Origin of the sequence: Streptomyces sp. NPDC091377, from assembly GCF_044757045.1 — a bacterium.
Lineage (GTDB): Bacteria > Actinomycetota > Actinomycetes > Streptomycetales > Streptomycetaceae > Streptomyces.
Genome location: NZ_JBIVUE010000002.1, coordinates 1 through 109,777, shown reverse-complemented (window position 1 = coordinate 109,777; position 109,777 = coordinate 1). Strand labels below are relative to the sequence as shown.

Here is a 109,777-nt window from a genome sequence, read left to right as displayed (position 1 = left end):
GCTGAAGCCGGGCGAGCACGGCTCGACGTTCGGCGGGAACCCGCTGGCCGCGGCGGTCGGCACCGCTGTCGTGGAACTGCTGGAGACCGGCGGGTTCCAGCGCCGGGCGGCCGAGGCGGGCGTGGTCCTGCGGGACGGTCTGACCGAGCTGGTCGGCCGGGGCGTGCTCGGCTTCCGCGCCCGCGGGCTGTGGGCGGGGGTCGACATCGACCCGGCCCTCGGCACCGGCCGGGAGATCAGCGAACGGCTGCTGGCGGAGGGCGTCCTGGTGAAGGACACCCACGGCTCCACCATCCGGCTGGCCCCGCCGCTCACGATCACGGACGACGAGCTGCGCTCGGCGCTCGGGGCGCTGGAGAAGGTACTGGGCCGCTGATCGGCCGGAGGAGGGGAGGGCGGCCGGTGCGCGGCCGGCCGCCCGGCGTGCCGTCGCACCGAGGCCGTGACCCGCGTCTCATAGTGGGTCGGCATGAGCACGGAACTGACCGACCCGCCCGCGTCCGGGCCCCCGCCGGACCCGGCGGCCTCCCCTGCGCCCGACCGGATCCTCGTCGGCGTGGGGATGGCCGCCGTCATCGCCGTGGTGCTGTGGGCCTGGCTCGGTGACCAGTCCTTCGACACGGCCTCCGCCGCCGGTCTCTCCTGGGTGCTGAGCAACTTCGGCTGGCTGTTCGTGGTGGCCGCGGATGTCTTCCTCGTCCTGTGCGTGGTGATCGCGTTCAGCCGGTTCGGCCGGATCAGGCTGGGCGAGGACGGCTCCCAGCCCGAGTTCGGGAACCTCGCCTGGATCGCGATGATGTTCAGCGCGGGCATGGGCATCGGCCTGATGTTCTACGGTGTCGGCGAACCGCTGACCCACTTCCTCGACCCGCCTCCGGCCTCCGGCGTCCAGGCGCGGACCCCGGAGGCGGCGCGCACCGCCCTGGAGTACTCGTTCTTCCACTGGACGCTGACCCCCTGGGCGATCTACGGCATCGCGGGACTCGCCCTGGCCTACGCCGGTTTCCGCAAGGGCCGGGGCAACCGGCTGAGCGCGGCCTTCGTCCCGCTGCTCGGCGCCCGCCGGGCGGAGGGCTGGCAGGGCAAGGTGATCGATCTGCTGGCGGTCTTCGCGACCGTCTTCGGCACCGCGACCAGCCTGGGCCTCGGGGCGCTCCAGGTCGCCGAGGGGCTCGACATCACATCGGGCATCGACGCCACCCGCACCACCCAGCTCCTCATCATCGCGGTGCTGTCGGCGGCCTTCGTGGCGTCCGCGTTCTCCGGGCTGCACCGCGGCATCAAGTGGCTGTCGACCCTGAACATCGTGCTCGCCGCGGCCCTGATGCTGTTCGTCTTCCTGCTCGGCCCCACGGTCTACATCCTCGACACCATCCCCGCGTCCGTGGGCGGCTATCTCCAGAACCTGCTGCCGATGGCCTCCCGGACCGGCGCCTTCACCGACCAGGCGTGGCTGGGGGCCTGGACGATCTTCTACTGGGCCTGGTGGCTGTCGTGGGCCCCCTTCGTCGGCACCTTCATCGCCCGTATCTCGCACGGCCGGACCGTCCGCGAGTTCCTCCTCGGCGTCCTGCTGGTGCCGAGCGGCGCCACGGTCATCTGGTTCTGTGTCATGGGCGGTACGGCGCTGCGGCTGGAGATGACCGGGAAGGCGGATCTCGCGGGCACGGTGAAGACCGGGGCGGAGGCGTCGCTCTTCGGCATGCTGGACGCGCTGCCGATCGGCACCGTGACCTCGTTCCTCGCGATGATCCTGGTCATGACCTACTTCATCACCAGCGCCGACTCGGCGTCGCTGGTGATGGGCTCGCTGACCAGCCGCGGCGCGCTGCATCCGGCGTCCTGGCTCGTCGTGCTGTGGGGGGTGCTGATGGCGGCGGTGGCGGCGGTGCTGCTCGTGGTGGGCGGCCTCAGCTCGTTGCAGACCGCGACGATCCTGGTGGCGCTGCCCTTCGTGGTGGTCATGCTGCTGCTGTGCTGGGCGCTGCTGAAGGAGATGCGGGAGGACCCGGGTGCCGGTCCGGCACCGCACCAGGCCCTGCACCGGATGCGGGACGTCGTACGGACCATGGTCGGGGACGCGGTCACGGAGCAGGGGCCGACCCGCCACCACCGGCTGCGCAGGGCGGCGCGGGCACGGTCGGAGTCGGAGGCGGAGTCGGGGCCGGGGGCCGGGCCGGGATCCGGGCCGGGGTCGGGGTCGGGATCCGGGTCGGGGTCGGGGTCGGGATCCGACTCCGGGCCCGGTTCGGGTTCGGGTCCCGGCTCCGGCTCCGGCGGCGAGACATGACGGCCGGTCAGCATGGAACCGGGGGAACATGGCTACAGATGGGCACAGGTGCACGCGAGCCCATTCCCGTGAACCTCGCCTTGCCCTGGGAGAGACCAGTGCCTGGGGGAGCCGGCCAAGTCAGGAGCGAGCCGTGTTCTACTACCTGCTCAAGTACGTGTTGCTGGGCCCGGTGCTGAGACTGGTCTTCCGGCCGCGCATCGAGGGCCTCGACCATGTACCGTCGACCGGCGCGGCCATCGTCGCCGGGAACCATCTCTCCTTCTCCGACCACTTCCTGATGCCCGCGGTGCTCAAGCGGCGCATCACGTTCCTCGCGAAGGCCGAGTACTTCACCGGGCCCGGTCTGCGGGGGCGCCTCATCGCCGCGTTCTTCCGCAGCGCCGGCCAGATCCCGGTGGACCGCTCCGGCAAGGACGCGGGCCAGGCCGCGATCCGCGAGGGCCTCGGGGTGCTGGCCAAGGACGAACTGCTCGGCATCTACCCGGAGGGCACCCGCTCACACGACGGCCGGCTGTACAAGGGCAAGGTCGGAGTGGCGGTGATGGCGCTCAGGGCGGGGGTCCCGGTGGTGCCGTGCGCGATGATCGGCACCTTCGAGGCACAGCCGCCCGGCACGGTGATCCCCCGCGTCCATCCGGTGATCATCCGGTTCGGGGAGCCGCTGGACTTCTCCCGCTACGCCGGGCTGGAGGACGAGAAGGCGATCCTGCGCGCGGTCACGGACGAGATCCTCTACGCCATCATGTCGCTGTCGGGGCAGGAGTACGTGGACCGGTACGCGTCCGTCGTCAAGGCCGAGGAGCAGTCGGCGCAGGAGCGGGCCGCGCAGGTCACCCAGCGGCGGGGACGGTTCCGCCGTACGCCGCCGGGCTGAGGCTCTGCCGTCGTGGTGGACGTCGTCGCCCTACGCCGAGTCCCTCCCGGAGCCGGTCGAGTGGATCACCGCTCGGCCGGCCGGGAGGGACGGGAAGCCCCTGTCCCGCTACGGCTTGGGGACGGCGTGCGGGGCGCAGGTCACATCCTTGGAGTCCACCTTCCCGGTGAGGAGATAGGTGTCGACCCGGTCGTTCACACAGGGGTTGACCAGCCCGGTGACACCGTGCGAACCCGCGTTCTTCTCGGTGATCAGACGGGACCCCTTGAACCGCTTGTGCAACTCGACCGCGCCGCCGTAGGGCGTGGCCGCGTCCCGCTCGGCCTGGACGATCAGCACGGGCGGGAGCCCCTTGCCGGTCTTCACGTCCACCGGGGTGTTCTGCTGGACCGGCCAGGTGGCACAGGGCAGGTTCATCCAGGCGTTGCCCCAGGTCAGGAACGGATAGTCGCGGTGCAGCCGGGTGTTGTCACGGTCCCAGGTCTTCCAGTCCGTGGGCCACTTGGCATCGGCGCACTCGACGGCCGTGTACACCGCGTTGCCGTTCTCGGAGGTGGCGTTGCCCGCGGTGTCGGACAGGTCGGGGGCGGCGGCGTCCACGAGGGCCTGGGTGTCACCGGCCTGGTACTTGCTGAACACCGTGGCGACGGGGATCCACGAGGAGTCGTAGTACGGGGCGCCCTGGAAGAAGGAGAGCAGTTCGGCCGGGCCTACGACCCCGCCGATGGGGTCCTTCTTGGCGGTGGCGCGCAGGGCCAGCCACTTGGCCTGGACCTCGGCGCGGGTGTCGCCGAGGTGGAAGGTGGCGTCGTTCTTGGCGACCCAGTCCTGCCAGTCCTTCCAGCGGGTCTCGAAGGCGATGTCCTGGTCCAGGTTGGCCTGGTACCAGATCTTCTCGCGGGACGGGTTCACCACGCTGTCGGCGACCATGCGGCGCACATGGCCCGGGAAGAGGGTGCCGTAGACCGCGGCGAGGTAGGTGCCGTAGGAGACGCCGAGGAAGTTCAGCTTCTTCTCACCGAGCGCGGCCCGGATGACGTCCAGGTCGCGGGCGGTGTTGGGGGTGGTCATGTGGGGCAGCATCCCGGCGCTGCGCTCGTAGCAGCCCTCGGCGTACTCGCGGGCGAGCTTGCGCTGGGCGCGCTTGTCGGCCTCGGAGTCGGGCACCGGGTCCAGCTTGGGCGCCTTCACGAACTCCTGCGGGTCGACACAGGAGATGGGCGCGGACTTGCCGACGCCGCGCGGGTCGAAGCCGACGAAGTCGTACGCCTTCGCGGTCTTCGCCCAGACCGGGCTGCCGGTGGTGACCCGGCGCGGGAAGCGCAGCCCGGAGCCGCCGGGGCCGCCGGGGTTGTAGACGAGGGCGCCCTGGCGCTCGTCCTTGCCGCCGGTGTTGCCGATCCGGTCGACGGCTATCTCGATCTGCTTGCCGTAGGGCTTGGTGTAGTCGAGCGGCACCTTCACCCAGCCGCACTGGATGGGCTTCTCCAGGCCCCAGCCCGCGGGACAGTCCTTCCAGGCGATCCCGGCCTTGGCGGCGCGGGCGGCGGCTATCGCGGCGCCGACCGCGGCCCGGTCCTTGCCGTGGCTGCGGCCGAAGGCCCCGTCGGCGCCGGTGGTGCCGCTGGTGCCGCTGGTGCCCTTCAGTGCCTCGGCGCTGGCCGTCGGCGCGGTCACGGCCCCGGCCAGCAGGGTCGCCACCAGCGCGCCCGCGGAACCGAGGGCGACCGCCCGTCTGTTCGCTCTGTTCTCCCTCAAGAGGGACCTCCCCGCACATCGATACGAAACGTACGGGGATCCTTCCGGCTGTGTGTCCGCTGAGGACAGACCGGTGAGCGCTTCTTTGCCAATCCGATAACCGGAGAGGCATGTTCGTTGACCGGGGAGTGTCCCCGCTCATGGCCCTCACCCCAGGTCGGACAGCGCCTCGTCCAGCAGGGCCCGCAGCCGCAGCGCGTCGGCCGCGACCGCGCCGATCAGCACGGCGGGCCCGGCCAGCGGGAACACCGCCGCCTCGGTCCCCAGCGCCCGCGCTGCCACCGGCCGCAGCGCGAACTCCGGCCGTACGACGACCAGTTGCCCCACGGCACGGTGTCCGTCGAGCCCGGCGGGACCGTCCCAGCCGCCCGGTGCCCCCGGTCCGCAGAGCAGTTCCTGGTCGAGCACACACCGTCCGCCGACCCGTACAGTGAGACGGCTTCCGAGCAGCCCGGGTTCCTCCCCGGCCCGTCCGAGTACCTGTTCCTCCCGCAGCACGAGCCGCCCCGCCGTGCCCACCTCCACACACGTCCTGACATACAGCTCACTGCCCCGGACACTGATCAACTGCTCAGGCAGCCAGTGGAGTTCGCCTCCGTCGGCGACGTCGAGCCGTACGTCGTAGCGGGCGGGCCGCGCGGTCTGCCCGGGCAGGGCGAGGGTGGCGGCGGCCGTTCCGACCCGCAGGCGGGCGTGCTCGGCGACCTCGGCCCGTACGGAGAAGCGGTCGCCGCCGAGGGGCCCGCTCATGGCGCCGACGAGAGTGACGTGCGCGGCGCCGCCGCTCCCCCGGGTCCGCCGTACGGCGAGCGGCCCTTCCCCCGCCAGCACGGGCAGGGCGGTCCCGCCCCGCCCGTCGGCGCGGGCGAGGATCCGCGCGCGGCCCCGTACCCCGTCGGCCACGGCGGTCATACGACCCAGGCCGCGACCCGCGCCCGCACCCAGTCCGCCACCTCGCCGACGCCGCCGCGCTCGCCGCCGTCACCCCTGAGGGACTGGAACACGACCGGCAGTCCGGCCCGCTGGGTGTCGGCGTCGGCGGCCATCCGGGCGAGATCGGAGCCGACATGGGGGGCGAGGTCGGTCTTGTTCACGACCAGGAGGTCGGCCGTGGTGACACCGGGGCCGCCTTTCCGGGGAATATCGTCGCCGCCGGCCACGTCGATGACGAAAATCTGCGCGTCCACGAGCCCTTTGGAGAAAGTCGCCGTCAGATTGTCGCCGCCGGACTCGACGAGAATCAGATCGACCGGTCCGACCTTTTCCTCCAATTCCTCCACCGCTTCGAGATTGGCGGAAATGTCGTCCCGGATCGCCGTATGCGGACACGCGCCGGTCTCCACGGCGGTGATCCGTTCCGGTGGCAGCACGGCTTCCCGCAGGAGGAATTCAGCGTCCTCCCGTGTGTAGATGTCATTGGTGACGACAGCCAGGGACAGCTCTTGCCGCAGGGCCCGGCAGAGCGCCGCCACGGTGGCGGTCTTCCCCGATCCGACGGGCCCGCCGAGCCCGATGCGCAGGGCGCGGCGGCTGCCGTCGGGCCGGTGGGAGTCGGCGCTCACGGCCGGGGTCAGGGGGTGCGCGTGGTCGAGGTGCACGGCGGTTCCTTCCGAGAGGGGCGGAGGGGACAGGGGACGAGGGCGGTTGGGGCGATGGATGTGGCGAAGGTGGCGGGGTGGCGCTCAGGACGCGAACAGGCGCGCGCTCCACGCCGCGTGCGCCTCGGCCCCGATCTCCAGCAGCGGGGCGGATCCGGCGGGCAGTGCCTCGGCCCCCTCCGCGGTGACCCGTTCCGCCGCCTCCAGGGCCCGTTCGGCCACCCGGTCCACGTCCCGCGCCAGCCGGGCCAGCACCCCGCTCGCCTGGAACGGGTCGAGGCTCAGCAGCCGCACCGTCGCCGACGCCGCCCCGCTGACGCTCTCGTAGGCCGCGCAGTGCGCAGCGTCACCGGGTTCCAGGCCCGCCGTCCGGGCCACCACACCCAGCACCACCGGCTGATGCGCCCCCTTGGGGAACGCCCGGGCGAGGGTGTCCAGTTCGTCCGACGGCCAGGTGGCGCGGGCCGCGCGCAGCAACTGGCGGCCCAGTCGGCGGGCGGCGGCGCGCAGTGCCGGGGAGGGGGTCCGGGCGTCGGCGGCCTCGTCCAGGGCGGCTGGGTCGGCGCCCAGCGCGGCGGAGGCGGCGAGTGCGGCGCCGACCAGCCCCGTCGTGTGCAATCGGCCCCGGCAGAACGCCTCCAGGCTCACCGCGTCCGTGATCCGGCCGGCCCGGACGGCGGCCTCGGCCCCACCGGAGTGCGCGTGGCCGCCCGCGGGGAACCGCCCGTCGGACAGCAGGAGCAACGCCGCCCTGGACATCTGGCCTCCGTCGGGTGAGCAGGTCTTCGGAACAGGGGGTACGGGCGGCCCGGAACACCCGGGACGGTGGGGACAGCAGGGACGGTCGGTACAGCAGGGACGGTGGGGGCAGCAGGGACGGTCGGCTCGGTCGGAATCGGCGCGGTCAGAACAGGAAGTACCGCTGGGCCATGGGCAACTCCTCGGCGGGTACCGCCTCGACCAGTTCGCCGTCGATCCGGACGGCGAAGCTGTCGGGGTCCACCCGGACGTCGGGCCGGGCGTCGTTCTCGCGCATGTCCGCCTTGGTGACCGCGCGCGTGGAGTCGATGGTGACCCACCGTTTCCCGAGCCCGAGCCGCTCCGGCAGGCCGTCCTCGACCGCGAGGGGTGCCACGAAGTTCACCGAGTTCGCGGCGGGCGCGCGGCCGATCGCCCCGTACATCGGCCGGGGCAGCACCGGCTGCGGGGTCGGGATGGAGGCGTTGGCGTCGCCCATCTGCGCGTACGCGATCTGTCCGCCCTTGAGGACGAGCAGCGGCTTGACGCCGAAGAACGCCGGGTCCCACAGGACGAGGTCGGCGAGCTTACCGGTCTCGACCGAGCCGATCTCCCGGGCGAGACCCTGGGCGAGGGCCGGGTTGATCGTGTACTTGGCGACATAGCGACGTACGCGGTGGTTGTCGGCGTGTCCGTCGCCGGGCAGGGGCCCGCGTCGGCGTTTCATGACGTGCGCGGTCTGCCAGGTGCGCAGGACGACCTCGCCGACCCGGCCCATGGCCTGGGCGTCGGAGGAGATGATCGAGATGGCGCCCAGGTCGTGGAGGAGGTCCTCGGCGCCGATGGTGGAGGGCCGGATCCGGGACTCGGCGAAGGCGAGGTCCTCGGGGACGGCCGGGTTGAGGTGGTGGCAGACCATCAGCATGTCGAGGTGTTCCTCGGCGGTGTTGACGGTGAAGGGCCGGGTCGGATTGGTCGAACTGGGCAGCACATGGGGCTCGGAGACCACGGTCATGATGTCGGGCGCGTGCCCGCCGCCCGCACCCTCGGTGTGGTAGGCGTGGATGCCGCGACCGGCGATCGCGGCGAGGGTGTCCTGCACGAACCCGGCCTCGTTGAGGGTGTCCGTGTGGATGGCGACCTGGATGCCGGTGCGGTCGGCGACGGTGAGCGCGGCGTCGATGGCGGCCGGGGTGGAGCCCCAGTCCTCGTGCAGCTTCAGGCCCAGTGCGCCGCCCCGGATCTGGGACAGCATCGCCTCGTGGGAGACGGTGTTGCCCTTGCCGAGGAGTCCGATGTTGAGGGGGTATGCCTCCATCGCCTCCAGCATCCGGGCCAGATGCCAGGGTCCGGGGGTGACGGTGGTCGCCTTGGAGCCCTCGGCGGGGCCGGTGCCGCCGCCGACGAGGGTGGTGACACCGGAGGCGAGCGCCTCGTCGGCGATCTGCGGACAGATGAAGTGGACATGGGCGTCGACGGCGCCCGCGGTGAGGAGCCGTCCGTTGCCCGCGACGATCTCGGTCTCGGGGCCGATGACCAGGTCCGGGTGGACGCCGTCCATGGTGTCGGGGTTGCCCGCCTTGCCGATGCCGGTGATCCGGCCGTCCCGGATGCCGACGTCGGCCTTGACCACCCCCCAGTGGTCGATGATCACGGCTCCGGTGATCACGGTGTCGGGGGCGCCCTCCGCCCGGGTGGTGCGGGACTGGCCCATGGACTCGCGGACGACCTTGCCGCCGCCGAACACCGCCTCGTCCCCGGCGCGTCCGGGGCCGCCGCAGCGGTCCTCCTCGATCTCCACCAGCAACGTGGTGTCGGCCAGCCGGATCCGGTCCCCGGTGGTCGGCCCGAACAGATCGGCGTACGCGGCCCGGGACAGCTCAGCCATCGAGGGCTCCCCCGGTCTCGCCGCGCAGTCCGGGCACGATCCGGGCGCCGGCCAGCGGGACGAGCCGCACGGCGACCGGGATGCCGGGCTCGAACCGTACGGCGGTGCCGGCGGGGACGTCGAGCCGTCTGCCGTGGGCGGCGGCGCGGTCGAACTCCAGGCCGGGGTTGGCCTCGGCGAAGTGGTAGTGCGAGCCGACCTGGACGGGCCGGTCGGCGGCGTTGCGGACGGTCAGCCGGGTCACGTCCCGGCCCTCGTTGCAGACGATCGGGCCGTCGGCGAAGAGCAGTTCTCCGGGGATCATCGCCGCCTCCTCAGACGATCGGATCGTGGACGGTCACGAGCTTGGTGCCGTCGGGGAAGGTGGCCTCCACCTGGACGTCGTGGATCATCTCCGGGATGCCGTCCATGACCTCGTCGCGGGTGAGCACCGTGCGCCCGGACGCCATGAGTTCGGCGACCGTACGGCCGTCCCGGGCGCCTTCGAGGAGGTGCGAGGTGATGAGGGCGACGGCCTCGGGGTGATTGAGCCGCAGGCCGCGCGCCCGGCGCCGGTCGGCGACATCGGCCGCGACATGGATCAGCAGCCTCTCCTGCTCGTGCGGGGTCAGTCGCACATCCCACCTCACTCCCTCACTGCGGACCGTACGGGCACGGGTCCGCGGGCCACGGCCACCGGAACGGCGCAGGTGGCGTGGTGGGAGGCTAATTGCGGTGCGTTTCCTGCGCGTTAACCCCGTGGCGGGCGGGTTACGCGCATGTGTCGTCCGGCCGGGGAGCGAGAAGCGCCCGCGGTCCGTCGGCGAAGGTCACCTCCGCCACCCCGCCGAGCAGGGCGTGCCGGGCGGCTACGACGGATTCGGCCCCCGGTGCTCGGCCACGACGCCGAACCGCTGGGGCTCGCGTGCCGCCGAGGCGACCTGGCGCACCGCGGCGACGGAGCCGATGACCTGCTCCTCGGCGGGCTCGGGCGCCCCCTCCGGCTCCTCCAGCCGTTCGAGGTCGGCGGCGGACACCAGGGCGACGAGGGGCTTGCCGTGCCGCGTCACGACCACGCGCTCACCGCCGTACACCACCCGGTTGATCAGCTCGGCTAGCTCAGCCCTGGCTTGCGTCACCGGAATCTCGTAGGCCATGCCCCCAGCTTACGGAGCCGGTGACCGGGACGACGGGGCGCGGCGGGGCAGCCGACGGACATCGCCAAAGAAACGTACGTCCTGTACATTTTTTACAGAGGGAGGCCCGCTCGGGACCCGCGCCACCCCTCCCCTCAGCCCTGTCCTGCCCTGCTCTGTCCCACCTGCCCTGCCTGTCCCACCTTGTCCTGTCCTACCTGTCCCGCCTGTCCCGCCTTGTCCTGCCCTGCCTGTCCCGCCACCAGGAGGCGCCCGCCATGAACCGACCGATCATGCCGCCCGTGCCGCTCCCACCGTCCTTCCGTCATGTCCTGCCCGAGTTCACCGAGCGCACGAGCGACGGCCGGCGGACCCTGGACCCGTACGGGAAGCTGCTGGAGGAGCGGATCGTCTTCCTCGGCACCCCCGTGGACGACATCGCGGCGAACGACGTGATGGCCCAGTTCATGCATCTGGAGCACCAGGACCCGGACCGCGACATCTCGCTGTACATCAACTCCCCCGGCGGCTCCTTCACCGCCATGTCGGCGATCTACGACACGATCCGCTTCGTCACCTGCGACGTGGAGACGGTCTGCCTGGGCCAGGCCGGCTCCATGGCGGCGGTGCTGCTGGCGGCGGGCACGCCCGGCAAGCGCATGGCCCTGCCCGGCGCCCGTATGGTGATCCGTCAGCCGTCGCTGCCGGAGCCGATCGAGGGGCGGACGAGCGATCTCGTCATCCAGGCGGCGGAGTTGGAGCGGGTGCGCGTACGGCTGGAGCAGATCCTCGTACGGCATACGGGGCGTACGCCCGAGCAGATCGGCGCGGACATCGAGCGGGACAAGACGCTCACCGCGCGGGAGGCGCTGGAGTACGGTCTGGTCGACCGGATCATCAGCAGCCGCAAGGGCGCGCCGACGACGCCGGACGCGAGGTGAGGGGCGGATGCTGCCACCGGAGCACCCGCCGCTGCCCGCGCTGACCCGCGCCGAGGGCGAGCTGATCGACCGTTACCTGGACGCGGTCGATCTGCTGGGCCGGATCAATCCCGCGCGGCACACCGACACCTACGGCGCGCTGCGGGCCGCGCAGGCGCTCGTGGCGCGGACGATCGAGTTGCGCGACGCGCTCGCGCTGATGCACCACCGGGGCGAGAGCGAGATGCAGCCCGCCACGCTCGCGCGGGCGCTGCGCGTCCTGGACGGCGAGCGCCGCGCGGCGCGGGTGACCCTGCCTCCGCGCTCCGACAGTTGACGTGACGGCGGCCGACGTACACCCGGAACCGGTCGGTACGGGCTCACCCCGGTACGCCGGGGCGCGCGTTCAAACGGACCGAACGGTGTACCTCCTATTGGCGTATGAGCAGGTCGTTCCTGAGCACCGGCGCGGTTGCGCAATGCACCCTTGACGGCGCGGAACGCGGGGCTCCGTTGCAGGTCCGGGGCGTGCGCGCACTCTGACACGCGCTCGGATCTCAGGATGTCCACCCGAACGGACGAGTGGTGACTAACAACACAAATACTCGGTTCCGTTGGGATTTTCGGACACACGTAGGTGAAGATCCCTGACTGACGACAAGACCCCGCCACCGCGGCGGGGCGGTCCGGGCGGACGCCGAATCCTGCCGCCGCCCGGATGCCCGGTCGACAGGAGTGGATCGGCAGGAGTGGAGGACCCAGGCAAGACGGGTCGTCGGAGCGCTTTTCCCGGCTCCGAGCGGTCCTTGGGGTGAAGCCGCCTTCGGGCGGCCGGGCCACTTCGCCAGCCCGAATCCGACAGGTCATCCTTCACAGGCGGCTGACGAAGGGTTGCGCATGACCGCGCTCAATCGTGTCCCGTCTCTCATGGTCCGGGCCGGCACGGCCTCGGCCCTGACCCTCGCCGCCGTGGGCGGCACCGTGGTGGCACCCGGACTCGCCACCGAGGCGGCGGCAGCCGCGCCGGCGTCGAAGGCGCTCAAGGTGGCCGCCTCGAAGAAGGGTGCTCCCTACAGGTACGGGGCCACCGGACCCAACCGGTTCGACTGCTCGGGGCTGACGCAGTACTCGTTCAAGAAGGCGGGCAAGAAGCTGCCGCGCACGGCCGCCCAGCAGTACAACAAGACCAAGCACATCTCGGCCAAGAGCCGTAAGGCCGGTGACCTGGTCTTCTTCCACTCGGGCTCCAGCATCTACCACGTGGGCATCTACGCCGGTAAGGGGAAGATCTGGCACTCACCGAAGACCGGAGACGTGGTGCGACTGCAGAAGATCTGGACCAGGAGTGTCTGGTACGGGCGCGTGAAGTGACTCCCGGAGGGGCCGTGAGAGCGTCCTGACGCGCTGTCACGGCCTCGGACGGGCTGGGGGCGGGTCGTCGGCGGACGACCCGCCCTGCGCGCTTGCAGGGCCGTCCTGGCCCGTTCGCGCCCCGTTCGCGCCCCGTCCGCATGTCGGCCGGTACGTCGGCTCCCGTATGCCAGGCCCGTACGTCGGGCCGCGCGGCGGCCGTACGTGCGCGCCGCTCGGCGTGGCCATCGGGGAGCGCGGGGCCATCGGGGAGCGCGGGGCCGCGCTACGGTTTCTTGCGGCCCGCCGTCGTCACCGGGCGGGCCGGGATCGACCAGGGCAGTTCGATGGCGACCGTCTTGCCGCCCTCGCGGGTGGGATGCACCCTGAGCCTGCCGCCGTGCTCCGCCGCGAGCCAGCGGATGATCACCAGGCCGCGGCCGTTGTCCTGCTGGACCGCCGCGGGAAGCCGCTTCGGGAATCGTGGATGACTGTCCGTCACCCCGACCCGCACCCGGTCGTCATGGTCCACCATCAGATCCACCGTGAAGGTGGGTGACTGACCGAATGTGTGCTGTACGGCGTTGGTGGCCAGTTCCGAGACGATCAGACGGATGGTGTCCGCCAGGTCCGAGTCTGCCGGCAGACCCCATTCGACCAGGGTGTCGACCACATGACCGCGGGCCGCCGACACCGAGGCGGGATCGCTCGGCAGAGTGATGGACGCTTCCAGAGGATCTGCCATGACGACGCCGTCCCTTTCCCCCGGAACCGCAGTCCGACACGGAGGCGGATGGTTCGAGTACGGTCCCGGACTGGTGCTACGTCGTCAGCCTGCCATCAGCACGCCGGTCTCGGTGGCGATCCACCAAGATATGCATATATCTGTCGCTCGAAGCGGTGAACTCTGCGACGGCAGACCGTATTCGGACGACCCGGAAGGAGTAGGGAGCAACCCATGCAGCACGGTCCCGCGGTGCGCCGCCGGAAACTGGGCGCGGAACTGCGCGCCCTGCGCACCCGCGCGGGGCTCACCAGCGGTGAGGCCGCCGCTCTGGTCGGCTGGCACCAGTCCAAGGTCAGCCGGATCGAGACCGGCGCCAGCGGGGTGAAACCGGCCGATGTGCGGTTACTGCTGGACGCGTACCGGGTGAACGATCCCGACCTGCGCGAACTGCTGCTGGTGCTGGCCGGTTCGGAGGAAAGCGGGCGGCACCACTGGTGGCACGCCTACCGCGGTGTCCTGCCGCCGACGTACCGGGATTTCATCAGTCTGGAGTCACAGGCGACCGCGATGCGGACGCTGGAGACCACCGTGGTGCCGGGGCTGCTCCAGACGCCGGAGTACGCCCGCGCGGTGACCCGGGCGGCGGTGGAGGGGCTGGACGAGGAGCGGCTGGACGCGCTGGTGGAGGTACGGCTGGCCAGGCAGGATGTGCTACGGGCCGAGCCGCCGCTGGAGTTGCACGCGGTGCTGGACGAGGCCGTGCTGCACCGGGAGGTGGGTGGGCCCGAGGTGATGGCCCGTCAACGGGAGCGGCTCGCGGAGGCCGCGCGGCTGCCCCAAGTGCGCCTCCAAGTACTGCCCTTCTCCGCCGGGGCGCACATCGGCGTCACCGGTCCTTTCGTTATTTTCTCATTTTCGAGCACCTCCGATCTGGACGTGGTTGTTCTAGACCACTTGACGAGTAGCCTCTATCTCGAAGGGAGAGAAGACCTCGGTGCCTACAGCGAGGGCTTCAGCACCCTTCAGTTCCACGCCCTTTCCCCAGAGGATTCGTTGGACTACATCGCCGGAATGAATGACGGCGTATAGGGAGGCACCATGACAGCACTGCCTCGACATGTATCTGCGAGTGACCGACTGCACGGTGTGCGATGGCTGCGCAGCAGTTACAGCACAGGCGCGAACAACTGCGTCGAGACGGCCCGGCCGGGCCGGGGCCCCTGGGCCGGTCTGCTCGCCGTGCGCGACTCCAAGAACCCGGCGGGACCCGCGCTGCTCTTCTCCCCCGAGAGCTGGGCGGGCTTCACGACCGCGTTCCGCTGAGTCGGGTCGCTCCCGGAGGACACCACCGAGGCACCCATCCCGGAGCCCGTTCCCGATCCGTCCCGGTCATCGCGGGTCCCGGCCGACCGGCCGGGCGCGTGCTCGGCGTCTCTCGACCGTGTCACCGACTCATGGTCGCGTCCCGCCGATGACCTGGACCGCATGGTCGACCTGTTCCCCGGAGAGGTCCGCGCGGGCCGTCAGCCGCAGCCGCGAGACACCGTCGGGCACGGACGGCGGGCGGAAACAGCCCACCGCCAGCCCGGCGGCACGGCACTCGGCCGCCCACCGCACGGCCCCCTCCGGGGACGGCGCCCGCACCGACACCACCGCCGCGTCCGGCCGGACCGACGCCATCCCCCCGGCCGTCAGCCGGGAGTGCAGTTCGGCGGCCACCGCCCGTGCCCGCGCGGCCCGCTCCGGTTCGCGGCGCAGCAGGCGCAGGGCCGCCAGCGCGGCACCCACCGCCGCGGGGGCCAGCCCGGTGTCGAAGATGAACGTCCGTGCCGCGTTGACCAGATGGTCGATGACCGGCGCGGGCCCCAGCACCACGCCCCCCTGGCTGCCCAGCGACTTGGAGAGCGTGGCCGTCACGACCACGTCCCGCGCGCCCGCGAGGCCCGCCGCGTGGGCCGCGCCCCGGCCGCCGTCGCCCAGTACGCCCAGGCCGTGCGCGTCGTCCACCAGCAGCCCGGCCCCGTGCTCCCGGCACACCCCGGCGAGCGCGCCGAGCGGGGCGGCGTCGCCGTCCACCGAGAACACCGTGTCGGAGACCACCACGGCGGGCCCGTCCTGGGTCCGCAGCGCCTTGTCCACGGCGTCCGGATCGGTGTGCCCCACGACCTGGGTGGTGCCGCGCGCCAGCCGACAGCCGTCGATCAGGGAGGCGTGGTTGCCCGCGTCGGAGACGATCAGCGAACCGTGCGGGGCCAGCGCGGTGACGGCGGCGAGGTTGGCCGCGTAGCCCGAGGAGAAGACGAGGGCCGCCTCGACCCCGCAGAAGTCGGCCAGCTCCGCCTCCAGCTCGGTGTGGAGGGCGGTGCTGCCGGTCACCAGGCGGGAGCCGGTCGCGCCGCCGCCCCAGGTCCGCGCGGCCCGCGCGGCGCCCTCGGTGACCTCCGGATGCCGGGCGAGACCGAGGTAGTCGTTGCTCGCGAGGTCCAGCAGCGGTGAGTCGGCGGGGCGCGGGCGCAGGGTCCGTACGAGTCCGGCGGCGCGGCGCAGCAGCGCCTGCTCCTCGATCCAGCCGAACGCCATGGCTCCTCCGGGGATTTTGTAGGCAGTGAACAGACCCTAGTCGTCGCACCGGCCCCCCAGGATGTGGCAATACCCACACGTCCAGCGGCGGCTATTGTGCGAACCCTCCTTGGCCCGGGGTGCCTCCGTAGGCCAGGATCGGCTCCCATGGACCTGCTGAACACGCTGGTGGACAAGGGGCTTCGGCGCGAGTCGCCGACCCGCGAGGAGGCGCTGGCCGTCCTCGCGCTCTCCGACGACGATGTGCTGGACGTGGTGGCCGCGGCCGGGAAGGTGCGCCGGCACTGGTTCGGGCGGCGGGTGAAACTCAACTACCTCGTCAACCTCAAGTCGGGCCTGTGCCCGGAGGACTGCTCCTACTGCTCCCAGCGGCTCGGCTCCACGGCCGGGATCCTCAAGTACACCTGGCTCAAGCCCGACGAGGCGACCGAGGCCGCCGCCGCGGGGCTCGCGGGCGGGGCAAAGCGGGTCTGTCTGGTGGCGAGCGGGCGCGGTCCGACCGACCGGGACGTGGAGCGGGTCTCCAGCACCATCAAGGCGATCAAGGACGAGCACGAGGGCGTCGAGGTGTGCGCCTGTCTCGGACTGCTCTCCGACGGCCAGGCCGAGCGGCTGCGCGCGGCGGGCGCGGACGCGTACAACCACAACCTGAACACCTCCGAGGCGACCTACGCCGACATCACGACCACGCACACGTACGCCGACCGGGTGGACACCGTGCGCAAGGCCCACGCGGCCGGGCTCTCGGCGTGCTCCGGGCTGATCGCGGGCATGGGCGAGTCGGACGCGGAGCTGGTCGATGTCGTCTTCTCGCTGCGCGCGCTGGACCCGGACTCGGTGCCGGTCAACTTTCTGATCCCGGTGGAGGGCACCCCGCTCGCCACGGAGTGGAATCTGACCCCGCAGCGTTGTCTGCGGATCCTCGCGATGGTGCGGTTCGTCTGCCCGGACGTCGAGGTGCGGATCGCGGGCGGGCGCGAGGTCCATCTGCGGACGCTCCAGCCGCTCGCCCTGCACCTGGCCAACTCGATCTTCCTCGGCGACTATCTGACCACCGAGGGACAGACGGGCAAGGCCGACCTGGAGATGATCGCCGACGCCGGGTTCGAGGTGGAGGGCACCGACCAGGTGACCCTGCCGGAACACCGGGCGGGCGGCGGCTGCGGGTCGCACGCGGGCGCGGACGGGACGGGCGGTTGCGGATCGCACGCGGGAGGCGCGGGCGGGACCGGTGGCTGCGGGGCGCACACCGGGGGCGCGGACGGGACCGGTGGCTGCGGGGCGCACGCGGATGGCGCCGACGGGGGCGCGGGGCGCCGCGGTACCGGGGCGGATGCCGAGCCGGGTGCCGGGGCCGGTGCCGGGGCCGGGGCCGGTGCGCCGTCGCCGGCGGAGGCCGCGGCCGGGGGGCAGGTGGGGGGACAGGCCGGACCCGGGGCGGTCCGGTCCGACCTGGTCGCGGTGCGTCGCCGGGGCGCCGGAACGGATCTCGCGCCCAATGCCTGAGCTGACCGTGCCCGAACTGCTGGAGCTGGACCGGCGGCATGTGTGGCATCCGTACGGGCCGATGCCCGGCCAGGTCGAGCCGCTGGTGGTGGAGTCGGCGCGCGGGGTGCGGCTGCGCCTCGCGGACGGTTCGGGCGAGCTGATCGACGCCATGTCGTCCTGGTGGTCGGTGATCCACGGCCACAACCACCCGGTGCTCAACGAGGCCGCGCGCGAACAGCTCGGGAGCATGAGCCATGTGATGTTCGGCGGACTGACCCACGAGCCCGCCGTCCGGCTGGCGAAGCTGCTGGTCGACATCGCGCCCCCGGGACTTGAGCATGTGTTCCTGTCCGATTCCGGTTCGGTGTCGGTCGAGGTCGCCGTCAAGATGTGCCTCCAGTACTGGCGTTCCCTCGGCCGCCCCGAGAAGCGGCGGATGCTGACCTGGCGCGGCGGCTACCACGGCGACACCTGGCAGCCGATGGCGGTGTGCGACCCCGAGGGCGGGATGCACCAGCTGTGGAGCGGGGTGCTGCCCGAGCATGTCTTCGCGGACGCGCCGCCCACCGCGTACGACGAGGCGTACGCCGGGCATCTGCGCGAGATGATCGGGCGGCACGCGCACGAACTGGCCGCGGTGATCGTGGAGCCGGTGGTGCAGGGCGCGGGCGGGATGCGGTTCCACTCCCCCGCGTATCTGCGGGTGCTGCGCGAGGCGTGCGACGCGGCGGACGTGCTGCTCGTGTGCGACGAGATCGCCACCGGTTTCGGCCGTACGGGCGCCCTGTTCGCGGCGGAGCACGCGGCGGTGACACCGGATGTGATGTGTGTCGGCAAGGCGATGACCGGCGGCTATCTGTCGATGGCGGCCACGCTGTGCACCGCGCGCGTGGCCGACGGGATCTCCCGCGGCGAGGTGCCGGTGCTCGCGCACGGGCCGACGTTCATGGGCAACCCGCTGGCGGCGGCCGTCGCCTGCGCGTCGATCGAGCTGCTGCTCGGCCAGGACTGGCGGGCCGAGGTCAAACGGATCGAGTCGGGCCTGCGCGAGGCGCTCGCCCCGGCGGCCGGGCTGCCCGGCGTCCGGGACGTACGGGTCCTCGGCGCGATCGGGGTGGTCCAGCTCGACCACCCGGTGGACATGAGGGCGGCCACGGCGGCGGCCGTCCGCGAAGGGGTGTGGCTGCGGCCGTTCCGCGACCTCGTGTACACGATGCCGCCGTACGTCACCGACGACCAGGACGTGGCACGGATCGGCCGCGCGGTGTGCGCGGCGGCACGGGAGGGCTGAGATGGCCGTACTGGTGATCACGGGCACCGGCACCGAGATCGGCAAGACCGTCACGACCGCCGCGATCGCGGTCTCCGCGCGCGCGGCCGGCCGGTCGGTGGCCGTCCTCAAGGCCGCGCAGACCGGGGTCCGGCCGCACGAGCGCGGGGACGCGCAGGAGGTCGTACGGCTGGCCGGTACCGTCACGGCGGCCGAGCTGGCCCGCTACCCGGATCCGCTGGCCCCCGCGACCGCCGCGCGGCGGGCCGGACGGGCTCCGGTCCACCCGGCCGACATCGCCGAGACGGCCGCCAAGCTGGCCACCGAGCACGATCTGGTGCTGGTCGAGGGCGCGGGCGGGCTGCTGGTCCGCTTCGACCCGGCCGGGGGCACACTCGCCGACGCCGCCGAACTGCTCGGGGCGCCGGTGGTGATCGTGGCCTCGGCGGGCCTGGGCACCCTCAACACCACCGAGCTGACGGCCCGTGAGCTGCGGGCGCGGGGGGTGGATCCGCTGGGCGTGGTCATCGGCGGCTGGCCCGCCGCTCCCGACCTCGCCTCGCGCTGCAATCTCGCCGACCTGCCCGAGGTGGCGGGCGCCCCACTGCTGGGTGCCCTCCCGGAGGGCGTCGGCGCCCTCGCCCCGCCCGCCTTCCGGTCGGCGGCCCCGCACTGGCTGGCGCCCCGTCTGGACGGAACCTGGGACGCGGAGGCGTTCCGGACGCGGGAGGCCCCGCGTCCCGGGTAGCGGGGGACGCCCCCGTCGTGTGCTCGACTAGCCGACGGGGAAATCGAAATACGTGTCCGGATAGGGCTCGTCGGTGAGTGTGTAGTGCCACCACTCGTAGTCGTACGCGCTGAAACCGCTGGCCTCCATGAGGCTGGCGCAACAACGCGTCGAGAGGAACGTATGCGGCGGAAGTCTTGGGGCGTTTGTCATGAGCGAGCACTCGGCAGCCGAAACCCCTCAGCCGGTCCATGACCGCGGCACCGATATGGCCGGTACCGATCACACCCACGGTCAGATCGCGCAATTCCCTCCCGCGCGCCTCGTTCAGCCGGTAGTCGTGCACCTCCGCGCGCCGGACGGTGGATTTCATGTCGCGCACGGCCATCAGCATCAACATCACGGTGTAGTCGGCCACGCTGTCCGGTGAGTAGCTGACGTTCTCCACGGTGATGCCGATGCTGTCCGCGTACTCCACGTCGATGTGGTTGCGTCCGATACTCCGGGTGGAGACATACGTGACGCCGGCTCGGCGCAGCGCGAGAAGGGTCGCGTCGGTGACGGAAGTCTTGTGGTCGACGCTGATGGACCGGCTTCCGGATGCCAGCCCGGTATTCGCCGCGGACACCGGTGCGTTCGTGATGGTCGGCGTCACACCGAAGCGAGGGGCCAGCTCTCGGAACAGGGCGGCCTCATCCGGGCCGCACCCGTAGACGGTGATGCGGGGCGGTTCGCTGTAGGTCATGCGGACAGTCAAGGAGAGGTGGCGTTGCCGGAACGTATCGGGTTTTCGATATGCGGGCGATATCCCGCGGAACCATCGACGAGGTGAATTCACCAGAAGGACCCGTGGGCGCACTGACGCCGAAACGACCGGCCGATCCGTGCCCTTGGGCCTACCGTCCGCGGCGCCTCATATAGAGGCCGAAAGCCCGGTAGATCATCGGCCGCAGGGGCAGGTCCCACTCCCCCACGTACCGCACCGCCTGACCACCGGTGCCGACCTTGAACCGGATCAGGCCGACATGTGGGTCGTCGGCGTCGAGGGTGGGGGTGATGCCGCGCAGGTCGTACACGTCGCAGCCGGCCGCGAGCGCGTCGCGGATCATCGCCCACTGGCAGGCGTGGGAGCCGCGCACCTCGCGCTTCCCGGTGGAGGAGGCGCCGTAGGCGTACACCGCGTGGGCGCCGACGCGGACCAGGACGGTGGCGGCGACCAAGTCGCCCTGATGGCGGGCCAGATAGAGCGTGATCCGCTCCGGGTCCTCCGCGTTCAGGGCGGCGAACATGGTCGCGAAGTAGCGCAGCGGCCTGGGGGTGAAGCGGTCCCGTTCGGCGGTGTGGACGTAGAGGTCGTGAAACGCCTTCAGGTCCTCGCCGAGCGTGTCGACCGTACCGACCGTGACCTCGACTCCCTCCTTGGCCGCCTTCCTGATGTTGCGGCGCCATTGCTGGTTCATGCCGCTGAGCAACTGGTCCTCGGTCCTGCCGGCCAGCGGAAGCTCGTACTTGAACTGCGGATGCCCGACCCCGAAGCCGTCCTCGGGGCTCTGCGGCAGCCAGCCCGCGTCCCTGAGCCGGTCGGCCACGCGGGCGCCGACCGGGTCGGTCCACCGGCCGGGCACCTCGGTGAGCGCCGTACGGCCCGGGTCGGCGATCCCCTCCTTGACCTGGGCGGCGCTCCAGGTGTCCGTGCGCACCGGTGGGCCGAGCCGGATCGCGAACGCGCCGTGCGCGGTGAGGCGGGCCGCCAGCGGGTCGAGCCACCGGCCGAGATCGCCGGTCCAGTCGATGACCGGGCCCTCGGGGAGATAGGCCAGGGTGAACCGTTCGAGCCGCGGCACCGGGCGGTGCAGGACGAGCCCGGCGCCGACCAGTCGTCCGCCGTCGAACCAGCCGAGGGACTCACCGCGCCACTCGGTCTTCACCCGGCTCCAGGCCGGTGTCTGCAGGAAGCTGGCCGACCGCTGGGCCCGTACGAACGCCAGGTGATCGACGCTCCTGATGGGCCGGACGGTGAGCGGGCCGCCCGGGGCGCCCGCCCCCGGGTACCGCCGGGTCCCGGCTGCTGTGGGTACTGGTTCGCTGGAGGACATGCCGCCAGTCAAGGCGACCTGGTGTTGCCGGCGCGTATGCGGTTCTCGATACGCCGACGATATGTTCCGGGTCCTCCGGGGCGGCGCCTCAGCGGGATCGGGACGCGGTCACCAGCTGACGCGGGCCGCCACCGGCAGGTGGTCGCTCCCGGTGGCCGGCAGCACCCACGCGCTGCGCGGCTCCACGCCCCGGGTGAGGATCTGGTCGATCCGTACCGTCGGGAACCGCGCGGGCCAGCTGAAGCCGAAGCCGTTCCCTGCCTCGTCCTGGGCCGAGTGCAGTTGCGAGGTGAGGCCGTCGAGCCCGCGGTCGTCCGTGGTGCCGTTCAGATCGCCCAACAGCACCACGCGCTGGTTCCGCTCGGCGGCGACGGCCCGGGCGAGTGCCTCGGAGTTCCTGTTCCGGGTCTCCGTCCCGAAGCCGCCCCTGGGGTTCACGCGGACGGATCCCAGATGGGCCACGTACACGGCCAGCGGCCCGTGGTCGGTGGCCACCGTGGCACGCAGCGCCCGGTTGCCGGTGAGTTGGACGGCGGCGGGCTTGGAGTCCCCCAGCGGCCCGAGGTCCCGCTCGGTGTCCACCGGCCGGATGCCGGTCAGCGGCAGCTTGCTCCACAGGCCGACGGTGCCCTGCACCGAGTGGTACGGGTACGCCTTCGCCAGTTCCGCCTCGTACACCGGCTTCGCCTGTGCGCTGATCTCCTCCAGGGCCAGCAGGACCGCACCGGAGACGGCCAGGTGGCGGGCGGTGCCGGCGGGGTCGGGGTTGTCGGCGTCGACGTTGTGGCTGACGACGGTGAGGTCGCCGCCCGCCCCCGACTTGTCGGTGAGCAGCCCGCCGAAGAGACCCACCCACGCCACGACCGGCAGCAGCAGCGCGACCAGCGCGGAGGCGGACCGGCGCCACAGCGCCCCGGCCACGAGCACCGGCACGAACACGCCGGACCAGGGCAGGAAGGTCTCCACCAGGCTGCCGAGGTTCCCGATCCGGTTCGGTATCCGCGCGTGGAGCAGGATGACCAGGCCGAGCAGCAGCGCCGCCGCGGTGAGCACCCGGCCGCGCTTCCAGGGCTCCGGCCGGGACAGGCCACGGATCACCCGGGGGACGGTCGAGAGCCCTCTGGTGGCCGAATGCGTTCCGGTGGTCGCGTGCGTTCCGGTGGCCGAGGGCCCTCCGGTGGTCCCGGCGCGCTCCTCCGCTTCGCTCCGGTGCCGCGCGCCCGCGACGTCCTCTCCTGCTTCTTTTCTCGCTTCTTCTCTCGCTTCTTCTCTTACTTCACTCACTGATCGGCTTCCTGTACTGCTCGGCTGGATGCGCTGCCGGGGCGGGCAGCAGGACGGCGATGCGCAGGCCGCCGTCGGCGCGCGGGGTGAGCGTGAGGGAACCGTCGTGCACGTGGACGATCCGCTGGACGATGGCCAGGCCGAGGCCGACCCCGGCGTGGTCGTGCTGGATGCGTTCGGTGCCGCGCTGAAACGGTTCGGTGAGGGTCGAGACCAACCGCGGGGAGAGCAGGTCACCGCTGTTCTCGACGGTGAGCATCGCGTTCCCGGAGCGGACGCCGGTGCGGACCCGTACGAATCCGTGCGCGGGCAGGTTGTGCACGATGGCGTTGTGCACGAGGTTCGTCGTCATCTGGAGCAGCAGCGTCGGCGACCCGGAGGCCGCGGCGAGGTCACCGGAGGTGTCGAGGGCGACCCCGCGTCTCCCGGCGAGTGGGAACAGGGTCTCGGTGGCCTCTTCCATGAGCAGGGACAGGTCGACGGGCTCCCGGGTGAACGTCTGCTTGTCGGCGCGGCTGAGCACGAGCAGTGCCTCGGTGAGGTCGATCGCGCGGGCGTTGACGGCGCGGAGGCGTTCGACGTACGCGTCGGTGTCGCGGTGCGGATCGCTGCGGGCCACGTCGAGCAGGGCCTGCATGGTGGCCAGGGGGGTGCGCAGTTCGTGCGAGGCGTTGGCGGCGAATCTCTGCTGTTCGGCGACGTGTGCTTCGAGCCGTTCCAGCATGGTGTCGAAGGCGTCGGCGAGTTCGCGGAACTCGTCCCCGCGTCCCGGCAGCCGGACCCGGTGGGAGAGCGATCCGCCGGTGGCCTTGCGGGTGGCGTCCGTGATGCTGGTCAGCGGGGCGAGCATGCGGCCGGCGAGGATCCAGCCGCCGACGAGACCGAACACCAGCAGCAGCGCCATCACCGCGGCGGCTCTGGGGGCGAAGGTCTCCAGGAGGACGGACCGGATGGGGAAGACGCCGCCGTCGGGCTTGTCGTCGGGGTTGATGAGCATGGCGCGATCGGGGACGTAGCTCAGCAGGAACACCCACACCGCGCCCATCAGCAGGGCGCCGGCCAGCATGAGGAATCCGGCGTAGCTGAGGGTGAGCTTGACGCGTACGCTCACGCCGGGCTGCCTATCCATGGTCGCGCCCCTCGGGTCCGGTGCCGGGTGCCGGGTCCATGCGGTAGCCGACGCCGGGCACGGTGGCGATGATCCAGGGCTCGCCGAGGCGTTTGCGCAGGGCCGAGACGGTGATGCGTACGGCGTTGGTGAACGGGTCGGCGTTCTCGTCCCAGGCCCGTTCCAGAAGTTCTTCCGCGCTGACGACCCCGCCTTCGGCGGCGACGAGGACTTCGAGTACGGCGAACTGCTTGCGGGTGAGCGCCACGTAGCGGCCGTCGCGGTGGACCTCGCGGCGGAACGGGTCCAGCCGCAGGCCCGCGATCTCCCGCACGGGCGGCCTGCTGTGCGCGCGTCTGCGGTCGAGGGCCCTGAGCCTGAGGACGAGTTCTTGGAGTGCGAACGGTTTCGTGAGGTAGTCGTCGGCACCCAGCTCGAATCCGGTGGCCTTGTCGTCGAGCCGGACGGCGGCGGTCAGCATGAGGATCGGCATACCGCTGCCGGAGGCGACGATGCGTCGGGCGATCTCGTCACCGGACGGTCCGGGGATGTCCCGGTCGAGGACGGCGATGTCGTAGCTGTTGACACTCAGCAGTTCCAGCGCGGTGCCGCCGTCACCCGCGATGTCCGCCGCGATGGCTTCCAGGCGCAGCCCATCGCGAATGGCCTCGGCCATGTAGGGCTCGTCCTCGACGATCAGTACGCGCATGCTCCGAGGCTACGAGCCGGGACCTATCGTCCTCGTATCGAAATCCGCCTACGGGACGGCGGGCGAGGCGCGCTGCCTCGCGCACGGGATCGGCGGCGGGGGTCGGGTCACAGGCTCCATCGGAGCAGTTCGCGCGCGATGTCCTGCACGGACACCTCGCCGTCTTTGACCAGCCGGGCCAGATCGCGCACCTGGACGGGCGAGATGACGACCTTGACGCCGCTGGCGACGAGGTAGGCGTAGGCGACGGAGCAGGCGAACAGGGCGTTGGAGCGCTCCAGGGCGGGGACGTGGAGCAGCAGTTGGAGCAGGGCCGCCGCGCGCGCCTGCGGGGTGTCGTAGACGGGGACGTCGAATATCTCCGCCCGGTGGCGTGCCACGGCGGCGACGAGGGCGCCCCAGTCGGTGACCTGGGGGTCGCCCGGTGTCTTCTGCTCGGCGAGCATGAGGAGCCAGGCGAGGTCGACGGTGAGATCTCTCAAGGGCTCAGCGGCGGTCGTCGTCGGTGCGGTGGCCCTCCCGGTCGGTGCCGAACTCTTCCGCGAACACCGACTCGTACTGCTTCATGAAGTCGGCGGCGGCCTCCACGAAGGTGTGGCCGATCTCCCCGGTGTCCTGCCGGACCAGTTCCTCGATGTAGCGGTTCACACTGATCCCGCGGGCCAGGGCACGCTCCCGGGCGGCCCGCGCGGTGCCCTCGTCCACCCGGACGTTCAGCTGAGTCTTCGCCATGGAACGACGCTAGCGTCGATGCGCTAGCACCCGCAAGGGCCGGACCGGCGTCGGCGGGGCGGGCGGGCGTGCCCGTACATCAAGATGTGACCGTCCGTATACCGGAAACCCGCTTATGCGGGACCTCGCTCGCATGCTGTGATCATCGGCATGAGTGAACTGGGGACACGGCCCGCGACACCCACCGATCTGGACAGCGTGCTGGCCTTCTGGAAGACGGCCGCCGAGGGCACCAGCATCAGTGACGACCGGGAGGGCGTGGAGCGGCTGGTCGCCCGCGACCCGGAGGCGCTGATCCTGGCGGAACTGGACGGTGAGCTGGTCGGGACGGTGATCGCCGGGTTCGACGGCTGGCGGTGCCATCTGTACCGGCTGGCCGTGCATCCCGCGCGGCGGCGGCGCGGCATCGGCTCGGCGCTGCTGGCCGCGGCGGAGGAGCGCTTCGGCGCGCTCGGCGGGCGGCGCGCGGACGCCATGGTGCTGGCCGAGAACGAGACCGCGCACCATGCCTGGCGGTCGGCGGGGTACGCGCCGCAGGATGAATGGCGACGGTGGGTGAAATCACTCATGGCTTGATAGCTTTGCCCGTCCTTTACGCTTGGGGACACACTTCGGTTCCCCCATGACTTCACGAAAGGTGTGAGCGTCCTCCGATGGACGAACCTCCTAGTCGGGCTCCTGGTCGACATAGCGACTCCCGACACCGCGATCCACGACACCGCGTCGCACGACACCGCGTCGCACGACACGTCGATGCACGACACCGCGTTTCACGACAGCACATTTCAGGACAGCACGTTTCAGGACACCGCGCGAACCTCCTCGCCCTGCTCGACCATGGGACGGGGGTGAACCGATGACCGAAGTGCTCCTGCTGTTCGTGGCGATCCTGCTCTCCCTCGCCTGCGGCGCCTTCGTCGCCGCGGAGTTCTCGCTGACCACCGTCGAGCGCGGCGAGCTGGAACGGGCCGTGGAGCGCGGCGAGCGGGGCGCGGGCGGCGCTCTGAAGGCCGTACGGAATCTGACGTTCCAGCTCTCCGGCGCCCAGCTCGGCATCACGGTCACCAACCTGGTCGTGGGCATGCTCTCCGAGCCCTCCATCGCCCGGCTCATCGCCGGTCCGCTCCGCGCGGTCGGCATATCCGGCTCGGCGGCCTCCTCGATCGCCCTGGTGCTCGGTACGGCGCTGTCGACCGTGTTCCTGATGGTCGTCGGCGAGCTGGTGCCGAAGAACTGGGCGATCTCCTCGCCGCTGGCCGTGGCCAAGTACGTGGCCAACCCGCAGCGCTGGTTCACCGCACTGTTCCGGCCTTTCATCACCCATCTCAACAACACCGCGAACCGGATCGTGCGCCGCTTCGGCATCGAGCCCGCCGAGGAGCTGGCCTCCGCGCGCGGACCGCAGGAACTGGCCGCGCTCGCCCGGCACTCCGCCAAGGAGGGCGCGCTGGAGGCCGACACGGCCGAGCTGTTCGTGCGCACCCTGAACCTGGCCGACCTGACCGCCGAGAACGTGATGACCCCGCGCGTCCAGGTCATCGCCCTCGAAGCCCAGGCGACCTGCGAGGACGTGGCGAACGCGACCCGGGCGACCGGTCTGTCCAGGTTCCCGGTCTACCGCGGCAGCCTCGACTCGGTCGTCGGTACGGCGCACATCAAGGACATCCTCGCGGTTCCCTCCGACCAACGGCCCCGCACCCCGGTGGCCGAGCTGATGCGCGAGCCGCTGCTGGTGCCCGAGTCCCTCACCGTCGACCGGCTCCTCGACCGGCTGTCCGGCAAGCGCACGATGGCCGTCGTCATCGACGAGTACGGCGGCACCGCCGGTGTGGCGACGCTGGAGGACATCGTGGAGGAGGTCGTCGGCGAGGTCCGCGACGAGCACGACCCCCAGGAGACCCCCGACCTGGCCCCGGCCGGGATCGACGAGGACGGGCACAACCTGTTCTCGGCCGACGGAGCGGCCCGCATGGACCAGCTCGTACGCGTGGGGCTGCGGCCCCCGGAGGGCCCCTACGAGACGCTGGCGGGGCTGGTCGCCACCCGGCTGGGCCGGATCCCCGAGGACGGCGACACGGTGGAGGTGACCGGCTGGCGGCTCGACGTGGTCGACGCGTCCGGCCGCCGGGCCGCGCGCCTGCTGCTGCGCGCACCGCTCGCCGACGCCCTGGACAGTGACGAGGAGGGGGCGAAGTGATCGCCGTACAACTGCTGATCGGTCTCGCGACCCTGGTCGTCAACGCGTTCTTCGTCGGCGCCGAGTTCGCGCTGATCTCGGTGCGCCGCTCGCAGATCGAGCCGTACGCCGAACAGGGCGACCGGCGGGCCAAGCGGGTGCTGTGGGGGCTTCAGCATGTGTCCGCCCTGATGGCGGCGGCCCAGCTCGGCATCACGCTCTGCACCCTGGTGCTGGGTGTCGTCGCCGAGCCGGCGATCGCGCATCTGCTGGAGCCCGCGTTCCACGCCATGGGGGTGCCCTCCGGCGCCGGACACGCGGTGTCGTTCGTCATCGCGCTGTCGCTGGCCACGTATCTGCACATGCTCCTCGGCGAGATGGTGCCGAAGAACATCGCGCTGGCCGAGCCGGTGCGCAGCGCGCTGGTGCTGGGCCCGCCGCTGGTGGCGCTGGCCCGGGCGCTGCGGCCGGTGATCTTCACGATCAACGCGTTCGCGAACACCCTGCTGCGGCTGCTGCGGGTCGAGACGAAGGACGAGGTCACGGCCACGTTCTCGGACGCCGAGCTGGCACGTCTCGTCCGGGACTCCGGGGAGGCCGGACTGATCGACGACCGGGCGCTGGAGCGGCTGCACGACGCGCTGGAGCTGGGCCGCAGGCCGGTCAACGATGTGGTGATGCCGCTGGAGCGGGTCGTCTACGCGCGCGTGGGCGTCACCCCGGAGGAGCTGGAGCGGCTGTCGGCCGAGTCGGGCTTCTCCCGCTTCCCCGTCGTGGACGAGGGCCGCCGGATCGTGGGCTACCTCCATGTGAAGGACGCGCTGGACGCCTCACCGCGGGACGAGCCGTTCCGGCTGCGCGACATGCGGGCCATCGCCCGCGTACGTGAGTCCACGCCACTGGACGACGTCCTGACCGCCATGCGGGGCAGCCGGACGCATCTGGCCGCCGTACTGGGCGAGGACGGGCGGCTGGGCGGCCTGGTGACCATGGAGGACGTGCTCCAGGAGCTGTTCGGGCAGCACGTCTAGCGCGCGGGAGACCGCCCTTCGCCTCGGCGGGGGGCGGTTTTCCGTGCCCGGGTCCGGACACGGTCTTCCGTGCCCGGACCCGGACCGACCGACCGCCGGGTATGTCGCTCGGGTTAGCATCGCTGACGCCATGCAGACGAACGCCTCCTCCCCGCCCCCGCCCCCGCCCCCGCCGTACTCCAGCCTGGTCGCGGTCGGTGACTCCTTCACCGAGGGCATGTCGGACCTGCTCCCCGACGGCTCCTACCGCGGCTGGGCCGATCTCCTCGCGGCGCGGATGGCCGCACGGACCCCCGGATTCCGGTACGCCAACCTCGCCGTGCGCGGCAAGCTGATCGGGCAGATCGTCGACGAGCAGGTCGGGGTCGCCGCCGCGATGGGCGCCGATGTGATCACGCTGGTCGGCGGCCTCAACGACACCCTGCGCCCCCAGTGCGACATGGGCCGGGTCCGCGCGCTGCTGACCGAGGCCGTGGAGACCCTGGCGCCGTCCTGCGGGCAGCTGGTGCTGATGCGCAGCCCGGGGCGGCAGGGGCCGGTCCTGGAGCGGTTCCGGCCGCGGATGGAGGAGCTGTTCTCCTGCGTGGACGACCTGGCCGCGCGGCACGGGGCGCTGGTGGTCGACCTGTACGGGGCGCCGTCGCTGAGCGATCCCCGGGTCTGGGACGTGGACCGGCTGCATCTGACGGCCGAGGGGCACCGCCGGGTCGCCGAGGCGGTCTGGCAGAGCCTGGGGCAGCCGCCCGAGGACCCGGACTGGCGGCTTCCGATGCCGCCCTCCGCGCCGCCCGGCTGGGCCGCCCGCAGGGTCGCCGACGCGCGCTTCGCCCGGCAGCACCTCCTGCCGTGGATCGGCCGGCGGATCACGGGGCGCTCGTCGGGGGACGGCCGGTCGGCGAAGCGGCCCGACCTGCTGCCCTACGAAGAGCGGCCCGACCTGCTGCCCTACGAGGAGCGGCCCGGACGCCGTACCCCCTCGTAGCTTCCGACGAATCGACCCGTGGCGCCGGCCTGCACGAACCGCCAGTAGAATCCGTCTACGTGACTTCCGCTCCCGCCAAGCCCCGTATCCCGAACGTCCTCGCCGGACGCTACGCCTCCGCCGAGCTGGCCACGCTCTGGTCGCCCGAGCAGAAGGTGAGGCTGGAGCGCCGGCTCTGGCTCGCCGTGCTGCGGGCGCAGAAGGACCTCGGGATCGAGGTGCCGGACGCGGCGATCGCCGACTACGAGCGGGTGCTCGACACCGTGGACCTGGCCTCGATCGCCGAGCGCGAGAAGGTCACCCGGCACGATGTGAAGGCGCGGATCGAGGAGTTCAACGACCTCGCCGGGCACGAGCAGGTCCACAAGGGCATGACCTCCCGCGACCTCACCGAGAACGTCGAGCAGCTCCAGATCCGGCTCTCCCTGGAGCTGGTCCGCGACCGTACGGTGGCGGTCCTCGCCCGGCTCGGCAAGCTGTCCGGCGAGTACGGCGAGCTGGTCATGGCCGGCCGCAGCCACAATGTCGCCGCGCAGGCCACGACGCTGGGCAAGCGGTTCGCGACCGCCGCCGACGAACTGCTGGTGGCGTACGGCCGGGTCGAGGAGCTGCTCGGCCGCTATCCGCTGCGCGGCATCAAGGGGCCCGTCGGCACCGCCCAGGACATGCTCGACCTGCTCGGCGGCGACGCGGGCAAGCTCGCTGAGCTGGAGCGGCGGATCGCCGGGCACCTCGGCTTCTCGTCCGCCTTCACCTCCGTCGGCCAGGTCTATCCGCGCTCGCTGGACTACGAGGTGGTCACCGCGCTGGTGCAGCTCGCGGCGGCGCCGTCCTCGCTGGCCAAGACGGTCCGGCTGATGGCCGGGCACGAGCTGGTGACCGAGGGTTTCCAGCCCGGTCAGGTCGGCTCCTCCGCGATGCCGCACAAGATGAACACCCGCTCCTGCGAGCGCGTCAACGGCCTGATGGTGATCCTGCGCGGCTACGCCTCGATGACCGGCGAGCTGGCGGGCGACCAGTGGAACGAGGGCGATGTGTCCTGCTCGGTGGTGCGCCGGGTCGCGCTGCCGGACGCGTTCTTCGCGCTGGACGGACTGCTGGAGACGTTCCTGACGGTGCTGGACGAGTTCGGGGCGTTCCCGGCCGTCGTGGCGCGCGAGCTGGACCGCTATCTGCCGTTCCTCGCCACGACGAAGGTGCTGATGGCGTCGGTGCGCGCCGGTGTGGGCCGGGAGGAGGCGCACGAGGCGATCAAGGAGAACGCCGTCGCGAGCGCCCTCGCCATGCGGGAGCAGGGGGCCGAGCGCAATGAACTCCTGGACAAGCTCGCCGCCGACACCCGCATCCCCCTCGACCGCGCTCAGCTGGACGCGCTCATGGCCGACAAGCTCTCCTTCACCGGCGCCGCGGCCGACCAGGTCGGCTCCGTCGTGGCCCGGATCGAGGAGATCGTGAAGCAGCGCCCGGAGGCCGCGGGCTACACCCCCGGGGCGATCCTCTGACCCGGCCGACCAGGCCGACCCGGCCGACCCGGCTCACCCGCGCGGAACTGGAGGCCGCCCGCGACCGCCTCGTCCCGGACGTGGTCGCGGACGGCCTCGACGTGCTGTTCTGCGGTATCAACCCGGGCCTGATGACGGCGGCGACCGGCCACCACTTCGCCCGCCCCGGCAACCGCTTCTGGCCGGTGCTGCACCGCTCCGGTTTCACCCCGAGGCTCATGGATCCGTCGGAGCAGCGTGAGTTGCTGTCGTACGGGCTCGGCATCACGAACGTCGTGGCGCGCGCGACGGCACGGGCCGACGAGCTGAGCGCCGCCGAGTACCGGGAGGGCGGGCGGCTGCTGGCCGAGAAGGTGACCCGGCTGGCGCCCCGCTGGCTCGCGGTCGTGGGCGTCACCGCCTATCGCGCCGCGTTCGACGACCGCAAGGCGACCGTCGGCCCACAGGAGCGGACCTTCGGCGACACCCGCGTATGGGTCCTGCCCAACCCCTCCGGCCTGAACGCCCACTGGACGACGGAGACCATGGCCGAGGAGTACGGACGACTTCGGACACGGGCGCGGGCGTAGGCCGGCGGGGACGTAGGCAGGTGGGGGCGTAGGCCCGTGGGCGTGAGGGTGGGTTTGGTCATATGGGGTCCACGGATGTCACCGCGATCACCAGGCGGGCCGGGTCCGTCTCGCGGGATCGGGTCACGCCCAGGGCTATCCAGCGGCCGGACGCGGGGATGCGCCAGAGGTCCACGTCGTCCACCAGGACACTGACGCTCGCCCAGGGCTCGGGGACGGGTTCGTCGCGGGCGGCGCGGATCCTGAGGGTGCCCATGCCCCAGCGGGGCTCGGGTGGCCAGCGCCGGTCGAGGCGGTCGGCCAGGGCGTCCCGCAGGGCCTCCACGTCCTCCTCGGTGAGCGGTTCGTCGCGGGGGCGGCCCGTGCTGTCGGCCCACTCGGCCAGGAAGTAGCCCGGCGCCTGCCGGCCCACGTCGGACCAGCCGTGCTCCGCCGGGAAGGGGCGGACGCACAGCCGGTCGACGGTCGCCAGGCACCGTGCGAGGTCCATGGGTCCAGTAAAGCCGCCGCCACTGACAATTGGCGGGGCGTCAGGAGCCCAGCGCAGCCCCAGGGCTCCGTCAGGCGTCCCGGCGCCGTACGCTCCACGCGCCCGCCGCCAACGCCGCCGCCGCCCACAGGGCCGTCACGGTGAGACCGGCCCAGGGGCCGAGGGAGCTGTCCGAGGCGGAGCGGAGGGCGATCTGGCCGGCCCGGTCGGGCAGGTAGTCGGTGGCGCCGCCCGCGGCGTCCCCGATGACGAAGCCGACGACCAGGATGAACGGGATGAGGATGCTCAGCGTGGCGATCCCGCTGCGCAGTAGCGCCGCCAGGCCGAGGGCGAGCAGGGCCATCAGCGTCAGATAGATCCCGCAGGCGACGACGGCCCGCACCTGCGCCGGCCCGCTGATCCCGTCCGCCGCCTCACCGAGGGCGGCGCGGCCCAGGAGCAGCGACACCACCCCCGTGAGCAGCCCCACCGCGAGGGCCGGGAAGGCGACGGCGACGGCCTTGGCCGCGAACCAGCGCCCCCGCTGCGGCACGGCGGTGAGCGCCTGGCGCAGTCCGCCGCCCTGGAACTCCGACGAGACGGCCAGGGCGCCGAAGGCGATGGCGGCGATCTGGGCGGGCCCGATACCGAGGAACACGGTGAGCAGCGGGTCGAAGTCCGGGCTCTGGGTGTCCGAGGTCCCGGCGAGCGCGGCGAACCCCGCGGCCACCGCCAGCAGGGCGGCGAGGGAGCCGTACAGCGAACGCAGGGTGCGGATCTTCAGCCACTCGGAGTGGAGGACGGGTGCGAACGGCATGGTCAGCTCTCCTGCGTCGGGGCGGCGTACTCGGTCTCGGTGGCGGTGAGGTCCAGGTACGCCTGTTCCAGGGTGCCTTCCTCGGCGGCGAGTTCCAGGACGGGGACGCCGTGCTGCCAGGTGAGGCGGCCGATGTCGTCCACGCGCGCGTGACGCACCCTCCAGACGCCGTCGGCGGACCGTTCCGCCTCGTGGCCCGCCTTGGCGAGGCTCTCCTCCAGGGCCTGGTCGTCGCTGGTGCGCACCCGGACGCCGGGCTGGACGCGCGCGTCGATGAACTCGCGCATCGGCAGGTCGGCGAGGAGCCGGCCACGACCGAGGACCACCAGGTGGTCGGCGTAGGAGGCGGTCTCGTTCATGAGGTGGCTGGAGACCAGGACGGTGCGGCCCTCGCCGGCCAGTCGCCGCAGCAGCCCGCGGATCCAGATGATGCCCTCGGGGTCGAGTCCGTTGGACGGCTCGTCCAGCATGATCACGGGCGGGTCGCCGAGGAGCGCGCCGGCGACGCCGAGGCGTTGGCGCATGCCGAGGGAGTACGTCCTCACCCGGCGGCGCGCGGCGGGGGCGAGGCCGGTCTCCTCCAGGACCTGGTCCACCCGGGCCGCCGGGAGGCGGTTGGCGGCGGCGAGGATCCGCAGGTGGTCGCGGCCGGTGCGGGAGCCGTGCGGGGCCTGTGCGTCGAGCAGCGCGCCGACCCGGCGCAGCGGCTCGTGGAGGTCGGCGTAGGGCGTGCCGCCGAGGGTGGCCGTGCCGGAGGTCGGCCGGTCCAGGCCGAGGACGAGGCGCAGGGTGGTGGACTTGCCGGCGCCGTTGGGGCCGAGGAAGCCGGTGACCCGGCCGGGTTCCACGGTGAAGGTGAGCCCGTCCACGGCCCGGCTGTCGCCGAACTCCTTGGTGAGGTCGCGCACGTCGATCGTCGTCATGGCAGCAGCGTGGCCCGGCGGGCGGGTCCGGGGCCTCCCCCGCCGGTGGCAACGCCCTCCCCCGCGCGGGGGAGGGCGTGGTCGGTGGCGGCTGTCACGATGGGCGGATGGTCCGCCTGCTGCGCCCGTTCGTCCGTGGGACGACGTACACCCGCCTGTTGCATCTGTTCGTGCCGGTCCTGCTGCTGGGTGTGTGGCTCTACGTCTTTCCGAACCGGTACTGGCCGATCACCGTGCTGCTGATCCCGGTGGGGCTGATCCCGGCGGTGCGGCGGGGCGAGGGGCTCCAGGCGCGGTTCATGCTGGTGCCCGACGAGCCGGAGGCGGGGATCTCCGTCGCTCCGTCGGCGACCTGGCGGGACCGGCTGCGGACGGTGGTGTGGCTCCAGGCGCGCTTTCTGCTGGGCGGGGCGACCGTGTTCGCGGCGGTGTGGCTGCCGGTCTCGGCCGTCGATCTGGCGGGGCTGGCGCTGGGGGGCGCGGTGAGCGACAACCCGCTGCTGACCTGGGCCCGGCCGCACTGGGCGTACGCCTTCCTGGTGCCGGTGCCGCTGCTGGTGTTCGCGGGCGCGGTGCTCGTGCTGGGGGCGGCGGTGGCCGGGCTCGCGCGCCGGCTGCTGGGGCCCTCGCCCGCCGAGCGGCTGGCGGTCCTGGAGGAGCGTACGGAGCACCTGATGGAGCGCACGAGGATCGCGCGCGAGTTGCACGACTCGATCGGCCACGCCCTGACGGTGGCGGTGGTGCAGGCCGCCGCGGCGCGGACGGCGGGCGATCCGGCGTTCACGGACCGGGCGCTCACGGCGATCGAGGAGACCGGGCGGACGGCGCTGGAGGATCTGGAGCGGGTGCTGGGGGTGCTGCGCGAGTCGGGGCGGCCGGTGAGCGGCCGGCCGACGCTGGTGGACGCGGACCGGCTCCTGGAGTCGGCGCGGGCCTCCGGGGCGACGGTGGACGCGGAGGTGAGCGGGCCGCTGGAGACCGTTCCGGGGCCGGCCTCACGTGAGGGCTACCGGATCCTCCAGGAGGCGCTGACCAATGTGCTGCGGCACGCGGGGGCCGTTCCGGTGCGGGTGCGGATCGTGGTGGCGGGGGGCGCGCTCGATCTGGAGGTGCGCAATCCGCTGCCGCCGGGCGGGAGGTCGGCGGGCCGGGGCAGCGGGCTGCGCGGGATGAGCGAGCGGGCCGCGCTGCTCGGCGGGCGGGCGCGGGTCGGGCCGGACGAGGGGGACTGGCGGATCCGGGTGGTGCTGCCGCTCGGCTGATCTACGCTGACCGGGTGTCGCTCACTGTTCTGCTCGTCGATGATGAACCCCTGGTCCGCGCGGGCCTGCGGGCCGTGCTGGAGGCGCAGCCGGACATCGAGGTGGTGGGTGAGGCGGCCGACGGGGCCGCGGTGATCCCGCTGGTGCGGCGGTTGCGGCCGGATGTGGTCGCGATGGACGTGCGGATGCCGCTGATGGACGGGATCGAGGCGACGCGGGCGGTGCTGCGGACGGTGGCGGACCCGCCGAAGATTGTCGTCGTGACCACGTTCGAGAACGACGAGTATGTGTACGAGGCGCTGCGGGCGGGCGCGGACGGGTTCCTGCTGAAGCGGGCCCGGCCGGCGGAGATCGTGCACGCGGTACGGCTGGTCGCCGCGGGCGAGTCGCTGCTTTTCCCGGCGTCGGTACGGCAGTTGGCCGCCGCGTACGGGGAGGACGGGGAGGACGGGGGGAATCGGGCCGCTCGGGCGGTGTTGGACCGGGCGCAGCTCACGGATCGGGAGGCGGAGGTGTTGCGGCTGATGACGCGCGGGATGTCGAACGCGGAGATCGCCGGTCAGCTCGTCGTCGGAACCGAGACCGTGAAGTCGCACGTCAGCGCGGTGCTGGCGAAGCTGGGGGCGCGCGATCGGACGCAAGCGGTGATCACGGCGTACGAGTCGGGCTTCGTTTCACCGGGTTGATCGGTGGCGTTGTAGCGGAGTTCATCGTTCCGCCACTCGCCGGGGCTCGGCCGCGCCGAGTACGATCCGCCCAACACGCGCATTAGCTGGGAGGACGGACGGTGGGGCGGCTGACCGGCGGGGATCCCTCGCTGCTGCGAAGGATCAACTCCGCGGTGGTGCTGCACGCGTTGCGTGCGGCCGACGCCGCGACACTCACCGAGATCACCAAGCTGACCGGGCTGTCACGGCCGACCGTCGAGGGCGTGGTCGAGGGGCTGATCGAGAACGGGCTGGTCGTGGAGACGGCGCCCGAGGAGGGCGCGGCCCGGCGGCAGGGGCGGCCGGCCCGGCGGTTCCGGTTCCGGGCCGAGGCGGGACATCTGCTGGGGCTGGAGATCGGGCCGCACCGGGTGGCGGCGCTGCTGGCCGACCTGGACGGACGGGTGGTCGGCGCGCAGGCCAAGGAGGTGTCGGAGACGGCACCGGCGGACGAGCGGCTGGAGCGGCTGCGGGGCGCGGTGGCGGAGCTGCTGCGCCGGGCCGGGGTGCCGCGCGGCTCGCTGCGGGCGGTGGGTGTGGGCACTCCGGGGATCGTGGAGGCGGACGGGACGGTACGGCTGGGCACGGCGCTGCCGGGCTGGACCGGGCTGCGGCTCGGGGAGCGGCTGGGGCGGTCCTTCAAGTGCCCGGTGCTGGTGGAGAACGACGCGAACGCGGCGGCGATGGCCGAGCACTGGAAGGGCGGCGCGCGGGACACCGACGACCTGGTCTTCGTGCTGGCCGGGCTGAGCCCCGGGGCCGGGTCGCTGATCGGCGGCCGGCTGCACCGGGGGTTCGGCGGGGCGGCGGGCGAGATCGGCGCGCTGCATCTGCTGGGCCGGGAGGCGACGCCGGAGCGGCTGCTGTCCACCACGGACGAGCCGCTGCACCCGCTGGACGAACAGGCGGTCGCCGATGTGTTCGCCCGGGCCCGGCGGGGCGACGAGCGGGCCCGCGAGGCCATGGACCGCTTCATGCGGCGCCTGGTGCACGACGTGGCCGCGCTGGTGCTGGCGCTGGATCCCGAGTTGGTCGTCGTGGGCGGCTGGGCGGCCGGTCTGGACGATGTCCTGGAACCCCTGCGCCAGGAACTGGCGCGTTACTGTCTACGGCCCCCCAAGGTCGCCCTCTCGATGCTCGGCGAGGCGGCGGTGGCGACCGGCGCCCTACGGGTCGCGCTCGACCATGTCGAGGAGGAACTGTTCGCGGTGGAGGGTGCGGGAACGGCACGGCAGTGAGGGGGCTGGGGTGCGTGGTGTCGTGGGGCTCCGGTCCGGATGCGGTCGGGCCGGGCCCGGTGCCGCAGGGGTGGGGTTCGTGTCCGGACAACGCGACGCGCCCCGGAAGGCTCAGTACCGGGGCGCGTGTCGGGCCTGTCGTGTCAGGAGGCCCTTGTTCCGTTTGCTCTGTCGTTCCGTACCGTCGTTCCGTTCTGCCGATCCGTTCTGTCGCTGTGCTCGCTCACGATGCTCGGTCGTCGCTCTGTTCCGTCGTTCAGGAGGCCCGCTGCTCCGGAGCCTGGTGGATCTCGACGTTGCCGGAGTCGCCGAAGGTCAGCCGGCAGGTGTCCGCGCGGTAGGTCGCCACGGAGAGCGCGGCGGTGCGCCCGGCGGCGAGGAAACGGGTGGTGACGACGAGGACCGGGGCGCCGGGCAGGCGGTCGAGTTCCTTGGCGTCGTCCGCGTGGGCGGAGCCCAGCTCCACCGCGCTCTCGTTGCCCTCCAGCTCCAGTCGCTGCAGCTCACGCAGGACCGCGCGTGCGCGTGCGGCGCCGTGGGGCGCGTCTATGGCGGTCAGCTCGGGCACCGACGACTGCGGGATGTAGAGCAGTTCGGCGGCGACGGGCTGGCCGTGCGTCATCCGGGTGCGCCGCACCGTGTGCACCGGTTCGGCGCGGTCGGTCTCCAGCGCCTCGGCGACCGCCGCGGGCGCCTCGGCGAGCGTGCAGTCGACGGCCTGCCAGGCGTCCTCGCCCGTCCCTGGCCAGGCATGTTGCTCGGTTCCGACGGCGACGCCCATGCGGGGCGGCGCGACGGTCGTACCCACTCCGCGGCGGCGCTGGAGCCTGCCTTCGAGTTCGAGCTGTTCGAGGGCCTGCCGGAGCGTGGCCCTGGCGACGCCGAAGCGGGCCGCCAGATCTCGCTCGTTGGGCAGGATCTCGCCCACCGTGAACTCGGACTCCAGTGCTTCAGTGAGCACGGTTCGTAGGTGCCAGTACTTCGGTTCTGACACCGATTCCAGCTGCGTGGTCCCCACCCTGTCCTCCGCAATCGCCGTGATCCGGCAGGTTTTTTAGTGCCCTTGTTTAATAAAGGTTGTTTCACTAACAGCGACCATAAGACTGCCTTAATGCTTGGTCAATACCAATCCTCCGTCACCCCTGGCAGTCTTGACGGGCCCCGCAGCGCAGCGTTCATGATGCGTTCGCAAAGACCCGCAATCGTGACGTAGCGGCAAAGCCCCCGTCGCAGGACGGGGGCCCCTTGGTCGGCCGCCGGCGCGCAAACGCCCGACAGAAACCTACTAGTCGGGATGACGTATACGAAGTCAGCCCCCGGCCAACGCGTGCAGTTTCTCGGGGTTGCGCACGACGTAGACCGCCTGGATGCGGCCGTCCAGGACGTCCATCTGGAAGACCGCGTCCGGCTTCCCGCCGGAAAGCGCCAGGACAGCGGGGCCGCCGTTGACCTCCACCCAGGTGAAGGAGAGGTCCGGGATGGACTGCCGGGCGGCGCCCAGGATGAAGCGGCTGACCTTGTCGGCGCTCTCCAGGATCCGCAGCGGGGCCTTGGCCTTGCCGCCGCTGTCGCCGACGAGCCGGACGTCCGGGGCGAGCAGTTCCATCAGGGCGTCCAGATCGCCGTCCGCGGCGGCGGCGAGGAAGCGTTCGGTGAGGTCACGGCGGCGTGCGGGGTCGACGTCGTAGCGCGGGCGGCGCTCCTCGACGTGTTTGCGGGCCCGGGCGCCGAGCTGGCGCACGGCCGGTTCGGCGCGGTCGAGCATGACGGCGATCTCGGCGAAGGGGAAGCCGAACGCCTCCCGTAGCACGAAAACGGCCCGCTCCAGCGGTGAGAGCGACTCCAGGACGACGAGGACGGCCAGGGACACGGTGTCGGCGAGCACGGCCCGCTCGGCGGTGTCCGGGACGGTGTCCCCGAAACGGGTGATGTACGGCTCCGGCAGCCAGGGGCCGACGTACGCCTCGTTGCGGGCGCGGAGCTGGTCGAGCCGGTCGATGGCGAGCCGGGTCACGATCCGTACGAGGTAGGCGCGCGGTGCGCGGACGTCGTCGCGGTCGGCCGCCGACCAGCGCAGCCAGGCGTCCTGGACGACGTCCTCCGCGTCGGCCACCCGCCCGAGCATCCGGTAGGCCACCCCGAGGAGGACGGGCCTGTGCCGCTCGAAGACATCGGTCACGGTGTCGGTGCTCACGACTCCATCCCAGCCGACGGGCGGGGCGCTGTCCAGGCGATCCGGCGTGGTCCCCGCCACGCTCGGCTCCCACGGGTCGGGCATCGGCCACCGGCCGTCGGGATCGGGGCGGGGATTCCCCCCAGGGATACCCGCGAGTAGTAGTAACTGACAGGCTGTTCAGCAAGCCTCGCCGACGAACCCGTGATCCCGCGGTCCCCGTCCGCCCCGCCCGCCCATCGAGCCCCGCGCGCCCCGCGCGCCCGGACCGACCCGACCCACCCCGACCCGACCCGACTCGTCCCGACCCAGGTCCCAGGAGTCCCCGTGTCCTCCAGCGTCTCCCCGAACCTCCCCTCCACCGTCTCCTTCGACGTCCCCACCCCGCACGGCCCACGGACCACGACCGTCTCCTACGCGCGCGTAGGCATCGGCGAACCGCTGCTCCTGCTGCACGGCATCGGGCACCACCGGCAGGCGTGGGACCCCGTGGTGGACATCCTGGCGACCGAACGGGACGTCGTCGCGGTGGATCTGCCGGGCTTCGGCGCCTCCCCCTCCCTGCCCGGCGGCCTCGCCCACGACCTGCCGACCACCAGTGCCGTGCTGGGCGCGCTGTGCCGGGCGCTCGACCTGGACCGGCCCCACGCGGCGGGCAACTCGCTGGGCGGGCTGCTCGCCCTGGAGATGGGCCGCGAGCGCCTCGTACGGTCCGTCACCGCGCTGTCCCCCGCGGGGTTCTGGACCCCCGCCGAGCGGCGCTACGCCTTCACCGTGCTGCGCGGCATGCGGCACACCGCGCGGCGACTGCCCGTGCCCGTGGTCGAGCGGATGGCCCGCACGGCGGCCGGGCGCACCGCGCTGACCAGCACGATCTACGCCCGCCCCGCCCGGCGCTCACCGGAGGCCGTGGTCGCCGAGACGCTCGCCCTGGCGCGGGCCACGGCCTTCACGGAAACCCTCCGGGCCGGTACGGCCGTACGTTTCACCGACGACCTCGCGGGCGTCCCGGTCACCGTCGCCTGGGGCAGCCGGGACCGGCTGCTGCTGCGCCGCCAGGGCGTCCGCGCCAAGCGGACCGTCCCCCAGGCCCGGCTGGTCCGCCTGCCCGGCTGCGGTCATGTCCCGATGAACGACGACCCGGCGCTCGTGGCCCGGGTCCTGCTGGACGGCAGCCGCCCGGCGCCGCAGCCGTAGCGCGCCCGAGCCGAGGGCGACCCCGAGGCCGACGAGGGTGCTGCCGACGGCCTGGGCGGGGCCGTAGGAGCCGGTGCCGACGAGCGGGGCGGTGGCCGCCGCGGCGACCGGGATCAGACCGGAGAACAGTGTGGCGCGCTCGACGCCGATGCGCTGCATGCCCATGTACCAGCAGACGAAACCGACGACGGTGACCACGGCCGCCTGCCACAGCAGCGCACCCGTCTCCGTGGCGTCGGGCAGCGGCAGCCAGGCCGAGCCGTCCAGCACCAGCCCCACGGCAGCCGACTCCAGCGCCGCGACACCGCACACGGTGGCCGACAGCAGCCGGGGGCCCAGGGGCCGCAGCACCGGCACCGCGAGCACGGCGAAGCCCACCTCGCCGAGCAGCGCGCACACCGAGAAGGCGATGCCGGTGGCGTCCGTACGTCCCCAGCCCTGCACGGTGAAGGCCCCGGCGGCCACGAGCAGCGCCCCGTACAGCACCGCGCGCCGGGGCCGGCGGCGACCCGCCATGAGGGGTACGAGGACGGCCACGACGACCGGCGCGCAGCCCACGAACACGCCGGGGACCGCGGGTTCCGCCGTGCGTTCGGCCGCGAGGACGGCCAGGTTGAAGCCGACCATGCCGATCGCCGCGAGCAGCGCGAGCCGTCCCCACTGGCGTGAGGTCAGCGCCCTCAGCCTCCCGGCCGCGCCCCGGCCCGCGACCGGGATCAGCAGCAGGAAGGCGAGGGCGTAGCGCAGGAACTGTCCGCCCGCGTACGGGTAGTCGCCGAGGACGCTGTTGGCGGTGAAGGAGGCCCCTACGAGGATGCAGGCGAGCGCGGCGAGGAGTACTCCGCGCGTGCTGGTGGCGTTCATGGGAGCGACGCTAGGGATCGAGGCGGTCCCCATTAAGGTCCACTTGCATGACCACATCGGAGACCAATCCGGGCGGTGGGGACGGGCGGAGCGCCTCCGCCGCCTGGGAACTGCTGCTGCCCGCCGCCGCGGCTCCGGCACGCGCGCGTGGACGCTCCTTGCAGGCCGCGCTGCGGGAGGCCGTGCGCTCCGGGCGGCTGGTGCCGGGGACACGGCTGCCGTCGAGCCGGGACCTGGCGGCCGACCTCGGCGTGTCGCGGGGGCTGATCACCGAGGCGTACGAGCAGTTGACGGCCGAGGGCTATCTGCGGAGCGGGCGCGGCGCGGGCACCTGGGTCGGGGACGCCGTACGGGCCGCTCCCGCGGGGGCGCGGGATCTCGCCCCGGGGGCCCCGGGCACGCGGGTCGGCTTCGTGGCCGGTACGCCGGATCTGGCGCTGTTCCCGCGCGCCGCGTGGGCGTCGGCGCAGCGCGCGGCGCTGGCCGGGCTGCCGCACGAGGCGCTGGGGTATCCGGATCCTCGGGGGCTGCCCCGGCTGCGGACGGCGCTGGCCGGGCTGCTCGCGCGGCGCCGTGGGGTGGTCGCGGACCCGGAGCGGATCGTGGTGGTCTCCGGGGTCGCGCAGGCGTCGGCGCTGCTCGGTTTTGTGCTGCACGCGCGCGGGACGCTGACGGTCGGTGTCGAGGACCCCGGCAGCCCGCAGCACGACGGCCTGTACCGGGCGACCGGTGTGTCCGTCGTGCCCGTCCCGCTCGACGCCGAGGGGCTGGCTGTCGCGCCGCTGCGGGCCTCCGGCGTGCGGGCCGTCGTCACCACCCCGTCGCACCAGTTCCCGACCGGGATCGCGTACTCCGCGCGGCGCCGTGCCGAACTGCTGGAGTGGGCGCGGTCGGTGGACGGGCTCATCCTGGAGGACGACTACGACGGGGACTTCCGCTACGACCGGGCCCCGGTCGGCGCGCTCCAGGGCCTCGATCCGGAACGGGTGGTCTACACGGGTTCGGTCAGCAAGTCGCTCGCTCCCGGGCTGCGGCTCGGCTGGATGGTGGTGCCGGAGTGGCTGGCGGAGGAGGCGATCGAGCGCAAGCGGACCATGGACCTCGGGCATCCCACGCTGGACCAGGAGACGTTCGCCCGGTTCCTGGAGCGCGGCGACTACGACCGTCAGCTGCGCCGCTGCCAGCGCGCGTACCGCGAGCGCCGGGACGCCCTGGCCGCCGCCCTGGAGCGGCACTTCCCCGGCACCGAGGTCTCCGGCATCGCGGCGGGCCTGCACGTCATCGCCGCGCTGCCCGGGCGCTACGGCCCCGAGGACCGCTTCCTCGCCCGCGCGGCGGAGTCCGGTATCGCGGTGCGCGCGCTGACCTCGTACGGGTACGCGCGCGAGGAGCGGGACACCGTGGCCCTGGTCCTCGGATACGCCCATCTGACCCCGGCCCGGATCGAGACGGGTGTGCGGCTGCTGGCGAGGGCGACGACGACCCACCCGACGTGAGCCCACCTGCCGGACCCCCGCCTCGGCCCGGGCGCCGGACGCCCGGACGGGCCCCAAAGGCTCTGTTCGGGCAGTTGTTCACCTCTGGTTTCCGTGTGCGCCGTGCTGCCCCCGTAGGAGTGGCAGCGGCAGCTTGGCCGGTTTTCGTTTCCGGATGTTCTTTGGAGGCCCTTCATGTCCCACGGTCCGCTTCCCGGTCGGCGCAGCGTGCTGCGCGGCTCGCTCGCCGCCTCGGCGGCCCTCGCCCTGCCCGTCGGTGCCGGTGCGGCGCCGGCCCTCGCCCTGTCGGGGCGCCCCCGGGCGGGCTGGGGCGTGCAGACCGGCGACGTGACGACCGACTCGGGCCTGGTGTGGGTCCGTTCCGACCGGCCGGCCCGGATGGTGGTGGAGACCTCCGCCACCGACTCCTTCCGCAGGACCCGCCGCTGGTACGGGCCTCTGCTCGGCCCCGGTTCCGACTTCACCGGCACGACCCGGCTGCGCGGGCTGCCGGCCGGGGAGCAGATCCACTACCGGGTGCTGCTGGCCGACCCGGACGACCCGCGCCGTAGCGGCGAGCCGGTCACCGGCACCTTCCGCACCGCGTCGGACCGGCGGCGGGACGGGGTGCGGTTCGTGTGGTCGGGGGACCTCGCCGGACAGGGCTGGGGCATCAACCCGGAACGGGGCGGCTACCGGATCTACGACGCGATGGCCCGGCTCGATCCGGACTTCTTCCTGTGCAGCGGCGACACCGTGTACGCCGACGGCCCGATCACCGAGCGGGTCACCCTGCCCGACGGGCGGGTCTGGAGGAACATCGTCACGGAGGAGAAGGCGAAGGTCGCCGAGACACTGGCGGAGTTCCGCGGCAACTTCCGCTACAACCTGCTGGACGAGAGGCTGCGGGCCTTCAACGCGCGCGTGCCGTCGATCGTCCAGTGGGACGACCACGAGGTCACCAACAACTGGTACCCCGGCGAGATCCTCACCGACAGCCGGTACACGGAGAAGCGGGTCGACGTGCTCGCCGAGCGGGCCCGGCGGGCGTTCTCGGAGTACTTCCCGATCTCGACCCTGCGCCGCCCCGACGGCCGGGTCCACCGGGTCCAGCACCACGGCCCGCTGCTCGATGTGTTCGTCCTGGACATGCGCACCCACCGGAACGCCAACTCGACCGGCGACCAGCCCTCGGACCCGCAGGGCATCCTCGGCGCCGAGCAGTTGCGCTGGCTCAAGCGGGAGCTGTCGCGCTCGCGCGCGGTGTGGAAGGTGATCGCCTCCGACATGCCGATCGGCCTCGTCGTGCCGGACACCGGGGACGGCAAGCCGCACATCGAGGCCGTCGCGCAGGGCGACCCGGGCGCGCCGCTGGGCCGGGAACTCCAGATCGCCGACCTGCTGCGGTACATCAAGCACCGGCGGATCACCGGCACGGTGTGGCTGACGGCCGATGTGCACTACACCTCGGCGCAGCACTACCAGCCCTCCCGGGCCGCGTTCGGCGATTTCGAGCCGTTCTGGGAGTTCGTGTCCGGCCCCCTCAACGCGGGCGCGTTCCCGGCGAACACGCTGGACGCCACCTTCGGTCCCGAGCGGGTGTTCGTGAAGGCGCCGACGGTGGCGAACGTGTCGCCGGCCGAGGGCTTCCAGTTCTTCGGCGAGGTGGACATCGACGGCGGCAGCGGGGAGCTGACCGTCCGGCTGCGCGAGCAGGACGGGACGGTGCTGTTCACCCAGGTGCTCCAGCCCGGCCGGGTCGGGCAGTGAGCCACGGCGGCAGTCGTCCGAAACACCGTCACCCTTAACACCGTAAATGCGACATAGACACCTTTTACTCGCCGGTCACAGGGCGTTCGTGATCACGCAACACCCTTCCTTCACAGTGGCCGCATGAAGCGGAAGATGTCTGAAGTCACCCGGCGGCGCGACGGCCGCCCCGCCCACCACTGGCGGCGGGACGTGGTCGAGCTGGCCGCCCTGTTCACGGCGGTCGCGATCGCCGACGCCGTGGCCAATCTGATCGGGCACGGACCGGACGGTCCCGCGCTGCTGCTGATCTCCGCGGCGGTGCTGGTGGCCACGGCCGCGTTCCACACCTGGTGGGCACGGCGCCACGGACACGCGCCCCCGGCGGCCGATACCGGGGCCCGGCCCCGCTCCCCCGAGCGGCGGGCCGGGCCCCCGGCGTCCCCCGCGCACGAGCCCGGTGCCACCGGGACGGCCCGCACCCTGTGGCGTATGCGTACGACCGTGCGGGACGAACCCGGCGCCCTCGCCGCCCTGTGCGCGGCCTTCGCCGGACACCGGGTCGACATCCTCAGTCTCCAGACGCATCCGCTGGGCACGGACACCGTGGACGAGTTCCTGCTGCGCGCCCCCGAGCGGCTCGGCGCGTCCGGACTGACCCGCGCGGTGGCCCTGGCCGGCGGCACCGGGACCTGGGTCGAACGCGCCGACCCCCACGATCTCGTGGACGCCCCGACCCGGGTCCTGGGCCTCGCCACCCGCACCGCTCTCGACGCGGCGGAACTTCCGGTGGCCCTGCGGCAGTTGTTGGGACGGTGCACCATCCGCACGCTGCCCACGCGGCCCGCACCGTCCGGCCGGACGCCGGACGGCGTTCCCGTGGAAGGCGCGCTGGAGGACACCGCGATGCGACTGCGAGCACCAGAAGGCGGAGTGATCACCGTGGAGCGGCCCCATCTGCCGTTCACACCCACCGAGTTCGCGCGTGCGCGGGCTCTGGTCGAGCTGGACGCCCGGCTCGGCCCCCGCGTCCCGCACGGCCGGGACGTGCTGACCCTGCCCGAGGGCGGCGCCATCACCGTGCGCCGCGCCGGGCCCGACGACCTCGACGCGGCCAGATCGATGCACGAGCGCTGCACCCCGGCCACCCTCGGGCTGCGCTACCACGGCCCGGTCGGTGACGCCGACCGCTATCTGAACCACCTCCTCAGCCCCCGCTTCGGCCGCACCCTCGCGGTCGAGACGGAGTCGGGCCGGATCGTCGGCCTCGGCCATCTGCTGTGGGACGGCGACGAGACCGAGGTCGCGCTGCTGGTGGAGGACGCCTGGCAGCGGCGCGGTATCGGCGGCGAACTGCTGAGCCGGCTCGTGGGGATGGCCGTGGGCGCGGGCTGCGAGAGCGTGTACGCCGTGACCCGGTCCGCCAACACCGGCATGGTCGCGGCGATGCGCGGGCTGGGCCTGCCCCTCGACTTCCAGGTCGAGGAGGGCACGCTGGTGATCACGGCCCGCCTCGACGCGACCACCGCCCCCCTCACCTCACGGCTGCCCCACGACGGCGTCCGGGAGGGCAGCTTCCGGGACTGAGGCCGACGGGGCCGAGGCGGCCGGGACGGTAGGGGCGGCCGGGGCCGCCGGGCCCAGTGCCCGGTCCAGGTCCGCCCACAGGTCCTCGACGTCCTCCAGGCCCACCGACAGCCGCAGCAGCCGGTCACCGACGCCCGCGCCCCGGCGGTCGTCGGCCGCCATGACCCGGTGGCTGATGGAGGCGGGGTGCTGGATGAGGGTGTCGACGCTGCCGAGGCTGACCGCCGGGGTGATCAGCCGGACGGCGCCGACGACGGCGTGCGGATCGCCGTACGTCTCGAAGGCGATCATCGCGCCGCCGATCCGCGGACGGCGCACCCGCGCCACCCGGGGGTCGGCGGAGAGCCTGCGGACGAGTTCGGCGGCGTTCGCGGAGGCGGCCCGTACCCGCACCGGCAGGGTGGACAGTCCGCGCAGCAGCAGATACCCGGCCAGCGGATGCAGCACCCCGCCCGTGGCGAACCGGACCTTGCGCAGGACCCCGGCGAGTTCCTCGTCGCAGGCGACCACGCCGCCCATCACGTCCCCGTGCCCGCCGAGGTACTTGGTCGCGGAGTGCAGCACCAGCCGGGCGCCCTGTTCGGCCGGGCGCTGGAGCACCGGCGTGGCGAAGGTGTTGTCGGCGAGCAGCGGGACCGGGCCGCAGGCGTCCGCGAGGGCCCGCAGGTCCCGTTCGGCGAGGGTCGGGTTGGCGGGCGACTCGACCATCACGAGCCCGGTGTCCGGGCGCAGCGCGCCGGCGATCCCGGCCGGGTCGGTCCAGGTGACCTCGGAGCCCAGCAGGCCGGCGGTGAGCAGATGGTCGCTGGATCCGTAGAGCGGCCGTACGGCCACGACGTGGCGCAGTCCGAGCGAGGCGCGGGCGAGGAGCACGGCGCTCAGGGCGGCCATGCCGCTGGCGAAGGCGACGGCGGACGCGGTGCCCTCCAGCCGGGCGAGGGCGGTCTCGAAGCGGGCGACGGTCGGGTTGCCGAGCCGGCCGTAGACCGGCGGGCCGGTCGGCTCGGCCCCGGTGGCGGCGAAGGCGTCGATCCGGTCGGCCTCGGCCCGGCTGTCGTAGGAGGGGTAGGTGGTGGACAGATCGATCGGTGGGGCGTGCAGTCCCTGCCGGGCGAGGTCGTCGCGGCCGGCGTGCACGGCTTCGGTGTCCCGTGCTCGCGATGCGGTGTGCGGGTCCATGGCAGCAGGGTGAACATCGGCCGGGGCCGGGCCGCCCGACCCCGTGCTACGTTCGCCGGATGGCCGATTCCGTCGTACTGGATCCGGTGGATCTGCAACTGCTGCGGCTGCTGCAGAACGACGCCCGGACCACCTACCGCGAACTCGCCGCGCGGATCGGGGTGGCCCCCTCGACCTGTCTGGACCGGGTGACCCGGCTGCGGCGGGCGGGCGTGATCCTCGGGCACCGGCTGCGGCTGGATCCGGCCAAACTGGGCCGTGGTCTGCAAGCCCTGCTGTCGGTGCAGGTCAGGCCGCACCGGAGGGAGTTGGTCGAGCCGTTCGTGGAGCGGATCAGGGCCCTGCCCGCATCCCTGACCGTCTTCCATCTGACCGGCCCGGACGACTATCTGGTGCATGTGGCGGTCGCCGACATGGGCGGTCTGCAACGGCTCGTCATCGATGAGTTCACGTCACGCCGGGAGGTGGCCCGGGTGGAGACGCGGCTGATCTTCCAGCAGTGGGACTGCGGGCCGCTGCTGCCGCCCGCGCAATCCGCGTGACGTGCGGCGGGCCGTCGTACGAGGATGGTCCGCATGTCAGACACCAAGAGCCCGCAACTGCCCCGCGAGGTCGCCGACGCCTACGTCGACGCACTCATCGCCCTCGACCCGGTCACCGGTACCTATCTCGGCGTCCGGGAGAGTTCGAGCAGGTTGCCCGATCTCTCCCCCGCGGGCCAGGACGCGCTCGCCGCGCTGGCCCGGGCGACCCTCGCGAAGCTCGACGCGGCCGAGGCTCTGCCCGGCGCGGACCGGGACATCGAGCGCCGGTGCGCCCGGCTGCTGCGGGAGCGGCTGACCGCCGAACTCGCCGTGCACGACGCCGACGAGGGCCTGCGCGCGGTGGGCAATCTGGGCATGCCCGTGCACAACGTGCGGGAGGTGTTCACCGTGACGCCCGCCGAGACCGACGAGGACTGGTCCGCGATCGCCGAGCGGCTGCGCGCGGTGCCGGACGCGCTGGCGGGCTATCGCGCCTCCCTCCAGCTGGGTCTGGAACGCAAGCTGTACGGGCCGCCGCGGCCCACGGCGACGTTGATCGAGCAGCTCACCGAGTGGAGCGACGGCGACGGCGGGCGCGGCTGGTTCGAGGACTTCGCCGCGGCCGGACCGCAGGCGCTGCGCACCGAGCTGGACGAGGCGGCGGCGCGGGCCACCGGGGCCGTCGCCGCGCTGCGGGACTGGCTGCGCGATGTGTACGCGCCCGGGGTCGAGGGCGCCCCGGACACGGTGGGCCGCGAGCGCTACGCCCGCTGGTCGCGCTACTACAACGGCACCGATCTCGACCTGGACGAGGCGTACGCGTACGGCTGGGCCGAGTACCACCGGCTGCTCGCCGAGATGCGGCTGGAGGCGGAGCGGATCCTGCCCGGTGCCGCGACGCCGTGGGTGGCGCTGGCCCACCTGGACGAGCACGGGCGGCACATCGAGGGCGTGGAGGAGGTCCGTGCGTGGCTCCAGGGCCTCATGGACCAGGCCATCGAGGAACTCGACGGCACCCACTTCGAACTCGCCGAGCGGGTCCGGAAGGTGGAGTCCTGCATCGCCCCGCCCGGCAGCGCCGCCGCGCCGTACTACACCCAGCCGTCCGAGGATTTCTCCCGCCCGGGCCGCACCTGGCTGCCGACCATGGGCCTGACCCGTTTCCCGGTGTACGACCTCGTCTCGACCTGGTACCACGAGGGTGTTCCCGGTCATCATCTCCAGCTCGCCCAGTGGACGCATGTGGCGGAGGACCTCTCCCGCTACCAGGCCACCATCGGCGGGGTGAGTGCCAACGCCGAGGGCTGGGCGCTGTACGCGGAGCGGCTGATGGACGAACTGGGCTTCCTCACCGACGCCGAGCAGCGGATCGGTTATCTGGACGCGCAGATGATGCGGGCGACGCGGGTCATCGTCGACATCGGTATGCATCTGGAGCTGGAGATCCCGGCCGACTCGCCGTTCCACCCCGGTGAGCGGTGGACGCCCGAGCTGGCCCAGGAGTTCTTCGGGGCGCACAGCAGCCGGCCCGCGGACTTCGTGGAGAGCGAGCTGACCCGCTATCTGACCATCCCCGGCCAGGCGATCGGCTACAAGCTGGGCGAACGCGCCTGGCTGCTGGGCCGGGAGAAGGCCCGCGCGCGGCACGGCGAGGCGTTCGACCTCAAGGCGTGGCACATGGCCGCGCTGTCGCAGGGGTCGCTGGGTCTGGACGACCTGGTGGACGAGCTGGCCCGGCTCTGAGCGCCGGACGGGGCCGCGGGGCGCCGGCGTCGGGGCTCAGCGGCGGAAGCCGCCCTCGGAGTCGATGACCTGGCCGGTGATCCAGCCCGCCTCGTCCGTGGCGAGCCAGGAGATGAGACGGGCCGGGTCGTCCGGCATGCCCCAGTGGCCGGTGGGGAAGCGGTCGGCCACGGCGTCGTAGTCGTCGCCGGTGAGGTAGCCGGTGTCGACGGGGCCGGGGTTGACCGCGTTGACGGTGATGCCCCGCTCGATCAGCGTGGTCGACAGGGACCGGGTGATCGAGGCGAGGGCGCCCTTCTGGAGGCCGTACGCGATCTCCCCCGGCATGCCGCCCGCGATGTCCTGTCCCGAGGTCATCATCACCACCCGGCCCCCGTGCGGGGCCCGCGGCTGCCGGGCGAACGCCTGGATCAGCAGCAGTACCGAGCGGGTGTCGACCGCCCAGTGGGCGTCGAGCATGGCCGCGTCGATGGTGTCGAGCGTGCCGTCGCCGCCGTTCAGGGCGTGATTGGCGACCAGGATGTCCAGCCGTCCGCCGAGCGCCTGCGCGGCGGTGGTGATGAGCCGCGCGGGTGCCCGCGGGTCGGAGAGGTCGGCGGGCCCGTGCGCGACCGTGGCTTCCGGGTCGCCGACCGCCTCGCGCACGGAGGCGGCGACCTCCTCGGGCCGGTCGGCGCCCCAGGGCAGTGCGGCGTCGTGCGGAACGTGGTGGTGGAGATACACGCTCGCGCCGTACGCCGCCAGCCGCCGGGCGACCGCGTAGCCGATGCCGTCGTGCCGGCTGGCCCCGGTGACGAGGGCCGTACGCCCGCGCAGGGGCAGCGGGTCACGGCGCAGGGACTGGGGGGCGGGAGCGGGAAACCTGGCCATAGGAACCCATGATGGGGACCGGCCCGCTCCGTCGCACTCCCTTTTTGATCTCCAGCGGCGTGCCGTGCGGTCACCCGGCCGTCCGTCCCGCCCGTCCGATCGCCCGGCACGGGGCTGCGGCGGGCCGGTGCCCCGCGCGTTCAGCAGCCGCAGTCGCCCCGCACCGGCGCCGTCAGCGCGTCGGTGGCCCGGCGTCCGCCGCCCTGCCAGGTGTCGTACGCGAACCCCTCCCGCGCCCAGTACTCGAAGCCGCCCAGCATCTCCTTGACCCGGTAGCCGAGTTCGGCGAGGGCGAGTGCCGCGCGGGTGGCGCCGTTGCAGCCGGGGCCCCAGCAGTACGTCACCACGGGCACGGACCGGTCCAGCAGCCCCTCGGCCCGCTCGGGGATCAGCGCGGTCGGCAGATGCAGCGCGCCCGGCAGACGCCCCTGGTCCCACGCCTCGGTGGAGCGCGAGTCCACCACCACGAACCCGGGATCTCCCCCGGCGGCCAGCGCGGCGGCGACGTCGGAGACATCGGCGTGGAAGGCGAGGCTCGCCCGGAAGTGGGCGGCGGCTTCGGCGGGGGCGGCCGGCGGGACGCGCAGCACGGCGTTCGGGACGGCGGGGGTACTGAGGGGCATGGTGCGGCCTTCCGGTGACACGGCACGGGTGGTCTCACCCAGAGAATCTACGGGCGCCGACCGGACCCCTGAAGTGCCGGTCCCCGGCATCCGGCTTGCCCCGCCGTGGATTCCCCTGCTACTCCTCCCCCATGACCACGTTTTCCCCGGACGCCACCGACTGGCGCATTCTCGATGTCCTCCAGCGGGACGGTCGGGCGAGCTTCGCGGAGCTGGCCCGGGCCGTCGCCATGTCGCCGAGCGCGGTGACCGAGCGGGTGCGGCGGCTGGAGGAGGCGGGGGTGATCCAGGGGTACGCGGCGGTGGTGGACCCGGAGCGGATCGGCCTGTCGCTCCTGGCGTTCGTGCGGCTGCGCTACCCCCACGGCAACTACAAGCCGTTCCACGATCTGGTCGCCGCAACCCCGGAGATCCTGGAGGCCCACCATGTGACCGGCGACGACTGTTTCGTCGTCAAGGTCGCCGCCCGCTCGATGCGGCACCTGGAGGAGGTGACGGGCCGGATCGCCGGTCTGGGGTCGGTGACGACGAGCGTCGTCTACTCCTCACCCCTGCCGCGCCGGCCGCTGAGCCAGTAGGCGGGGAACGCCCCCGGACGGCCCCGTGGGGCCCGGTTCAGTCGACCCCGCGCCGGCGCAGCTCCGAACCCGACCGGCCCTTCACCACCTCCAACTGCGCGTGGATCCGGCGGCGCAGATCGGCGACATGGCTGACGATGCCCACACTGCGGTCCCGCTCCCGCAGTGCGTCGAGGACGTCCAGGACCTCGTCCAGGGTCTGGTCGTCCAGGCTGCCGAAGCCCTCGTCGATGAAGAGCGTGTCGAGCCGGACACCGCCGGCCTCGTCGGTGACGACATCGGCGAGACCGAGGGCGAGCGCGAGGGACGCGAAGAAGGTCTCGCCGCCCGACAGGGTGGCGGTGTCCCGCTCGCGCCCGGTCCATGCGTCCACCACATGCAGGCCGAGTCCGCTGCGCCCGCGCCCGGCACGGTCGTCGGAGTGGACCAGCGTGTAGCGCCCGGAGGACATCCGGCGCAGCCGGACGGTCGCGGCGGCGGCGACCTGTTCCAGCCGGGCCGCCAGCACATAGGACTCCAGCCGCATCCGGCGCTCGTTGTCGGCGGCGGTCCCGGCGGTGAGCGCGGCCATGCGGGCCACCCGGTCGTACTCCGCGCGCAGCGGTCCGAGGCGCCGTACGCCGTCGGCGGCGCGCGCGGAGAGCCGGTCCAGTTCGGCGCAGCGCCGCTCGGCGGCGTCGCGGGCGGAGGCCGCCTCACGCACCCGGCGGGCGCTGTCGGCGGCCGTGCGCTCGGCACCGGCCTGATCGGCGGGGGGCAGCCGGGCGGCGGCCACGGTGTCGGTCTCGGCGAGGACCGTACGGACGGCGGCCTCCTCGGTCTGCCAGGTGTCGAGCCGCTGTTGCAGCGCGCGGTGTGCGGCGGCGTCGAGCCGGGCCGCCGCGGCGGCCCGCGGGGTGTCGAAGCCGGCCCGGAAGGCGGCGTCGGACAGGCGCGCGTCGGCGTCCTTGAGGCGCTGGGCGCTGTCCTCGGCGTGCCGTGCGGCGTCGGCGGCGTCGGTGAGCAGGGCGACCAGCCGCTCCAGCCGGTCGGCGCGGGCCGCGACGCTGGTGGAGTCGCCGCGGGCCTGGGCCAGTTCGGCGTCCAGGGTGCCGCGCTCCCGGTCCAGGGCCTCGCGGCGGGCCGCGCGGGAGGCGGCCCGCAGTTCGGCCTGCTGGCGTTCGGCGGTGCGGTGCCGGTGCTCCTGCTCGGCGTGGCGCAGTTCCTCGTGCGCGGCGTGCAGATCGGACGCCTCGGCGCGGGCGCGGGCGAAGTCGCGTTCCAGTTCCTCCGTCTCGGCGGCGAGCCGGTCGGCCGGGGTGTCCCCGGCCTCCGCGGAGGCGGCGGCGAGGGCTTCGCGGAGCGCGCCGAGGCGGCGTTCGTCCTCGGCACGGCCCCGCTCCGCGCGCTGGTGGTCGGCGAGGGCGCGTTCCTCGGCCTCGCGGTCGACGTGTCCGGCGGCCTTGCGCGCGGGGGCGGGGTGGTCGGTGGCGCCGCAGACGGCGCACGGCGTCCCGTCGCGCAGGCCCGCGGCGAGTTCTGCGGCGATGCCGTCGAGGCGCTGTTCCTTGAGGTCGAGCCAGTGGTCGCGGGCGGTGACGGCGCGTTCGGCGGAGGCGAGGGCCTGTCGCCGGGCGTCGTCGGTGTCCCGGGTGAGCCGGTCGCGTCGGCGGGCCGCGGTGAGCCGCCGCTGTGCGGGCTCGCGCTGGACGGCGAGTTGTTCGGCCCGGGTGGCGGCGTCCTGGGCGAGGTCGATGCGGGACTGGAGTGCGGTGCGGAGGGTGTCCCAGCCCGCGAGCCAGGTCGTGGCCTCGGCCAGTACGTCCTCGTCGGCGCGCTCCTGGCGGTCCAGGTCGGCGCGTTCGGCGACGAGTGCGGTGCGGCGGTGCTCGGCGCGGCGGGCGGATTCGAGGCCGCCGAGTTCCTCGGCGGCGCGGCGGGCGGCGGTCGCGAGTCCGGAGGGGCCCGCGCCGTCGAAGCCGGCGGGCAGTGACTCCCGCGCGCGGGCCTCGGCGTCGGCCGCCCGGCGGTGCTCGGTCCCGGCGGCGTCCCGCAGTTCCAGCGCGGGGGCGACGGCCTCGGCCTTGCGGGCCCGGTCCATCCGCTCCTGCGCCTCCCGGTGGCCCCCGGCCCGCTCCTCCAGCGCCCGCGCCCGCTCCCGCGCCTCGGCGAACCGCCGCTGCGACCGGGCCAGTTCGCGTACGTCGGTCAGGGCGCGGTCGGCGGCGGCCTGCGCGGACTCGGCGGCGGTGAGCCCGGCGCGGGCGACGGTGAGCTGTTCGCGCGCGGTGCTGCGGGCGACGGCGGCGGCGCCGAGCACGGCGTCCGCGAGGCCGGGTTCGCCGGGGGTCAGCTCGGGCAGTTCCATGGCCGCTCCGGCGGCCTGCTGCATGCGGTGGGCGTCGGCGAGCAGCGCCGCGTCCCCCTCGCACACCCGCGCCTCGGTGGCCCGGCGCCGTTCGGCGAGGCGTTTCTCGACCTCGCCGAAGCGGTCGGTGTCGAAGAGCCGGCCGAGCAGCTTGCCGCGTGCCTCGGCGTCGGCGCGCAGGAACCGCGCGAAGTCGCCCTGGGGCAGCAGGACGACCTGGCAGAACTGCTCCCGGCTCATACCGAGCAGCTGGGTGATCTCCTCGCCGATCTCCTGGTGGGAGCGGCTGAGGTCCTTCCAGGCGCCCGCCTCGAACTCGCGCAGCGAGCTCTGGGCCTTGTCGAGGGTGGTGCCGGGGCCGCGTTTCTTGGCGCGCTCCCAGGGCGGCTGCCGGGTGATCTCCAGGCGCCGTCCGGCGACGGTCAGTTCGAGGGTCACGGAGGTGCGGGTGGCGGGTGCGGCGTGGTCGCTGCGCAGGGTGAGGCCCTGGGCGCTCTGCCGGGCGCCGGGGACGGAGCCGTACAGGGCGTAGCAGACGGCGTCCAGGACGGAGGTCTTCCCGGCGCCGGTGGGGCCGTGCAGCAGGAAGAGCCCGGCGGCGGACAGCGCGTCGAAGGCGACGCTCTGGGTGGTGCCGAACGGGCCGAACGCGGTGAGGTCGAGACGGTGCAGCCTCATGGGGTCACCTCCCGCGCGGTCCGGTCGGCGCGGACCGCGTCGAAGGCGTCGCGCAGCACGGCGCGCTCGTATGGGTCGGGTCCGGTGCCCCGGACATGGGTCACGAAGTCCTCCGCGATCTCCTGGTCGCTGCGGCCCGCGAGCCGCCGGGCGTACGACACGTCGGGGTCCTCGGGCGGGCGGTCGGGGTCGAAGACCAGCCCGAGGGTGTGGGGGAAGCGCGCGGTGAGCCGGGCCATGGGCTCGGCCGGGCGGACCGGGTCGGTGAGGGTGGCCTCCACCCAGGCGTCCTCGTGGACGTCGAGCGCCGGGTCGGCGAGCAGGTCCTCCAGGGTGCCGCGCAGCCGGGCCAGCGGGCGGGGCACGGGGCAGTCGACGCGTTCGGCGCTGACGGAGCCGTCGGCGTCGAGGTCGACGAGCCACATGCTCTTGCGGTGGGTGGCCTCCGAGAAGGAGTACGCGAGCGGCGATCCGGAGTAGCGGACGCGGTCGGTGATGGTCTGGCAGCCGTGCAGATGGCCCAGGGCCGTGTAGTCGACACCGTCGAAGACCGCGGAGGGGACGGCCGCGACACCGCCGACGGTGATGTCCCGTTCGCTGTCGCTGGCCTCGCCGCCGGTGACGAAGGCGTGTGCCAGGACGACGGAGCGGGTGCCCGGGGCGCGGGTGGCGAGGTCGGCGCGGACCCGCTCCATGGCGGCGGCGAGCACGCTCTCGTGACCGGCCCTGTCCACGGCGAACTCGTCCTTCACCAGGGCCGGTTCGAGGTACGGAAGCCCGTAGAAGGCCACGTCTCCCGCGGTGTCCCGCAGCACCACGGGGGTCGCGCACTCGGCCGGGTCGGTGCGCAGGTGGACGCCGGCCCGTCCGATCAGCCGGGCGCCGACGCCGAGTCTGCGGGCCGAGTCGTGGTTGCCGGAGATCATGACCGTCGGCACTCCGAGGCCGGCGAGCCGGTGCAGGGCGTCGTCGAAGAGTTCCACGGCGGCGAGGGGCGGCACCGCGCGGTCGTACACGTCGCCCGACACGACCACCGCGTCCACCGCGCGCTCACGCACGGTCGTGACGAGGTGGCCGATGAACTCGGCCTGGGCACCGAGCAGGTTCACCCGGTGGAACGCCCGGCCCAGATGCCAGTCGGAAGTGTGCAGCAGCCTCATGATCCCCGAGACTAACGGCCGGGTCGGACATCGCCCCGGCCGTGGCCGTGACGGGGGGTCACCCGGGCGTTCAGGCGTCCCCGTACGCCTCCCCGCCCAGTTCCAGTACGGCCGTTCCGGCGGTGGTGTCGGCGAGCCAGGCGCGGAAGGCGGCCACGTCGGCGTCCGGCAGTCCGATCTCGAAGGTGACCTTCTCGCCGTAGCGGACGTCCCGTACCGCGCGGCCGGTCGCCAGCAGATCGTTGTGGACCTTGCCCGCGCGCTGGTGGTCGACGGTGACGGTGGCGAGCCGGAAGCGGCGCCGGGTGAGGGTGCCGATGCTGTCCAGCGCCTCGCCGACGGCACCGCCGTAGGCGCGGATGAGGCCGCCCGCGCCGAGCTTGACCCCGCCGTAGTAGCGGGTGACGACGGCGACGACGTAGCGCATGTCACGGCGGAGCAGCATCTGGAGCATGGGCACGCCCGCGGTGCCGCCGGGTTCGCCGTCGTCGCTCGCCTTCTGCACCGAGGCGTCCGCGCCGATGACGTAGGCCCAGCAGTTGTGGGTGGCGTCGGCGTGCTCCTTGCGCACGCGCGCGAGGAACTCCTGTGCCTCCCGCTCACCGGCCGCCGGGGCGAGCGCGCACAGGAAGCGGGAGCGGTTGACCTCGGTCTCGTGCACCCCCGCGCGGGCCACTGTGCGGTACTCGTCCAGCATCCGGCCAGCCTATGCGCTGCCCCGGCGGGGCGGAGCGGCGGGCTCAGTCGCCCCGGCCGGCGTTCCCACCGCGGGGCACCAGGGCCTCGGTCAGCAGGGCGGTGCCCGGGGCGAGGGCGTCCCAGGTGGGGCCGTACCAGGTCAGGACGGCGATCGCCGAGGTGGGGAACTTCAGCCGCACCCGCTCCAGCGTGTCGTCCAGGGCGTCTCCGGCGAGGGTCAGGACCAGTTCCTCCAGGGCGGGATTGTGGCCGATCAGGAGCAGGGTCTCCACCTCGGTGCGGGTGGTGCGGACGACGGCCAGGAGGTCGGTGACGTCGGCCGTGTACACGCGCGGGTCGTGGTGGACGGGGGGCGGGGTGCCCCACTGGGCCGAGGCGAGTTCCCAGGTCTGGCGGGCGCGGACGGCGGTGGAGCAGAGGGCGAGGTCGGGCAGGCAGTCCGCCGCGGCGAGGGCACGCCCGGCGGCGGGGGCGTCGCGTCGGCCGCGGGGCGCGAGGGGTCGGTCGTGGTCGGCGATGCCGGGCGGCCAGGCGGACTTGGCGTGCCGCAGCACGACCAGCCGGCGCAGCGCTCCGGGGCGGGTGCGGTCGTTCATACCGGCGCCCCGAGGTCGCGGGTGAGTTCCAGGGCGAGCAGCCGGTCGGCGTAGGCGTAGGTCTCGAAGCGGGCGCCGTCGGGGAGGCCGGGTTCGGCGGCCACCTGGTGCAGGATCCGCAGGACGCCGGGGACGTCCAGGTCGTTCTCCCAGGCGGCTCGCAGCCGGTTGCGGATCTCGGCGGGGACGGGCCGGGAGGGGCTGCGGGCCCAGCCCGCGACCGTGCCGCGCCAGTCGGTGAGGGTGGCGCGGGCCTCCTCCAGCGTGCGGGGGTCCAGCCGGGCGGGCTCGGCGCGGTCCACGGCGAGCAGGGCGAGCCGGAGGGCGGCGGGGTCGGTTCCCGGCGGGGGTGGTCCGGTCGCCGGGTCCACGGGTGCCACGGCGAGGACGACCCCGCCGGGGACCCGGGTCCCGCGCTCCACCACATGGACGGCCTGGGCCGCGCCGAGCGCCTGCCCGACGTCCCGGCTCTCCTCGAACGGCCGGATGCCGAGGGCCGCCGCGCTCGCGCGCAGCTCCGACCGCTCCACGTCTGCGTCGAGCAGTTCCCACACGGGGGTGCCGCCGAGTTCCAGGGTGCGGACGAGGACATCGGCGACGAGCAGCACCCGCAGGGCCGTCAGGTCGTCGCCGGAGACGTACGCCTCCACGCGGGTCAGTCCCCGGCGGAGCGGGGCGGGGTCGGTGGGGCGCCCGGTACGGGCGTCGATGATGCGCAGCACGGCCCGAGCGTAGGCCCGGAAGCGGAGATACGCAGGCAGGTCGTGAGGTATCCGGAGATGATGGCGGAGATGCCCCGGTGCGCGCCGGCGCGGAAACCGCCCCCGGCGGGGAATCCCGGCGGGGTGTCGCACGTTGATCACGACACAGGGTTGTGACCGCTCCGGGCGGGACCATCGAGATCAGGAGGCCGGCGTGTACGGCGACGCAGCGACCATCCGCAAGATCCTCACCGAGTCGGGCGACACCTGGGCCGTGGTGGGCCTGTCGTCGAACCGCTCGCGCGCGGCGTACGGCGTGGCCGAAGTTCTCCAGCGGTTCGGCAAGCGGATCGTGCCGGTGCATCCGAAGGCGGAGACGGTCCACGGCGAGCGGGGGTACGCGTCCCTCGCGGACATCCCCTTCGCCGTGGACGTGGTCGATGTGTTCGTCAACAGCGACCTCGCGGGCGCCGTCGCCGACGAGGCGGTGGCCAAGGGCGCCGGGGCCGTCTGGTTCCAGCTCGGCGTCATCGACGAGGCGGCGTACGACCGCACCCGCGCGGCGGGCCTGGACATGGTCATGGACCGCTGCCCCGCCATCGAGATACCCCGCCTGGGGTGAGGGGGAGACAGGTTCAGGAGACACCCAGCCCTTCCAGGACGACGGCGCCGGGCAGTTCGGCGAATGCCTTGCCGGGCACGAGCAGCTTGCCGCGCCGTCGGCCGCTGCCGACGAGGACGTAGGGAAGGTCCACCACGGCGGAGTCCACCAGGAGCGGCCAGTCGGCGGGTAGGCCGATCGGGGTGATGCCGCCGTACTCCATCCCGGTCTCGCCGGTGGCGGTGTCCATCGCGGCGAACGACGCCTTGCGGGCGCCGAGTTGGCGGCGGACGGCGCCGTTGACATCGACGCGGGTGGTGGACAGCACGACACAGGCGGCCAGGGTGGACTCGCCGCCCCGCTTCCCGGCGACGACGACACAGTTCGCGGACTGTTCGAGCAGTTCCTGCCCGTAGTGCTGCACGAAGACGGCGGTGTCGGCCCACTGCGGGTCGGTCTCGACATAGACGATCTGCTCGGCGGGGACGCTGCCGCTCCAGTTCCGTACGGCGTCGGCGACGGGGCCGATCAGCTCGGCGAGGCTGTCGGGAGCGGGAGTGGCCTGGTCGAAGTGGCCGATGGGTGCGCGCATCCCGGCACGGTAACAGGGGCCCGGCCGGTGGAGGGGGGTGGTCTCAGGGGCCGGGCGGCGCGGGTGGAGGCGGGGCGTCGACGGGTGGCGCGGCGCGAGTGAGCGCGGTCTCGGTCTGCGGGCGGTGAGGGCCGGGGCCGGCGGCCTCGGTCTGCGGGCGGCGCGAGAGGGCGCGGGCGGTCTCAGTGCACCGGGGGTACCGACACCGCCATCATCATCCGCATCGGCTCGTCGCCGCTGTTGCCGTAGACGTGGGTGGCGTTGGCCTCGAAGGAGGCGGTCGCGCCGGCCGGGACGCGGTGCTCCACCCCGTCGACGGTGAGGGTCAGTTCCCCCTCGGTGACATGCACCAGCTCTACGGTGTCGGCGGGGTGCGGGTCGGAGGAGCTGGACTCGCCCGGCATCAGCCGCCACTCCCACAGCTCCAGCGGGCCGGGGGCCTCGGTGCCCGCGAGGAGCAGGTTGTAGCTGCCCGCGTCGGTGTGCCACAGCCGTACGGCCTGGTCGGCGGGGACGATCCGGACCCTGGGGCCCTGTTCGTAGTCGAGCAGGGTGGTGATGCTGACGCCGAGGGCGTCGCCGATCTTCACCACGGTGCCGAGGCTGGGGTTGGTGCGGGCCTGCTCGATCTGGATGAGCATGCCGCGGCTGACGGCGGACCGGGCGGCGAGCACGTCCAGCGTGAAGCCGCGCACCGCGCGCCAGTGCTTCACATTGCGCGCCAGGGACTGGGTGAGCAGTTCGAGGTCCGACACATTCCGTCCAAGATCCGGGGTGGCCCGGATCCGGCCGATCCGGGCCGCCAGGGCCACCGGGTCACCATCCTCGACGGTGCGGTGCGTTCCACCGCACTGCGGTGCGGTGCACCCGATCGTTCACCGCACTGTACTGGGAAGCGGCGGCCGGTCCGCTCACTCCGCGTCCGACTGGGCCGGCCGGGCCGTCGACTCCGCGTCCAGTCCCGAGAGCGCGAGCAGTTGCTCCGAGGTCACCCCGTCCGGTATCGGCACCGGTGCGGGGGTCCGCAGCGGCGGCTGCCAGCCGTCGGCGGGCGTCCAGCGCCGTACGACCCGGGCCGGGGCGCCCGCCACCACCGCGTGGTCGGGAACCGGGCCGCGCACCACCGCCCCGGCCGCCACGACCACGTTCCGCCCGATCCGCGCGCCGGGCAGGATCACCGCGCCGGTGCCGATCCAGCAGCCCGCGCCGATCTCCACCGGCTCCATGCGCGGCCACTGTTTGCCGATGGGCCGGTGCGGGTCGTCGTAGGAGTGGTTGGTGGAGGTGACGTAGACGTAGGGGCCGAAGTAGCAGTCGCTGCCGATGGTGACCGTGGTGTCGGCGATGACATGGCTGCCGCGGCCGAGGACGACCCCGTCGCCGATGCGCAGGATCGGTTCGGGGCCGAGGTCGAGGTCGGGCATCAGCCCGGCGGTCAGGGTGACCTGTTCGCCGACGATGCAGTGGGCGCCGAGGTGGATCCAGGGTTCGCCGAAGACCGTGCCGAGCGGGAAGGCCAGCCTGGTACCGGTTCCCATCGCGCCGAAGCGGAAGCGTCCCGGCTGTTCGGCCGTGACCGAGCCCGTGCGCTGCACCCAGGCCCAGCCTGTGTGCACGGCACGCTGGACCACCCGGCGGCGCCAGGACGAGAACGTGTTCTTGCGCTTGGGCACGCGTTCACGTTACTCAGCGGGAGCATCGCGCACCGTGCCGATGGGCTGTGATCTTCGCCCTACCCGGGTGGCGTACGGTGCGGGGACGACGGCCGAGGGGTTCCGAGGAGGAGCGCGCGATGGCGGAGCAGGGGCTGGTCCTGGGGATCGGCGGCAAGGAACCGAAGATCCACGGGGACGCGTTCGTGGCGCCCACGTCCTCCGTGATCGGGGATGTGACGCTGGAGGCGGGGGCGAGCGTCTGGTACGGAGCGGTGGTGCGGGGCGATGTCGAGCGGATCTCGGTGGGCGCCGACAGCAATGTGCAGGACAACTGCACGCTCCATGCCGATCCGGGGTTCCCGGTGACCGTGGGCGAGCGGGTGTCCATCGGGCACAACGCGGTGGTGCACGGGGCGACCGTGGAGGACGACTGCCTGATCGGGATGGGCGCGACCGTGCTGAACGGGGCGGTGATCGGCGCGGGGTCGCTGGTCGCCGCGCAGGCGCTGGTGCCGCAGGGGATGGTGGTGCCGCCGGGGTCGTTGGTGGCGGGGGTTCCGGCGAAGGTGCGCAGGGAGTTGACGGAGGAGGAGCGGGCGGGGGTGACGCTCAACGGCACGTCGTACGCGCGACTGGGCGAGGCGCACCGCGAGGCGCTCGGCGGCTGACGGCGTCGCGCGCCGCGCTCGCGGAGGGTGCCCCGGACCGGCGTGGCGGTGGGTGCCCCCGACCGGCGTGGCGGAGGGTGCCGCGAGACGTCCGCGCCGTGCCGGGCCGAGCGCGGCATGGACGTCTCCCCGGCGCAGGGTTCGGCTCAGTTGTTGGGCCGCAGCGTCCACACCACCGTCATCTCCGTGGTGATCGCCCCGTCGGCCCGCTCGATCGCGACGGCGACCGGGAACTCCGGCCGCTGACCGGCGTCGAGTTCGGCGACGATGTCGGCGATCGGGCGGCCGAGGGTCGCGGTGGCCTTGACCGGTCCGAGGGCGATCTTCTTGAAGTCGATCTCGGCGTGCACGGGCAGTGGCACGGCACGCGAGAGCTGGTCCCCGAAGGCCGCGAGGACGATGGCGCCGCTCGCGGACTCACCGAGGGTGAACATGGCGCCCGCGTGCGGTCCGCCGACGTGGTTGCGGTACTCGCTCTGGTCGGGGAGGGCGAGCACCGCCTTCTCCGGGGTGGTCTCCAGATACTCCAGGTTCAGCGTGCGAACCATCGGCACTGTGGCGGCGAGCAACTCGCCGATCGACATCTGATCTGCGCTCATGAACTGATGTTACCCATGGGTAGGAACAACTGGCCAGGGCCGCGGGACACCGTCACAACCGGCCGGTGACCGAAACGTGTCCCTGACTGGCTAGGGTTACGGCCCATGTGGCCAGGACAGCAGCCGCCCGGGGGCGAGCAGAATCCGCAGCAGGGCAACAACCCGCAGCAGAACAACCCCTATCAGCAACCGGGGTACCAACAGCCCGGGTATCCGCAGCAGCCCGGGCACCCGCAGCCCAATCCGTATCAGCAGCCTGGCTATCAACAGACCCCGTACCCGCAGCAGGGTCAGGGGCAGTGGAACGTGCCGACCTCGGTCGACCTGCCGCAGCCGCCGTCGGGCGGCGGGGGCGACGGGGGCGACGGCGGGAACCGGACCAGGCTGGTCGCCATCGTCGCCGCCACGGCCGTCGTCGTGGCCGCGGGTGTCACCGGTTTCCTGGTGCTGGGCGGCGACAAGGACGACAGCGCGGGCGGCGCGGACGACAAGCCGAGCCGGTCGGCGTCGAAGGAACCGTCGGAGAAGCCGTCCGAGGAGCCCGGCGGAGGCGGGGACAACCCGCGCGGCACCGAGACCGAGGAGCCGACGGTCCCCGGCTGGAAGGTCGTCGTCAACCCCAGGTGGGGCATCGCCTTCGACGTGCCGGCCGACTGGGAGGTCCAGGACCCGGGGGTGAACATCGGTTTCGAGGAAGCCGACTCGGACGACCCCGAGCCGCTGATCACCATGGCCGGGGTGGCCCAGTTCAAGTCGAAGTGGTGCACCAGCGACGAGAACAAGGACGGCAGCACCGAGGACACCGCGCTGGGCGCGGTCGGCACCAAGGGCGCGGACGGCGCCAAGGACACCCAGGAGGTCGCCGTCAGAAATGTGCCGTGGTGGGTCTACGGCGGCTACACCCAGCCCGACCGCAAGAGCATCACCACGGACAAGAAGGCCGAGGACTTCACCACCGCGTCGGGCATCAAGGGCTCCATCGCCTGGGCGGAGTCCACGAACACCCCCCAGAAGGGGAAGTGCGCCACCGACGGCAAGGCGCTGGCCTTCGGTTTCAAGAACTCCAACAACGACTTCGTGTCCTGGAACTTCCACGGGGTCAAGGGTGTGAAGGACGAGATCCCGAAGGAACGGCTTCTGGAGATCCTGAAGACGGTACGGCTGCACGGGGAGCCGTCGGTCGGCTGACGGGAGCCGTCGGTCGGCTGACGGCCGCGAGGGTGCTGGCGGGGCCGACGCGGTGCTCGCCGTAGGCACGGTCCCGGCGGACGGCACCGGTCCGGGGACGGTGTTCGGCCCCCGGACGGCAACTAACCCCGGAGCGGCGGCTGTTCCCCGGACCAGGGCCGCTCCGGGGAACGTCCGGCAAAAGGTTTGGCAAGGCGGGTCCCGGGCCGGGATAGTCGGGCCGTGAAGCCGCCCCCACGTCAGCCGTCACCAGGTCAGCCGCCCCCAGGTCAGTCGTCACCGTCTCAACCGCCCCCAGGTCGACCGTCATCGCCGGTGCCGTCCTCGCCCCGTCGCCGCCCCCACCGGCCGGCCTGGGCGGGCCGCAACTACAGCCTGCTCACCAGCGCGGCGTTCATCACCAACCTCGGCAGCAACGGCGCGCTCATCGCCGCCGCCTTCGCGGTACTGGAGTCCGGCGGCGACGGCGGTGACGTGGGTCTGGTCGCCGCCGCCCGTACCCTCCCGCTGGTGCTGTTCCTGCTGGTCGGCGGCGCGGTCGCGGACCGGCTGCCCCGGCATCGGGTGATGGTCGCGGCCAACGCCCTCAACTGTGTCTCGCAGGGCCTGTTCGCGCTGATCGTCCTCACCGGACACGCACCGCTGTGGCAGATGATGCTGCTGTCCGCGCTCGGCGGCACCGGTCACGCGTTCTTCAGCCCGGCCGCCGAGGGCATGCTCCTGTCGAGCGTCACCTCGGAACACGCCAGCCGGGCGTTCGCGGTCTTCCGGATGGCGATGCAGGGCGCGGCCCTCGGCGGTGCCGCGCTCGGCGGGGCGATGGTCGCCGCCATCGGGCCGGGCTGGGTGCTGGCGGCGGACGCGGCGGCGTTCGCGGGCGCGGGCGCGCTGCGCTGGTTCCTCGACGTTGGCCACATCCCGCCCCGCGAACCCGGCGGGGGGCTGATCTCCGATCTGCGGGAGGGCTGGCAGGAGTTCACCGGCCGCCCCTGGCTGTGGAGCATCGTCGTCCAGTTCTCCGTCGCGAACGCGGTGGTCGCCGCCGCCGACGCGGTCTACGGTCCCCTCGTCGCCCGCGATCACCTCGGCGGGGCCGGTCCCTGGGGCGTGGCGCTGGGCTTCTTCGCCGGTGGCACGGTCGCCGGGGCGCTGCTGATGACCCGCTGGAAACCACGCCGTCTGCTGCTCGCCGGAACCCTGGGGGTCTTTCCGCTCGCCCTGCCGTCGGCCGCGCTCGCGATCCCGGCGCCGATCGCGGTGCTGTGCGCGACGATGTTCCTCACCGGCGTGGCCCTGGAGATCTTCGGCGTCTCCTGGATGACCGCCCTGCACCAGGAGATCCCGGAGCACAAGCTCTCCCGGGTCTCCGCCTACGACTGGTTCGGCTCGGTCGCGATGATCCCGCTGGCGACCGCGCTGGCGGGTCCGGCCGAAGCGGCGTTCGGCAGGTCCGCCGCGCTGTGGGGCTGCGCCGCGCTGGTCCTGGTGGTCACGACACTGGTGCTGTGCGTACCGGACGTACGGAATCTGCGGCGCCGTACCAAGCCGGTGACGGCGTCGCCGGCGCCCGATCCGGCCGACGGCGGCCCGGCAGGGGACTGGGCGCCGCCGCCGGTCGCCGGGGCGGAGCCCTCCGCGGCCGGGACCGCGCTTCCGCGGGAGTCAGCCGATACCGAACGCCCCGTCCGGCGGGAGAGGTGACGGTACGGCGTCCACGTCGCCGACCGGGCGGGCGTCGCCGATGAAGTCCCGTAGCGCGGGGCCGTGCACGACCCGGGCCGGGAAGGCGTCGGCGGCGGTACGCCGGGCCAGTTCACCCAGGTCGAGGGGGCGACGGGCGGCGACGAGCACGGCGTTGCCGAATCGCCGCCCCCGCAGCACCCCCGGTTCGGCGATCAGCGCCGACTCCGCGAAGAGGGGTGCGAACGCGGCGAGCTGGGAGCGCAGAAAGGCGAAGGGCGCGGCGTCCGCGAGGTTGGCGAGATAGACCCCGTGGTCCGTGAGCACGCGCCCGGCGGCCCGGGCGTACTCGACGGACGTCAGCCGCGCGGGCACCCGCGACCCGCCGAAGACATCGGCGACCAGGACGTCCACCGAACCGGCGGGGGCGGATTCCAGCCAGGTGCGGGCGTCCGCCGCGTGCAGCGCGACGCCCGCGTCCTCGGGCAGCGGCAGGTGCTCGGCGACCAGGTCCAGCAGCCCGCGGTCGAACTCCACCACCTCTTGCCGGGAACCGGGCCGGGTCACCGTCAGATACCGGGGCAACGTCAGCGCCCCGCCGCCGAGATGCAGCACCCGGTACGTCCGTCCCGGCGCGCCCAGCAGGTCCAGCACATGGCCGAGCCGTCGCGTGTACTCGAACTCCAGATGCGCCGGGTCGTCGAGGTCGACGTAGGACTGCGGCGCCCCGTCGACGGTCAGCAGCCAGGCACGCGGCCGGTCGACATCGGGCAGGAGCCGGGCGGTGCCGTGGTCGGTCTCCCGTACGACGGGTATGGAATCGGTCACTCCTCCATTGTGGGGCCAGGGGAGAGCGAGGGAGCGAGAAGGAGAGGAAGAGGGAGAGGTGGGCGCTCCCCCGCGCCCACCGCTCCCTCCCCGTGCCCCCGTGCTCCCCCTCGTCAGCGCCTCACCCGAGGGCGGTGACGGTTCCCGCCCCGACCGTGCGTCCTCCTTCGCGGATGGCGAAGCCGAGGCCGGCCTCCAGCGGCACGTCCCGGCCCAGTTCCACGGTCATGGTGACCGTGGCCCCCGGCGCCGCGACGGCCGTCTCGCCCAGGTCCACGGAGCCGACCACGTCCGCCGTGCGGATGTAGAACTGCGGCCGGTACCCGGTGGTGATCGCGGTGCTCCGGCCGCCCTCGCGGGCCGCCAGCACATACACCCGCGCGGTGAACCGCCGACTGGGCACGACACTGCCCGGCGCGGCGACCACATGCCCACGTCGTACGGCGTCCCGTGCGACACCGCGCAGCAGCAGCGCCACGTTGTCCCCGGCCTGCGCCTCCTGCATCGGCTTGCCGAAGGTTTCCAGACCGGTGACGACGGACTCCAGCTCGGCGCCGAGCACCTCGACACGGTCGCCGACCCGGACCCGGCCGCGCTCCACGGCACCGGTGACGACCGTGCCGCGCCCGGTGATGGTGAGCACGTTCTCCACCGGGAGCAGGAATGGGGCGTCCACATACCGCTCGGGGACGGGCACATAGGTGTCCACCGCGTCGAGCAGCGCCTCGACGGACGCCGTCCAGCGCGGGTCGCCTTCCAGCGCCTTGAGCCCGGAGACCCGTACGACGGGCACCGCGTCGCCCGGGTAGCCGTTGCGGGTGAGCAGGTCGCGGACCTCCAGTTCGACCAGGTCGATCAGCTCCTCGTCGCCCGCGTCGGCCTTGTTGAGGGCGACGACGATGTGGTCCACACCCACCTGCCGGGCGAGCAGGACGTGCTCGGCGGTCTGCGGCATGATCCCGTCGAGCGCCGAGACGACGAGGATCGCCCCGTCGAGCTGGGCCGCGCCGGTGACCATGTTCTTGATGTAGTCGGCGTGGCCGGGCATGTCGACGTGCGCGTAGTGGCGGGTGTCGGTCTCGTACTCGACGTGCGCGATGTTGATGGTGATACCGCGCTCGGCCTCCTCCGGGGCCCGGTCGATACGGTCGAAGGGCACGAAGGTGCCGGAGCCGCGCTCGGCCAGGACCTTGGTGATGGCGGCGGTCAGGGTGGTCTTGCCGTGGTCGACATGGCCCATCGTGCCGATGTTGAGATGCGGCTTGGTCCGCACGTACGCGGTCTTGGACATGATGATTCCTCGCTGAAGCCGATAGCTGGTAGCCGGTAACTGGAAGCCGAAGGCTGAGAGCACTGAACGCTGAGAGCCGAAGGCTGGAAGCTGAAGGCTGAGAGCTGAACGCTGAAGCCCGACGCTGGTGCGTCGAGGACGGGACCCCGGAGCCTGACCGACCCTCCCCCTGAGGGGTCCGCCGGACGATCCGGGGAGGGTCAGCTTCGGGCGCCGTCGACAGCGGCCACGAGGACAAGGACGGCAGCCTTCGGGGCATCCGCGGTGGCGGATGCGGCGAGGAGGAAGGCGTACCGGAACATGAAGCCGATCCTCACCCACGGCGGGCCCGGCGTCGAATGGTTTTCGGGAGGGGGCGCTCAGGGGGCCGGAGAGTAGGGGGGCCGGCTCAGTCCCCGATGTTCTTCAGCGCCTCCCGCACCGACAGCGGCGAGAACCGGCCACGTTCACGTGCCAGGAAGGCCCGTACGGCGTCGGGGTCGGTCTTGGCGTACTCGCGCAGGCACCAGCCGATGGCCTTGCGGACGAAGAAGTCCGGGTGCTCCGACTGGCGCAGGCAGTAGCCGAAGAGCCGGTCCACGTCGGTGCGTTCCTGGTAGCGGAGCTGGTGCAGCAGCGCGGTGCGGGCCACCCACAGGTCGTCGTCCGCGATCCAGCGGTCCATCTCGCCCGTGAGCCGTGGATCCGCCGCCACCAGGGCGCCCACGACGTGCGCGGCGAGCGGATCGACCGTGTCCCACCAGGATCGCGTGGTGACGAGGTGCCGGGTGACCGGCAGGAACGCCGAGGAGCAGCGGCCGATGTGACGGCGCAGACAGTCGATGGCGAAGTACTGGTACTCGCGCTCGGGCCGTTGCCAGCAGCGCAGCGCGAGGGCGGTGCAGTCGGTCTCGTCGGGGCGGGGTGTCCCGGCGAGGACGGTGCGGGACAGGGCCCGGCGCACGGGGGTGGTCATCCCGAGGAAGGGGGCGACGTCCTTCATGTAGGCGCGCTGTGCCACGGCCCGTTCGGGGTCGGCGGCGGCGGAGTAGGCGGCGGTGAGCCGCTCCATGAGGGTGTCGGCGAGCCCGCTGGGCGGTACGGCGACGGCCTCGGACCGGGTGCCGGGCCGGGGGCTCGGTCCGGTGCCGGTCGTGGCGGCGGGTACGGCACCGTGCGGCACTCCCGCCGCTCCCCCACCCCGCGGCACTTCCGCCGCTCCCCGCGCTTCCTTCCGTGGGACGCCCATGAGACGAACCATACGGCGATCACACACCTCCGTCGGTTAATGTCACCAAATGCTCGATGCCACCACCCGCTCTGGGGGCACCGCGACGGCCTCTCCCCAGGCCGCGGCCACCGATCTCGCCCACTCCACGGACCTGACGCGCGCCACCGGCCCGGCACACGGCACTGACCTGACGCGCGCCGCCGATCTCGCGCACGTCGCCGCGCTCCCCGCGGGCGCCGTGCCCCTGCGCGGGGGGATCGTGGACCGCTGCGCGAGAGCCCTGCTCTCCCCCTGGGCACGTTTCGCGCTGCTGCTGGCCCTGCTGGCCGGGGCCGCGGCGACCGTACTGCTCTTCGAGCCGCAACGGCTGCTCCAGGACGGCTGGCCGCCGCAGCTCGGCGGGGTCCTCGCGGCACTGGTGTTCGCCGCGGCGTACGGGCTGGTCACGGTGGCGTTCGTCCCGCGACCGCTGCTGAATCTGGCGGCGGGCGCGTTGTTCGGCTCACAACTCGGGCTCGCCACGGCCCTCGCCGGTACGGTGCTGGGCGCCGGGATCGCCTTCGGGCTCGGCCGGGCGCTGGGCCAGGACGCGCTGCGCCCGCTGCTGCGGGGGCGGCTGCTGACCACGGTCGACGGGCAGTTCAGCCGGCACGGCTTCCGCTCGATGCTGGCGGTGCGGCTCTTCCCGGGGGTGCCGTTCTGGGCGTCGAACTACTGTGCCGCCATCTCCCGGATGGGCTGGCTGCCGTTCCTGCTGGCGACCGCCCTCGGCTCGATCCCGAACACCGCCGCGTACGTCGTCGCCGGCGCCCGTGCCTCCACCCCGACCTCACCGGCCTTCCTGATCGCCCTGGCCTGCATCGCGCTCCCGGGTCTGGCGGGCACGGTGGTGGCCTGGCGCAAACGGCACCATCTGCGCGGACAGCCGAAGGACGTCACCGGGGCGCCGCGGCGGACGCGACAGGACCGAGCGGGCTTCCGCCGGCTCCAACAGCCCCCTATGGGATCCGACGGGAAGGACTGACGGGACTGACAGGACTGACGGGACTGACAGGACTGGCGGGACTGACAGGACTGACGGGATCGAACGGGATCCAATGGGTTGGAAAATCCAACCCTCACTAGACTGGACCCATGGCCGCCCGACAAGCCCCCCGTCCCTGCTCGATCGCCGACACCCTGGCGCTGGTCGGCGAGAAGTACTCGCTGCTGGTCCTGCGGGAGGTGTGCCTCGGCAACGGACGCTTCGACCAGTTGGTGCGCAACATCGGCGCCCCACGCGACATCCTCGCCACCCGGCTGCGCCGCCTCCTGGACGCGGGGATCCTCACCAAACGCGCGTACAGCGAGCGCCCGCAGCGCTTCGAGTACCGGCCCACCCAGGCCGGACTCGAACTGGAGCCGGTGCTGATGACCCTGATGGCCTGGGGCGACCGCCATCTCCACCCGGGCGACGACCGCCCGATGGTCATCGAGCACCACTGCGGCCACGATCTGGTCCCACAGGTCGTCTGTGAGAGCTGTGGCGAGCGGGTCCGCCACGACGACCTCAAGGCTCACCCGCAGTCCCCCGGCTGGACCGTCACGGGCCCGTCCGCGACCTGACACCGGGCGCCGCGGGGCGGCCGGGGAACGCCGGTACGAGCCCCGCCCGCCCTCGCCACCGGCGGCCACGCCATGGCCACTTCGTGGCCGCCCCATGGCCGCAACCCTGTGTCCAGGGGCTCACTCAAGGGCGCTACGCTGCCCCCGACACACCGGGTCACCCGTATGGGCGTGAGCGGTGTGCCCGTCGCCCTTTCCACGATCGGCACTTGGACTCCGTACTTCCATGTCTTGGTTCGAATCACTCATCCTCGGACTCGTCCAGGGGCTGACCGAGTTCCTTCCCGTGTCCTCCAGCGCGCATCTGCGGCTGACCGCGGCCTTCTCCGGCTGGGAGGACCCGGGTGCCGCCTTCACGGCGATCACCCAGGTCGGCACGGAGGTCGCCGTCCTCATCTACTTCCGCAAGGACATCGGGCGGATCGTGCTCGCCTGGTGCCGCTCCCTGTACAAGAAGGAGTGGCGCCGGGACCACGACGCCCAGATGGGCTGGCTGGTGATCGTCGGCTCGATCCCCATCGGTGTGCTGGGCGTGACGCTCAAGGACCAGATCGAGGGGCCGTTCCGTGATCTGCGGATCACCGCGACCATGCTGATCGTCGTCGGCATCATCATAGGAATCGCCGACCGGATGGCCGCGCGCGACGAGACGGGCGGCCGGCACCGGGCCCAGAAGCAGCGCAAGGGCCTTCAGGACCTCAACGCGAAAGACGGCCTGATCTTCGGTCTCTGCCAGGCGTGCGCGCTCATCCCGGGTGTCTCCCGCTCCGGCGCCACCATCACCGGCGGTCTGTTCATGGGCTACAACCGCGAGGCCGCCGCACGGTACTCCTTCCTCCTCGCCATCCCCGCCGTACTCGCCTCCGGCCTGTACGAACTCAAGGACGCGATGGAGGGCGGGCATGTGACCTGGGGCCCGACGATCTTCGCGACGGTGGTGGCGTTCGCCACCGGATACGCGGTCATCGCATGGTTCATGAAGTACATCAGCACCAAGTCCTTCATGCCATTCGTCTGGTACCGCATCGCGCTCGGCATCGTCATCATCGTGCTGGTCATGGCGGGTGTGCTCAGCCCGCACGCGGCGGAGTCGGCGGGCTGATACCCGCCACGGGGGCCTGGATGTGTAGCCGGGCGGTAGCGCAGTGTCAGTTCTTGGCCCTAGGCTTGCGGCATGTCCCCTGATTCCGGGCCCTCTGAACCCTCCGGATCCTCTGCTTCCATGCGGTCGCGTGCCGCACGGACGGCCGCAGAGGTGAACGAGCAGATCCGCGCGCTGTGGCGGCGCGCGGGCGGTTCGCTGTCCGCCCAGGAGCGGGCGGAGTACGAACTGCTGGTGGTGGAGTGGGCCGAGGCGGTTCGCGGGGAGATCGTCCAGGCGGCCTGACCGGACCGGACGGAAGGGCGTCCCCGGGGCAGCCGCCCAGGGGCGGGGGCTCAGCGTCCCCCGGCCACCCGCAGCACGGCCCCGGTCGTGTACGAAGCCTCCGGGGACAGCAACCAGGCGATGGCCGCGGCGATCTCGTCGGCGGCACCGGCACGGCGGAGCGGAACGGCCGCCGCCAGGCGCCGGGCCCGGCCGGGATCGCCCATGGCGGCGTGCATCTCGGTGTCGATCACCCCGGGCGCGACCGCGTTGACCCGGATCCCGTCGGGGCCCAGTTCCTTCGAGAGCCCCAGGGTGAGGGCGTCCACGGCCGCTTTGGTGGCCGCGTAGTGCACATACTCGCCGGGGCTGCCGAGGGAGGCCGCGGCGGACGACACATTGACGATGGCGCCGCCCGCGCGCGGGGTCATGAGCTGCGCGGCCCGGCGGCAACAGAGCAGGGTGCCGAGCAGATTGACGTCCACGACCCGGCGCAGATCGTCGGTACCGGTGTCGGCGAGCCGCCCCAAGGGCCCGGTCACCGCCGCGTTGTTCACCAGCCCGGTGACCGCCCCGACCTCCGCCTCGGCGCGGTCGAAGAGCCGCTCCACGTCACCCTCGTCCGCGATGTCCACCCGTACGGCGACACATCGCCGCCCGGCCTCGCGGACCGTGTCGGCGACCGCCTGCGCGGCCCGCTCGTCCCGCGCGTACCCGAGGACGAGGTCGTGCCCGTCCGCCGCGAGCCGTGCGGCGGTGGCCGCACCGATCCCCCGACTGCCCCCGGTGACCACCGTGACCGGCCCCTGCGCCATGACGTACCTCCAAATTCCTCCCGCCGATCCCCACCCGCGGCCGGCACTCATTCGATCAACCCTACGACCGCAACCCCGCCATCACGTCCCCGGGCACCGGGTAGGCCCGCTCGTCCGGCAGCAGTTCCTTCGCCCGCTCGATCTCACCGCCCCGCACCAGGGCGCGCACCTCGGCGGCCAGCGACGTCACCTCCTCGATACCGACGATCCACTCGTCCGCGTACCGCCGCGTCGCCTCCCCGGCGAGCCCCAGCTGAAGAGACCGGTGCGCCAGCGGTCGAAGGTGCAGATCGCGTTCCGGATCCCACTGCACCCGCGCAGACGCCTCCCGCAACCGCGCCTTCCAGGCGGCCTGGTCACCGTGCAACTCCGGCACATGGTGGGACAGACACGCGTTCCGCAGCGCCCACAGGAAGCCCTCACGACTGATCTCGACGGCCAGCACCGTCCCCTGATCCGCCTTGGTGCCCCAACCGCAGCGGTACATCATCCACAGGAAGGACGGCTTGATCCATGTCATCCGGTCGCGCTTCCACGTCGCCGGGAAGCGGCCGATGCGTGCGGCGGGGACGCCGATTGCGGGGTGGTACGCCTGGTACACGGTGAGGGTGGTGTCGGTGTGCCGGGCGCGGATGCCGAACCGGGGTTCGGGGGCGGGGAGGTGATCGTTCATGGGGGCAGCTTCCGCTGTCCGCCATGGGCGGGCCACCGATTTTCGATAGGGGCGGTGGGGCGAATGTCGTGCACGGCTCTTGGCTGGGCGCGGGGTGTGTTCAACACTGATCGTGTGACGCAGCGTGTAGAGCTGGCGACTGTCATGGACCGGCTGACCGTGGACGGGTTGATCACCGACTACGCGGCGGCCGTGGACGACGGCGACTGGGAGGCGTACCGGAGACTTTTCACGACCGACGGACGGGCCGACTACCGCTCGGCCGGCGGGATCGAGGGGGACGCGGTCTCGGTGGCGCGGTGGCTCGCGGAGAGTCTGCGGGTGTTCCCGATGCGACAGCATCTGATCGTCAACCGCCGGGTGCTCTTCGACGTGCTGGAACGGGACACCGGGGACCTCGCCCGGGTCCGCGCCGACTACGTCAACCCGATGGGGAGCGTCGACGACGACGGTGCCTCCGTCGCGCCCGACTTCGTGTGTGGCGGCCGGTACGCCTTCGGGCTGCTGCGCACCGACGAGGGGTGGCGGCTGCGCGAGGTGGTCGTACGGGAGAAGTGGCGGCGGCCGTCCGGGCGTGGTGCGACGTCCTGAACCGTCGGCGAAGGCGCCGGACCCCCCGCTCCCGCGCGCTCTCCGCTGTACCCGGATCGCGCGGCGGCGCCACACTGGTCCCATCGGCAACGTGGCGTCGGCGGGAAGGCGTCGTATGAAGTCACTCGGCCTCTGGCTCGGCTCGCCCTGGCGCCGCTCGGCGGTGGCGGGGGTCGCCGGCGCGGTGCCGATGGTGACGTTCCCGGCGCCGGCGCTGTGGTGGCTGGCACCGGTGGCGCTGGTGCCGTGGATCCTGCTCGCGCGCGGCGCGCCGACCGCGCGGCGGGCGCTGTACGACGGCTGGTGCGGCGGTTTCGGGCTCGTGCTGGCGGTGCATCACTGGCTGCTGCCGAGCCTGCATGTCTTTACGTTCGTCATCGCGGCGCTGCTGGGCGCGCTGTGGGCGCCCTGGGGCCTGCTGATCCGCCGGTTCCTGGGCGGTTCGCCCTCGCCGGGCCGGGTCGGTGCCGCGCTGCTGGTGCTGCCTTCGGGCTGGCTGATGGTGGAGCTGGTGCGGTCCTGGCAGGGGCTCGGCGGGCCGTGGGGGATGCTGGGCGCCAGTCAGTGGCAGGTGGGTCCGGCGCTGCGGCTGGCGTCGGTGGGCGGGATATGGCTGCTGAGCTTTCTCCTGGTGGCGGTCAATGTGGCGGTCGCCGCGCTGATCGCGGTGCGGGCGAGCCGGGTGCCGGCGGTGGCCGGGCTGGTCGTGACGGCCGCCGTCACCTCGGCGGCGTGGGCGTGGGCGCCGCGCCCGGAGGTGGACGAGCGGGTCGCGGTGGCCGTCGTACAGCCCGGGATCGTGGCGGGGGCCGACAGCGCCGACCGGCGTTTCGACCGGGGGGAGCGGCTCACCCGTGCGCTGGTGGGGCGGGAGGTGGAGCTGGTCGTCTGGGGTGAGTCCAGTGTCGGTTTCGACCTGGTGGACCGGCCCGACCTGGCCCGGCGGCTGGCGGCGCTGTCCCGGGAGACGAGGGCGGAGATCCTGGTCAATGTGGACGCCCGGCGTTCGGACCGGCCCGGTATCTACAAGAGTTCCGTGCTGGTCGGGCCGGACGGGCCGACCGGGGACCGCTACGACAAGATGCGGCTGGTGCCGTTCGGCGAGTACGTCCCGGCCCGCGCGCTGCTCGGCTGGGCCACCTCGGTCGGCAAGGCGGCGGGCGAGGACCGCGAACGGGGCACGGAGCAGGTGGTGATGGAGGGGGGCGGCGGGCTGCGGATCGGCCCGATGGTGTGCTTCGAGTCGGCGTTCCCGGACATGAGCCGGGCGCTGGCCGAGGACGGCGCGGACGTGCTGGTCGCCCAGTCCGCGACCTCGACCTTCCAGCGGACCTGGGCGCCGGAGCAGCACGCCTCGCTGGCCGCGCTGCGCGCCGCGGAGACCGGCCGCCCGATGGTGCACGCCACACTGACCGGGGTCTCCGCGGTGTACGGCCCGGACGGGGCCCGGGTCGGCTCCCCGCTGGGCACCGACGCGAGCGCCGGCCGGGTCCACGAGGTGCCGCTCGCCGACGGTGTCACCCCGTACGTCCGCCTCGGCGCCTGGCCGGTCACCCTGGCGCTGCTGGTGCTGGCCTGCTGGGCCGTGGCGGAGGGCGTACGGACGGTCAGGCTCCGGCGGAACGGTCCTGAACCGCTCGTACCACCCGTTCGCACAGCTCGTGGGTGGCCAGCGCGTCCCGGGCGCTGAGCTGTTTCCCGTCGCGCACGGCGTCCAGGAAGGCCAGGGTGACCTGCTCGATGCCGCGCTGGCGGGCCACCGGCACCCAGTCGCCGCGCCGCCGCACGCTCGGCTGCCCCTTGTGGTCGATGACGTCGGCGATGTTGAGCACCTGCCGCTTGGTGTCCTGCCCGGAGACCTCCAGGATCTCCTCGGTGGAGCCGCTGAGCCGGTTCATCACACCGAGCGCGGTGAACCCGTCCCCGGCGAGCTGGAGCACCACGTGGTGCAGCAGTCCGTCGACGGTCCGCGCCCGCACGGTGATGTCGTCCACCGGTCCGGGCACCAGGAAGCGCAGGGTGTCCACGACATGGATGAAGTCGTCCAGGACCATCGCGCGGGGCTCCTCGGGCAGCCCGACGCGGTTCTTCTGCATCACGATCAGCTCGCGCGGATGGTCGGCGCACTGCGCGTACGCGGGCGCGTACCGCCGGTTGAAGCCGACCGCCAGGCTCACCCCGCGCTCCTCGGCGAGGTCCACCAGCCGCTCGGAGTCGGCGAGGTCGTAAGCGAGCGGCTTGTCGACGTACGTCGGTACGCCCGCCTCCAGGAGCCGGGTGACGATCTCGGGGTGCACGGCGGTCGGCGCGTGCACGAACGCGGCGTCGAGGTTCTGCGCGAGCAGGTCGTCGAGGGTGGTGTGACGGTGGTCGGGCGGCAGGCGCAGGGTGTCGGCGACCCGGTCGAGCGTCGCGGGCGTACGGGTCTGGAGGTGCAGTTCCACCCCGGGCTGGACCCCGAGGACCGGCAGGTACGCCTTCTGCGCGATGTCCCCGAGTCCGATGCAGCCGACCTTCACGCGATCTCCTAGTCCTTCAGTCCTGGCCCGCGGTGGGCTGCTCGGAGCATACGGCGTCGTCCGCGCCCGGCTCCGGTCGCGTGTGCGATTCCGTGGGCGGGTGCCAGTCGGCGATGCCGTCGAAGCTCTTGAGGAACAGCGCGGGCCCGGCCTTGGACAGCACCGCGACGGCTGTGTCCCGTACGGCCATGACGGCCCGGTTGGCGGTCATGTTGATCCGGGCGACCCGTACGGCCTGACGGGCGATCCTGGTCGTACGGGGCAGCCGGGCGGCCGAGTAGGCGGCGAGGTCGGCGTGGTGGTGGGCGAGCACGATCGCGTCCTCGATGGCCTGGTTGCCGCCCTGTCCGAGGGTGGGCGGCATGGCGTGCGCGGCGTCGCCGACGAGCGCGGTCCGGCCCCGGTGGTAGGCGGGCAGCGGCTCGGCGAGATGGTGGACGTCGTGGCGCAGCACGTCCTCGGGCCGGGCGGCGGCGAGGACGGCGGGGATCGGCTCGTGCCAGTCGCCGTAGCGGCGCAGCAGTTCGGCCCGCTCGTCGTCGGCGGGCCGGCCGGCGGGGGCGAGGGCGGCGGCGTAGGCGTAGACCCGGCCGTCCTTGAGCGGGTGGGTGCCCCAGATCCTGCCCCGGCCCCAGGTCTCGTGCGAGGCGAAGGTGACGCCGGGGACGGGGATGACGACCCGCCAGGTGGTGAAGCCGGAGTACACCGGCCCGGGGTGGTCGGGGAACAGGGCCCGGCGTACGGCGGAGTGGATGCCGTCGGCGCCCACCACCAGGTCGGCCGCCAGTTCCCCCTCGGCGGTGCGCACCCTGGCCGGGTGGTCGTCGTCGCCGGGGTCGACCAGGGTCGCCTCGGCCGAGGTGCGGACCGTGCCCTCGGGCAGCCGCGCGGTCAGGGCGTCGATGAGCGTGGCGCGGTGCAGCAGCACCAGGGGTCCGCCGAACCGTTCGGCGGTGGCGGCGGCGCTCGCCCGCGCCAACCAGCGTCCGCTCGGGGTGCGCAGCCCGCCGTCCCCCTGCCAGGCGGCGAGGGCCCGGATCTCGTCGCCGAGCCCGATGACGTCCAGCGCGCGCAGGGAGTTGGGGGCGAGGGAGATCGCGGCGCCCACCGGTTCCAGCGAGGGGGCGCGCTCCAGGACGGTGACGCGCATGCCCTGTCGGCGCAGGGCCACGGCGGCGGTGAGCCCGCCGATGCCGCCGCCGACGACCACAGCCGTAGGGGGCAGGGTCGCCGGGGTCACAGGGGTCCGCTCCATGGCTCCTCCTCGTACCGCTCACACTGCTCACCACTCACCGCTCACCACGGGGTACTACATCCGTAGTGACCTCCGCGCTCCGACTGTACTACAGGTGTAGTGAGGGAGGTAGATTGAGCCCATGTCCGAGCACCCCGCCCCCGGCGGCATCACCAGCACGACCGGTTCCATCGGACCCACCGGGCCCGCCGGCTCCCCCGCCTCCGCGCGGGCGGAACTCGTCGCCGACACCGCGATCGCCCTGCTCGCCGAGCGCGGTATGCGCGGGCTGACCCATCGCGCGGTGGACGAGGCGGCCGGGCTGCCGCAGGGCTCCACCTCCAACGTGGCACGCAGCCGCCAGGCCCTGCTGGAACTGGCGGTACGGCGGCACGCCGAACGGGAGGCCAGGGTGCTCGCGCTCGGCGAGATGCCCGATCCGCGCGGCGGCGTCGAATCCCTGGTGAGCGGGCTGGCCCTGGCCGTCCACCGCTCCCTCACCGACCACCGCACCCTGCTGATCTCCCGCTACGAACTCGCCCTGGAGGCCACCCGCCGCCCCGAACTGCGCGCCTACTACGACGCGACCGGCGCCGTCTTCCGCGATCAACTCGCGGCCATGGTCACCGGCCTGGGCTCCACCGCCCCCGACCGCCACGCGCTCTCGCTGATCGCCTGGGCCGACGGGCTGATGTTCTCGTGCGCGGCCGGTTCCTTCAGCACGCGGGTGCCGAGCCTGGAGGAGGTACGGGCGGGGCTGCGCGAACTGGTGACAGGGATGCTGGAAGCCGAGGGGACGGGGACGGCAGACACGGCAGACACGGCAGGCGGGCGCTGACGGGCGCTGAAGGGCGCTGGCGGGCTGGCGGGCGGGCGATAAGCCGTGGCGGATCCGGGCTCCCCCCGGTCAGGATGCACCCATGACGATCATCGAACGCAGTGTGCCCGCCCAGACCGCCGACGAGCGGACCATGCTGGAGGGCTGGCTCGACTTTCACCGCGCCACGCTCGCGGTGAAATGCGAGGGACTGAGCGACGAACAGCTCAGGACCCCGGCCGTGGCGCCCTCCGGGCTCACCCTGATGGGGCTGGTACGGCATCTGGCGGAGTGCGAGCGCGGCTGGTTCCGCAGGACGCTGGCCGACGAGGACACCCCGCCGATCTACTACACCCCCGAGGACCACGACGGCGATTTCCATGTCGGTGAGGCGGACACCTGGCAGGAGGCGTACGCCACCTGGCAGTCCGAGATCGCCGCCGCCCGCCGCAACGCCGCCGGCTTCGCCCTGGACGACCTCTCCAAGGGCCATGGCCGCCGCCGGTCCGAGCCGTTCGAGCCGTTCAATCTGCGCTGGATCTACACCCACATGATCGAGGAGTACGCCCGCCACAACGGCCACGCGGATCTGCTGCGCGAGCGGCTGGACGGGACGACCGGGGACTGAACCTCACCCGTGTGGGTCAACCTGCGCCTGTCACCGCCCGGAACCCGGCGGGAGCCAGCAGAGTTGCGCGGGTGCATCGAACCACCACCGCGACGCTCCTGGTCACCGTCGCCGTCACCGCCCTCGCGGGCTGTACGACGGTGCAGCGCCCGGACGGGCCGACGGCCACGGCGACCCCCGCACCGCCCCCGCTGCCGAAGCCGGACGGCAACACCGGGCCGCAGATCGTGCAGGCACCGGCCCGTGAGGCGCTGGAGATGATCGGCCCGGCACGGTCACCTGAGGCCGAGCCGCCCCCGTCCGACCGTCGGGCGGCCACCGCACCGTCCGCGCGCCCGGCGCCCCGGCCCGCCGTCCCCCGCGGCGAGCCGCGCCCGCGGGCCGACCGCGCGGAACCGCCCCGACCCCACCGTCCGGCCCCGCCCCAGGACCTGGCCGGCGCGATCGGGAAGGACGTCCGCGAGCGCACCGATGTGTGTGCGCTGGGCCAGCAGTACGGGGGCTGGCGCGAGGGCAGCCCCGAGGCCCGGATCTGTGAGCGGACCTATGGGCGATGAGGGGGCATGACAGCGGCCGGGAGGACGACGGCGGCGGAGGCGTGGGATCGGTCCGGCGAGTCTCAGAGCCGTTGCCGCGGCGGCGTCCAGGACGGGCCACCGCCACCGTCACCCCGGTCGGACCCGCCAGGTCCGTCAGGTCCGTCAGGTCCGTCAGGTCCGTCAGGTCCGTCAGGTCCGTCAGGTCCGTCGGACCCGTCAACTCCGTCGGCTCCGTCCTCACCGTTCCGTACCAACCGCTCCTCCAGGCGGCTGATCGCCGCACGGACCCCGTTGCCGTAGCCGTCGTCGGCGAGGGTGGCGGCGGCGAGGCGGGCGCGGCGCGCATGGGTGCGGGCGGCGCCCGGGCGGTCGAGCTTCAGGTAGTCGGCGGCCAGCCCGAGATGCAGCGAGGGGTACAGGGCTCGCACCGCGAGGGCGCTCTCGTGCCCGGCGGCCCGCTCGTCCGTCAGCTCCTCGGCGGCGGCCAACGCCCTCAGGTCCCAGGCGAGTTCGTCGGCCGGGTCGTCCTGGGTGTCGGCGAGGTAGTGGGCCAGGGTGCAGCGGTGCAGCGGGTCCCCGTGCTCACCGATCTCGGCCCACAGCCGTAGGAAGCGGTCGCGGGCCTCTTCGCGGTCCCCGGCGTGATGCAACATGACGACCTGCCCGATCCGGGTCGTCACGGGGTCCGGCACCGACTGCTCCTGTCGCTCCGTCACCACGGCCTCCGCCCGCTCACGAGATGTCCGGTCCGACGCTAACCGACGCTGACCGGCGCCACCCGCATTCCCGCCGAGGCCGCACCGGGCCGGACCCCCGGAGCGGGCTCGCCCAGCCATGGACGGACGGGGCTCACCGGACGGAGCGGGCCGACCGGGGCCGATACCGGACCGGCCACGGACAATCGGGACCGACCGGGAATGACCGGGGCCGTAACCAGACCGACCGGGACCGACCGGAGGCCGGACTGCTCAGGTCGGCCCCCGGTCGGGCAGGGCGGTCAGCCCAGGTTCGGGACGGTCCAGTCGATCGGGGTGTGGCCCTGAGCGGCCACCGCCTCGTTGATCTGCGTGAACGGCTGCGAACCGAAGAACTTCTTCGCCGACAGCGGGGACGGGTGGGCCCCCTTCACCACCACATGCCGGCTCTCGTCGATGAGCGGCAGCTTCTTCTGCGCGTAATTGCCCCACAGCACGAACACGGCCGGGTCGGGCCGGTCGGCGACCGCGCGGATGACGGCGTCGGTGAACTTCTCCCAGCCCTTGCCCTTGTGCGAGTTGGCCTCACCGGCCCGGACCGTGAGCACCGCGTTCAGCAGGAGCACACCCTGTTCGGCCCACGGCATCAGATAGCCGTTGTCCGGGATCGGGGTGCCCAGCTCCGCCTGCATCTCCTTGTAGATGTTCCGCAGGGAGGGCGGGGTCTTCACCCCGGGGCGGACCGAGAAGCACAGGCCGTGGCCCTGGCCTTCGCCGTGGTACGGGTCCTGGCCGAGGATCAGGACCTTCACGTCCTCGTACGGCGTGGCGTCGAGGGCGGCGAAGACCTCGTCGCGCGGAGGGTAGACGGGACCCTTCGCCCGCTCCTCCTCCACGAACTCCGTCAGCTCCTTGAAGTAGGGCTGCTGCAGTTCGTCGCCCAGGACTCCGCGCCAGGACTCGGGCAGCATGGCGATGTCGGTCACGTGAACTTCCTTACGGTGTGCGGTCTCTTGCGGTTCTCCGAACCTACAGGCGACCACTGACAACCGGGTCCACGGACCGGCTCCGGCCGCCCGCGCGGAGCGTCTACCAGCTGGTCTTGCGGGACAGCTGCCACATCATCATGATCGTGGAGGGGTCCAGGGCCCGCTCCCCGCCGGAGATCTCCTCACTGGCGGCGATGAACTGCTTGCCCTGCCACAGCGGCAGCAGCCGGGCGTCGTCCACGAGGATCTGCTGGGCCTCCTCGAAGTCGTCCACGATCTGCGCGCGGTCGCGCTGCTTGCGCGAGCGGGGTAGCAGGGTGCCGGTGATCTCCGGGGCCGGGTAGGGGGTGCCGAGGGCGTTCTGGTCGCCGACGAAGGGGGCGATGAAGTTCTCGGCGTCCGGGAAGTCCGGGAACCAGCCGCGGCCGAAGACCGGGTACTCGCCCTTCTGGTAGCCCTCCACATAGCTCTTCCAGGGGCGGCTCTTCAGGGTGATCTCGAAGAGGCCGGACTCCTCCAGCTGGCGCTTCAGCTCCTTGAAGAGAACGGCGGTCTCGGAACCGTAGCGGTCGCTGGTGTACCAGAAGGTGAGCTTGACGGGGGCGGTGATGCCGGCCTCGGTGAGCAGCTCGCGGGCCTTGGCGGCGTCGGGCTCGCCGTAGTCGTCGAAGAAGCCGGTGGTGTGGCCGGTGACACCCTTCGGGACCATGGAGTACAGCGGCTCGACGGTGTCCTTGTAGATGTTGTGCACGATGGCCGCACGGTCCACGATCTGGGCGACGGCCCTGCGCACGGCGGGCTCGCCCGCCATCTCGTCCTTGGGGTTGAACACCAGATAGCTGATGTCGGTGCCCGTGCCTTCGACCAGTTGGAGGCCGGAGTCGGGGTTCTGGTCCTGGAGGGAGACGATGTCGTCGGCGGCGAGCCCCCGGTAGGTCACGTCGATCCGCTTGGCCTTGAGGGCCTGGACCATCTCTCCCGAGTCCTGGAAGTAGCGGATGGTCACCGCGTCGTTGCGGCGCTCGGCGAAGCCCTTGTAGTTGTCGTTGCGCACCAGTTCGGCCCGGCTGTTCTCGTCGTAGGAGGCCAGGCGGTAGGGGCCGGAGCCGGTCACGTCGGTGCCCTCGCGCAGGGCGTCGGCCGGGTAGTGCTCGGGGTCGACGAGGGACAGGGCCGGGGTGGCGAGCACGAACGGGAAGGTGGCGTCGGAGGTCTTGAGGTGGAACACCACCTCGTGGTCGCCCCTGATCTGCACCCGGTCCAGGGTGCCGAGGAGCCCTGCGGGGCCGCCGGGCACGTCGATCGCGCGGATCCGGTCGATGGAGTGCTTGACCACGTCGGCGTCGAGGGCGTGGCCGTCGGAGAAGGTCAGATCCTCGCGCAGGAGACAGCGGTACTCGGTGTTCGAGGCATCCGTGAACTCACAGCTCTCGGCGGCGTCGGGCTCCGGCACGGTCGCGCCGTTCGGGTAGCTGAGCAGGGTCTGGTAGATGTTCCGGTACAGCTCCCAGGAGCCGTCCCAGGAGGCGGCGGGATCGAGCGAGCTGGGCGCGCTGGTGGTGCCGACGACGATCGGTTCCGCGTTGTCCGAGCCACTGTCCGAGAACAACCCGCATCCGGTGGCCAGGGACAGGGACGCGAGCGCGGCGACGGGCCGCAGGCATCGGTTCCGGTTGAACACGCGTACGCTCCTCGATCTGCCATACCAAGGGTCGGCAGACCATACCGCAGCCAAAAGCCGCCTGAACCGCGCTTACACGAGCCCACGGAACACCCGGGAAATGACGACGTTGTCATGGCTGAAATTCCACCCCGGGCCCGGCCCTTACGTTGACAGCGACACCGTTTCCGTCAACCGTGACCGCCTGATCCGGCCACCGGGAAGGGCCGGCCGCGGCGGCGCACCGCACGGCCGGCCCGGGTCGTTCCCGCGCCCTGCCCGCTGGCCCTGAGGGCTGGTGGGCTGTAGGGCGTCAGCCCACCCCGGCGTTGAGGAACAGGCCGCCGTCGACCTGCAAGGTCTGGCCGGTGATCCAGTCGGACTGGTCGGAGGTGAGGAACGCGGCGGCGCCGCCGATGTCGGACGGGACGCCGAGCCGGCCCAGGGGGTAGGCCGCGGCGGCCTCCTCCTCGCGGCCTTCGTAGAGGGCCTTCGCGAACTTGGTCTTCACCACGGCCGGGGCGATGGCGTTGACCCGCACCGTGGGCGCGAACTCGTGCGCGAGCTGCGCGGTGAGGTTGATCATCGCGGCCTTGCTGATCCCGTACGCGCCGATGAACGGCGAGGGGGCGAGGCCCGCGATGGAGGCGATGTTGACGATGGCGCCGCCGTTCTCCCGCTGCCAGGCGTGCCAGGTCCGCTGAGCGAAGCCGAGTGCCGAGACGACGTTGGTCTCGTACACCTTGCGCGCCACCCCCAGGTCGAGATCGGCGAGCGGCCCGAACACCGGGTTGGTACCGGCGTTGTTGACCAGGAAGTCGACCCGCCCGAACGCCTCCATCACCCGCTCGACGGCGACGGCCTGGTGGGCCTCGTCGTGGGCCTTGCCGGGGACGCCGATGGCCCGGTCCGCGCCGAGCCGTTCGACGGCCTCCTTGAGCGCTTCCTCGTTGCGGCCGGTGATGCAGACCCGGTCGCCGCGTGCGACCAGCGCCTCGGCGACGCCGTACCCGATGCCTCGGCTGGCGCCGGTGACCAGCGCGACCTTGCCGGAGAGTTCCGTCATGTCCGTCTTCCTCACGTTCCCGCGTTGCCGAGTTCCCGCATGCCCGAGTCCCAGCTTCCTAGTCGAGCGGGCCGCCGGCCACGTAGAGCACCTGACCGGAGACGAAACCGGCCGAGTCGCCGGTGAAGAAGGCGACGGCGTTGGCGATGTCGTCGGGCTCGCCGACGCGCTGCACGGGGATCATCGTCGCGGCGGCGGCCTTGAAGTCCTCGAAGCCCATGCCGACCCGCTCGGCGGTGGCGGCGGTCATGTCGGTGGCGATGAAGCCGGGCGCGACAGCGTTGGCGGTGACGCCGAACTTGCCGAGTTCCTTGGCGAGGGTCTTGGTGAAGCCCTGGAGACCGGCCTTGGCGGCGGAGTAGTTGACCTGGCCGCGGTTGCCGAGCGCGGAGGACGAGGACAGGTTGACGACCCGGCCGAACCCGGCGTCGACCATGTGCTTCTGGCAGGCGCGGGACATGAGGAACGCGCCGCGCAGATGCACGTTCATGACGGTGTCCCAGTCGGTGACGCTCATCTTGAAGAGCAGGTTGTCCCGGAGGACGCCCGCGTTGTTGACCAGGATCGTCGGGGCGCCGAGTTCCTGGGCGATCCGGGCGACCGCCGCCTCGACCTGTGCCTCGTCGGAGACGTCGCAGCCGACCGCGAGGGCCGTGCCGCCGGCCGCGGTGATCTTCTCCACGGTGTCCTTGCAGGCGGCCTCGTCCAGGTCGATCACCGCGACCGCGCGGCCCTCGGCGGCCAGTCGTACGGCGGTGGCGGCGCCGATCCCGCGCGCCCCTCCGGTCACGACTGCGACCCGCTGCTCAGTGGTGGCCATGGCTGCTACTCCTCGCCCTCGGGGATGCGGCTCCCGCGGCCCGCCCCTGTGATGAGCGACCGCTTAGTACCTTCGGCAGAACGTGACGCTAGAAGCGACGGCACTCCGTGTCAACGGGGGCACGGGTGATGTGATCCATTACCTCGGGCCGCGGCGCCCCGGGAGACGGGTTCGGGCCCGCCCTCCGGCATCGATCACCAGGTCGCCGGGTGGCGGGGTCGCCGGGTCGCCGGGTGGCCGGGTCGCCGGGTGGCCGGGTCGCCCAGAAGCCTGACCTCCTTGGCGCCGCACCGCCTGGGCACCTGGGTCACCTGGAGGCACCTGGGCACCTGGGTCACCTGGAGGCACCTGAGGGCACTGGGCGCGTCAGCGCACCAGCAGTTCCAGCAGTCGGCGGCTCTCGGCCTCCGGGTCGGCGGTGAGTCCGGTGTGCACGGGGCCCGGCTGGACGATCGTGGAGCGGGGGGCGACCAGCCAGCGGAAGCGCCGACCGGCGTCGTCGCCCGCCGCCTGCCCGGCCGCGGCGCCGCCCGCGCACACCCGCTCGACCGCCAGCAGCGCGGCCCGTACGCCGGGCACGTCGGCCTTCGGGTCCAGGGCGCGCAACCGGGTCTCGTCCAGATGGGTGAGGGCGCCGACGTACCCGCGCGCCCGGCAGTAGAGCAGCACGCCCGCGTTGACGCACTCGCCGCGCTCCACGCGCGGCACGACCCGCAGCAGGGCGTACTCGTAGACGTCCCGACCGCCGCCCTGACCGGCCCGGGTGATGTGACGCCCGGTCATCCGCCCGGCCACGTTGATGTGCTGCTCGCTCACTGGGGGGCCTCCAGGCCGGTGACGCGGTCATGGATGCCCGCGGCACGGGCGAGCAGCGGCCGTGCGTAGGCGCCGCGCAGTTCGTCGGGGGTGTCGAAGCCCGGCTCACCGGTGAGCCACGCGTCGGGGATCGCGGCGGTGACCTCGGCGAGCAGTTCCTCGGTGACCTGCGGGGCGAGCAGCGCCGCGGCGCCCGCGACATCCGGCGCGAAGGAGCGCAGGGCGTGGTCGGAGGCGTCGTAGGGACGGGCCGCGGAGGCTTCGGCGGCGGGCCAGTTGTGGTGCCAGATCATGGTGGCGCCATGGTCGATGAGCCACACCTCGCCCCGCCGGGTCAGCAGGTTGGGGTTGCGCCAGGAGCGGTCGACGTTGTTCACCAGGGCGTCGAACCACACGATCCGCCCGGCCTCCTCGGCGCTCACCTCGAAGGCGAGCGGGTCGAAGCCGAGGGCGCCGGAGAGGAAGTCCATGCCGAGGTTGGTGCCGCCACTGGACTTCAGCAGATCCTGCACCTCCTGGTCGGGTTCGCCGAGCCCGAGCACCGGGTCCAGGTCGAGGGTGACCAGCCGGGGCACCCGCAGGCCGAGCCGACGGGCGAGTTCACCGCAGACGACCTCGGCGACCAGGGTCTTGCGGCCCTGACCCGCGCCGCGGAACTTGATGACGTACGTCCCGAGGTCGTCGGCCTCGACGAGCCCCGGCAGCGAGCCGCCCTCACGCAGCGGCGTGATGTAGCGGGTCGCGGTGACTTCATTCAGCATTTTCCCAGGTCATCCAAGTCTCTAGCCTGCTCTCCATGATTATCTCCACGTGTGCGTGCGCCGCGGAATCGGCGACGACCACCCTGGGGAGAATCTGGGGAGAATCTGGGGAGTTTCCACGTTTCACGGTTCGTGGTCGGTGCGAGAGGGTGAAAACGCACCACCAGTAGTGATTCCTGGCCACGCGCCGCCGCTCAGCAGGCGCCTAGCGTGACGGCATGCCGATGCAACCGTGGTTCCCCGATGCGAAACTGGGCATTTTCGTCCACTACGGCATCTACGCCGTCGACGGCGTGCCCGAATCCTGGGCGTTCTACACGGGCGAGGTTCCCCGCGACAGGTACATGCGCCAGCTGCACGGGTTCACTGCGTCTCGGTACGATCCACGAACCTGGGCCGATCTGTTCGTGCGGGCGGGTGCGCGCTACGCGGTGCTCACCGCCCGGCACCATGACGGCGTGGCCCTGTGGGACACGGCCCACGGTGACCTGGACGTGGTGCGCCGTACTCCCGCCGGCCGGGATCTGATCACCTCCCATGCGGACGCGCTACGAGAGCGCGACCTCAAGGTAGGTCTGTACTACTCGCACTCCGACTGGAACCACCCGGACTACGCCAGCGTGATCCACCCTGATCCACCACACCACGACCATGTGGACAGCAACCCGTACGTCGTACCGAAGGACGGGGTCGAGGACCCGGAGGCGTGGGCTCGCTACCTCACCTACCGAGACGGCCAGGTCACCGAACTTGTCGAGCGGTTCCGGCCGGATCTGCTGTGGTTCGACGGCGAGTGGGAGCGCAGCGAGGCTCAATGGCGGATACCGGAGTTGGCGCGTCGTATTCTCGCGATCAATCCGCAGACCGTCCTGAACGCTCGGATGCTCAGCCACGGTGACTACGCGACCCCGGAGCAGGGCCTGCCGGTGCGGGCCCCGAAAGGGCCCTGGGAACTGTGCTTGACGGTCAACGATTCCTGGGGTTACCGGCACACCGACGACCGTCACAAGACGGTCGGCATGCTGGTGCGGTACTTCGCGGAGACGATCGGCATGGGAGGCAACCTCCTCCTGGACGTCGGCCCCCGCGAGGACGGAACGGTGACGGAGCCTCAGGCGCAGCGGCTGACGGGCCTCGGCACCTGGATCGCCCGACACTCCGACGCGGTGTACGGCACGGTTGCCGGCCTGCCCCCGGGCCATCATCACGGCGCGAGCACTCTGTCCAAGGATGGCCGCACCTTGTTCCTGACCTGCTTCGACGCACCACGCGAACATGTCGCGGTGCGGGGGCTGCGTACCCCGGTGAAGCGGGTCAGTGTGGTGGGAAGCGGAGCGGAACTCGGCCATACCAGCAGCGGCGGGCTGCACGAAGTGCCCGGTATGACCTGGATCGACGCTCCGGCACCCGGCGACGTCGACCCGTACGCGACGGTCCTGGCCCTCGAACTCGACGGGGAACTGGACCTCTACCGTGGCAGCGGACGGGTCTGAGGACAGGTCCCCCCGCGCAAGGCGCGCGGAGACGCTCCGAATTCGCGCCGGCACGCCTTGTTGAACGCCTGGAGGTCGGCGATACCGACCGAGGCGGCGACAGCCGACACCGAAAGGGTCGACTCACGCAGCAGATGCCGAGCCCGCTCCATGCGCCGGGCCCGGATGTAGGCGACTACGGTGGCACCGGTCTCGGCGCGGAACAGCCGGGTCAGGTGGTTGTGCGAGATACCCGCGACCCGCGCCAAGTCCGGCACGGTCAACCGTTCCGCGAGATGGGACTCCACATGGGCCATCACCGCCGCCACGGGGGAGGATGCCCGGCGCGGTCCGTCGGCCGACACCGCCAGTTCAGCGACCCGCCACAGTGTTGTCCACACCTCGGCTGCCGCCCGCGCCGGGTTACGGGACGCCACGGCGGCGGCGCTGCGGAGCAGCCCTGTCAGCGCCGGCGCCTCGGCCCCCGCATCCTGCATCAACGGCACCGTCACCGCCCCGCCCTCGGAGCCGCCCACGGACGCCGCGACCGGCGCGAAGTGGACGTAGAAGTGCTCGCAGCGGCCCGGATAGCGAAAACGGACCTTGGCCCCGGGCGGGACCAGACTCACCCGCCCCGGCCGGATCGCGTAGAGGGTACCGTCCACCGTCAGATCGGCCGTGTACCCGTACAAATGGAACTGCCACAGGTCCGGTAGGCAGAAGACATCCGTGGCACGTGTGGCGCCATGGACCCCGACACCCAGGCTCGCCACCTGCGGGGGCCCTTCCAGGCACAGACGAACGCGGGGCCCGCTCCCAGGGGCAATCACGGTGAGAAGCTACCAGCGCACCCAACGCCGATGGGAGGTGCGGGCGGAAGCCTGGTCGGCGGCGGGATCCTTCAGGTCTTGATCCGGGCGAAGACGTGCCCTGGCACTTCGGCCTGGTTGCGTTCCCGGCGGTGGACGAGCCCCGGCAGCGAGCCGCCCTCACGCAAGGGCGTGATGGAGCGGGTCGCGGTGACTTCCTTGACCATCGCCCCAGGTTACTGGGGTGGTCAGGGTGGGCGCGGGCCGCCCGGTGGGCTCCGCGTCTCGATCGGGTGAAGATCCGGGTGAGTACTGAACTCCCGCCGCTCCCCGGTCGTACTGCTGATGAGACCGCGAAACCCGTGCAGATCCCGACAGACCGACAACGGACCGACAGATCGCATCACGCTCCTGGAAGGGAACGTTCAGCATGGCCAGCGAATCGCTCCACCCCGCCTCGGCGCCCGCCCGCCGTACCGTCATCGCCGCGGCCGGCGCGGCCGGGCTCGCCGTGGCGCTGACCGCCTGCGGTTCGGAGGACAGCGCTTCCTCCGACGCCGACGCCGACTCCGACTCCGGCACCGTGCTCGGCAGTATCTCCGAGATCCCCGACGGGGGCGGCAAGGTCTTCGGGGACCAGGGTGTGGTGGTCACCCAGCCGACGACGGGCCAGTTCAAGGCGTTCTCCTCCAAGTGCACCCACCAGGGCTGTGCGGTGAAGGACGTCGCGGACGGCGTGATCGTCTGCCCGTGTCACGACAGCCGTTTCTCCGCGACCGACGGCAGTGTGAAACAGGGCCCGGCGACCGAGCCGCTGCCCGCCGCGCGGATCAAGGTGGAGGGCGACGAGATCAGGCTCGCCTGACGACCCGACGACCCGACGACCCGACGGCCCATGGCCCCAAGGCCCCATGACGGCATGGCCCCATGACCCCATGGCCCAAAGGGGTCAGAGCCTCAGGACTGACGGCGGCGCTTGAGGCTGCCCAGGATCTCGTCCGTGGTCGCGACCGTGGCGACCAGCGCGAGGGTGTGGCGGATCATCGCGGGGGTGTACTCGGCGGGCACCCCCGCGATGGCGTCCCTGGCCACGACGGCCGTGTAGCCGCGGTTCACGGCGTCGAACACCGCGTTGGGGATCGCCACATTGGCCGAGACACCCGTGACGACCAGGGTGCGGCAGCCCAGATTCCGCAGCAGGGCGTCCACCTCGGTGCCCTGGACCGGCGACAGACCGTGCAGCCGTCGTACGACGATGTCCTCCTCGGCGACCTCGATGGGCGAGGCCACCCGGACCGCCGAGGTGCCCGCCGTCTGGAGCACCGGGAGGCGTGCGGCGGCCCGGAAGAGCGGCGCGTTGCGGTTGGCCGCGCGGCCGTCGGGGCGGCGTTCGGCGAGGGCGTGGATCACCTGGACACCGGTCTCGTGGGCCGCGGCGACCAGCCGGGCCACATTGATGAGGGCGCCCGAGACGCGGGCCTGCGCGGCGAGTTCGGGCAGCGCGCTGTCCGGGCCCACGACACCCTGCTGACACTCGACGGTGAGCAGCACGGTGGTGGCGGGGTCCATCAGTTCCCTGAGCCGGTTCTGCGCCACCATGGCTCCCCCTCGCCCCCGCCCCTGGCCGCCCTGTCCTGGCCGCCCTGTCCTGGTCGGGCGAGATTAGTGGCCATTGCGTGCGGACGGAAGACGGTTCAAGCTGTCGGCACCGTGATTCTCTGACTGTTCGTCAGTTACGTTCCCCGCTACCGCGTCCGCCTCCCGCCGAAGGGACCGCCATGACCGCCACACCGGCCACCCCGACCACATCCCCGACACCGGCCGTGTCCGCCGCCCCCATCGCGACCACCACCCCTCAGCGCCGGGGCCGGAAGATCATGATGACCCCGGAGGAACTGGACGAGTTCCTCACCGAGGAGCGGACCTGCCGGGTCGCGACCGTCGCGGCCGACGGCACCCCGCACATCACCCCGCTGTGGTTCGTCTGGGACGGCACCGCGCTGTGGCTGTACTCGCTCACCCGCAGCAAGCGCTGGGCCGAGCTGCGGCGGGACGGGCGGATCGCGGTGATGGTGGACGCCGGGCACGGCTACGGCGAGCTGCGCGGAGCGGAGCTGACCGGCACCGTGGAGTTCGTCGGCGAGGCCCCGCGCACCGGCGAGCCGCATCCCGAACTCGCGCCGGTGGAAGAGACGTTCGCGGGGAAGTACTTCTGCCTGGAGTCCCTTCCGCACGACGGCCGGCACGCGTGGATACGGCTGACCCCGAGCGCGATCAGGTCGTGGGACTTCCGGAAGACGGCGACGGCGTAGCCAACGCGGGCGCGGCGGACACGGGCGCGGCCGAGGAGGGCGCGGCGGATGACGACGTACCCGACGCCGGCGTGACGGTGTCCGCCCCGATCTTCTCCCCCGCCATCCGCAACGACCGCACCGCCGCGCGGATCGACGGACGGCGATCGGCGTCCGCGCGCCAGACGACGTAGACATGCCGTCGTACGCGCTGCTTGAGCGGGACCGTCACGACCCCGGGCGGCATCGGGTGGCGGCCGAGCAGCGGGGCGATGCAGACGCCGAGACCGGCGGAGACCAGGCCGAGCTGGGTGTGGGTCTCGGCGGCGCGGTGTCCGAGGATCGGCTCGACCCCGCGCGAGCGCAGGGTGAAGACCAGCCACTCGTGGCAGAACTCCCCCTCGCCCCAGGTGATCCACTCGTCGTCGGTGAACTCCCCGAGGTCCACCTCGTCCCGGTCGGCCAGCGGATGGTCGGCGGGCAGCGCCACATCGGCCGGGTCGTCGAGGAGCGGCGCCTTGACCAGCCCGTCGGGCAGCGGGAGCGGTTTGTTGTACCAGTCGAGGACGACGGCGAGGTCCAGGTCGCCGCGGACGACCGCGCGGATCCCGGCCTCGGGCTCCAGCTCGCAGGAGCGCAGCCGCAGCCCCGGGTGTTCGGCGCGCAGCGCGGACAGGGCCAGCGGGAACAGCCCCCGCGCTGCGGTCGGGAACGCGGACAGCCGCAACTCCCCCACCACCTCGCCGCGCTGTGCCTCCAGATCGGACTGGGCGAGCTGCACCTGCGACAGGATGCGGGCCGCGTGGTCGGCGAGCAGCCGCCCGGCGTCGGTGAGCCGTACGCCCCGGCCGTGCTTGGCGAGCAGCCGCTGTCCGACCTCGCGTTCCAGCTTTGCCATCTGCTGCGAGACGGCCGAGGTCGTGATGTGCAGGCCCGCGGCGGCCCCGCTGACCGAGCCGTGCCGGGCGAGCGCGTCGAGGGTCCGCAGACGGTCGAGATTCAGCATGGACCCAGCCTACGCTTGCTTAAGCATCGCTACGAGGTACAGCGCATGAGATTTCGATTGTGCTACGAGATTTCCGCCCCCATCGTGGTGAGCATGACCACCGGCATCAGTACCGCGTCCCCCGCTCCCGGCCGGCCCGCTCCCGGCCCCGGCCCTGAATCCAGCCCCGCCCCCGCCCCCTCCCCCGCCGTCTCCGGTCACCGGCTCGACTGGCGGGTCCGTTTCGCCGTGCTCTCGCTCATCTGGGGCTTCAGCTTTCTGCTGATCAAGGTGGGCACCGAGGGGTACGCCCCGTTCCAGGTCACCCTGGGCCGGCTGGTGTTCGGTACGGTCGTGCTCGCGGCGGCGATGGCGGTGCGGCGGGAGCGGCTGCCGCGCGGGGCCCGCACCTGGGGCCATCTGGCGGTGGCCGGGCTGCTGGTCAACGCGCTGCCGTTCTCGTTGTTCGCGTACGCCGAACTGACCATCTCCTCCACCCTCGCGGGGATCTGCAACGCCACCTCGCCGCTGTGGGGCATGGCGCTGTCGCTGGTGGCGCTCTCCGAGGACCGGCCGACCCGGATCAAGGTGGCCGGTCTCGGCCTCGGCTTCCTCGGGGTGCTCACGGTCCTCGGCGCGTGGCAGGGGTTCTCCGGGCTGGACACCACCGGAATGGCCCTGGCTCTGCTGGCCGCGCTCTGCTACCCGATCGGCTGGATCTACATCCGCCGCACGCTGGCCGGTTCGGGGGAGTCCCATCTGACGCTCACCGGGGTCCAGTTGCTGCTCGCCACGGGTCAACTCGCCGTTGTCACACCGCTGTTCACCTCTGCACCGGCCGCCTTCCCCGTGCTGCCGCTGCTGGCGATCGCCGCGCTGGGCGCGCTCGGCACCGGGCTCGCCGTGCTGATCCAGTACGGCCTGGTCGCCGAGGTGGGGCCGACCACGGCCCATATGGTCACCTACTTCATCCCGGTCGTCGCCACCGCCGCCGGGGTCGCGCTGCTCGGTGAGTCACTGAGCTGGTCGACACCGGTGGGGGCGGTGGTGGTGCTGGCGGGAGCGGCGCTGACCCAGGTGCGGGGCGGGCGCGGGAAGGAACGCGCGGGGACGTCGTCCGCCTCCGGTCCCCGGTCGGCTCACACGTAGCGGCGGGACGGTCCCGGGGCGACGGCCTCCGCGATCGCGTCCGCCAGCGCGCTCACCTCGGCCCCGGTCAGGGTCGAGACGGTGACGCGGATGCCGGGCGGGGCGCTGATACGGAAGCGGGCGCCGGGGGCGACGGCCCAGCCGGCGTGGAACAGCCGGGCCACGGCGCCGGTCTCGTCGGGGACCGGCAGCCAGACGTTCAGCCCGCTGCGCCCGTACGCGGTGATCCCGCGCTCGGCGAGGGCGTCGATCAGTGCCGTGCGCCGGGTGCCGTACGCCGCCGACACGGCCCGGGTGTCCACCGCGCCGCCGTCCCACAGCCGGGCCACCGCGCGCTGGGTGATCCGGCTGACCCAGCCGGGGCCGAGGCGCTGGCGGCCACGTACCCGGTCGAGGGTGACGGCGTCGCCGGTGAGGACGGCGAGCCGCAGATCGGGGCCGTACGCCTTGGCGGCCGAGCGGACGAACGCCCAGGAGCGGGTGGTCCCGGCCAGCGGGTGCAGGGGCAGATCCACGATCCGGTGGCCGTGGTCGTCCTCGACGAGCAGGACCTCGGGGTGTGCGGCCAGGACCGTGCGCAGGGCCCGCGCGCGGGCGGCGCCGATGACCGCGCCGGTGGGGTTCTGGGCCCGGTCGGTGACGATCAGCGCGCGGGCTCCGGCGGCGAGCGCGGACCGTACGCCGTCGGCGAGCGGCCCGTCGTCGTCCACCCCGACCGGGACCGTCCGCAGCCCCAGCGCCGGGATCAGATCGAGCAGGCTGCCCCAGCCGGGGTCCTCGACGGCGACGGTGTCACCCGGCTTGAGATGGGCGCTCAGCACCCGCTCGATGGCGTCCAGCGAGCCGGAGGTGACGGCGAGCGGGCCGTCGGGCACCCCGTCGGCGTCCAGATCGGCCCGCGCCCGGCGCACCAGACCGGGCTCCTCCGGGTCGGCGCCGTACAGGACGGGTTCCCGGTCGGCCTGCGCGGCGGCCTCGGCGAAGGCGCCGGCGAGGGAGGGCAGCAGGGCCGGGTCGGGATTGCCGGCCGCCATGTCCCGTACGCCTTCCGGGACGTCCACATGGAGTTCCTCGCGCGCGGTGGTGGCCGGTTTCGCCCGGACCCGGCTGCCGCGCCGCCCGGCGGTCTCGATGACCCCGCGCTCGCGCAGCACGCGGTACGCGGCGGCGACGGTGTTCGCGTTGACGCCCAGCCGCTCGGCCAACTCCCGCATGGGCGGCAGCGACTGGCCCGCCCGCAGCTCTCCGGCGGCGACCGCGCCCTCGACGCTCGCCGAGATCTCGGCTGCGCGCCGCCCTCTGATCGGATACTCTCCTAGCACAAACATCATTATGCACTAGTGCAATAGAAAACGCACGGAAGGCATCGGACACAAGTGAACCCAGTGAACCCAGTGACAGCAGTGACAGCAGTGGAGAGCACCATGCAGGAATCCTCGGCCCCGACCCCGGCCCCGCCCCTGCCCGGCACCGCCTACGCCCCCACCGACCGCACCGTCCCGACCCGCTCCGCGGACCGTGCGTCGTACGACAAGGAGACGGTGCACGCGATTCTGGACGACGGGTACGTCTGTCACCTCGGGTTCGTCCGGGACGGCGCCCCCGTGGTGCTGCCCACGCTGTACGCCCGGGTCGGCGAGCGGCTGTACGTGCACGGCTCGACCGGGTCGCGCCCGCTGCGGATGACCGGCACGGCGGACCCGGGTCTTGCGGTCTGTGTGACCGTCACCCACGTCGACGGCCTGGTGCTGGCCCGCTCCGCCTTCCACCACTCGATCAACTACCGCTCGGTGGTGGTGCACGGCGTCGCCCACGACGTGACGGACCCGGACGAGAAGCGCGCCGCACTGGACGCGCTGGTCGACCATGTGGTGCCGGGCCGGTCCGCGGACTCCCGCCCCGCCAACCGCAAGGAACTCGCCGCCACCGCCGTGATCCGCCTCGACCTGGACGAGGTCTCCGCCAAGCTCCGCACGGGCGGCGTCAACGACGAGCCGGAGGACCTCGCCCTCCCCCACTGGGCCGGCGTGATCCCCCTGCGCAAGGGCTACGGCCCCCCGCTCCCCGACCCCGACCTCACCCCCGGGACGACGGTGCCGGACTATCTGCCGGGGCACTGAGTCCTGCGGACGGACGGGCCGGGGACCGGGATCAGGCAGGTCCTGCGGATCCTGCGGACGACGCCGCCCGGGTCTCCGTGGCTGCCAGGCCCGCCACCGAGCCGAGCATCAGCAGGGTGCCGACCAAGGTCGCCGCCGTGAGGTGCTCGCCGAGCACGAGGACGGCGAGGGCCGCCGCGCTGACCGGCTCCAACAGCATGATCACGGAGACGGTGGCCGACCGGACGACCGCCGCACCGGCGAAGTACAGCCCGTACGCGAGGGCCGTCGGGATCGCGGCGATGTAGACGACGAGCCAGATCACCCGGGCCGGTTCGTCGGTGTGCGGCACCAGCCCCTCGACGAGCGCGAACGGCAGCAGACACAGGGTCGTCACCGCGAACGCCCACACCGTCGTGCGCGACGCGTCGGCCCCGCCGTGCCGCCCCCACCAGCGGGTGAGCAGGGTCATCGCGCAGTACCCCAGGGCGGAGAGGAGCGCGAGCGCCACCCCCCACGGCCGTACGGTGGTGTCCCCGCCGCCGAGGACCAGCACCCCGAGCCCGCCCAGCGCCCCGGCGACGGCGATGACCCCGCCCCGGCCCAGCCGCTCACCCATGGTCAGCCGGGCGCCGAGCGCGATCAGTACGGGTCCGGCGCCGAGGGTGACGACGGTGGCCACGGCGAGTCCGGTGGCGGACACGGCGGCGAAGTAGGCGGTCTGGAACACCGCGAGCGCGACCCCGACGGCACCGGCCCGCAGCGCCTTGCGCCGCAACGGCTCGGCGGCGACCGCGACGGCGGCCGAGGCCGGACGCGGCAGCAGCGCGCGCAGCCCCAGCAGCAGGACGAGCCCGGCGGCGCAGCGCCAGAAGGACAGGGCCACCGAGCCCATGTCGCTGGAGCGGTAGACCAGGGAGGCGGCGGCGCCCGCGGTGCCCCAGGCGGCGCCGGCGACGATCAGATACAGCAGCCCGCGCCCGACGGGCAGCAGGCCGGTGCCGTCGCTGACGGACCTGGCGCCGGACCCCGTGGCGGCAGAGGCAGAGGAGGAGGAAGAAGAAGATGAGGAAGAGGAAGAGGAAGAGGAAGCTGAGGGAGTGAACACGCGTTTGTCTCCGCAGTCGCGCGTATCGCGCGGAAGTTCGGGAAGGGACCACCGCTCAGCGGGGTCCGCGGACTTCGTCTGCGGGCAGCACTCTCACACCCGGTACACCGCACGAGGCAGGGTGTACGGGGAGGCGGGCCCGCCGCTCAGGCGGCCGGGGGCGGAAGAACGAGTGCCTTGGCGTGCATGATCCGCACCCTATGTCGACGTGCCGCGGGCCGACAACTCCCGCTCGGGCCCGCCGGAGGCCACCGGGTTCTCGGAGCCCTTGGCCGGGGTGGCGGACTGCGCGATGAACGCGCCGGTCAGCACGATCACCCCGCCGATGATCTGCGGCGCCGAGAGATGTTCGCCGAGCAGGACCCAGGCCAGCACGGTCGCGATGACCGCTTCGAGACAGGCCACCACCCCCGCGACCTGGGGGGAGAGTCGGCGCACCGACACCACTCCGGTGATGTAGGCGACCACCGTGGCGACCAGGACGATCCAGGCCAGCAGCGCCAGGGCGGGGACCGCGGTGCCGTCCATGCTCGCGGAGCCGGCGAGCACGCCCCAGTCCATGCCCCAGGGTCGGGCGACGACGGTGAGGACGGCGGCGCCGATCAACAGCCCGTACGCGATCACGCCGAGCGGGTCCGGGACGTCCTCGCCGGAGTCGCTGCCCTGGGCGGAGAGCACGAAGTAGCCGACCTGGCAGCAGGCGGCGCCGAGCGCCAGCAGCAGCCCGACGACGTCGAAGCCGAGCCCGGCCCACACCTCCACGACACAGGCGAGTCCGCCGACCGCGAGGACCACACCGACGGCCGCGGCCCGGGTCACCGGCCTGCGCTGCACGAACCGCACCCAGCCGAGCACGAGCGCGGGCGCCAGGTACTCCACGAGCAGCGCGACGCCGACCGGTATCCGGGAGATCGACGCGAAGTAGAACGCCTGGACACCCGCCACGGCCAGCAGTCCGAACCCGGCGAGCAGCGCGGGCCTGCGGCGCAGCAGGGCTCGGTGGCGCACGGCGAGCGGCAGCATCACCAGGGCGGCACCGGCCACGCGCAGCCACACCACGTGCAGCGGGTCGAGCCCCGCCTCGATCAGCGGCTTGGCCGCGACCCCGGAACCGCCGAAGGCGACCGCGGACCCCAGCGCGAGGCCGAGCCCGAGCCCCTTGCCCCGACCGCCGTGAATGCTCTCTGTCGTACGCACCGGCACATGATGACAGGGGAGGACATGAGCGTCACCCCCAATGGCACCTGTCTCGGCGGTTGGACGGTGACGCAGGGCTCACGGGCGGGGCGACGGCTCCAGCCGCTGGAGGAGTTCCGCGGTGTCGATCCCGGCGCGGGCCACCACCTCGACCGCGCGGGCCTGCGGGTCGGCGAGGAGCGCGGCGAGCAGGTCGATACCGCCGGGCTCGGCGTCGCCCCGGCGGGCGGCACGGTAGGCGGCGTACTCCAACGCGGAGGCGGCCAGCGGCGAGTAGCCCTCGGCGAAGGTCACCACCGGGATCGCGCCCGAGTCCTCGACGGTGCTCTGCCAGCGCAGCCCGTAGCCGATGCTGCGCTGCACGAGATAGCCGAGCAGGCGCGCGACCCGCAGCCCGTCGTCGAAGGCGGCGCGCACCTCGTCGTCGCTCTCCAGCAGGGAGTGCAGCAGATGGGCGGAGTCGATGTGCCGGTCCCCGTCGCGCACCGCCCGTCTCCGGGCACCCGCCAGCACCGCTGCCAGCTCGGCGCCGAGCCTGGCATCGTGATCCGCGCGCGGGGTACTGCCCTGGTCGGGGTCGGGTTGCCGGGGGATTCGGTGGTGCACATCCTCCACCCCATCAGCCTCTGCGGCGTGAGTCATCCCCGGCGGGAAGCATTCTGACGTCCCACGCAGAGCGGACATCCAGGGGCGCAATCTCCTCCTTACGGATGAGATCACGGCGAAATGACCACAAGGGCGCACACCGTCGCGCCGCGCGCCCCGTCCGCAACCATCACGGAACGCCGTTCGTCGGAGAGAGACATGGAGAGCGATTGCTGGCTGGTGGCGCTGCCGGCGGTCGACGGCAGAGACTACGTGTACCGGGTCTACGCCCCGGTGGACGCCCTGCCGGCCGACCTGTTCTGGGAAGCCTGGCACTGTCACGACGAGGGACCGCACCCGCGCGCGTGGGATCTGTTCGACGCGGCCCGCATCCGCCGGGTGGGCTGTGCGCACGCCGGGTGAACCGAGCACCCCGGGCGTACCGAGTCGGCTCAGCGCTCCCACCGGCACTTCCTGACGGTTCATCAGTATTGAATGTTGCGCCGCCTGCCGCTACGTTCCGCGACACCGCACCCCGAGACGGAGAGGTGGTCGCATGGCCGAAGTCAGCGCGGAGGCCCGCATCGGGGCACCGGCCGAGCGGGTCTGGGCCCAGCTCACGGACTGGCCGGCGTACGGGGAGTGGAACGCGACGCACACCAGCTTCCCGAGGGGCGGCCCCGACACCCTGGAGAGCGGCGCGACCTTCCAGGAGAACATGAAGCTGATGGGCTTCCCGGCCGAGGTCGACTGGACGGTGGAGGAACTGGAACCGGCCCGCGTCCTGGCCCTCCGCGGCAAGGGTCCGATGCAGGTCACCGTCGTCACGCGCTACACCCTGACCCCGCAGGGCGACGCGACGACCCTGCGCATCGACGGGGAGTTCACCGGCGCCGCGGTCGCCCTGATGGCGGGCAAGCTGAAGGACTCGGCGACGGCGGCACTCCATGAGTCCCTCAGGAAACTGGACGGCCTGGTGAACTGACCGGCACGGCCCTCGCGCCGACCCTCCTCGCACGAAGGCGCCCCGCGGAGAACTCCACGGGGCGCCACAGCAGGCCGTACGACGCTCAGGGGCGATCAGGGAACCCCCGAACCCCCTGAGCCGTCGGCCGAACCCCCTGAGCCGACGGCCGGACCGACCGCGGAGGGCCGGTCCGGCCGTCAGGTCAGTCCTCCCTACCTTGTTGTTCGGGATGAGCGAGCCATTCGTAGGGTTGGCTCACCCAGGGGGTCCGGGTGTGGCTTTCAGTCCTCTGCCGTCCGTGGCTTGCGACGATTCGCCGCCCGGCCCCCACGACGACTCGGCTGCTCATTAGGAATTGCGGCACTGATCGCTCAGTAGGGACTCGACAGCGAGGTCGTCCGTGGTACCTGTACGAGCACGACCTGCGGAGAAGCGAGTGACAGCGATCTGGGCCGGTATTGACGCCGGGAAGACCCACCACCACTGCGTAGTGATCGACGACACCGGCAAGCGGCTGCTGTCCCGGAGAGTGGCCAACGAGGAGACCGAACTGCTCAAGCTCCTCGGCGACGTCCTGGCCCTGGGAGAGGTGACGGCCTGGGGCATCGACCTGGCCGATGGAGGGGCCGGCCTGGTGATCGCGGTCCTGCTCAACCACGGCCAGCACCTGCTCTACATCCCCGGCAGGGCTGTCAACCGCGCCTCCGAGGGCTACCGGGGCGACGGCAAGACCGACGCCAAGGACGCCGCGATCATCGCCGACCAGGCCCGTGTCCGGCGCGACCTGATGCCCCTGCGGCCCGGCGACGAACTGGTCACGGAGCTGAAGGTCCTCACCGGCCGCCGCCGCGACCTCAGCGACGACCGCACCCGGGCCATCAACCGGCTCCGCGGCCACCTGAACGGGATCTTCCCCGGCCTGGAACGCGAACTCGACCTCGGCAATGTCGGCCCGCTGGTGCTGCTGACGGGCTACCAGACTCCTGCCGCCATCCGCCGCACCGGCGTCAAGCGGCTGGCAACCTGGCTGCGCAACCGCAAGGTCCGCGGCGCCGACCAGCTCGCTGCCACAGTCGTCCAGGCCGCCGAGAACCAGCACACCGCCGTTCCCGGCGAGAAGATCATCGCTCAGGTCGTGCACTCCCCCGCCAGGGAGGTGATGGCCCTCAACGAGAAGATCACCGAGACCGACAAGCTCATCAAGGGCCGGTTTCGCCAGCACCAGCACGCCGAAGTGATCGCCAGCATGCCCGGTATCGGCCCCCTGCTGGGCGCGGAGTTCCTCGCGGCCACCGGCGGTGACATGGGTGCCTTCCCCACGGCCGACCGGCTCGCCAGCTTTGCCGGCGTCGCACCCGCGTCCCGTGACTCGGGCAAGATCAGCGGAAACCTCCACCGGCCCAAGCGATACAGCCGCCGACTCCAACGCGTCTTCTACACCTCGGCGTTGATCAGCATCCGCTGCTGCGACGAGTCCCGCCGCTTCTACGACCGCAAGCGCGCCGAGGGCAAACGCCACGTCCAAGCCGTGCTCGCACTCGCCCGCCGACGGGTCAACGTCCTGTGGGCCCTCCTGCGTGACGGACGGTGCTACGAACCCATACCGCCCGTCACGCAGGCCGCTTGACAACTCCATTAGGAATCGTCGGCCAGGATCAGGTACAGCTTCTTGCGCGCGTCGTTCATGACGGCGAGCGCCTTGTCCCGCTGCTCCTTGCTGCCGGTCTTCCAGACCTGACCGAACGCTTCCATCAGCGCGAAGCCGGCCTGGCGGATCTCACCGAACGCCTCCCAGTCGACCCCGCGCGAGGCTTCCTCCCAAGGGGCGTCCGGCCCCTCGTCGGCGGCCCGGCGCCCGGTGCCGGTGAGCGTGAACAGCTTCTTGCCGCCCTCGGTCTCACTGGCGATCAGCCCCTCGTCCTCCAGCAACTGGAGGGTGGGGTAGACCGAGCCGGGGCTGGGCTTCCACGCCCCGCCGCTGCGCTCGGCGATCTCCTGGATCATCTCGTAGCCGTGCATCGGCCGGTCCTTCAGCAGGGCCAGGATCGAGGCCCGGACATCACCGCGCCGCGCCCTCCCCCTGGGCCCTCCACGGCCTCGTCCGCCCCAGGACCCGGGACCGAAGCCCGGCCCGAAGCCACCGGAACCGCCGGGGCCACCCGGCCCGAAGGGCCCGAACGCGCCGCGCCGTTCCTCGTGGCCACCGTCGCCCCGCTTGCCGCGCCGGTGCGTGTGCTCGTATCCGTGCGTGCGCATCGCCATCACTCCTTTTCATATCGTTGATCGATCGCGATGCGTCAACGATATATCGGAAGCACTCGCAAGGCAAGTGAGGGCGAGCAGGTTCCGAACCGGGGCGATTGACGCCGAAACCCGGATACGGTATTCCATGGATTTATGGAGAATGGCGAGGGAAGGCGAACCATGACACCCCGCACGCACACCGGCACAAGCGACAAAAGCGGCACCAGCACCAAAGCCCAGCTCTACGAGGCATTCGCGGCCAGCGGAAAGGCTCTGGCCAGCGGAAAGCGTCTTGAGCTGCTCGATCTCCTCGCCCAGGGCGAGCGCACCGTCGACGCCCTCGCCAAGGCGGCCGGCCTGAATCTCACGACGGCCTCGGCCCATCTCCAGACCCTCAAGCAGGCCGGTTTCGTCGCCACCCGCCGCGAGGGCGTCCGTATCCACTACCGTCTCGCCGGCGAGGACGTGGCCCGGCTCTTCGCCCTGTTCCGCAAGGTCGCCGAGGCCCACCAGGCCGCCGTACCCGCCGCCCGCGACGCCTATCTCGGCGCGTCGGACACCGTCGCCCTGACCGACGAGGAACTGCGCGCCCGGGTCGCCGCCGGGGACGCGGTCGTCCTCGACGTCCGCCCGGCCGACGAGTACCGCGCGGGCCACATCCCCGGCGCCCTCTCCCTCCCCGTCGAGGACCTCACCCGCCGCATCGACGAACTGCCCGAGGGGACGGACATCGTCGTCTACTGCCGGGGGGAGTACTGCGCCCTCGCCTACGACGCCGTACGCCTGCTCACCGACCTGGGCCGCCGCGCCGTCCGCCTGCACAACGGCATGCTGGAGTGGCGGCTGGCCGAACTCCCCGTCGACGCCGGGGACCTGACGTGACCGTCACCCCGCCGCGCCGCCCCCGGCCCACCTGCCCGACGTAGGCAGAGCGCCCCGATCGGGCCCGAGCCGCACGCCAGGCCACCGCCTCCCCAGTCACCTCCCCTCATCTCCCCTCACCTCCCCTCATCTCCCTGCATCTCCTTTCATCTCCCCCGCTCCACCCCGCGCCACAGCCGCGCCCACACTCCGGGACACAGCCATGACCAAGACCGAGCCGTCCGCCACCAGCGGTTCCCTGCCCGACGCCCTGCCCGACGCCGTCCAGGCGCAGCGGCGGATCCTGCGGGCCCTGGTCGCCTCGCAGATCCTCAGCGGGGCCGGGCTGGCCGCCGGTGTGACCGTGGGGGCGCTGCTCGCACAGGACATGCTCGGCGGCACCAGCCTCGCCGGGCTGCCGAGCGCGCTGGTCACGGCCGGTTCGGCGCTCGCCGCGGTCGCCGTGGGACGGATATCGCAGGCCCGCGGGCGACGGCCCGGCCTCACCGCCGGATATCTGGCCGGGGCCGTCGGCAGCGCGGGGGTGATCACCGCCGCGGTCCTGGACAACGCGGCGCTGCTCTTCCTCGCGCTGTTCGTGTACGGCGCCGGTACGGCCACCAACCTCCAGGCCCGGTACGCCGGTGCCGATCTCGCCGACCCGGGCCATCGGGCGCGGGCCGTGTCGCGGGTGCTGGTCGCGACCACGCTCGGCGGGGTGGTCGGCCCCAACCTCTCCGCGCCCATGGGTGACCTCGCCGGGGCCATCGGCATCCCGGACCTCGCCGGTCCCTTCCTGCTCGCGGGGGCCGCCTACGCCCTGGCCGCCCTGGTCCTCGCCGTATGGCTGCGCCCCGACCCGCTGCTGACGGCCCGTACCCTCGCCGCCGCCCCGCAGGACCCCGCCGCCCCGGCCACCACCCGGGACACGGGCGTCGACCGCCGCTCCGGAGGTGTCGTACTCGGTGCCCTGGTCATGGTGCTCACCCAGATCGTCATGGTGGCGATCATGACGATGACCCCGGTCCACATGCACGGCCACGGCCATGGGACCGCCGCCTCCGGGCTGGTGATCGCCGTGCATATCGCTGCCATGTACCTGCCGTCGCCGCTGACCGGCTGGCTGGTGGACCGCTACGGGCGGACCGCGGTCGCCGCCGCCTCGGGGGGCGTCCTGCTCGCCTCCGGGGTGCTGGCCGCCGCCGCGCCCGGCGACTCCGTCCCGCTCCTCGCGCTCGCGCTGGCCCTGCTGGGGCTCGGCTGGAACTTCGGACTGGTCTCCGGTACGGCGATCATCACCGACGCCGTGCCGCTCGCGACCCGCGCCAGGACCCAGGGCACGGTGGACGTCTCCATCGCGATCGCCGGGGCGGCGGGCGGACTCGCCTCCGGGCTGGTGGTCGCCGCCGGCAGCTACGCCGTACTCACGCTCACCAGCGGTGTCCTCGCCCTGGCGCTGCTCCCGGTGATCGCCGCGACGGCAAGCAGCCGCCCCGCGCGCAGCCGCTGAGCCGGTATGCGGACCCAAAAAGAAGGCTTTGCATGATCATGCGAAGTCATGCATACTCTTCCTATGTCCAAGGTCCTCACCTCCCTCCCCACCGGCGAACGCGTCGGCATCGCCTTCTCCGGCGGCCTCGACACCTCTGTCGCGGTCGCGTGGATGCGCGACAAGGGTGCCGTCCCGTGCACCTACACCGCCGACATCGGCCAGTACGACGAGCCCGACATCGCGTCGGTGCCCACCCGCGCCAAGACCTACGGCGCCGAGGTGGCCCGGCTGGTCGACTGCCGCGCGGCGCTGGTCGAGGAGGGCCTTGCGGCACTGACCTGCGGGGCGTTCCACATCCGCTCGGGCGGACGGGCGTACTTCAACACCACGCCGCTCGGCCGGGCCGTCACCGGCACGCTGCTGGTGCGGGCGATGCTGGAGGACGACGTCCAGATCTGGGGCGACGGCTCGACCTTCAAGGGCAACGACATCGAGCGGTTCTACCGCTACGGCCTGCTCGCCAACCCCAACCTGCGGATCTACAAGCCGTGGCTGGACGCGGACTTCGTGACCGAGCTGGGCGGGCGCAAGGAGATGTCCGAGTGGCTGGTCGCCCACCGGCTCCCCTACCGGGACAGCACGGAGAAGGCGTACTCCACCGACGCCAACATCTGGGGCGCCACCCATGAGGCCAAGACCCTGGAGCACCTGGACACCGGCGTGGAGACCGTCGAGCCGATCATGGGCGTGAGGTTCTGGGACCCCTCCGTCGAGATCGCCGCCGAGGACGTGACGATCGGCTTCGAGCAGGGCCGCCCGGTGACCGTCAACGGCAAGGAGTTCGCCTCCCCCGTCGACCTGGTCATGGAGGCCAACGCGATCGGCGGCCGGCACGGACTGGGCATGTCCGACCAGATCGAGAACCGGATCATCGAGGCCAAGAGCCGCGGCATCTACGAGGCCCCGGGCATGGCCCTGCTGCACGCGGCCTACGAGCGGCTGGTCAACGCCATCCACAACGAGGACACCCTCGCCCAGTACCACAACGAGGGGCGGCGGCTCGGACGGCTGATGTACGAGGGCCGCTGGCTGGACCCGCAGGCGCTGATGATCCGTGAGTCCCTCCAGCGCTGGGTCGGCGCGGCCGTCACCGGCGAGGTGACCCTGCGGCTGCGGCGCGGCGAGGACTACTCGATCCTGGACACCACGGGCCCGGCGTTCAGCTACCACCCGGACAAGCTCTCCATGGAGCGCACCGAGGACTCCGCGTTCGGTCCGTCGGACCGGATCGGCCAGCTCACCATGCGCAACCTGGACATCGCCGACTCCCGCGCCAAGCTGGAGCAGTACGCCGGAATGGGTCTGATCGGCACGGCCCACCCGGCGATCGGGGCGGCCCAGGCCGCCGCGACCGGCCTCATCGGCGCCATGCCCGAGGGCGGCGCCGAGGCCATCGCCTCCCGCGGCGAGGTCTCCGAGGAGGACGAGCTGCTGGACCGCGCGGCGATGGAGTCCGGCACGGACTGAGCCGGTCCGGCACGGACCGAGCCGACGGTCGGCCCCCTCGTATGCCTGAAGTCGACCCGTCCTGTGCGGGCACCCGGCTCGCGGGCAGGGCGGATCGGGCCAGACGCCGCCGATTGGCCTTGGTCCGCCCGCCCCCGCACCCCCTACCGTCGTCGTCATGCGGATTCGAATCGTCGACGCCTTCACCGACCGCCCGTTCGCCGGCAACCCGGCCGGGGTCCTGCTGCTGGACGCGTTCCCGGCGGACGGCTGGATGCAGGACGTGGCCCTGGAGGTCAACCACGCCGAGACGGCCTTCGCGCACCCGCTGCCCGAGGGCGGGGACGCGGACTGGGCGCTGCGCTGGTTCACCCCGGTCACCGAGGTCGCGCTGTGCGGACACGCGACGCTGGCCACGGCCCATGTGCTGTACACCACGGGCGCGCACCGGGGCCCGGTGCGGTTCGCGACGCGCAGCGGGGTGCTCACGGCGGCGCCCGGTGCGGACGGTGCGGTGACCCTGGACTTCCCCACGGCACCGCTGACCCCCGTGGCGTTCCCGGAGGGCGCCGCCGAGGCCCTGGGCGCCGAACCGGTCGCCGTCCAGGACACCGGACCGAGCCTCGGCGACCTGGTCGTGGAGTTGGCCGACGAGCGGGCCGTCCACGCCCTCGCCCCGGACCACAAGGCCCTCGGCGCCTATTCGCCGCGCGGCATCATCGCCACCGCCCGCGCCGAGGACCCGGACCGCGGCTACGACTATGTCTCGCGCTGCTTCTTCCCGAACGTCGGCATCGACGAGGACCCGGTCACCGGCAGCGCCCACACGGCCCTCGCCCCCTACTGGTCGCAGCGGCTGGGCAGGAGCGACCTCACCGGCCTCCAGGCGTCGAACCGTCCCGGCCGGGTCCGTACCCGGCTGCGCGGCGACCGCACCCTGCTCACCGGCCACGCGGTGACCGTCATCGACGGTGAGTTGCTGACGCCCCTGCCCGGCTGACCGGGGGGCCGCATCACCCGGGACCGGATGACCGTGACCAGGCGACCGGATGACCAGGCGACCAGTGACGGGGTGACCAGGCGACCGGATGACCAGGCGACCAGGCGACCAGGCGGACCCCACCGGTTCACGCCGTGGGCAGCCAGCTCACCTTGCCCGCCAGCAGCGCGTAGCCCACGAACGCCCCGATGTCGAGCAGGGTGTGGGCCACCACGAGCGGCCCGACCCGGCCCCAGCGGCGGTAGAGCCAGACGAAGACGACGCCCATGACCATGTTGCCGATGAAGCCGCCGATGCCCTGATAGAGGTGGTACGAGCCGCGCAGCACACTGCTCGCGGCCAGGGAGGCATGGGGCGACCAGCCGAGCTGGTCGAGGCGGCGCAGCAGATACCCGACGACGATGACCTCTTCGACGATCGAGTTCTGCGCGGCGGACAGGATCAGCACCGGGAACTTCCACCACACCTCCGGCAGGGACTCCGGCACCACCGTGAGGTTGAAGCCGAGGGCCCGCACGGCGAGGTAGAAGGCGATGCCGGTGCTGCCGATGCCCGCCGCGATGACCGCGCCCCGGCCGAGGTCCGGCCAGGGGCGGGTGCGGTCGAAACCGAGGGTGCGCAGGCTCGCGCCCTCACGGATCAGCAGATGGGCGACGAGCGCGACCGGCACCAGTGCGGTGGTGATGCCGAACAGCTGCCAGGCGAGGTCCAGCCAGGGGCGGCCGGGCGCGGCCGAGGCGTTGAGCGTGGCGGCCTGGTCCCGGAGCCCGCCGGGCCTGGTGACCGAGCCGACGAAGCTGATGAGCGCGGACACCCCGCTCGCCCCGAGCGACAGGGCGAGGACGAGCAGTGTCTCGTCCCGCAGGAGCCGCCGCGAGAGCCGTTCCGGTGGCCGGGCCTCGACCGCCGGACTGTCCTCCGCCTGCACACGTACCTCCAGTGGGTGGACCGGGTGGACCCGTGGGAGGTCACAGCTTGCCGCATGGAGGCGGCGGGACAGGCGCCGGGGCACGGCCGGTCGCGAGGGTCAGCCCAGGGGAAGTGCCTCCGGTGCGCCCACCGGCCAGGTGTGCACGGGCTCCCCGAGCCGGGTCAGCTCGCAGTAGCGGCGGGTGGTGGCGGCGAGCGCGGCGTCCCGTGAGAGCCCGCCCTCCAGGGCCCGGTGGAAGGTGGCGACCTGCCAGGACGCCCCGTTGACCCGGCGCCGGCAGCGCTCCTCGATGACGCCCAGATAGAAGTCCCGGTCGGCCGCCTCGATCCCCCAGGCGTCGAGCCCGGCGGCGGCCAGCGGCAGCAGTTCCTCACGGACCAGGCTGACGGCGTCGACCTCGGCCGTCCCCGTGTACCGGCCCCGGCGGGGCCAGCGGAAGCGGGCGTCGATGCCATGGCGGCAGGCCGCGTCGAAGTTCTCGGCCGCCGCCTCGAAGGGCAGCCGGGTCCACACCGGCCGGGACTCCTCGGCGAGCGCGCGGACCAGCCCGTAGTAGAAGGCCGCGTTGGCGACGACGTCGGTGACGGTGGGCCCGGCGGGCAGGACGCGGTTCTCGACGCGCAGATGCGGGGCGCCGTCGGCGACGCCGTAGACGGGGCGGTTCCAGCGGTAGACGGTGCCGTTGTGCAGGACGAGTTCGGCGAGGGAGGGGGTGCCGCCCGCGTCGATCACGGTCAGCGGGTCCTCGTCGTCGCAGATCGGCAGCAGGGCCGGGAAATAGCGCAGATTCTCCTCGAACAGGTCGTACGCCGAGGAGATCCAGCGCTCGCCGAACCAGGTGCGGGGCCGTACGCCCTGAGCCTGGAGTTCGGGCGGGCGGGTGTCGGTGGACTGCTGGAACAGGGGCGGCCGGGATTCGCGCCACAGTTCGCAGCCGAACAGGAAGGGCGAGTTGGCGCCCACCGCGATCTGCGCGGCGGAGGCGACCTGCGCCGCGTTCCACACATCGGCGAACCGGGCCGGGGTGACCTGGAGGTGGAGCTGTACGGAGGTGCAGGCGGCCTCCGGCGCGATGGACCGGGAGGTGCACACCAGATGCTCCACACCCTCGATGTCCAGGGTGAAGTCCTCGCCCCGCGCGGCCACGATCTGGTCGTTGAGCAGGGTGTACCGGTCGGCCTCGGAGAGGTTGGAGGAGACCAGATGGTCCCGGTCCAGGGTGGGCAGAATACCGATCATCACGATTCCGGCGTCCACCTCGCCGGCTTTCCGGTGGGCGTACGCCAGTGACGTACGGACCTCCTCCGCCAACCGGTCGAATACCCGGCCGCCGAGGCGGTGCGGGGCGATGTTCACCTCCAGATTGAACATCGCGAGTTCTGTCTGGAAATCCCGGCTCGCGATACGTTCCAGGACTTGCCCGTTCAGCATTCTCGGCAGTCCGTCGGAGCCGACGAGATTCAATTCGATCTCCAGCCCCATGAGGTTCTTGGGGCGGTCGAAGCGCTGCTCTGCCAGGAGCCGCTCCAATCCCGTGAGGCAGCGCCGGAGCTTGCCCCGGTAGCTCTGCCGATCGGACAGGTCGATACCGCCTGCCACGACCTTCTCCCCCATCTAAGCGTCCTTCCTTGGATGGGCGGGCCGAACCTGCGGCCGCCGGCGTCAACGGTCCAGGGTGGATGATGCCCAGCCCGGACGATCCATAACGCCACGCCGCACGGCCCGCTCCGGCTACTCTGGTGCCGTTGGCCGCGAGTGACCGGCGGCACATTCCCCGGGCAAGCGGCGTACGCGGTTTTCCCGACCTCAGAAACTCGTGGAAAAAGCCGGTGGGAATTGGCCCACCACCGTTCGCCCACATGCCGAGGTCAGGGCCGTACGGATGGCGGGAAATCGGGAGCATCGCCCTCGAATCCGCGACCGAAACGGCCCTTGTCCCTGTGCCCGGAAACAGCTAGCCGAAACCCTGTCCGAACAGGCGTCGTATAAACTCCGCGACCAGGACAGAAGGCCGGCGTCGATGGCCCCCGGGATCCCGCCGTCACGCACCGCGCACGGGATCTCACCGGTTCCCCTCGCTCCCCGGGCCCCGACCCCCGCCTCCCTGGCCTCGTGAGCAGACAGCGCCGTCCGCCCCCGCCCTCACGCCACCCTGCCTGTCGAATGAGAGGCGACCCACCATGCCGCTGCATGTCCCGTCGGCCCCCGCGCCCGCCCTCCGGTCCGTCATGACAGCCCTCGGTTCCCCGACCGCCGTCCGCGCGGCCCCGACACCCTCACTGCGCACCGCCGAGGGACCCGTGACGCCCGAACTCCCGCTGCCCGTCCATGTCCTGGACCGGGTCACCGCCGAGGGCGTCTCCGCCACCAGCCTGACGGGCTGGCGGTTCCTGATCCACAGTGGGGGCCGTGCCGTGGCCGCCGCCGACACCCGGCTCACCCCGGACGGCTGGGCCTTCTCGCACTTCTTCGAGGGCCCCTACGTCAACGCCACCGAGCACGCCCTCCAGCAGGCCGAGACCCTCACCGGGCCCTACCAGCCGCGCCTGCTGTCCGTGCCGAGCCTGTACATGCTGACCCTGTGGCTGCACGGCGACACCGACGCCGACCCGGCGAACGGTCATCCCGCGGCGAGCGACCTGCTCGTACCGCTCGCGCCCGCGCCACCCGGTATCGCGGCCCACCGCCCGCACCGCGTCGCCGAGTTGCTGCCGCTGCTGACGCTCAGGGCGACACCGGCACCGCTGCTGGGCTCACCCGCCTGAACCCCGGCGCCCCTTCGGCAACAAATGGCTCGTGCGAGCGGCAATTCGCTCGTACGAGCCTTTTGTTGCTCCGGGCCCGGGTGGACTAGCCCTTTCCGGCCACGGTGAACCATCCGAAAAGGCAGGGCAGTTGAACTGAACCGTCCGGCTGGGTGATGCGTCATCAACCTGTAAGAAGCGGTGCTGCGAAATCCCTGCGGAACGCCGCGCGTGGGGCAACACTGGTTTCGGACCGACTTCATCACAACGGGGGGCGGCCATGAAAGAGGCATCCAGCCGCGGGACAGACACGACGACCATCACTCACATCATGACAGAGCGAAAGATCCCACCCATGTGCCAGCACACGCCACCGTGCCCCACAGCCCACTCCGCCGACCGGGACTCCGCCCGCCTCGTGGCGCACCACCCGGAACAGGGCTGGAGCCTGCTGTGCAACGGAGTGGTGCTCTTCGAGGACACCGGTGAGCTTCTGCCGGACGGCCAGATCATCGCCCCGTACCGCCCTGTCGTGGTCACGGCGGCCTGAACCCGGAGCGGGCGGCGCGAGCCACCGCGCGGGAGGCCGTCGGGTCATGAGGTCTTGAGGTGATGAGCCCGTGGTCGGACCGCCCGGCGCGCTAGGGGACCGCTAGGACGTGCTAGGGGGTGTCCGCAATGTCGGTGGGTCGTTAGCCCGTTCGTGGTGCGTCGTCATGAAGTGACTGATCAGGCGTGGGCGGTGATCGGGCCTTTG

111 protein-coding genes, 4 pseudogenes and 1 riboswitch (1 of these 116 cut by a window edge) are annotated in these 109,777 nt (G+C 72.5%); of the genes and pseudogenes, 54 read left to right on the top strand and 61 right to left on the bottom strand.

Annotated features, from left to right (window positions below; translation table 11 throughout):
- The 3 genes from rocD to ACIQNG_RS04685 all read left to right on the top strand — a co-directional run.
- Positions 1–376: the end of an ornithine--oxo-acid transaminase gene (gene rocD, locus ACIQNG_RS04695; protein ID WP_401482602.1), read on the top strand. Its footprint begins 875 nt before the window's first position; 376 of the gene's 1,251 nt are visible here — the last part of the coding sequence; its start codon lies beyond the left edge, outside the window; it ends in the stop codon at positions 374–376.
- Between the two features lie 93 nt (positions 377–469).
- Positions 470–2,290: a BCCT family transporter gene (locus tag ACIQNG_RS04690; RefSeq protein ID WP_401482601.1), complete on the top strand. Its 1,821-nt coding sequence runs from the start codon at positions 470–472 to the stop codon at positions 2,288–2,290.
- Between the two features lie 133 nt (positions 2,291–2,423).
- The gene (locus tag ACIQNG_RS04685) at positions 2,424–3,167 is read left to right on the top strand and encodes a lysophospholipid acyltransferase family protein (protein ID WP_401482600.1); all 744 of its coding nucleotides are present in this window, start codon (positions 2,424–2,426) and stop codon (positions 3,165–3,167) included.
- A 108-nt stretch (positions 3,168–3,275) separates the two neighbouring features.
- On the opposite strand, the gene ACIQNG_RS04680 is transcribed toward ACIQNG_RS04685, so the two are convergent.
- From ACIQNG_RS04680 to ACIQNG_RS04645, 8 genes are all read right to left on the bottom strand, one after another.
- Positions 3,276–4,925 carry an alpha/beta hydrolase gene (locus ACIQNG_RS04680; protein WP_401482599.1) on the bottom strand — a complete coding sequence of 550 codons (1,650 nt, stop codon included), beginning with the start codon at positions 4,923–4,925 and terminating at the stop codon, positions 3,276–3,278.
- Positions 4,926–5,072: 147 nt separating this feature from the next.
- Positions 5,073–5,837, bottom strand: coding sequence for an urease accessory protein UreD (locus ACIQNG_RS04675; RefSeq protein WP_401482598.1), 765 nt, complete (start codon positions 5,835–5,837; stop codon positions 5,073–5,075).
- Entirely contained in the window at positions 5,834–6,523 is a 690-nt protein-coding gene (ureG, locus tag ACIQNG_RS04670) for an urease accessory protein UreG (protein WP_401482597.1), read from the bottom strand. Before ureG ends, ACIQNG_RS04675 begins: the two co-directional genes overlap by 4 nt.
- 84 nt (positions 6,524–6,607) lie before the next feature.
- Positions 6,608–7,282 (bottom strand): urease accessory protein UreF, encoded by a 675-nt coding sequence (locus tag ACIQNG_RS04665; RefSeq protein WP_401482596.1) that lies wholly within the window; start codon positions 7,280–7,282, stop codon positions 6,608–6,610.
- A gap of 145 nt (positions 7,283–7,427) precedes the next feature.
- Complete coding sequence (locus ACIQNG_RS04660; RefSeq protein ID WP_401482595.1) at positions 7,428–9,149, bottom strand: urease subunit alpha; 1,722 nt, start codon at positions 9,147–9,149, stop codon at positions 7,428–7,430.
- Entirely contained in the window at positions 9,142–9,453 is a 312-nt protein-coding gene (locus ACIQNG_RS04655; protein WP_401431377.1) for an urease subunit beta, read from the bottom strand. Before ACIQNG_RS04655 ends, ACIQNG_RS04660 begins: the two co-directional genes overlap by 8 nt.
- Before the next feature lie 10 nt (positions 9,454–9,463).
- The gene (locus ACIQNG_RS04650; RefSeq protein ID WP_401431380.1) at positions 9,464–9,766 is read right to left on the bottom strand and encodes an urease subunit gamma; all 303 of its coding nucleotides are present in this window, start codon (positions 9,764–9,766) and stop codon (positions 9,464–9,466) included.
- A gap of 231 nt (positions 9,767–9,997) precedes the next feature.
- Complete coding sequence (locus ACIQNG_RS04645; protein ID WP_401482594.1) at positions 9,998–10,285, bottom strand: type II toxin-antitoxin system Phd/YefM family antitoxin; 288 nt, start codon at positions 10,283–10,285, stop codon at positions 9,998–10,000.
- Positions 10,286–10,542: 257 nt separating this feature from the next.
- On the opposite strand from ACIQNG_RS04645, the gene ACIQNG_RS04640 reads away from it, so the two are divergent.
- The 3 genes from ACIQNG_RS04640 to ACIQNG_RS04630 all read left to right on the top strand — a co-directional run bounded on the left by ACIQNG_RS04640 (position 10,543) and on the right by ACIQNG_RS04630 (position 12,555).
- Positions 10,543–11,205 carry an ATP-dependent Clp protease proteolytic subunit gene (locus tag ACIQNG_RS04640; protein WP_401482593.1) on the top strand — a complete coding sequence of 221 codons (663 nt, stop codon included), beginning with the start codon at positions 10,543–10,545 and terminating at the stop codon, positions 11,203–11,205.
- 7 nt (positions 11,206–11,212) lie between these two features.
- Complete coding sequence (locus ACIQNG_RS04635; RefSeq protein ID WP_401431388.1) at positions 11,213–11,521, top strand: hypothetical protein; 309 nt, start codon at positions 11,213–11,215, stop codon at positions 11,519–11,521.
- Positions 11,522–11,869: 348 nt separating this feature from the next.
- Positions 11,870–12,078: riboswitch (cyclic di-AMP (ydaO/yuaA leader) on the top strand.
- Positions 12,079–12,081: 3 nt separating this feature from the next.
- The gene (locus ACIQNG_RS04630; protein WP_401431390.1) at positions 12,082–12,555 is read left to right on the top strand and encodes a C40 family peptidase; all 474 of its coding nucleotides are present in this window, start codon (positions 12,082–12,084) and stop codon (positions 12,553–12,555) included.
- 265 nt (positions 12,556–12,820) lie between these two features.
- Here ACIQNG_RS04630 and ACIQNG_RS04625 read toward each other — a convergent pair whose 3' ends face one another.
- Entirely contained in the window at positions 12,821–13,279 is a 459-nt protein-coding gene (locus ACIQNG_RS04625) for an ATP-binding protein (RefSeq protein ID WP_401482592.1), read from the bottom strand.
- A gap of 213 nt (positions 13,280–13,492) precedes the next feature.
- Between ACIQNG_RS04625 and ACIQNG_RS04620 the strand changes: the two genes are divergently transcribed.
- On the top strand, positions 13,493–14,350 hold the full coding sequence (locus ACIQNG_RS04620) for a helix-turn-helix domain-containing protein (RefSeq protein WP_401482591.1): 858 nt from the start codon (positions 13,493–13,495) through the stop codon (positions 14,348–14,350).
- A gap of 9 nt (positions 14,351–14,359) precedes the next feature.
- The gene (locus ACIQNG_RS04615) at positions 14,360–14,584 is read left to right on the top strand and encodes a DUF397 domain-containing protein (RefSeq protein ID WP_401431397.1); all 225 of its coding nucleotides are present in this window, start codon (positions 14,360–14,362) and stop codon (positions 14,582–14,584) included.
- 129 nt (positions 14,585–14,713) lie between these two features.
- Here the strand turns inward: ACIQNG_RS04615 and ACIQNG_RS04610 are convergent, their stop codons facing one another.
- The gene (locus ACIQNG_RS04610) at positions 14,714–15,841 is read right to left on the bottom strand and encodes an 8-amino-7-oxononanoate synthase (protein WP_401482590.1); all 1,128 of its coding nucleotides are present in this window, start codon (positions 15,839–15,841) and stop codon (positions 14,714–14,716) included.
- Positions 15,842–15,988: 147 nt separating this feature from the next.
- Here ACIQNG_RS04610 and bioB point away from each other — a divergent pair, with 147 nt between their 5' ends.
- The 3 genes from bioB to bioD are packed head-to-tail and all read left to right on the top strand — an operon-like array spanning position 15,989 to position 19,347.
- Positions 15,989–17,347 (top strand): biotin synthase BioB, encoded by a 1,359-nt coding sequence (gene bioB, locus ACIQNG_RS04605; protein ID WP_401482589.1) that lies wholly within the window; start codon positions 15,989–15,991, stop codon positions 17,345–17,347.
- Positions 17,340–18,620 (top strand): adenosylmethionine--8-amino-7-oxononanoate transaminase, encoded by a 1,281-nt coding sequence (locus tag ACIQNG_RS04600; RefSeq protein ID WP_401431406.1) that lies wholly within the window; start codon positions 17,340–17,342, stop codon positions 18,618–18,620. Before bioB ends, ACIQNG_RS04600 begins: the two co-directional genes overlap by 8 nt.
- A gap of 1 nt (position 18,621) precedes the next feature.
- A complete protein-coding gene (gene bioD, locus ACIQNG_RS04595) occupies positions 18,622–19,347 on the top strand; it encodes a dethiobiotin synthase (protein WP_401482588.1) in 726 nt (241 codons plus the stop codon).
- Positions 19,348–19,374: 27 nt separating this feature from the next.
- Here the strand turns inward: bioD and ACIQNG_RS04590 are convergent.
- The 8 genes and pseudogenes from ACIQNG_RS04590 to ACIQNG_RS04555 form a co-directional block, all read right to left on the bottom strand.
- Positions 19,375–19,482: pseudogene (locus ACIQNG_RS04590) on the bottom strand (M15 family metallopeptidase); the annotation flags it as partial.
- 1 nt (position 19,483) lies between these two features.
- A pseudogene (locus tag ACIQNG_RS04585) lies at positions 19,484–20,071 on the bottom strand (NAD(P)-dependent oxidoreductase); the annotation flags it as partial.
- Between the two features lie 151 nt (positions 20,072–20,222).
- Positions 20,223–21,422, bottom strand: a complete 1,200-nt coding sequence (locus tag ACIQNG_RS04580) for a lipid II:glycine glycyltransferase FemX (protein ID WP_401482587.1) — start codon at positions 21,420–21,422, stop codon at positions 20,223–20,225.
- Positions 21,423–21,530: 108 nt separating this feature from the next.
- Positions 21,531–22,520, bottom strand: coding sequence for an endonuclease/exonuclease/phosphatase family protein (locus ACIQNG_RS04575; RefSeq protein WP_401482586.1), 990 nt, complete (start codon positions 22,518–22,520; stop codon positions 21,531–21,533).
- Positions 22,521–22,698: 178 nt separating this feature from the next.
- Entirely contained in the window at positions 22,699–23,835 is a 1,137-nt protein-coding gene (locus ACIQNG_RS04570) for a sensor histidine kinase (protein WP_401482585.1), read from the bottom strand.
- Positions 23,828–24,523 (bottom strand): response regulator transcription factor, encoded by a 696-nt coding sequence (locus ACIQNG_RS04565; protein WP_401439544.1) that lies wholly within the window; start codon positions 24,521–24,523, stop codon positions 23,828–23,830. The genes ACIQNG_RS04570 and ACIQNG_RS04565 overlap by 8 nt, the downstream gene beginning before the upstream one ends.
- A 107-nt stretch (positions 24,524–24,630) precedes the next feature.
- A complete protein-coding gene (locus ACIQNG_RS04560) occupies positions 24,631–24,969 on the bottom strand; it encodes a fic family toxin-antitoxin system, toxin component (protein WP_401439573.1) in 339 nt (112 codons plus the stop codon).
- 40 nt (positions 24,970–25,009) lie between these two features.
- The gene (locus ACIQNG_RS04555) at positions 25,010–25,255 is read right to left on the bottom strand and encodes a toxin-antitoxin system HicB family antitoxin (RefSeq protein ID WP_401439542.1); all 246 of its coding nucleotides are present in this window, start codon (positions 25,253–25,255) and stop codon (positions 25,010–25,012) included.
- 150 nt (positions 25,256–25,405) lie between these two features.
- Between ACIQNG_RS04555 and ACIQNG_RS04550 the strand changes: the two genes are divergently transcribed.
- The 6 genes from ACIQNG_RS04550 (at position 25,406) to mug (ending at position 31,515) form a co-directional block, all read left to right on the top strand.
- Positions 25,406–25,831 carry a GNAT family N-acetyltransferase gene (locus ACIQNG_RS04550; protein ID WP_401439540.1) on the top strand — a complete coding sequence of 142 codons (426 nt, stop codon included), beginning with the start codon at positions 25,406–25,408 and terminating at the stop codon, positions 25,829–25,831.
- Between the two features lie 280 nt (positions 25,832–26,111).
- Complete coding sequence (locus ACIQNG_RS04545) at positions 26,112–27,452, top strand: hemolysin family protein (protein ID WP_401439538.1); 1,341 nt, start codon at positions 26,112–26,114, stop codon at positions 27,450–27,452.
- Entirely contained in the window at positions 27,449–28,462 is a 1,014-nt protein-coding gene (locus ACIQNG_RS04540) for a hemolysin family protein (protein ID WP_401482584.1), read from the top strand. The genes ACIQNG_RS04545 and ACIQNG_RS04540 overlap by 4 nt, the downstream gene beginning before the upstream one ends.
- Positions 28,463–28,592: 130 nt before the next feature.
- Complete coding sequence (locus ACIQNG_RS04535) at positions 28,593–29,444, top strand: SGNH/GDSL hydrolase family protein (protein ID WP_401482583.1); 852 nt, start codon at positions 28,593–28,595, stop codon at positions 29,442–29,444.
- A 59-nt stretch (positions 29,445–29,503) separates the two neighbouring features.
- Positions 29,504–30,946 carry an adenylosuccinate lyase gene (gene purB, locus ACIQNG_RS04530; RefSeq protein WP_401439531.1) on the top strand — a complete coding sequence of 481 codons (1,443 nt, stop codon included), beginning with the start codon at positions 29,504–29,506 and terminating at the stop codon, positions 30,944–30,946.
- Positions 30,947–31,026: 80 nt separating this feature from the next.
- Entirely contained in the window at positions 31,027–31,515 is a 489-nt protein-coding gene (mug, locus tag ACIQNG_RS04525) for a G/U mismatch-specific DNA glycosylase (protein WP_401482582.1), read from the top strand.
- Positions 31,516–31,573: 58 nt separating this feature from the next.
- Here mug and ACIQNG_RS04520 read toward each other — a convergent pair whose 3' ends face one another.
- From ACIQNG_RS04520 to ACIQNG_RS04510, 3 genes are all read right to left on the bottom strand, one after another.
- Positions 31,574–32,005, bottom strand: coding sequence for a hypothetical protein (locus tag ACIQNG_RS04520; RefSeq protein WP_401439525.1), 432 nt, complete (start codon positions 32,003–32,005; stop codon positions 31,574–31,576).
- Positions 32,006–32,075: 70 nt separating this feature from the next.
- Positions 32,076–32,801 carry an ABC transporter permease gene (locus ACIQNG_RS04515; protein WP_401482581.1) on the bottom strand — a complete coding sequence of 242 codons (726 nt, stop codon included), beginning with the start codon at positions 32,799–32,801 and terminating at the stop codon, positions 32,076–32,078.
- A 2-nt stretch (positions 32,802–32,803) separates the two neighbouring features.
- Positions 32,804–33,724: an ABC transporter ATP-binding protein gene (locus ACIQNG_RS04510; protein ID WP_401482580.1), complete on the bottom strand. Its 921-nt coding sequence runs from the start codon at positions 33,722–33,724 to the stop codon at positions 32,804–32,806.
- 107 nt (positions 33,725–33,831) lie between these two features.
- Between ACIQNG_RS04510 and ACIQNG_RS04505 the strand changes: the two genes are divergently transcribed.
- From ACIQNG_RS04505 to ACIQNG_RS04495, 3 genes are all read left to right on the top strand, one after another.
- A complete protein-coding gene (locus ACIQNG_RS04505) occupies positions 33,832–34,986 on the top strand; it encodes a sensor histidine kinase (protein WP_401482579.1) in 1,155 nt (384 codons plus the stop codon).
- A 14-nt stretch (positions 34,987–35,000) separates the two neighbouring features.
- Positions 35,001–35,672 (top strand): response regulator, encoded by a 672-nt coding sequence (locus ACIQNG_RS04500; protein WP_401482578.1) that lies wholly within the window; start codon positions 35,001–35,003, stop codon positions 35,670–35,672.
- Positions 35,673–35,773: 101 nt separating this feature from the next.
- Positions 35,774–36,931 carry an ROK family transcriptional regulator gene (locus ACIQNG_RS04495; protein ID WP_401482577.1) on the top strand — a complete coding sequence of 386 codons (1,158 nt, stop codon included), beginning with the start codon at positions 35,774–35,776 and terminating at the stop codon, positions 36,929–36,931.
- A gap of 256 nt (positions 36,932–37,187) precedes the next feature.
- Here ACIQNG_RS04495 and ACIQNG_RS04490 read toward each other — a convergent pair whose 3' ends face one another.
- Together ACIQNG_RS04490 and ACIQNG_RS04485 are read right to left on the bottom strand one after the other, a co-directional pair.
- Positions 37,188–37,949, bottom strand: coding sequence for a GntR family transcriptional regulator (locus ACIQNG_RS04490; protein WP_401482576.1), 762 nt, complete (start codon positions 37,947–37,949; stop codon positions 37,188–37,190).
- A gap of 291 nt (positions 37,950–38,240) precedes the next feature.
- Positions 38,241–39,125 carry an RNA polymerase sigma-70 factor gene (locus tag ACIQNG_RS04485; protein WP_401439507.1) on the bottom strand — a complete coding sequence of 295 codons (885 nt, stop codon included), beginning with the start codon at positions 39,123–39,125 and terminating at the stop codon, positions 38,241–38,243.
- Between the two features lie 306 nt (positions 39,126–39,431).
- Between ACIQNG_RS04485 and ACIQNG_RS04480 the strand changes: the two genes are divergently transcribed.
- A complete protein-coding gene (locus tag ACIQNG_RS04480; RefSeq protein ID WP_401482575.1) occupies positions 39,432–40,301 on the top strand; it encodes an alpha/beta fold hydrolase in 870 nt (289 codons plus the stop codon).
- Positions 40,302–40,325: 24 nt separating this feature from the next.
- Here ACIQNG_RS04480 and ACIQNG_RS04475 read toward each other — a convergent pair.
- Positions 40,326–41,165 (bottom strand): annotated as a pseudogene (locus ACIQNG_RS04475) (DMT family transporter); the annotation flags it as partial.
- Positions 41,166–41,212: 47 nt separating this feature from the next.
- Between ACIQNG_RS04475 and ACIQNG_RS04470 the strand changes: the two are divergent.
- The 3 genes from ACIQNG_RS04470 (at position 41,213) to ACIQNG_RS04460 (ending at position 45,976) form a co-directional block, all read left to right on the top strand.
- On the top strand, positions 41,213–42,661 hold the full coding sequence (locus tag ACIQNG_RS04470; protein WP_401482574.1) for a PLP-dependent aminotransferase family protein: 1,449 nt from the start codon (positions 41,213–41,215) through the stop codon (positions 42,659–42,661).
- A 174-nt stretch (positions 42,662–42,835) separates the two neighbouring features.
- On the top strand, positions 42,836–44,410 hold the full coding sequence (locus ACIQNG_RS04465; protein WP_401482573.1) for an alkaline phosphatase D family protein: 1,575 nt from the start codon (positions 42,836–42,838) through the stop codon (positions 44,408–44,410).
- A 123-nt stretch (positions 44,411–44,533) separates the two neighbouring features.
- Positions 44,534–45,976, top strand: a complete 1,443-nt coding sequence (locus ACIQNG_RS04460; RefSeq protein ID WP_401482572.1) for a GNAT family N-acetyltransferase — start codon at positions 44,534–44,536, stop codon at positions 45,974–45,976.
- Here the strand turns inward: ACIQNG_RS04460 and ACIQNG_RS04455 are convergent.
- Positions 45,929–47,155 (bottom strand): trans-sulfuration enzyme family protein, encoded by a 1,227-nt coding sequence (locus tag ACIQNG_RS04455; protein ID WP_401482571.1) that lies wholly within the window; start codon positions 47,153–47,155, stop codon positions 45,929–45,931. The two genes, ACIQNG_RS04460 and ACIQNG_RS04455, sit on opposite strands and share 48 nt — an antisense overlap.
- 59 nt (positions 47,156–47,214) lie before the next feature.
- Here ACIQNG_RS04455 and ACIQNG_RS04450 point away from each other — a divergent pair, with 59 nt between their 5' ends.
- Positions 47,215–47,697, top strand: a complete 483-nt coding sequence (locus tag ACIQNG_RS04450) for an Lrp/AsnC family transcriptional regulator (protein ID WP_401439496.1) — start codon at positions 47,215–47,217, stop codon at positions 47,695–47,697.
- Between the two features lie 33 nt (positions 47,698–47,730).
- Positions 47,731–49,422, top strand: a complete 1,692-nt coding sequence (locus ACIQNG_RS04445) for a DUF885 domain-containing protein (RefSeq protein ID WP_401482570.1) — start codon at positions 47,731–47,733, stop codon at positions 49,420–49,422.
- A gap of 36 nt (positions 49,423–49,458) precedes the next feature.
- On the opposite strand, the gene ACIQNG_RS04440 is transcribed toward ACIQNG_RS04445, so the two are convergent.
- A complete protein-coding gene (locus ACIQNG_RS04440; RefSeq protein WP_401482569.1) occupies positions 49,459–50,292 on the bottom strand; it encodes an SDR family oxidoreductase in 834 nt (277 codons plus the stop codon).
- Between the two features lie 140 nt (positions 50,293–50,432).
- Positions 50,433–50,915: a rhodanese-like domain-containing protein gene (locus ACIQNG_RS04435; RefSeq protein ID WP_401482568.1), complete on the bottom strand. Its 483-nt coding sequence runs from the start codon at positions 50,913–50,915 to the stop codon at positions 50,433–50,435.
- 131 nt (positions 50,916–51,046) lie between these two features.
- Between ACIQNG_RS04435 and ACIQNG_RS04430 the strand changes: the two genes are divergently transcribed.
- Complete coding sequence (locus ACIQNG_RS04430; RefSeq protein ID WP_401482567.1) at positions 51,047–51,493, top strand: Lrp/AsnC family transcriptional regulator; 447 nt, start codon at positions 51,047–51,049, stop codon at positions 51,491–51,493.
- A gap of 37 nt (positions 51,494–51,530) precedes the next feature.
- Here the strand turns inward: ACIQNG_RS04430 and ACIQNG_RS04425 are convergent, their stop codons facing one another.
- From ACIQNG_RS04425 to ACIQNG_RS04405, 5 genes are all read right to left on the bottom strand, one after another.
- Positions 51,531–54,518 carry an AAA family ATPase gene (locus ACIQNG_RS04425; RefSeq protein ID WP_401482566.1) on the bottom strand — a complete coding sequence of 996 codons (2,988 nt, stop codon included), beginning with the start codon at positions 54,516–54,518 and terminating at the stop codon, positions 51,531–51,533.
- Positions 54,515–55,678, bottom strand: coding sequence for an exonuclease SbcCD subunit D (locus ACIQNG_RS04420; RefSeq protein WP_401482565.1), 1,164 nt, complete (start codon positions 55,676–55,678; stop codon positions 54,515–54,517). The genes ACIQNG_RS04425 and ACIQNG_RS04420 overlap by 4 nt, the downstream gene beginning before the upstream one ends.
- A gap of 70 nt (positions 55,679–55,748) precedes the next feature.
- Positions 55,749–56,375, bottom strand: a complete 627-nt coding sequence (locus ACIQNG_RS04415; RefSeq protein WP_401482564.1) for a YigZ family protein — start codon at positions 56,373–56,375, stop codon at positions 55,749–55,751.
- A gap of 43 nt (positions 56,376–56,418) precedes the next feature.
- Positions 56,419–56,973: a SixA phosphatase family protein gene (locus ACIQNG_RS04410; protein ID WP_401482563.1), complete on the bottom strand. Its 555-nt coding sequence runs from the start codon at positions 56,971–56,973 to the stop codon at positions 56,419–56,421.
- Positions 56,970–57,695 (bottom strand): hypothetical protein, encoded by a 726-nt coding sequence (locus ACIQNG_RS04405; RefSeq protein ID WP_401482562.1) that lies wholly within the window; start codon positions 57,693–57,695, stop codon positions 56,970–56,972. Before ACIQNG_RS04405 ends, ACIQNG_RS04410 begins: the two co-directional genes overlap by 4 nt.
- Before the next feature lie 193 nt (positions 57,696–57,888).
- Here ACIQNG_RS04405 and ACIQNG_RS04400 point away from each other — a divergent pair, with 193 nt between their 5' ends.
- A complete protein-coding gene (locus tag ACIQNG_RS04400; RefSeq protein ID WP_401482561.1) occupies positions 57,889–58,296 on the top strand; it encodes a CoA-binding protein in 408 nt (135 codons plus the stop codon).
- A gap of 13 nt (positions 58,297–58,309) precedes the next feature.
- Here ACIQNG_RS04400 and ACIQNG_RS04395 read toward each other — a convergent pair whose 3' ends face one another.
- The 3 genes from ACIQNG_RS04395 to ACIQNG_RS04385 form a co-directional block, all read right to left on the bottom strand.
- Positions 58,310–58,867 carry a YbaK/EbsC family protein gene (locus ACIQNG_RS04395; protein WP_401482560.1) on the bottom strand — a complete coding sequence of 186 codons (558 nt, stop codon included), beginning with the start codon at positions 58,865–58,867 and terminating at the stop codon, positions 58,310–58,312.
- A 182-nt stretch (positions 58,868–59,049) separates the two neighbouring features.
- On the bottom strand, positions 59,050–59,622 hold the full coding sequence (locus tag ACIQNG_RS04390; protein ID WP_401439570.1) for a helix-turn-helix domain-containing protein: 573 nt from the start codon (positions 59,620–59,622) through the stop codon (positions 59,050–59,052).
- A gap of 156 nt (positions 59,623–59,778) precedes the next feature.
- Positions 59,779–60,540 carry an acyltransferase gene (locus tag ACIQNG_RS04385; RefSeq protein WP_401482559.1) on the bottom strand — a complete coding sequence of 254 codons (762 nt, stop codon included), beginning with the start codon at positions 60,538–60,540 and terminating at the stop codon, positions 59,779–59,781.
- Positions 60,541–60,659: 119 nt separating this feature from the next.
- Between ACIQNG_RS04385 and ACIQNG_RS04380 the strand changes: the two genes are divergently transcribed.
- Complete coding sequence (locus ACIQNG_RS04380; protein ID WP_401439464.1) at positions 60,660–61,190, top strand: gamma carbonic anhydrase family protein; 531 nt, start codon at positions 60,660–60,662, stop codon at positions 61,188–61,190.
- 146 nt (positions 61,191–61,336) lie between these two features.
- Here the strand turns inward: ACIQNG_RS04380 and ACIQNG_RS04375 are convergent, their stop codons facing one another.
- Positions 61,337–61,774 carry a DUF4442 domain-containing protein gene (locus ACIQNG_RS04375; protein ID WP_401439567.1) on the bottom strand — a complete coding sequence of 146 codons (438 nt, stop codon included), beginning with the start codon at positions 61,772–61,774 and terminating at the stop codon, positions 61,337–61,339.
- A gap of 120 nt (positions 61,775–61,894) precedes the next feature.
- On the opposite strand from ACIQNG_RS04375, the gene ACIQNG_RS04370 reads away from it, so the two are divergent.
- Complete coding sequence (locus tag ACIQNG_RS04370; RefSeq protein WP_401482558.1) at positions 61,895–62,977, top strand: hypothetical protein; 1,083 nt, start codon at positions 61,895–61,897, stop codon at positions 62,975–62,977.
- 315 nt (positions 62,978–63,292) lie between these two features.
- Positions 63,293–64,678, top strand: coding sequence for an MFS transporter (locus tag ACIQNG_RS04365; RefSeq protein WP_401482557.1), 1,386 nt, complete (start codon positions 63,293–63,295; stop codon positions 64,676–64,678).
- Here ACIQNG_RS04365 and ACIQNG_RS04360 read toward each other — a convergent pair.
- The 3 genes from ACIQNG_RS04360 to ACIQNG_RS04350 form a co-directional block, all read right to left on the bottom strand.
- On the bottom strand, positions 64,640–65,485 hold the full coding sequence (locus tag ACIQNG_RS04360) for a spermidine synthase (protein WP_401482556.1): 846 nt from the start codon (positions 65,483–65,485) through the stop codon (positions 64,640–64,642). The genes ACIQNG_RS04365 and ACIQNG_RS04360 overlap by 39 nt on opposite strands.
- A 121-nt stretch (positions 65,486–65,606) precedes the next feature.
- On the bottom strand, positions 65,607–66,776 hold the full coding sequence (gene tuf / locus ACIQNG_RS04355; RefSeq protein WP_401482555.1) for an elongation factor Tu: 1,170 nt from the start codon (positions 66,774–66,776) through the stop codon (positions 65,607–65,609).
- A gap of 388 nt (positions 66,777–67,164) precedes the next feature.
- Positions 67,165–67,827: a DNA alkylation repair protein gene (locus ACIQNG_RS04350; RefSeq protein WP_401483030.1), complete on the bottom strand. Its 663-nt coding sequence runs from the start codon at positions 67,825–67,827 to the stop codon at positions 67,165–67,167.
- 226 nt (positions 67,828–68,053) lie between these two features.
- Here ACIQNG_RS04350 and ACIQNG_RS04345 point away from each other — a divergent pair, with 226 nt between their 5' ends.
- From ACIQNG_RS04345 to ACIQNG_RS04330, 4 genes are all read left to right on the top strand, one after another.
- Positions 68,054–69,010, top strand: coding sequence for a TVP38/TMEM64 family protein (locus ACIQNG_RS04345; protein WP_401482554.1), 957 nt, complete (start codon positions 68,054–68,056; stop codon positions 69,008–69,010).
- Positions 69,011–69,120: 110 nt separating this feature from the next.
- Positions 69,121–69,591, top strand: a complete 471-nt coding sequence (locus ACIQNG_RS04340) for a winged helix-turn-helix transcriptional regulator (RefSeq protein ID WP_401482553.1) — start codon at positions 69,121–69,123, stop codon at positions 69,589–69,591.
- Between the two features lie 226 nt (positions 69,592–69,817).
- Positions 69,818–70,693: an undecaprenyl-diphosphate phosphatase gene (locus ACIQNG_RS04335; protein WP_401482552.1), complete on the top strand. Its 876-nt coding sequence runs from the start codon at positions 69,818–69,820 to the stop codon at positions 70,691–70,693.
- 153 nt (positions 70,694–70,846) lie between these two features.
- Positions 70,847–70,978 carry a hypothetical protein gene (locus ACIQNG_RS04330; protein ID WP_401439578.1) on the top strand — a complete coding sequence of 44 codons (132 nt, stop codon included), beginning with the start codon at positions 70,847–70,849 and terminating at the stop codon, positions 70,976–70,978.
- Positions 70,979–71,028: 50 nt separating this feature from the next.
- Here the strand turns inward: ACIQNG_RS04330 and ACIQNG_RS04325 are convergent, their stop codons facing one another.
- Together ACIQNG_RS04325 and ACIQNG_RS04320 are read right to left on the bottom strand one after the other, a co-directional pair.
- On the bottom strand, positions 71,029–71,772 hold the full coding sequence (locus tag ACIQNG_RS04325; RefSeq protein WP_401482551.1) for an SDR family oxidoreductase: 744 nt from the start codon (positions 71,770–71,772) through the stop codon (positions 71,029–71,031).
- Positions 71,773–71,833: 61 nt separating this feature from the next.
- Positions 71,834–72,445, bottom strand: a complete 612-nt coding sequence (locus ACIQNG_RS04320) for a DUF4291 domain-containing protein (protein ID WP_401482550.1) — start codon at positions 72,443–72,445, stop codon at positions 71,834–71,836.
- 114 nt (positions 72,446–72,559) lie between these two features.
- On the opposite strand from ACIQNG_RS04320, the gene ACIQNG_RS04315 reads away from it, so the two are divergent.
- Both ACIQNG_RS04315 and lnt read left to right on the top strand, forming a co-directional pair.
- Complete coding sequence (locus tag ACIQNG_RS04315; RefSeq protein WP_401482549.1) at positions 72,560–73,036, top strand: nuclear transport factor 2 family protein; 477 nt, start codon at positions 72,560–72,562, stop codon at positions 73,034–73,036.
- A gap of 115 nt (positions 73,037–73,151) precedes the next feature.
- Complete coding sequence (gene lnt / locus ACIQNG_RS04310; RefSeq protein ID WP_401482548.1) at positions 73,152–74,726, top strand: apolipoprotein N-acyltransferase; 1,575 nt, start codon at positions 73,152–73,154, stop codon at positions 74,724–74,726.
- On the opposite strand, the gene ACIQNG_RS04305 is transcribed toward lnt, so the two are convergent.
- Positions 74,644–75,555: a Gfo/Idh/MocA family protein gene (locus ACIQNG_RS04305; RefSeq protein WP_401439436.1), complete on the bottom strand. Its 912-nt coding sequence runs from the start codon at positions 75,553–75,555 to the stop codon at positions 74,644–74,646. The genes lnt and ACIQNG_RS04305 overlap by 83 nt on opposite strands.
- Before the next feature lie 16 nt (positions 75,556–75,571).
- On the bottom strand, positions 75,572–76,810 hold the full coding sequence (locus ACIQNG_RS04300) for an FAD-dependent monooxygenase (protein ID WP_401482547.1): 1,239 nt from the start codon (positions 76,808–76,810) through the stop codon (positions 75,572–75,574).
- A 121-nt stretch (positions 76,811–76,931) separates the two neighbouring features.
- On the opposite strand from ACIQNG_RS04300, the gene ACIQNG_RS04295 reads away from it, so the two are divergent.
- From ACIQNG_RS04295 to ACIQNG_RS04285, 3 genes are all read left to right on the top strand, one after another.
- Positions 76,932–77,627, top strand: a complete 696-nt coding sequence (locus ACIQNG_RS04295; protein WP_401482546.1) for a TetR/AcrR family transcriptional regulator — start codon at positions 76,932–76,934, stop codon at positions 77,625–77,627.
- A gap of 82 nt (positions 77,628–77,709) precedes the next feature.
- Positions 77,710–78,234, top strand: a complete 525-nt coding sequence (locus ACIQNG_RS04290) for a DinB family protein (RefSeq protein WP_401439429.1) — start codon at positions 77,710–77,712, stop codon at positions 78,232–78,234.
- A 71-nt stretch (positions 78,235–78,305) separates the two neighbouring features.
- On the top strand, positions 78,306–78,791 hold the full coding sequence (locus ACIQNG_RS04285) for a hypothetical protein (protein WP_401482545.1): 486 nt from the start codon (positions 78,306–78,308) through the stop codon (positions 78,789–78,791).
- Positions 78,792–78,973: 182 nt separating this feature from the next.
- Here ACIQNG_RS04285 and ACIQNG_RS04280 read toward each other — a convergent pair.
- From ACIQNG_RS04280 to ACIQNG_RS04250, 7 genes and pseudogenes are all read right to left on the bottom strand, one after another.
- Positions 78,974–79,489, bottom strand: a pseudogene (locus ACIQNG_RS04280) (hypothetical protein); the annotation flags it as partial.
- A gap of 281 nt (positions 79,490–79,770) precedes the next feature.
- A complete protein-coding gene (locus ACIQNG_RS04275; protein ID WP_401482544.1) occupies positions 79,771–80,454 on the bottom strand; it encodes a uracil-DNA glycosylase in 684 nt (227 codons plus the stop codon).
- Between the two features lie 103 nt (positions 80,455–80,557).
- On the bottom strand, positions 80,558–82,138 hold the full coding sequence (locus ACIQNG_RS04270; protein ID WP_401482543.1) for an ABC transporter substrate-binding protein: 1,581 nt from the start codon (positions 82,136–82,138) through the stop codon (positions 80,558–80,560).
- A 292-nt stretch (positions 82,139–82,430) separates the two neighbouring features.
- Entirely contained in the window at positions 82,431–83,183 is a 753-nt protein-coding gene (locus ACIQNG_RS04265; protein ID WP_401482542.1) for an SDR family oxidoreductase, read from the bottom strand.
- Positions 83,184–83,241: 58 nt separating this feature from the next.
- The gene (fabG, locus tag ACIQNG_RS04260; RefSeq protein ID WP_401482541.1) at positions 83,242–84,003 is read right to left on the bottom strand and encodes a 3-oxoacyl-ACP reductase FabG; all 762 of its coding nucleotides are present in this window, start codon (positions 84,001–84,003) and stop codon (positions 83,242–83,244) included.
- Positions 84,004–84,369: 366 nt separating this feature from the next.
- Positions 84,370–84,786, bottom strand: coding sequence for a DUF3037 domain-containing protein (locus ACIQNG_RS04255; protein WP_401483028.1), 417 nt, complete (start codon positions 84,784–84,786; stop codon positions 84,370–84,372).
- A gap of 29 nt (positions 84,787–84,815) precedes the next feature.
- Positions 84,816–85,580 (bottom strand): HipA family kinase, encoded by a 765-nt coding sequence (locus ACIQNG_RS04250; RefSeq protein WP_401482540.1) that lies wholly within the window; start codon positions 85,578–85,580, stop codon positions 84,816–84,818.
- A 218-nt stretch (positions 85,581–85,798) separates the two neighbouring features.
- Here ACIQNG_RS04250 and ACIQNG_RS04245 point away from each other — a divergent pair, with 218 nt between their 5' ends.
- The gene (locus ACIQNG_RS04245; RefSeq protein WP_401482539.1) at positions 85,799–87,073 is read left to right on the top strand and encodes an alpha-L-fucosidase; all 1,275 of its coding nucleotides are present in this window, start codon (positions 85,799–85,801) and stop codon (positions 87,071–87,073) included.
- Here the strand turns inward: ACIQNG_RS04245 and ACIQNG_RS04240 are convergent.
- Positions 87,049–87,825 carry a helix-turn-helix domain-containing protein gene (locus tag ACIQNG_RS04240; RefSeq protein ID WP_401439404.1) on the bottom strand — a complete coding sequence of 259 codons (777 nt, stop codon included), beginning with the start codon at positions 87,823–87,825 and terminating at the stop codon, positions 87,049–87,051. The genes ACIQNG_RS04245 and ACIQNG_RS04240 overlap by 25 nt on opposite strands.
- Before the next feature lie 128 nt (positions 87,826–87,953).
- Positions 87,954–88,088, bottom strand: coding sequence for a hypothetical protein (locus ACIQNG_RS04235; RefSeq protein ID WP_401439576.1), 135 nt, complete (start codon positions 88,086–88,088; stop codon positions 87,954–87,956).
- Between the two features lie 203 nt (positions 88,089–88,291).
- Between ACIQNG_RS04235 and ACIQNG_RS04230 the strand changes: the two genes are divergently transcribed.
- Entirely contained in the window at positions 88,292–88,726 is a 435-nt protein-coding gene (locus ACIQNG_RS04230) for a Rieske (2Fe-2S) protein (protein ID WP_401482538.1), read from the top strand.
- A 92-nt stretch (positions 88,727–88,818) separates the two neighbouring features.
- Here the strand turns inward: ACIQNG_RS04230 and ACIQNG_RS04225 are convergent, their stop codons facing one another.
- Positions 88,819–89,460 (bottom strand): cysteine hydrolase, encoded by a 642-nt coding sequence (locus tag ACIQNG_RS04225; protein ID WP_401439399.1) that lies wholly within the window; start codon positions 89,458–89,460, stop codon positions 88,819–88,821.
- A 278-nt stretch (positions 89,461–89,738) separates the two neighbouring features.
- On the opposite strand from ACIQNG_RS04225, the gene ACIQNG_RS04220 reads away from it, so the two are divergent.
- Positions 89,739–90,173 (top strand): pyridoxamine 5'-phosphate oxidase family protein, encoded by a 435-nt coding sequence (locus tag ACIQNG_RS04220; protein WP_401483026.1) that lies wholly within the window; start codon positions 89,739–89,741, stop codon positions 90,171–90,173.
- Here ACIQNG_RS04220 and ACIQNG_RS04215 read toward each other — a convergent pair.
- Positions 90,136–91,158: a LysR family transcriptional regulator gene (locus ACIQNG_RS04215; protein ID WP_401482537.1), complete on the bottom strand. Its 1,023-nt coding sequence runs from the start codon at positions 91,156–91,158 to the stop codon at positions 90,136–90,138. The genes ACIQNG_RS04220 and ACIQNG_RS04215 overlap by 38 nt on opposite strands.
- 57 nt (positions 91,159–91,215) lie before the next feature.
- On the opposite strand from ACIQNG_RS04215, the gene ACIQNG_RS04210 reads away from it, so the two are divergent.
- Positions 91,216–92,286 carry a DMT family transporter gene (locus tag ACIQNG_RS04210; RefSeq protein ID WP_401483024.1) on the top strand — a complete coding sequence of 357 codons (1,071 nt, stop codon included), beginning with the start codon at positions 91,216–91,218 and terminating at the stop codon, positions 92,284–92,286.
- Here ACIQNG_RS04210 and ACIQNG_RS04205 read toward each other — a convergent pair.
- The gene (locus ACIQNG_RS04205; protein ID WP_401482536.1) at positions 92,277–93,608 is read right to left on the bottom strand and encodes an aminotransferase class I/II-fold pyridoxal phosphate-dependent enzyme; all 1,332 of its coding nucleotides are present in this window, start codon (positions 93,606–93,608) and stop codon (positions 92,277–92,279) included. The two genes, ACIQNG_RS04210 and ACIQNG_RS04205, sit on opposite strands and share 10 nt — an antisense overlap.
- Before the next feature lie 102 nt (positions 93,609–93,710).
- On the opposite strand from ACIQNG_RS04205, the gene ACIQNG_RS04200 reads away from it, so the two are divergent.
- The gene (locus tag ACIQNG_RS04200) at positions 93,711–94,406 is read left to right on the top strand and encodes a pyridoxamine 5'-phosphate oxidase family protein (RefSeq protein WP_401482535.1); all 696 of its coding nucleotides are present in this window, start codon (positions 93,711–93,713) and stop codon (positions 94,404–94,406) included.
- Between the two features lie 31 nt (positions 94,407–94,437).
- Here the strand turns inward: ACIQNG_RS04200 and ACIQNG_RS04195 are convergent, their stop codons facing one another.
- The 3 genes from ACIQNG_RS04195 to ACIQNG_RS04185 all read right to left on the bottom strand — a co-directional run bounded on the left by ACIQNG_RS04195 (position 94,438) and on the right by ACIQNG_RS04185 (position 97,296).
- Positions 94,438–95,379, bottom strand: a complete 942-nt coding sequence (locus tag ACIQNG_RS04195; protein WP_401483022.1) for a DMT family transporter — start codon at positions 95,377–95,379, stop codon at positions 94,438–94,440.
- Positions 95,380–95,691: 312 nt separating this feature from the next.
- A complete protein-coding gene (locus ACIQNG_RS04190) occupies positions 95,692–96,696 on the bottom strand; it encodes an EamA family transporter (protein ID WP_401439387.1) in 1,005 nt (334 codons plus the stop codon).
- Positions 96,697–96,768: 72 nt separating this feature from the next.
- Complete coding sequence (locus ACIQNG_RS04185) at positions 96,769–97,296, bottom strand: Clp protease N-terminal domain-containing protein (protein ID WP_401439384.1); 528 nt, start codon at positions 97,294–97,296, stop codon at positions 96,769–96,771.
- Positions 97,297–97,494: 198 nt separating this feature from the next.
- On the opposite strand from ACIQNG_RS04185, the gene ACIQNG_RS04180 reads away from it, so the two are divergent.
- The 3 genes from ACIQNG_RS04180 to ACIQNG_RS04170 all read left to right on the top strand — a co-directional run bounded on the left by ACIQNG_RS04180 (position 97,495) and on the right by ACIQNG_RS04170 (position 99,869).
- Positions 97,495–97,698 carry a hypothetical protein gene (locus ACIQNG_RS04180; RefSeq protein WP_401482534.1) on the top strand — a complete coding sequence of 68 codons (204 nt, stop codon included), beginning with the start codon at positions 97,495–97,497 and terminating at the stop codon, positions 97,696–97,698.
- Between the two features lie 133 nt (positions 97,699–97,831).
- Entirely contained in the window at positions 97,832–98,260 is a 429-nt protein-coding gene (locus ACIQNG_RS04175) for an SRPBCC family protein (protein WP_401482533.1), read from the top strand.
- Between the two features lie 418 nt (positions 98,261–98,678).
- Positions 98,679–99,869: an IS110 family transposase gene (locus ACIQNG_RS04170; protein ID WP_401482532.1), complete on the top strand. Its 1,191-nt coding sequence runs from the start codon at positions 98,679–98,681 to the stop codon at positions 99,867–99,869.
- A gap of 8 nt (positions 99,870–99,877) precedes the next feature.
- On the opposite strand, the gene ACIQNG_RS04165 is transcribed toward ACIQNG_RS04170, so the two are convergent.
- On the bottom strand, positions 99,878–100,498 hold the full coding sequence (locus ACIQNG_RS04165) for a PadR family transcriptional regulator (protein ID WP_401482531.1): 621 nt from the start codon (positions 100,496–100,498) through the stop codon (positions 99,878–99,880).
- A gap of 168 nt (positions 100,499–100,666) precedes the next feature.
- Here ACIQNG_RS04165 and ACIQNG_RS04160 point away from each other — a divergent pair, with 168 nt between their 5' ends.
- The 4 genes from ACIQNG_RS04160 (at position 100,667) to ACIQNG_RS04145 (ending at position 105,345) form a co-directional block, all read left to right on the top strand.
- Positions 100,667–101,368, top strand: coding sequence for an ArsR/SmtB family transcription factor (locus tag ACIQNG_RS04160; RefSeq protein ID WP_401482530.1), 702 nt, complete (start codon positions 100,667–100,669; stop codon positions 101,366–101,368).
- A gap of 202 nt (positions 101,369–101,570) precedes the next feature.
- Positions 101,571–102,857, top strand: coding sequence for an MFS transporter (locus ACIQNG_RS04155; protein ID WP_401482529.1), 1,287 nt, complete (start codon positions 101,571–101,573; stop codon positions 102,855–102,857).
- Between the two features lie 63 nt (positions 102,858–102,920).
- Positions 102,921–104,366: an argininosuccinate synthase gene (gene argG, locus ACIQNG_RS04150; protein ID WP_401482528.1), complete on the top strand. Its 1,446-nt coding sequence runs from the start codon at positions 102,921–102,923 to the stop codon at positions 104,364–104,366.
- A 157-nt stretch (positions 104,367–104,523) separates the two neighbouring features.
- Positions 104,524–105,345 (top strand): PhzF family phenazine biosynthesis protein, encoded by an 822-nt coding sequence (locus ACIQNG_RS04145; RefSeq protein WP_401482527.1) that lies wholly within the window; start codon positions 104,524–104,526, stop codon positions 105,343–105,345.
- 127 nt (positions 105,346–105,472) lie between these two features.
- Here the strand turns inward: ACIQNG_RS04145 and ACIQNG_RS04140 are convergent, their stop codons facing one another.
- Both ACIQNG_RS04140 and ACIQNG_RS04135 read right to left on the bottom strand, forming a co-directional pair.
- Positions 105,473–106,273 (bottom strand): CPBP family intramembrane glutamic endopeptidase, encoded by an 801-nt coding sequence (locus ACIQNG_RS04140; protein WP_401439361.1) that lies wholly within the window; start codon positions 106,271–106,273, stop codon positions 105,473–105,475.
- A 99-nt stretch (positions 106,274–106,372) separates the two neighbouring features.
- On the bottom strand, positions 106,373–107,890 hold the full coding sequence (locus tag ACIQNG_RS04135; RefSeq protein ID WP_401482526.1) for a glutamate--cysteine ligase: 1,518 nt from the start codon (positions 107,888–107,890) through the stop codon (positions 106,373–106,375).
- A 566-nt stretch (positions 107,891–108,456) separates the two neighbouring features.
- Between ACIQNG_RS04135 and ACIQNG_RS04130 the strand changes: the two genes are divergently transcribed.
- Positions 108,457–109,041, top strand: coding sequence for a hypothetical protein (locus ACIQNG_RS04130; RefSeq protein WP_401439355.1), 585 nt, complete (start codon positions 108,457–108,459; stop codon positions 109,039–109,041).
- Between the two features lie 334 nt (positions 109,042–109,375).
- Complete coding sequence (locus tag ACIQNG_RS04125; RefSeq protein WP_401439555.1) at positions 109,376–109,570, top strand: DUF5999 family protein; 195 nt, start codon at positions 109,376–109,378, stop codon at positions 109,568–109,570.
- Positions 109,571–109,777: the final 207 nt, after the last annotated feature.

Bases quoted from the DNA above. Each gene is read 5' to 3' on its own strand.
- ACIQNG_RS04690 (WP_401482601.1), top strand. From the start codon at position 470: ATGAGCACGGAACTGACCGACCCGCCCGCGTCCGGGCCCCCGCCGGAC.
- ACIQNG_RS04675 (WP_401482598.1), bottom strand. From the start codon at position 5,837: ATGACCGCCGTGGCCGACGGGGTACGGGGCCGCGCGCGGATCCTCGCC.
- ACIQNG_RS04665 (WP_401482596.1), bottom strand. From the start codon at position 7,282: ATGTCCAGGGCGGCGTTGCTCCTGCTGTCCGACGGGCGGTTCCCCGCG.
- ACIQNG_RS04660 (WP_401482595.1), bottom strand. From the start codon at position 9,149: ATGGCTGAGCTGTCCCGGGCCGCGTACGCCGATCTGTTCGGGCCGACC.
- ACIQNG_RS04655 (WP_401431377.1), bottom strand. From the start codon at position 9,453: ATGATCCCCGGAGAACTGCTCTTCGCCGACGGCCCGATCGTCTGCAAC.
- ACIQNG_RS04645 (WP_401482594.1), bottom strand. From the start codon at position 10,285: ATGGCCTACGAGATTCCGGTGACGCAAGCCAGGGCTGAGCTAGCCGAG.
- ACIQNG_RS04640 (WP_401482593.1), top strand. From the start codon at position 10,543: ATGAACCGACCGATCATGCCGCCCGTGCCGCTCCCACCGTCCTTCCGT.
- ACIQNG_RS04635 (WP_401431388.1), top strand. From the start codon at position 11,213: ATGCTGCCACCGGAGCACCCGCCGCTGCCCGCGCTGACCCGCGCCGAG.
- ACIQNG_RS04630 (WP_401431390.1), top strand. From the start codon at position 12,082: ATGACCGCGCTCAATCGTGTCCCGTCTCTCATGGTCCGGGCCGGCACG.
- ACIQNG_RS04625 (WP_401482592.1), bottom strand. From the start codon at position 13,279: ATGGCAGATCCTCTGGAAGCGTCCATCACTCTGCCGAGCGATCCCGCC.
- ACIQNG_RS04620 (WP_401482591.1), top strand. From the start codon at position 13,493: ATGCAGCACGGTCCCGCGGTGCGCCGCCGGAAACTGGGCGCGGAACTG.
- ACIQNG_RS04615 (WP_401431397.1), top strand. From the start codon at position 14,360: ATGACAGCACTGCCTCGACATGTATCTGCGAGTGACCGACTGCACGGT.
- ACIQNG_RS04610 (WP_401482590.1), bottom strand. From the start codon at position 15,841: ATGGCGTTCGGCTGGATCGAGGAGCAGGCGCTGCTGCGCCGCGCCGCC.
- bioB (WP_401482589.1), top strand. From the start codon at position 15,989: ATGGACCTGCTGAACACGCTGGTGGACAAGGGGCTTCGGCGCGAGTCG.
- ACIQNG_RS04600 (WP_401431406.1), top strand. From the start codon at position 17,340: ATGCCTGAGCTGACCGTGCCCGAACTGCTGGAGCTGGACCGGCGGCAT.
- bioD (WP_401482588.1), top strand. From the start codon at position 18,622: ATGGCCGTACTGGTGATCACGGGCACCGGCACCGAGATCGGCAAGACC.
- ACIQNG_RS04580 (WP_401482587.1), bottom strand. From the start codon at position 21,422: ATGTCCTCCAGCGAACCAGTACCCACAGCAGCCGGGACCCGGCGGTAC.
- ACIQNG_RS04570 (WP_401482585.1), bottom strand. From the start codon at position 23,835: ATGGATAGGCAGCCCGGCGTGAGCGTACGCGTCAAGCTCACCCTCAGC.
- ACIQNG_RS04565 (WP_401439544.1), bottom strand. From the start codon at position 24,523: ATGCGCGTACTGATCGTCGAGGACGAGCCCTACATGGCCGAGGCCATT.
- ACIQNG_RS04560 (WP_401439573.1), bottom strand. From the start codon at position 24,969: ATGCTCGCCGAGCAGAAGACACCGGGCGACCCCCAGGTCACCGACTGG.
- ACIQNG_RS04555 (WP_401439542.1), bottom strand. From the start codon at position 25,255: ATGGCGAAGACTCAGCTGAACGTCCGGGTGGACGAGGGCACCGCGCGG.
- ACIQNG_RS04550 (WP_401439540.1), top strand. From the start codon at position 25,406: ATGAGTGAACTGGGGACACGGCCCGCGACACCCACCGATCTGGACAGC.
- ACIQNG_RS04545 (WP_401439538.1), top strand. From the start codon at position 26,112: ATGACCGAAGTGCTCCTGCTGTTCGTGGCGATCCTGCTCTCCCTCGCC.
- ACIQNG_RS04535 (WP_401482583.1), top strand. From the start codon at position 28,593: ATGCAGACGAACGCCTCCTCCCCGCCCCCGCCCCCGCCCCCGCCGTAC.
- ACIQNG_RS04520 (WP_401439525.1), bottom strand. From the start codon at position 32,005: ATGGACCTCGCACGGTGCCTGGCGACCGTCGACCGGCTGTGCGTCCGC.
- ACIQNG_RS04515 (WP_401482581.1), bottom strand. From the start codon at position 32,801: ATGCCGTTCGCACCCGTCCTCCACTCCGAGTGGCTGAAGATCCGCACC.
- ACIQNG_RS04510 (WP_401482580.1), bottom strand. From the start codon at position 33,724: ATGACGACGATCGACGTGCGCGACCTCACCAAGGAGTTCGGCGACAGC.
- ACIQNG_RS04505 (WP_401482579.1), top strand. From the start codon at position 33,832: ATGGTCCGCCTGCTGCGCCCGTTCGTCCGTGGGACGACGTACACCCGC.
- ACIQNG_RS04470 (WP_401482574.1), top strand. From the start codon at position 41,213: ATGACCACATCGGAGACCAATCCGGGCGGTGGGGACGGGCGGAGCGCC.
- ACIQNG_RS04465 (WP_401482573.1), top strand. From the start codon at position 42,836: ATGTCCCACGGTCCGCTTCCCGGTCGGCGCAGCGTGCTGCGCGGCTCG.
- ACIQNG_RS04460 (WP_401482572.1), top strand. From the start codon at position 44,534: ATGAAGCGGAAGATGTCTGAAGTCACCCGGCGGCGCGACGGCCGCCCC.
- ACIQNG_RS04455 (WP_401482571.1), bottom strand. From the start codon at position 47,155: ATGGACCCGCACACCGCATCGCGAGCACGGGACACCGAAGCCGTGCAC.
- ACIQNG_RS04450 (WP_401439496.1), top strand. From the start codon at position 47,215: ATGGCCGATTCCGTCGTACTGGATCCGGTGGATCTGCAACTGCTGCGG.
- ACIQNG_RS04445 (WP_401482570.1), top strand. From the start codon at position 47,731: ATGTCAGACACCAAGAGCCCGCAACTGCCCCGCGAGGTCGCCGACGCC.
- ACIQNG_RS04440 (WP_401482569.1), bottom strand. From the start codon at position 50,292: ATGGCCAGGTTTCCCGCTCCCGCCCCCCAGTCCCTGCGCCGTGACCCG.
- ACIQNG_RS04435 (WP_401482568.1), bottom strand. From the start codon at position 50,915: ATGCCCCTCAGTACCCCCGCCGTCCCGAACGCCGTGCTGCGCGTCCCG.
- ACIQNG_RS04430 (WP_401482567.1), top strand. From the start codon at position 51,047: ATGACCACGTTTTCCCCGGACGCCACCGACTGGCGCATTCTCGATGTC.
- ACIQNG_RS04425 (WP_401482566.1), bottom strand. From the start codon at position 54,518: ATGAGGCTGCACCGTCTCGACCTCACCGCGTTCGGCCCGTTCGGCACC.
- ACIQNG_RS04420 (WP_401482565.1), bottom strand. From the start codon at position 55,678: ATGAGGCTGCTGCACACTTCCGACTGGCATCTGGGCCGGGCGTTCCAC.
- ACIQNG_RS04415 (WP_401482564.1), bottom strand. From the start codon at position 56,375: ATGCTGGACGAGTACCGCACAGTGGCCCGCGCGGGGGTGCACGAGACC.
- ACIQNG_RS04410 (WP_401482563.1), bottom strand. From the start codon at position 56,973: ATGAACGACCGCACCCGCCCCGGAGCGCTGCGCCGGCTGGTCGTGCTG.
- ACIQNG_RS04395 (WP_401482560.1), bottom strand. From the start codon at position 58,867: ATGCGCGCACCCATCGGCCACTTCGACCAGGCCACTCCCGCTCCCGAC.
- ACIQNG_RS04380 (WP_401439464.1), top strand. From the start codon at position 60,660: ATGGCGGAGCAGGGGCTGGTCCTGGGGATCGGCGGCAAGGAACCGAAG.
- ACIQNG_RS04375 (WP_401439567.1), bottom strand. From the start codon at position 61,774: ATGTCGATCGGCGAGTTGCTCGCCGCCACAGTGCCGATGGTTCGCACG.
- ACIQNG_RS04370 (WP_401482558.1), top strand. From the start codon at position 61,895: ATGTGGCCAGGACAGCAGCCGCCCGGGGGCGAGCAGAATCCGCAGCAG.
- tuf (WP_401482555.1), bottom strand. From the start codon at position 66,776: ATGTCCAAGACCGCGTACGTGCGGACCAAGCCGCATCTCAACATCGGC.
- ACIQNG_RS04350 (WP_401483030.1), bottom strand. From the start codon at position 67,827: ATGGAGCGGCTCACCGCCGCCTACTCCGCCGCCGCCGACCCCGAACGG.
- ACIQNG_RS04345 (WP_401482554.1), top strand. From the start codon at position 68,054: ATGCTCGATGCCACCACCCGCTCTGGGGGCACCGCGACGGCCTCTCCC.
- ACIQNG_RS04340 (WP_401482553.1), top strand. From the start codon at position 69,121: ATGGCCGCCCGACAAGCCCCCCGTCCCTGCTCGATCGCCGACACCCTG.
- ACIQNG_RS04335 (WP_401482552.1), top strand. From the start codon at position 69,818: ATGTCTTGGTTCGAATCACTCATCCTCGGACTCGTCCAGGGGCTGACC.
- ACIQNG_RS04325 (WP_401482551.1), bottom strand. From the start codon at position 71,772: ATGGCGCAGGGGCCGGTCACGGTGGTCACCGGGGGCAGTCGGGGGATC.
- ACIQNG_RS04320 (WP_401482550.1), bottom strand. From the start codon at position 72,445: ATGAACGATCACCTCCCCGCCCCCGAACCCCGGTTCGGCATCCGCGCC.
- lnt (WP_401482548.1), top strand. From the start codon at position 73,152: ATGAAGTCACTCGGCCTCTGGCTCGGCTCGCCCTGGCGCCGCTCGGCG.
- ACIQNG_RS04300 (WP_401482547.1), bottom strand. From the start codon at position 76,810: ATGGAGCGGACCCCTGTGACCCCGGCGACCCTGCCCCCTACGGCTGTG.
- ACIQNG_RS04295 (WP_401482546.1), top strand. From the start codon at position 76,932: ATGTCCGAGCACCCCGCCCCCGGCGGCATCACCAGCACGACCGGTTCC.
- ACIQNG_RS04290 (WP_401439429.1), top strand. From the start codon at position 77,710: ATGACGATCATCGAACGCAGTGTGCCCGCCCAGACCGCCGACGAGCGG.
- ACIQNG_RS04265 (WP_401482542.1), bottom strand. From the start codon at position 83,183: ATGACGGAACTCTCCGGCAAGGTCGCGCTGGTCACCGGCGCCAGCCGA.
- fabG (WP_401482541.1), bottom strand. From the start codon at position 84,003: ATGGCCACCACTGAGCAGCGGGTCGCAGTCGTGACCGGAGGGGCGCGC.
- ACIQNG_RS04255 (WP_401483028.1), bottom strand. From the start codon at position 84,786: ATGACCGGGCGTCACATCACCCGGGCCGGTCAGGGCGGCGGTCGGGAC.
- ACIQNG_RS04250 (WP_401482540.1), bottom strand. From the start codon at position 85,580: ATGCTGAATGAAGTCACCGCGACCCGCTACATCACGCCGCTGCGTGAG.
- ACIQNG_RS04245 (WP_401482539.1), top strand. From the start codon at position 85,799: ATGCCGATGCAACCGTGGTTCCCCGATGCGAAACTGGGCATTTTCGTC.
- ACIQNG_RS04235 (WP_401439576.1), bottom strand. From the start codon at position 88,088: ATGGTCAAGGAAGTCACCGCGACCCGCTCCATCACGCCCTTGCGTGAG.
- ACIQNG_RS04230 (WP_401482538.1), top strand. From the start codon at position 88,292: ATGGCCAGCGAATCGCTCCACCCCGCCTCGGCGCCCGCCCGCCGTACC.
- ACIQNG_RS04225 (WP_401439399.1), bottom strand. From the start codon at position 89,460: ATGGTGGCGCAGAACCGGCTCAGGGAACTGATGGACCCCGCCACCACC.
- ACIQNG_RS04220 (WP_401483026.1), top strand. From the start codon at position 89,739: ATGATGACCCCGGAGGAACTGGACGAGTTCCTCACCGAGGAGCGGACC.
- ACIQNG_RS04215 (WP_401482537.1), bottom strand. From the start codon at position 91,158: ATGCTGAATCTCGACCGTCTGCGGACCCTCGACGCGCTCGCCCGGCAC.
- ACIQNG_RS04200 (WP_401482535.1), top strand. From the start codon at position 93,711: ATGCAGGAATCCTCGGCCCCGACCCCGGCCCCGCCCCTGCCCGGCACC.
- ACIQNG_RS04180 (WP_401482534.1), top strand. From the start codon at position 97,495: ATGGAGAGCGATTGCTGGCTGGTGGCGCTGCCGGCGGTCGACGGCAGA.
- ACIQNG_RS04175 (WP_401482533.1), top strand. From the start codon at position 97,832: ATGGCCGAAGTCAGCGCGGAGGCCCGCATCGGGGCACCGGCCGAGCGG.
- ACIQNG_RS04165 (WP_401482531.1), bottom strand. From the start codon at position 100,498: ATGCGCACGCACGGATACGAGCACACGCACCGGCGCGGCAAGCGGGGC.
- ACIQNG_RS04160 (WP_401482530.1), top strand. From the start codon at position 100,667: ATGACACCCCGCACGCACACCGGCACAAGCGACAAAAGCGGCACCAGC.
- ACIQNG_RS04155 (WP_401482529.1), top strand. From the start codon at position 101,571: ATGACCAAGACCGAGCCGTCCGCCACCAGCGGTTCCCTGCCCGACGCC.
- argG (WP_401482528.1), top strand. From the start codon at position 102,921: ATGTCCAAGGTCCTCACCTCCCTCCCCACCGGCGAACGCGTCGGCATC.
- ACIQNG_RS04145 (WP_401482527.1), top strand. From the start codon at position 104,524: ATGCGGATTCGAATCGTCGACGCCTTCACCGACCGCCCGTTCGCCGGC.
- ACIQNG_RS04135 (WP_401482526.1), bottom strand. From the start codon at position 107,890: ATGGGGGAGAAGGTCGTGGCAGGCGGTATCGACCTGTCCGATCGGCAG.
- ACIQNG_RS04130 (WP_401439355.1), top strand. From the start codon at position 108,457: ATGCCGCTGCATGTCCCGTCGGCCCCCGCGCCCGCCCTCCGGTCCGTC.
- ACIQNG_RS04125 (WP_401439555.1), top strand. From the start codon at position 109,376: ATGTGCCAGCACACGCCACCGTGCCCCACAGCCCACTCCGCCGACCGG.